Source organism: Streptomyces sioyaensis (assembly GCF_004122735.1).
Classification (GTDB): Bacteria; Actinomycetota; Actinomycetes; order Streptomycetales; family Streptomycetaceae; genus Streptomyces; species Streptomyces sioyaensis.
Window position 1 is genome coordinate 1 of the sequence record NZ_SDIF01000001.1, and the last position, 113574, is coordinate 113574.

Sequence of the window (113574 nt, forward strand, 5' to 3'; positions counted from 1 at the left end):
GGCGGCCGCGACGCTCAGAGCACCGCGGCGGTCTCCTCGTGCGCGTAGCTGAACCCGTCGTCGTCGAAGTAGAAGACGGTGGCCTTCACCTTGTCGCCCTTGGCGAAGTACGAACCCTCGCCCACCCGGAGGTTCACCAGCGCCGTGTGGTCGGCGTAGTCGCAGATGAGCTTGTCCTTCTTGATCGTCCCGGCGGCCTCCGAGCCGACAGGACGGGGCGAGGCACCGAACACGTTGGCCACCAGCTGATGGTTCATGCCGGGGTCGCAGGAGTAGGTGACCTTCATCTGCAGGCCCGGCGCGTGCAGGGCGACCTTGTTGATCGCCAGGAGGTTGGCCTTGGCGGACGCGGCCGGTGCCCCGGCGAGCGCACCGGCGCCCACCAGGACGGTGACGGCCGCGGTTCCGGCGAGACGACGCCGGAGACGGGATGACTTCATCGGATTTCCTTCCCCCCTGCGCAGCCCCCTGGTCCGAGACGACGGAGATGTCCGTCTGTGCGGGCGACTGCGACAGATATTCGGTTTGACTCGGGATCATACGTGACCTTCCCGGCCGAACCGAATGCTTATTCGGGAAGCGCCGACCGTCCTCCCGGCACCCGTGAGCCACGCCGGACACACCCGTCGATGACCGTCCGCAAGAAGTCGGCCACTTAGTGTGCTCATGGCGGCTCTTCGTGGCGCCCGCGAAGAGCCGCCGCCAGGCTCCGCCAGGAGCACCCCGTCCGGAAGGAATGCCCATGATCCCCAAAGCCCTGCGCGCGGAGTACGAGCAGCGCTTCTCCACGTACGACACCGACGGCGACGGCTACCTGACCGCCCAGGACTTCACCGAGCGGGCCCGCGTGCTGGCGGACGCGGTGGGTGAGCCGGCGGACTCGGCCAAGGCTCAGGCGCTGCAGGAGGGGATGCGCCACACCTTCGAGCAGCTCGCCGACCTGGCCGACGTGGACCGTATGGGACGCCTGAGCCTGGAGCAGTTCATCAAGGCGTTCAGCCGCGCCGGCACGTCGGGAGCCATGGGCTCGGTCGTGGGACCGTCGGTCGCCGCGACCATCGCGCTGGCCGACACCGACGGGGACGGCGTGGTCAGCCGGGAGGACTTCGCGGCGCTGCACCGGGCGGCGGGCTACTCGGCCGCCCAGGCGGACGCGGCGTTCACCGCACTGGACCGCGAGGGAAAGGGCCGGCTGATGGTCGAGGCCTGGCAGGCCGCCGTCAGCGAGTAGCCGTCGGCGGCGACGTCCGCGCACGGCCGCTCCGCAGGGAGAGCGGCGCCCGGCCCTCACGCCCGGAAGGTCGCCGCGAGATACGACACCAGCTCCGGACCGCTCACCCGCGCGGAGCGCATCCCCAGGTAGCCGTCGGGGCGGATGACGAACCCCGCACCCCCGGCCGCGCCGTAGCTCCGCCGGAACTCGTCCAGCGCGTCCCGGACGACGGGCAGCAGCAGGCCGTCCGTCGCGGTGTGCGGGGCCACGATCACCCAGACGTCCAGCTGCCCGTGCGCCGCACTCCGGGCCGACGCCACCAGCTCGCCGTACGGCGGCAGTTGCTCCGGGCGGTCCGCATAGAGCAGCACGGTGTGCTCCTGGCCGCGCAGGAGGTCGAACAGCCGGGACGGGAAGGCGGTGAGGTCGAAGCGGAGACCGCCGCAGTCCGGGGCCCGGTCCCCGGGTGCGGGGCCCTGGTGCGGCGGCCGGTCCGGCGCGACGATCGGGCTGCCCCGGTAGCCGACGAGGAGCTGGGCCTCGCGCCGGATCACCGTCGACGGGTCGTCCGGATCCGCCTGGACGCCCTCAGCGGCGTGCCGCACCGTCCGCCGCACCACCTCCTCTCCCACGGGGCGGCGTTCCGCGTGGTAGCTGAGCAAAAGCTGGGCACTCGCCGTCGACCGCACCGCCATGGCCACCTTCCAGGCGAGGTTGCAGGCGTCCTGGATGCCGGTGTTCATGCCCTGGGCGCCCGTGGGCGGATGGATGTGGGCGGCGTCCCCCGCCAGGAACACCCGGTCCGCTCCGTACTGGTCCACCAGGCGGTGGCTGATCCGGAAGACCGAGGACCAGCGCAGCCGGGAGGCGGTGGCGGGCTGCGGGGCGAGCCGGTCCAGGACCGCCTGGATGTGTTCCAGACCGGGAGCGGGGCCACCGCCCTCCAGACCGTTCAACACACCCTCGCCGCCAGGGAGTTGAGCCCGGGAGAGTTCGGGCGGGACGAGCATGGACAGCCGGTAGCGGTGGCGGCCGGGCAGCGGGATGCACACCAGCAGATCGTCGGTGTGCCCGTCGCGCTGGTGCATGGACCGGACCGCATAGCCGGGCGGCAGGTTCCAGTCGACCTCGACGTCCCCCAGCATGTACTCCTCGGGGAGAGCGGCGCCCTGGAAGCCGAACCCGAGAACCTTGCGGACGATGCTGTGGGCGCCGTCGCATCCGAGGAGGTAGCCGGCGCTGATCCGTTCCCGGGTGCCGGAGGGCAGCGCGAGATCGGCCCGGACCGCGTCGGCGTCCTGCTCGAAGTCCACCAGCTCGGTGCCGCGTTCGACCCGGCCCCCGCCGCGCACGAGTTGTTCCTCCAGGATCCGCTCGGTCTCGTTCTGCGGTAGCGCGGCGAAGCGGTACGGCACCTCCGGCGGCAGCGTCAGCTCCATCCGCGCCTGCTGGGCGCCATTGACGTAGAGCAACTGCCCCCGCAGCGGCACCGCGGCCGCCAGGACCTCGCGGACCACCCCCATGCGGTCCCAGATCTCCAGCGTCCGGGGCTGGATGCCCACCGCCTTGGCGTACGGCTGCCGCGCGGGGAGCCTGTCGACGACGCGGCACCCGATCCCGCGGCGCCGCAGTTCGCAGGCCGCCGTCAGGCCGACCGGCCCGGCCCCCGCGACCAGCACCTCCACGTCGGTCACTGCCGCCTCCCCGGCTGCCTCCTCCGCCCGCCTCCTGCGCCGCCTTCCGCACTGCCTCCTGCGCTGCCTCCGGTGCGCAGACGCACTCCTTTCCAATGCACCACAGGGCGGGACACCTGTCCATTTCAGCCCGGTTTAGTGATACATGCCCCTCACGCAGGGGTCCCCGCCGGGTGCGGATGCCGGTGAAAGTGCAGGTGAAGGCGGACTCGGGCTTCGGGGGGGGCGGCCCCTTGCCGTACCCGGCCGGCCGGGGGCGTTGCACCGCGCCGGCGCCCGTGCGCGGTGCGTGCGGACCTGTGCAGCGCATGCAACACGTGCGCCGGATGCGCTCGGCGGACACCCCGGGGCCGGGCAGGTGATCGCGGGGCCCATGGGTGTCATGCGCCTCGGCCAGGAACGGTGCGCCCCTGCCGTTCTGATCAGGTGCGCCGTGGACAGGCACGGTCGCGCACCGACGGCAAGGGGGCAGGGCGGACGGCGATGGCGCTACCGCGCGCTCTGCCGGGGGGAAGTCGGAGCATGGTTGTCTCTTCCCCGTCAAATTCACGGCGCCGTACGGAAATGCGGTTCGAGCATCGTTCGAACACGCACACCGTTAAGGCGCCGGGTTTCTGAAATGCCGCCAGGCAACTGCGCGGCGGGCGACGGGAGTACCCGCATGGAATTTCGTCAGGCATCGGAATCGACGGCCCGCAATGAATTTCGGGGCCACGGGGTCCGGAGCATCACGGCGGCGGCCGTCCTGTTGGCGGCCGGTGTGCTGAACCTCGCGTCCGGAGCGCCGGCCGAGGCCCGGGGAGGCGCCGCCTGGGACCGCCTCGCCGGATGCGAGAGCGGAGGGAACTGGCGTACCGACACGGGGAACGGCTTCTCCGGAGGGCTGCAGCTCGCCCACTCCACCTGGCACTCGTTCGGCGGCGGCGCCTACGCGTCACGGGCCGGGCGGGCGACCCGGGCGCAGCAGATCCGGGTCGCGGAACGGGTGCTGGCCCGTCAGGGCTGGGGCGCCTGGCCGGCCTGCTCGGCCTCCCTGGGGCTCAACTCGGCCACCCGGCACAGCGCGCCACGCTCCACCACCGCGCACGCCGCCCCGCAGCGGCACGCCGGTGCGCCGGCCCGCGGCCGGGTGCGGCATCCGCAGACCCATGAGAAGCGCCACAAAGACGGACGTCATCGGAGTACCGGCAGGTCGCTCGTCGTCAACACCGGGGACACGGTGAGCGGCCTCGCGTATGCGCACGGATGCGGCTGGCAGGAATTCTACCGGCTGAACCGAAAGGTGATCGGAGCGAATCCGAACCTCATTTTCCCCGGCATGCGACTGGTCGTGCCGCGTTCCGCGGGGCACTGAGCACGGTCCGCAATCCCCGGGTTTTCCCGCCCTGTTCAGGGAAATCCGCTGATGCTCCGCCCCTGCACGGCACGGTGGCTCGTCCGGACGGACGAGCCACCGTCAGGCGCTTTCGCGTGCGGGGAATTCCACACGGTGGCGCGCCTGGCGGGTGTTGAACGAACGGAGCCGTTCCGGGGTCAGGCGGTGGCGTAGACGTGGCTTGCGAACTCCGCGATCTGTTTGTCGCTGAGGTTCTTGGCGAGATTGGCCTCGGTGATCATTCCCACCAGTTGGTGGCCGCCTTTGACATCGATCACCGGCAGGCGCTTGATGTGCTGCTGCTCCATGGTCCGCAGCACCTCACTGGCGTCCGCGTCGGCGTCGATCCAGTGCAGCCTGCCGCCCATCGAACCGGCCTGTACCGTCGCCGGATCGATCCCTTCGGCACAACAGGAGATCACGATGTCACGATCGGTGATCAACCCGGTCAGCTTGTTGTTGTCACCGCAGATGGGCAGGCAGCCGACATCCAGATCCCGCATCATCTTCGCGGCGTCCTTCAAGGTGTCGTGCGCCCCCACACAGTGTGCTCCGCCGGACATGATGTCCCGCGCCCGCAGCTTGCTGGCCATGATTCCTCCTGCCTCAGGAGTGTGGTTCGCCTTGCCTTCGATCACATCACGAATGGTCCGTCGTCGCTTCCCGGGAGCGGGCCCGGACACCCACACATTTCGGTTCTCAACTACCGGCGCGCACAAGCTGTTCTCCTGCCGCGACTGCCGTACCCGGACCGCGCCTCCGGCGTAGTGTCGACCGCTGTGACGTCGAATCCCTTCTTTGCGCCGAGCGATCTGCCCTACGAGCTGCCGCCCTTCGCGCGGATCCGTAACGAGCACTTTCTGCCCGCCTTCGTACGCGGCATGGACGAGCAACTGGCCGAGGTGGCGGCGATCAGCGCCGGTGCCGGGCCGGCGACCTTCGAGAACACCGTCGAGGCGCTGGAGCGCAGCGGCGCGGTGCTGGACCGGGTGAGCCGGGTGTTCTTCAACAAGGCGGCCTGCGACACCGATGACGAGATCCAGGCGCTCGAAGCCGAGATCACCCCCCGGCTGGCCGCCCATGACGATGCGCTGCTGCTCGACCCCGCCCTGTTCGCCCGGCTCGACGCGCTCCACGGGCGGCGCGAGCAGCTCGGGCTGGACGCGGAACAGCTGATGCTGCTGGAACGCCATCACACCCGCCGGGTCCGCGCCGGTGCGCGGCTCGCCCCGGAACAGCAGCAGCGGCTGCGCGAGCTGAACACCGAAATCGCCGCCCGGTGCACCGAGTTCGGGCAGAACCTGCGCACCGCCGACGCGGCCGCCGCGCTGGTCCTGGACCGTGCCGAGGAGCTGGCCGGGCTCTCCGCGGACCAGATCGCGGCCGCCGCCCGGAACGCCCATGCGCTCGGGCACGAGGGCAAGTTCGTGCTCAGCCTGAAGAACTTCTCGAACCAGCCGGAGCTCGCCGCGCTCGACGATCCCGCCCTGCGCGAGCGGCTGCTGGCCGCCTCCCTGGGGCGCGGCATCGACAGCAACGGCTCGGTCGCCGTCGCCCTGGCCGGGCTGCGCGCCGAGCGCGCCGCTCTGCTCGGCTACCCCAGCCACGCCGCCTGGGAGGTCGCGGACCGGACCGCCGGCACCACCGAGGCCGTCGAGGACCTGCTCGGCCGGCTGGTCGCGCCCGCCGTCGCCAACGCCGAGCGGGAGGGCGCCGCCCTGGCCGAGGCGGCCGGAGTTGCCGAGATCGGCGCGGCGGACTGGCAGTACTACTCCGAGCGGGTGCGCAAGGAGCGCTTCGACCTCGACGCGGCGGCGCTGCGGCCGTATCTGGAGCTGGAGACCGTGCTGCACGACGGTGTCTTTCATGCCGCCGGGCTGGTCTACGGGATCAGCTTCACCCCGCGCCCCGATCTGGTGCCGCACCACCCGGACGCCCGCATCTACGAGGTGCACGACGCCGACGGCAGTCAACTGGGCCTGTACGTCGGCGACTTCCACGCCCGTGAGTCGAAGCGGGGCGGTGCCTGGATGGACGCGCTGGTGCCGCAGTCCCGTCTGCTCGGGCACCAGCCGGTGGTGGTCAACCATCTCAATGTCGCGAAGCCGCCGGCGGGCGAACCGGTGCTGCTGACGTGGAGTGAGGTCCACACGCTGTTCCACGAGTTCGGGCATGCGCTGCACGGTCTGTTCTCGGACGTTCGCTACCCCCTGCTGTCGGGCACCCAGGTGCCGCGCGACTTCGTCGAGTTCCCGTCCCAGGTCAACGAGGTGTGGGCGGACTGGCCGGAGGTGCTGGCGCATTACGCCCGACACCACGTCACCGGCGAGCCGATGCCGCCCGAACTGCCTGCCCGGCTGCGCGAGGCGGAGACCTTCGGTGCGGGGTTCCGGATGGTGGAGCACCAGGCGGCCGCGGTGCTCGACTGGGCCTGGCACAGCCTCTCCGCCGACCAGGTGCCGGAGGAGGGCGCCGCCGAGGCGTTCGAGACGGCCGCCCTCCAGCGCTCCGGGCTCGCGATGGCCGCGATCCCACCGCGTTACCGCACCGGCTACTTCTCCCATGTCTTCCACGGCGGCTACGCGGCCGGGTACTACGGCTACCGCTGGGCAGAGGTCCTGGACGCCGACACCGTGCGCTGGTTCCGGGAGAACGGGAAGACGGTCCGCGAGAGCGGAGAGATCTTCCGCCGGGAGCTGCTGAGCAAGGGCGGCAGCGTCGATCCGCTCGGGGCGTTCCGCGCGGTGGTCGGACGCGATGCGCAGATCGAGCCGCTGCTGGCACGCCACGGGCTGGACGGCTGAGCGTCCCGGCCGCGGGACCGCGGGCCGTCGGCGCACGGCCGGCGGCCGCTCCGCGAGCACGGTCGGCGGCCGCCCCGCCCGTATAGGAGCGGCCTCCCGCCGCCGGCCTCAGCCGGCCACGAAGCGGTGCTGCGGCTCCCCCTGGAGACGGCCCGGCGGGAGCTTGCGGCCGTATGCGACCAGCAGCAGGTCCTGGGCGGTGCCGTAGAGGGGGGCTCCGGTGCCCAGGGACCAGTCGAGGTCCTCGGCGCGGAGTGCGATACCGCTGAGGTCGGCCCCGAAGAACCGGGCGGTCCTGGGGGTGATCTGCTCCAGGAGGAAGCGTAGGCGGGCGGCGGGGACCTGGCGGTCGAGGCCGAGGGGGACGGTGAAGTCCAGGCCGTGGACCACGTCGTGCCCGAGCGCCGACGCCGGCCCGCCGACCGGCGGGGTCCAGGGGTGCGTCGCATTGTCCCGGAGGAAACCGGCGAGCTCCCCGGTCGACGCGGCAGCGGCGTCCCTGCGGGCGCACCGGTCGGTCATCCGGTGGAGGCGGCCGCCCGACCGGACGAGTTCGGCGACCGTCCTGGGGAGCGAGTAGCGGAACCCCAACGACATGTGGGCCGCCAGCTCCCGGACTCTCCACCCCGCGCACAGCGTGGGTGCCTGCCACTGTCCGTCCGACAGGCCGTCCAGTACGGCCGCCAGCTCCCGTCGTTCGGCCGCGATCTCCGCCTTGATGTCCATCGGTGCATCCCCTCTCCAACTGCCTCCGGTCTCAAGGATCTTGGAGCGCTCGCCATAAGTCCAAGAGCTGCTGTTTCTGCTCACTAGAATCATCAGTTATGGAGCTTCGACAGCTGCGGTACTTCGTCACGGTGGTGGAGGAGGGCAACTTCACCCGGGCCGCGGCTCGTTTGCATCTGGCGCAGCCCGGGGTGAGCGCCCAGATACGGCAGCTCGAAAGGGAGCTGGGGCAGCCGCTCCTCGACCGCGGCGGCCGGACGGTGACCGTGACAGAGGTGGGGCGCGCCGTCCTCCCCTACGCGCGGGCCGCGCTCGCCGCCGCCGAGGGGATCCGGCAGAGCGTGGACGAGTTCAGCGGGCTGCTGCGGGGGCGGGTCCGGGTCGGTCTGGTCTCGGGCGCGAGCACCCGCAGGTTCGACATGGCATCCCTGCTGGCCGACTTCCACGACGCCCATCCGCAGGTCGAGATCTCCCTCACGGAGGACACCTCGGAGCGGATGCTCGACGCGCTGCACCGCGGCGAACTCGACCTCGCCGTGACCGGCCTCGTGGCGGAGGAACCGCCGCCGGGCATTTCCGTACGGCTCGTGGTGGACGAGCCCCTGGTCGCCGCCGTCGCGGCCGACGACCCCCTGCTCGGGACGTACCCGGCCGGTGGGAGCATCCCGCTGGCCGCGCTCCGCGACCGCGCGTTGATCAGCCTGCCGCGCGGTACCGGTCTGCGCGGGGTGCTCGAACGCGCCTGTGCGGAGGCAGGGTTCCGGCCCCGGATCGCCTTCGAGGCAGCCGCTCCGCCGGTGCTGGAGCGGCTCGCCGCCCGGGGCCTCGGCGTGGCCGTCATCCCGCCGCCGGCGGACGGGGCCTCGGCCGGGCTGCGGACGCTGGCGCTCGCCGCACCGCAGCCGCGCGGCCGGGTCGCCCTGACCTGGCGGACGGACGGGCCCGCCGCCCCCGCGGCCAGGGCCCTGCTGGCGCGGCTGCGCGGCACGCTGCCCGTCCCGGGAGCCGACGCCGCGCCCCCGGAGGAGACCCAGGAACCGTCCCCGGCACCGCGTCCGCGCCGCCAGCAGCCGTCCGGAGCGCGCGTGCGGCCGGCCGGCTGAGGCCCTCGACGGCCAGCGGACGGATCACCGACCGCGGGGGGGGCGTAGTCCTTACGGAAACGGCCGTTCACCAGACCGCCGGGGCGTAGTCCGTCAGGAAGCAGCCGTTCACCAGGCCGCGGGGGCGTAGTCCTTCAGGAAGCAGCCGAACAGGTCCTCACCGAGCTCGCCGCGGACGATCGGGTCGTACACCCGGGCAGCGCCGTCAACCAGGTCGAGCGGGGCGTGGAAGCCCTCGTCCGCCAGGCGCATCTTGTCGGGGTGCGGGCGCTCGTCGGTGATCCAGCCGGTGTCGACGGCGGTCATGAGGATGCCGTCGGTCTCCAGCATCTCCCTGGCGCTGGTGCGGGTGAGCATGTTCAGCGCCGCCTTGGCCATATTGGTGTGCGGGTGCCCGGCGCCCTTGTAGCCGCGGCTGAACTGGCCTTCCATCGCCGAGACGTTGACCACGTACTTACGGCGCGCGGGGGCCGCTGCCATCGCCGGGCGCAGCCTGCTCACCAGCAGGAACGGCGCGGTCATATTGCACAGCTGGACTTCCAGCAGCTCGACCGGGTCGACCTCGTCCACCTTCTGGATCCAGCTGTTGGTCGCGTGCAGATCGGGGACGAGCCCGCCGGCGTCGATCGCGGTGCCCGCCTCGATCCGGGCCGGCGAGGCGGAGCCGGTGGTGAGGGCGAGCGCGGTGATGTCCTCGGCGGTCAGGCCGCCGGAGCCGGCCGCGGCGGCGGGGAGGGCGGCGGGGGCACCGCTGCCGAAGTGGCCGAGGACGACCGAGGCGGGCAGCTCCCCGGCGGGCAGCGGCGCGGATTCGGCGGCGATCAACTGTCCGTAGGCGTCGGGCGACCGGCGGACGGTCTGGGCGGCGTTGTTGATCAGAATGTCCAGCGGGCCTTCGGCGCTCACCGCATCGGCGAGCGCGAGGACCTGCGCCGGGTCCCGGAGATCGATCCCGACGATCTTCAGCCGGTGCAGCCACTCCGCGCTGTCCGGCATCGCCTTGAAGCGGCGGATGGCGTCGTTCGGGAAACGGGTCGTGACGGTGGTGTGCGCGCCGTCGCGCAGCAGCCGCAGCGCGATGTACATGCCGATCTTCGCCCGGCCGCCGGTGAGCAGCGCGCGGCGGCCGGTGAGGTCCGTACGGGCGTCGCGGCGCGCCCGGTTCTCCTTGGCGCAGGGCGGGCAGAGCTGGTGGTAGAAGGCGTCGACCTGGACGTAGCGGCTTTTGCAGGTGTAGCAGGACCGGGGCCGCTCCAGGATGCCGGCGATCTCGGTCGTCACGGAGCTGCTGAGGGCCAGCCCCTGCGTCTCGTCATCGATCCGGTCGGGGGCGCCGGTGGCGGTGGCCGCGGTCACCGCCCGGTCGTTGGCGGTCTTGGCCGCCCGGCGCTCCTGCCGGCGCCGCTGCTTCACCTTGCGGTAGATCCCGGCGGTGGCGCGCCGTATGGCGACGGCGTCGGGGTGGTCGACGGGCAGCGCGTCGAGCTCCTCCAGCACGCTGAGGCAGACCGCCATCCGTTCCGCGTCGATACCCGCGCCCTCGGCCATGCCTGTTTCGGTCACCGTCATCGCCGCTGCCGCTTCCCCTGGGATCGTGTGTTCTATTCAAGCTTCGGCGGAACTGTACGTAGACGGGGGCGGCGGCGCCAAACCCGGTGGGTGGGTAAGCGGTGGTCGGAGGCCTCCTGGCGGCGGCGAACGGACGCGTCACGCCGACGCCGTGCCGACCCGCGCGGGCCTGCCTCCGACGAGCACGGCCGGGCCCGCTCATGGCCGACGGGCCCGGTGCTCGTCCGCACCGGGCCCGTCGGCTCCGCCTCACTCGCCCGCCGTCATGTCACGGCCGTCACGTCACCGGGTCATGACCCAGCTCGATGTCGCACTCGCCGTGCCCGGCGGCCCCCACGGACAGCGGGGTCGCCACCGGCGGGTAGCCGCTGGCGATCAGGGTGTACTCGCCGCTGTCGAGGTCGGTGAAGACGTACTCACCGTCCCGGCCACTGGTGGCGGTCCCCACGACGTTGCCCGCCGGGTCCAGCAGGGTCACCCGGGCGTCGTCCACCGGACTGCCGTGCGCCGTGCGGACGGTGCCCCGGACCTGGGCGCCGGGCGTCAGCCGGACCTCGTACCAGTTACGGGCGCCGGAAGCGACCTCTACCTGGAGCGCGGACGGGCGGTGGTGCGCGGCGCTGACGGCCAGCGTGTAGCTGCCCGGGCTCAGTTCACCGAAGGCGAAGCCGCCGTCCTGGCCGGCCACACCCGACGCCACGACCTCGCCGCGGACATCGGTGGCCACGACGAGCGCGCCGGGCAGCGGGTCGTCGCCCTTCTCCGCACGGACCTCGCCCGACAGGCCCGCGGCACCGCTGAGGGTCAGATCGAACGACACCGGCTCCGCGCCCACCACGACGGTCGCGGCCTGTGGCTGACGCGCCCCCGCGGAGCCGATCAGCACATAGGTGCCGGCCCCCGTCGTGGGCAGGGAGAAGCCGCCGTCGGCGCCGGTCGAGGTACGGCCGAGCTGCCGGCCGCCGACACTGATCAGGGTGACCGCGGCCCGGTCCACCGGCCTGCCGTCGCCGTCCCGCACCGTGCCCCGGATCGCGGGACCGGTCGCGCCTGTCACGGAGCCCGCGGGCGGTGCGGCGAGGGCCGGTACGGGCTCGTCCGCCGGGACACCTGCCGGTCGGGCACGTTCAGCAGGGTCGGCACCTTCGGCCGGAGCGGGCGAACCGGCGCCGTCCGCCCCGGCCTCGTTCCCGGCGCCCTCCGCCCCGTACGCGGCACCCGAGGCGTCGTCCGGCGCGCCCTCAGCGGACTTCGCCGCCGCGTCGGCCTCCGCCTCCGCCTGGGCCCGTGCCTGGAGACCGGACAGCTGCCGCAGCGGCATCTCCTTGATGAACCACATCAGCACGAAGGCGAGGGCGACGACGACCGCGCCCATGAGGAACACGGTGTGCATCGAGTCCGCGAAGCCGCGCTTGAACGGCTCCGCCAGCCGCGGGTCCAGCTGCTGGATGAACGACGAGTCGCTGAGCACGTCCGAGGAGCCACCGTTGCCGGGGTGCTTGAGCATGTCCAGCACTGGCTTGTTGGCGAGGTTGTGCAGCACCGCGGGGTCGTGCAGTGCGGCCTGGAACCACTCGGTGGACACGGCGTCCTTGAACGCCCCGGAAATCTTCTCGCCGACCGTGCTGAACAGCACCGACAGGAAGATCGCGGTACCGGCGGTGGCGCCCATCTGCCGGAAGAACGTGGCCGACGAGGTCGCCACGCCCATGTCCCGCGGCGGCACCGCGTTCTGTACGGACAGCACCAGGGTCTGCATGCAGCCGCCCAGGCCGAGACCGAAGAGCAGCATGTAGATCATGGTCTGCCACAGCGGGGTGTCCCACTGGACGCGGAAGTGGAAGAGCAGCATCGCCGCGCACATCAGCACGGTGCCGATGATCGGGAAGATCTTGTAGCGGCCGGTCTTGCCGGTGATCTGGCCGGACGCGACCGACGCGATCAGCATGCCCGCCATCAGCGGCAGCATCTCCAGACCCGACTTGGTGGGGCTGGCGCCCTTCACGATCTGGAGGTACTGCGGGATCATCAGCAGCCCGCCGAACATGCCCATACCGATCAGCACGGACATGACGCTGGTCTTGCTGAAGGTGCCGTTGCGGAACAGCCGCATCGGGATGAGGGCGTCGTCCCCCATCCGCCGCTCGACCAGGATCCAGGCGATGATGCCGACCACGCCGATGGCATAACAGGCGATCGACCGGGACGAGTCCCAGCCCCACTCCCGGCCCTGCTCCGCGACGAGCAGCAGCGGCACGACACCGAGCGAGATGGTGACCGCGCCCCACCAGTCGATGCGGTGATCGCGCCTGGTGTGCGGGATGTTGAGGACCTTGGCGACCACGAACAGCGCGATGATGCCGATCGGTACGTTGACCAGGAAGACCCAGCGCCAGCCGGTGAGGCCCAGCAGCTGGTCCTGGCCGGCCAGGGCTCCGCCGATCAGCGGCCCGGCCACGCTGGAGGTGGCGAAGGTGCCGAGCATGTAGCCCTGGTACCGGGCGCGTTCGCGGGGCGGGACGATGTCACCGAGGATCGCCAGCGCCAGCGACATCAGACCGCCGGCACCCAGGCCCTGTACGGCCCGGAACGCGGCGAGTTCGGTCATCGAGGTGGAGAAGGTGCACAGCACCGAGCCCGCGACGAAGATCGTGATCGCGGCCAGGTAGTAGGGCTTGCGGCCGTGCAGGTCGGACAGCTTGCCGTACAGCGGGGTGGCGATCGTCGAGGTGATCAGATAGGCGGTGGTCGCCCAGGCTTGCTGGCTGAGGCCGTGCAGATCGTCGGCGATGGTCCGGATCGAGGTGCTGACGATCGTCTGGTCGAGGGCGGCCAGGAACATCCCCAGCATCAAGCCGCTGAGGATGGTGAGGATCTGACGGTGGCTCAGGAAGCCTGGGGCGGGTATCGCCTCGGCTCCCGCCTCGGGCGGAGAGGTGGCTGTGCTCATGTACGTATGTCTCCCTGCTCCACGGCGGCGCCCTGGTCTCCCCCGGGACCCAGCCGTGTGTGTTGTCGTTCTGCCATGTCCTCGTTGAGGCGGCCCAGCAGCCGGATCAGATCGGCCCGGTCCTGGGGCGACCACGGTTCGAGGAGCTCGGCCAGTTCGGCGTCGCGCTGACGGCGGTACTGGGCGAAAGCGGCACGCCCGGCCTCCGTCGCGGCCAGCAGCGACCCACGGCGGTCCTCCGGATCGGGGCGACGGGCGACCAGGCCCCGTTCGACCAGCGAACGCACCTGACGGCTGACGGTCGACAGGTCGAGGAAGGCGTCGGCGGCCAGGTCCGTCGCCCGCTGGTCCCCGCCGACCACCAGCCTGGCCAGCAGTACCCGGTCGGCCGCGCCGCCGTCCGTCTTGGCGCGCTGCTTCCATGCCGCCATCAGCCGGGAGAAGCGGACGATCTCCGTCCCCAGCCCGGCGGCGGCGTCCTCCAGCCTTGACGAGGCGGTGACCTGCTCGGCAGCCCGGTCGCAGGTGTGGACCGTGCCCTTGCTCATCGTCGTGATCCTTCGCGGTGAAGCCGTCGGTCGGCTGAATACATTGCTTGTATCCAGCAAGCATAGCGTCCGGATCCGGCCACGTCGCACCGCCACCGGCCATCCGGGGAAATTCCCAGCGGCCGCCTCGTCGGACCGTGGCGCCGCCGCTTCGGACATGGCGCCGGCGGGCCCGGCTCCCCCGTCCCGCGGCGCCGCCGGTGGCCGGGAGCGTGCCGGTCGGCGGCGTGGTGGCCAGGGTCGTTCCGGCCGGCGGTATCAGATCTCGGGGAAGGCGTCGGGGACGCCGAGCGTCCCCGCGACGGCCCGCCAGATGGCCGCCTGGGCGGCCGCGAGGTCGATCCTGGGGTCGCCCAGCATCAGCCGGATGCCGAATCCGTCGCTCAGCGCGAGCAGCAGCGAGCTGGTCGCGTCGACGTCGCAGTCGCGGAATTCGCCCGCCTCGATGCCCCGCCGGATGGCTCGGGCGAGCCAGATGTGCAACTGGTCGTAGAGATCGACGGCGAGTTGCTGGGCGGTCTCGTCGCGCAGGGCCCTGACCCACAGTTCCTGCCACAGCCGCCAGTCCTGCCGCAGCTCCGGGTCCGTGGGCAGCATGGTGTGCAGAATGCGGGCCAGGACCACCGCGGCCGGCACGGTGTCGGCGTCGCGTTCGAGATCGGTGCCGGTCTGCCCGAAGGAATGGGTCATCGCCTCGGCGAAGAGCCGCTCACGGTTCTCGAAGTGGTAGTGGAGCAGGGCCGTCGACACCCCGGCGTGTTCCGCGACCATCCGCATCCGGATCTTCTCGAAGCCGACCTCGGCGATCACTTCGCACGCGGCGGCAAGAATCCGTTCCCGCGTTTCGAGAGTGCGTCCAGCCTTGGCCACGTGAGTGCTCCCCGGGTCGGTGTCGAAATCCTCGCGGGCGCGGCGGGCCCGTCCCGTGCCATCTTCCCGCATCGCCTTTCCCGGTCGCCCGCGGCCGGTGCGCCCCGGTGGCGATACGACGGCGGCCTCGAAGCCGGGGCCGGGTACGCGGATCACGGCCGGTTTCAGCCGGGGCAGGGGGCGGAGCACGGGCGGTGGACGGGGCGGCCGGCGACGCGGGGGACGGCCACGGTGAGCGGCCCGGCGGGCGCCGGGCAGGCAGGGCAGGGGGCGTCGAGGTGGGACCGGACGAGGTGCGGAAAGGCCCGCAGGAGGCTGCCGGCCGTACGCACGGCGGCGTCCAGCAGCCCGCAATCGCCGCGGCCGGGCAGTGCGGTGGCCCGGCGGTGCAGCCGGGAGACGAGGCCGGGGGCGGCCGTGCCGGTCGTCAGCGAACCGACGTCGTCGCGGATCGCGCCGGTGCCCGCGACGCAGCCGCCGCACCGCCGTGCGCTCTCGGCGGCGAGGTGGGCGACGACGGCGGAGGCGAGGGAGACCGGGCACTCCTCGGGGCCGAGGAAGCGGATCGCCCCGCAGCCCAGCTCCGTGCCCGCGGCCGCGAGGGTGTCGGGGCCCAGTGCGAGGTCGAGGAAGTGGGGCCCGATCAGCCCGCCGAACCGCCCGCCCACGAGGGCGCCGGCCGGCTCGGGGGTGCCCTGGGCCCGGGCCAGGGTCCGCAGGGTGCAGCCGTAGGGCACCTCGGCGAGCAGCGGATCCGCGCCGCCCCCGGCGAGGGTCACCAGCGTGCTGCGCGCGGTGTGGCGGCCACCGTCCGGCCGGGCGGCGAGGAGCGCGATACGGGCCAGGGTCTCGACATTGGCGACGAGGGTGGGGGCGCCGCCGACGCCCTCCCCGTGGGGGCTGGGCGGTTCGGCGGCGGCGAGAGCGGGTCCGCCGTTGCCCCGCCGGACCACCGCGGACACCACCGCGGACTCCTCCCCGGCGACATGGGCATACCGGGTCTCGACGACCTCCACCGGCAGCCGCGGCGGCCGCTCGGCGAGCGCGCGGCGCACCCGTTCGCCGGCCGCGGCGTCGGAGAGGTACACAGCGCCGCGCCGCGCACCGGTGATCTCCGCGGCCCGCAACAGCCCGTCCAGAACCAGATGCGGCCGGGCCCGCAGCAGCCAGCGATCCTTGACGGAACCGGGCTCGCCCTCCTGGCCGTTGGCCACGACGACGGTGTGGCGGTCTCCGGCATCACGGACCGCCCGCAGTTCGGCGGCGGTGGGGGAGCCGGCGCCGCCGCGGCCGCGCAGACCGGCGGCGTCGATACCGGCGAGGAGCTCGGCCGCCGCGGTCGTCTCGCGGTAGCCGCCGACGGCGGCGTACGCCTCGGCGTCCTCGGTCACCCCCGGCGCGGCACCGAGCACCCCGGGCGTCCCCCGGGGCGTCAGAGAGACGATCCCGGTCATGCCCAACCTTCGATCCCGGTCATGCCCGGTCTCCCTCCGGTGGGGCGGTGCGCAGGGTCCGCACCGCGCTTTCCAGGGCTCGGCGGTCGGCGGCCGTCCGGCCGTACCCGGTTCCGGGCAGGCCGATCAGCATGCGGTGGTGGTCGAGCACGACCTCGGCCGCCCGGAGTGCGGCTCGCCGGTCGCCGGGGCGGCCGCCGGCGACGGCCGTCACCAGCCCGGTCACCTCGGCGAGATAGCGCAGCCAGCGCTGCTGGGTGCCGCGCAGGATCAGCCGCTCGACGCGGTGCCGCTCGGCCCGCGCCGCTTCGGCGGGGGTGTGGGCCATGTCCCGTACGGCGGTGCGCAGGGCCGCGACGGTGGTGGGCAGTTCCCGCTCCGGTTCGGGGGTGAGTCCGAGCCAGACCAGGCTCCGACGACGGCTCATGAGTGCCTCCGGGCGCAGGGTGTCCGGCCGCGTCCGGGCCCCCTGCGACGGAGCACCGGAGCGGCACCTCCACTACACTAACTAATCAGTTAGTCAGGACACAACCCTGACGTCGCTGAACCCGCCGGTGTGCCGACGACCGGCCAATGGCTCAGCGCAGATCCCGGCAGGCCGGTACGGGGCCCGGCACGGCGCCCGGCACCGTCTCGACCCGCCCGTGCGGCACGGAGGAGTGATTCGATGCGCCCTGAAGCCACCACCACGGTCCCGGAACAGGACGTCCCCGGGCAGGCACTGCCCGCCCGCTACTACACCGACCCGGCTCTGGTCCCCGCCGAGACACGGCACATCTTCGCCAGGTCCTGGCAGCTCGTGTGCCATGAATCCGATCTCCCCGGCCCCGGCGCGCGGCTCGCCGCCACCGTCGCGGACCGCGAGGTGCTGGTCGTGCGCACCGGGGACGGCACCCTCGCCGGACACCTCAATGTGTGCCGGCACCGCGGCACCCGTCTGGTCTCCGCGCCCGAACCGTCCGGCAAGGCCATCCGGTGCCCGTATCACGGCTGGACGTACAAGCTCGACGGACGGCTGGTCGGCGCGCCCGAGGCACGCCAGATCCCCTGTCTGGACAAGCCGGCGCTCGGTCTCTTCCCGGTCCGGGTCGAGTCGTTCCTCGGGTTCGTGTTCGCCAACCTCGACCCGGACGCGGTGCCGCTGGCGGAGCAGTGCGCCCAACTGGCCGCGGCCGTCGGCCACTACGCGGGCGCCGACCTGGTACCGGTGGGCCGCGGCCGCATCCACGATCTGGCCGGCGCCGAGGTGCAGCAGGCCAACTGGAAGGTCACGGTCGACAATTACCTGGAGGGCTATCACATCCCGGTCGCCCACCCCGGGCTGATGCGCCTGCTCGACTACCGGCGCTACACCTGCGAGACCGCCGAGGCGTATGCGCTCTTCGCCTCACCGCTGCGGGACAAGCCGTCCTCGAACCGGGCCGAGCGGCTCTACCAGCGGCTCGCCTCCCCCATGCCCGGGCTGACCGAGGCGGACCGGCGGGTCTGGCGGTACGCGGTGATCTACCCCAACACGCTCCTCGACTTCTACCCCGACCACGTACTCGCCTGGACCGCCATCCCGACGGCGGTCGACCGGGTCGCCGTCCCCGGCGCCTTCTACACCCGCCGCGGGGCCAGTGCCCGCACCCGGCTCGCCCGACGGCTCAACATCCACATCGGCTGGCTCACCAATGACGAGGACGTCGCCTTGGTGTCCCGGGTGCAAAGGGGCCTCGGCACGCCGGGCTTCGAGCCGGGTCCGCTGTCCCGCCGGGAGGCCGCGGTCGGCTGGTTCGCCGACCGGATACGCGCCGACCTCCGGGGCGCGGCGCGCTGATCCCAGGTCACGGCGGTCCGGCTTCGGCGGCGGTCCCGCCGGGCGTCGCGGGGGCGGTGCCCGGTGCGCCCGTCAGGTCCCGGGCCAGGGCGACGCGGGAGAGCAGCACCGCGCCCCACAGGACCAGCGCGACGCCCAGGGCCTCGGGCAGCAGCCACCAGCCGGCCCGTACCCGCTCGTCGTAGAGGGTGACGCCCAGCGACAGGCTGACCAGTGCGTCCCCGAGGGTGAGCACCGGCTGCGAGGCGGTCAGCGGGCCCGATTGCATGGCGTTCTCCAGGAGGAAGATGGCCAGGATCCCGACCGCGGCGAAGCCGTAGGTCTGCCATGCGGTGAAGAACGCGCCGGGGCCGCCGGCCTGCCAGGTGTGGGTCGCGTCCTTCATCAGGGCCGCGGTGAGTGCGTAGGAGACGGCCGTGGCCCCGGCGAAGCAGGCCGCCCGCATTCCGCCCGCACCGCGGCGGAGCGCGGCACCGACGGCCGTGGCGATCACCGCGGCGCAGACCACGAGGGCGGGCACCCAGCGGCCGAACGGGGCGTGGTCGGTGCCGATGGTGGGCGCGGCGGCGGCGAGGGCGGAGCCGAGTCCGACGACCAGCAGCACCACTCCCACCCAGCCGCTGCGGGAGATCCGGCCGCCGAGGAGCACCCGCCCGATGAGCAGCGCGAGCGGCAGTTCCAGGACGAAGAGCGGCTGCACCACCGACAGCGCCCCCTGCGACAGTGCCAGCGCCTGGAAGCACGCCGCGGCGACGACCGCCAGCATCCCGCCGAGCCAGACGGCACGGTGCAGCAGATCGACGAGCAGCCCCAGCCGCAATCCGGCGGACAGCGGGACGGTACGGGCCGCGCGCCGCTGCAGCACCGTGGCCAGTGCGTTGCTGGCCGCCGCGAGCAGCGCGAACAGCACGGACGGCCATGCGGACACGCGCCCACCTCCTCGTCGGCCCCCGGGCACCGGGCGGGTCCCGCGCCGGTCGTGGGGCGGGGCGGGGGTGGCGCCGTGGTGGGATCCGACGCTATCGGCAGGCCGGCGCGGACCCCCGGCGACACGGGCGCCGGACGGCCCCATTCGCCGATCCGGACGGCTGCCTCCGGGGCACCGCGGGCCGCGTGCCGGGCTCCGGAGGGGCGTATCCGGAGTGCGCATCCGGCCGTATCCGGGGGCCGTCCGGCGCTGTCCGACGTGCCGTCCGGCCGCGTACGGGGTGGCAGATCTTGCCCCCGGCGGCGTCGAACGCGCAGGTCACAGCCCTCGGCCGGAGGGCGGCAGGTGGCGCAATGTTGCGGCAACACCATTGGCCGGATCCCGTCGGTATGGTCCACCGCATGCCAGCCGAACGCACCCGCCAGCACACCACTCCGGTAGCGGCCGCCCGCCGTCGCCGGCTCCGCGCGGACCGCGCCCGGCAGCTCGCCGACCTGCTGCGCCATCAGGTGCTCGCGGGCCGCTTCCCCGACGGCGTACTGCCGCACGAGGAGGTGATCGGCGCGGATTACGGCGCGTCGCGCAACACCGTGCGCCAGGCTCTGGACCTGCTGCGTGCCGAACAGCTCGTGGAACGCCAGCCGGGTGTGGGCACGGTCGTGGTGTGCCGCAAGTACCCGCATGCCCTGGACCGGTTGCGGGGTCTCGCCGAGACCCTGCACGCGCACGGCAGGGTCACCAATGAGGTACGCACCATCAACCCGGTCGCCGCACCGGCCCCGGTGGCGGACCGGCTGCGGATCCCGCCGCGCGGCGAGGTGCTGTACGTGGAGCGGCTGCGCAGGCTGGACGGTCTGCCGCTGTCCCTGGACCTCACCTATGTCCCGATGGGCCTCGGTCTGTCGCTGCTCGACGCCGACCTGGAGAACAACGACGTGTTCCGGCTGATCGAGGAGGCCGCCGGACAGCCGCTGGGCACCGCCGAGATCAGCCTGGAGGCCGTCAACGCCGATGCCCACTCGGCTGCCGTGCTGGAGGCTCCCCGCGGCACGGCCCTGCTGATGCTCGAACGGCTCACCCATCTCGCCGACGGCTCCCCCGTCGACCTGGAGTTCATCCGCTTCCGCGGGGACCGCCTCACCATGCGGGGCCTGTTGCACCGCACGCTCTGAGCCCCGCCGCCCGCTCCTCCCCTCCGCTCCCTTCTCCTCCCTTCCCTCCCTTCCTCATCCGCTCCCGCCCGCCTGCCCGGAGACCGCCATGCCTCTTGTGCCCCAACGCGGCGATGTGCCCGTGACCATCGACGAGTCCCGGTGCATCGACGGCTGCACGCTGTGCGTCGACATGTGCCCGCTGGACTCGCTCGCCATCGACCCGGCGAGCAACAAGGCCTACATGCACGTCGACGAGTGCTGGTACTGCGGCCCGTGCGCCGCGCGCTGTCCCACCGGTGCGGTCACGGTCAACATGCCCTATCTGTTGCGATGAGAGGCCTCCGTCCATGAGCTCCCGACTCCCGGGCTCCCCGTCCACTCCGTTCCCCAACACCTCCCCCGCCGGGTCCGCTCCCGCCCCCAGTTCCGCCGCCCGGCGTCCGGCCGGCCGTCGCATACTGGTGGCGGCGCTGTCGTCCACCCTGCTGATGAGCTCGCTCAGCGGCTGCGGCAGCACCGCGGACGCCTCGGACGACAAGACCGTCACCGTGACCGTCGGCTACCAGTCCAAGACCATCAACACCGTCACCGCCGGAACCCTGCTCCGCTCGCTGGGCTCCTTCGAACGTGCGCTGCGCGCCCAGGGCAGGCGCGACGGCAGGACGTACAAGGTGCGGTGGCAGGACTATGCGACCGGTGCGCCGATCACCGCGCAGATGGTCGCGGGGAAGGTCGACATCGGCTCGATGGGCGACTTCCCGCTGCTCATCAACGCCGCCCGCGGCACGCAGCTGCACGCCCCGACCCGCCTGGTCTCCGTCACCGGCTACAACCTGCGCGGCGCGCTCAACACCATTGTCACCAGGCCCGGTTCGCCGCTGCGCTCGCTGGCGGACCTGCGCGGCAAGAACGTCTCCAGCAGCGTCGGCTCGGCCTCCGACGGCACGCTCGTCCGGGCGCTGCAGCGGGCCGGGATCGACCCGGAGCAGGGCATCCACAAGCTCAACCAGCAGCCGGCCGTGGGGGCTTCGGCGCTGCGGTCGGGCAGCGCGGACGCCCTCTCCCAGTTCGTCGCCTGGCCTGGGCTGCTCGCCTTCCAGGGCAAGGCGCAGGCGCTCTACGACGGGGGCGCGCTCGGCCTGCCCACCTTCCACGGCGTGACGGTGCGGAACGCCTTCGCCGAACGGCACCCCGCGCTGGTGCGCGCGTTCCTGACCGCACAGCGGGACGCGACGCGCTATCTGCAGGCCCATCCGGTCGACGCCGCCCAGAAGGTCGCCTCGGCCACCGGGCTGCCGCCCGAGGTGGTCTACCTCTACAACGGCTCCGGCGGCATCGCCACCTTCGATCCCACCCTCAAGCCACAACTGCTCGCCGCACTGAAGAAGGACGTACCGGTGCTGCGCGCGGCGAAGCTGACCGGGCCGGTCGATGTGGACTCCTTCGTCGACGACCGCTACCTCAGGCAGAGTTACGGCAGCGGCTACGCCAAGGCCGTGCGCAGCACCGCGCATCCGTCGCCGGACGAGGTGTGGCTGCGCGGCGAGGACCGTACCCACACCTTCGCCGGGCCGGCCGCGCTGCTGCGGTTCGTCGCCGCCCACCACGGCACGGTGCGGGCCGCGTACACAGCCGATACGACGACCGGCAGCCGCTGGTTCGCCGACAAGTCGGTCTGGGTGCACGACGGAAACCGGCTGCTGCCCTTCACCGCCCGGGCCACCGCCGACGCGTGGACGCACCGGCACCGCGGGGCCCGCACCGTCAGCTACGCCGCCGCGCTGGAGCTGGCCCGGTGAACGCGCCCGCCACCACGGCCGGCACGGCCCCGCGGACGGGCCCGCGTCCGGCGCCCTGGACCCGGCACGTCCGGCGTACGGCAGCGGTCCTCGCGGCGCTCGCCCTGTGGCAGCTGCTCGCTCAGTTCCGGGTGCACCTGTGGCTGCGGTTCTCCCAGTTCCCGACGGTCACCGAGACGGCCCGGGAGTTCGCCCGCCGGCTCGGCACCGGCGCCTACTGGCAGGACGTGTCCGAAAGCCTGACCCGGATCGTCGGCGGCTTCGCCCTCGCGGCCGTACTGGGCGTCGCCGTCGGAACCGCGCTCGCCCGCTCCGCCCTGGCCTTCGACCTGCTCGGCCCGCTCCTCGAAGTGCTGCGCCCGATACCGGCGATCGCGCTGGTGCCGGTGGCGATCCTGCTGTTCCCCAGCAATGAACAGGGCATCGTCTTCATCACCTTCGCCGCGGCGTTCTTCCCGGTCACGGTCTCCACCCGGCATGCGGTGCGGGCGCTGACGCCGGTCTGGGAGGAAGCGGTCCGCACCATGGGCGCGGGCCGGTGGCGGGTGCTGTGGTCGGTGGTACTGCCGGGGGCGCTGCCCGGCATCCTCGGCGGGCTGTCGGTCGGGGTCGGGGTCTCGTGGATCTGTGTGATCTCCGCCGAGATGATCTCCGGTGAGTACGGCGTGGGCTATCGCACGTGGCAGGACTACACCGTCCTCGACTATCCGGGAGTCTTCGTCGGGATGGCCACCATCGGCCTGCTCGGCCGGCTCACCTCCACGGGGGTGGAGCTGCTGGGGCGGCGCCTGACCCGGTGGCTGCCGCGGACGGCGGACGGGCCGGGCCCGCCCGCGGGCGCGCGGGTGCGGTGGCGGCGGGCCCGCGCGGTGCCGGGGGGATCCTCATGACCGACACCGAGATCACCCCGGCGGCCCCGGCGCAGGGCGCTGCCCCGGGTCTCCGGCTGACACTCACCGATGCCGTGCTCGGCCGGCTCGGCGCCCCCGTGCTGCACGGTCTGGACCTCGACGTCGCCGCGGGCGAGATCCTCACCGTCGTCGGCCCGTCCGGCTGCGGAAAATCCACCCTGCTGCGCACGCTGGCCGGTCTGCTGCCGCTGCTCGACGGCCGGCTGAGCCAGGACGGCGAGCCCGTCGAGGGCCCCGCCGCGGACCGTGCGCTGATCTTCCAGGAGGATGCGCTGCTGCCCTGGCGCACCCTGCGGGCCAATGTCGAACTCCCGCTGGCCATCCGGGGCGTGGCCCGCGCGCAGCGCCGTGCGCGGGCCGACGACTGGGTGGCCCGGGTCGGCCTCACCGCACACGCCACCCGCCTGCCGCACCAGGTCTCCGGCGGCCAGCGGCAGCGCGCCCAGCTGGCGCGCGCACTGGCGGGGCGGCCGCGCGCGGTGCTGATGGACGAACCCTTCGGCGCACTCGACGCGCAGACCCGGGCCGGAATGCAGCAGTTGCTGGTGACGGTGCTGACCGGGACCCGCGCCACCGTCGTCTTCGTCACCCATGACGTGGACGAGGCGCTGTTCCTGGGGGACCGGGTCGCGCTGCTGGGCACCGGCCGGGTGCTGGACGTCCCGCGGCCACGGGTGCGCGCGGCGCACGCCGAGCCGGCGACGGCCGCCCTGCGCCGCGAGGTCCTGGCCTCCCTGGACGGCCGGACCGAGGGCCGACCGGGCGTCCGGCGCACGGCGTGAACCCGCCCCTGACCCCGTGACCGGTCACGTCCTCCGACGTGACCGGCGACCGAAAGGCACCGCCATGGAGACCACGGAAGCCATGGAGATCCCCTCCCCCGACACCGCCGAGGAACTGTCCTGCGACGTCCTCGTCATCGGCGGCGGGACCGCCGGGACCATGGCCGCGCTCACCGCCGCCGAGCACGGCGCGTCCGTCCTGCTGCTGGAGAAGGCGCACGTCCGGCACTCCGGTGCGCTCGCCATGGGCATGGACGGGGTCAACAACGCCGTCATCCCGGGCCGCGCGGAACCCGATGACTACGTCGCCGAGATCACCCGCGCCAACGACGGCATCGTCGACCAGTCCACCGTCCGCCGGACCGCGACCCGCGGCTTCGCGATGGTACGGCGGCTGGAGTCGTACGGCGTGAAGTTCGAGAAGGACGAACACGGCGCGTACGCGGTCCGGCGGGTGCACCGCTCCGGCTCGTACGTGCTGCCGATGCCGGAGGGCAAGGACGTCAAGAAGGTCCTCTACCGGCAGTTGCGGCGGCGCGAGATGCGCGAGCGGATCCGCATCGAGAACCGCATCATGCCGGTGCGGGTACTCACGTCCGGCGGCCGGGCGGTCGGCGCGGCCGGCTTCCACACCCGTACGGGACGGTTCGTCACGGTCCGCGCCGGGGCGGTGATCCTCGCCACCGGCGCCTGCGGCCGCCTCGGCCTGCCCGCCTCCGGCTATCTCTACGGCACCTACGAGAACCCCACCAACGCCGGCGACGGCTATGCGATGGCCTACCACGCGGGCGCCGAACTCACCGGCATCGAATGCTTCCAGATCAACCCGCTGATCAAGGACTACAACGGCCCGGCCTGCGCCTATGTCGCCAATCCGTTCGGCGGCTACCAGGTCAACCGGCACGGTGCGCGGTTCGTGGAATCCGACTACTGGTCGGGGCAGATGATGGCGGAGTTCGCGGCCGAGGTCGCCTCCGCGCGCGGGCCGGTCTACCTGAAACTCAGTCACCTCCCGGAGGAGTCCGTCGCCGCCCTGGAGACGATCCTGCACACCACCGAGCGCCCCACCCGGGGTACCTTCCACGCCGGGCGCGGCCACGACTACCGCACCCACGACGTGGAGATGCACATCTCCGAGATCGGCCTGTGCGGCGGGCATTCGGCGTCCGGTGTGCGCGTCGACGACCGGGCCCGCACGACCGTGCCGGGGCTGTATGCGGCCGGTGACCTGGCCTGTGTCCCGCACAACTACATGATCGGGGCGTTCGTCTTCGGTGACCTGGCGGGCGAGGACGCCGCGCAATTCCGCGCGTACGAGGGCGAGTTGCCCGACGACCAGGTGCGCGCCGCCCATGAGCTGATCTACCGGCCGCTGCGCTCTCCCGACGGCCCGCCGCAGCCGCAGGTCGAATACAAGCTCCGCCGCTTCGTCAACGACTATGTCGCCCCGCCCAAGAGCGGTGCCCGGCTGTCGCTGGCCGTGGAGCACTTCACCCGGATGCACGCCGACATCGCCGCCATGGGTGCCCGCACCCCGCACGAGCTGATGCGCTGCGCCGAGGTCACCTTCATCCGCGACTGCGCCGAGATGGCCGCCCGGTCGTCGCTGGCCCGTACCGAGTCCCGCTGGGGCCTCTACCACGCGCGCACCGACCACCCGAAGAGCAACGACCGCGACTGGCTGCACCACCTCGACCTGCGCAAATCGACCACGGGAGCCATGGAGTTCACCGCCCGCCCGGTCGCCCCGTACCTCGTCCCGGTCGACGGGTACGCCCCCGTGGGCGGCGCCTCCCGCTTCCTCGGCGAGGTCCGTCCGGAGCAGGTCGCGACGGCGGGGCGGCGGGACACTCCACCGGTGGGGTCCCCCGGGGCGGGTGCTGTCGCGGCGACGGACGGCGGCCCGTCCGGGGCGCCCGGGACGCCTGGCGCCGACGCCGGGGACGGCACCGTGACTCCCCCGTCCCCCCGCATCCTCGAACTCCTCGCTCTCACCGAGGGGGAGCAGCCGGACCTCCCGGCGCTGCGCCCCTACCTGGCCGACCCCGACCCGGCCGTCCGCCGGGCCACGGTCGACGCGCTCACCGAGAGCGTTCCGCCCGGCACCGGCCAAGCCCTCGCCGCCGCCCTGACCGATCCCGCCCCGGCCGTACGGGCCGCGGCCGGCGCCTCCCTGCGCGAACTGGTCGAAGTCCTCCCCCCGGAGGCCGCCTTGCGCGCGCCGCTGGCCTCCGCCGCACACGGGCCCGACGCCGTCGTCCGCTCGGCTGCCGTGGACGTGCTGCGCGCGCTCGGCCTCGGCGACCGGGACCTGTTCGCCACCGCGCTGACCGACCCGGCCGTGGAGGTACGCCTCCAGGCCGTCCGTGCCCTGGTCTCCGTCGACGCCGCGCGCGACCTGCGGCGGGCCGCCGAGGACGACTCCCGTGAGGTGCGGGTGGCCGCCGCACAGAGCCTCGGTACGGTCGGCCGCCCCGAGGAGCTGGCGGCGTTCCTGCCCGACGACGATCCCCTCGTCCGTGCCGCGGCGCTCGCGGCGCTGGCCACGGCCGGCTGCCCGCCGCCCTACGACGCGGCGGCCGTCGCGGCGCTCGGCGACCCGGCCTGGCAGGTCCGGGCCGGTGCCGCCACGGCCCTGGCGGCCGCCGGCTCCGCAACCGCCGTGGCCGCCCTCTCCACCGCGCTGGGCGACCCGCACGCGGATGTGCGCAAGGCCGCGGTGCTCGCGCTGCGCGCCCACGCCGGCCGCGCGGACGCCCGCCGGGCCCTGGCCTCGGTCGCCGACGACCCGGACGCCGATGTCCGGGCATACGCCCGCCCGGCAGCAACGGGGTGACACACGTTCGGGCCGTCCGGGTGGCCGGGCGGGGCCGGGGGACGAAGGCTGAGGGCCATCAGCGCACCGAACGGGATACGGCCGCCGGCCGGACACCGCCGGCCCCGAGCACCGCCGCGCCCGGGGTGGGCCGGTGCGGCGGGCGCCCACGTGCCAGGAAGGGCTGATCAGGACACCCCATGCCCCCTCCCTCGCCGCAGTGGCCCCGCTACGTCGAGTTCGCGCCGACCGTCCTGGTCGCCGCCGGACTCACCTGGGACGTGTTCTCGCCCGCGGACTACTGGGGTGACCCGATGCTCATCGCGGCGAGCGTGACGGCCGGTGCCCTGCTCTCACTGCGGCACACCCTGGCGATCGGTGCCACCATCATCGTCGGCGTCTTCGCGCTGACGGTGAAGGACGGCACCGCCGACAACGCGGTGGGCCATCTGGAGCTCTTCAACACCTTCTTCGCCGCGCTCATGGGCGTCGGCGTCAACCGGGTGATCGCCCGTCACGGACGTCATCTGGACGTGGTCCGCACGGTGGCGGAGGCCGCCCAGCGCGCCGTGCTGCCCGCGCCCCCGCAACGCATCGGCCCGCTGACCATCGCCGCCCGGTACCAGGCCGCGCAGAGCGAGGCCCGGATCGGCGGGGACGCCTACGCCGTCCAGCGGACCCCGTTCGGCGTCCGGCTGCTGATCGCCGACGTACGTGGCAAGGGACTGGGGGCGGTGAGCGCGGTGTCCGTGCTGCTGGGTGCGTTCCGCGAGGCGGCCGAGCAGGAACCGGACCTGACGACGGTGGCCGACCGGATGGAGCGTGCCCTGCTGCGGGAGAGCGAGCAGACCTCCGAGGAGGACCGTCTGGAGGGCTTCATCACGGCCCTGATCTGCGAAGTTCTCCCGGGCGGCAGCGGGCTGCGGCTGCTGGACTGCGGCCATCCGGCGCCCTACCTCTGCCATGGCGGTGCGGTACGCGCCCTGGAGTCCCGCGATCCGGGTCTCCCCCTGGGCATCGGGATGCTGGGCGCGGCGCGGACCGCACCGGACGACTGGCCGTTCCCGGCGGGCAGCACGCTGCTGCTGATCACCGACGGGGTGACCGAGGCTCGCAACGATGCCGGCACGTTCTATGACCCGGCGGTCCAGCTGGCCGGCCGCGGCCCGTTCCGCGGCCCCGAGGAACTGATCGACGTGCTGGTGCGGGATGTCGAGCGGTGGACCGGCGGGCCGCGCGACGACGACATGGCGGTCCTGGCGGTCGGCCGGCAGGCAGAGGGCCGCCGGACGCTCCGGTCCGGTGGGAACGGCACCGATCGCTGACGGGAAGCGGGACGAGGGGCTCACGGCTGCCGAATCGCTGGGCCACGCCACACCCCTGACGGGGCGTTAGTGCTTTCCGTGGGCTTTTCGGAATTCCCTCGTGTGCTACCGGAAATCCTCGATGCGGGATGAGATGATCAGTAGGAGCATCAGCATCCGCACCGAGCGATTCCTCGCTCCCGCGCAGATCGGAGTTGATGTGTCCAACAACAGATCAACCCTGCTGAGTCAGCGCGCCGCTGTCATTTTCCTCCTTGGCGCCCTCACCGCTGTCGGCGCCGGTGTGCTCACCTTTTGCAATGGCGGCACCCCGGCTTCCGCGACACTCGTCGGCGGCGCGGCCTTCGGCGCCGCCGTCACCTTCTTCCATACGGTCATCGACTGACGTCCAGACGGTCCTCGACCGACATTCCACCGGGGCGCATTCCCGGCCGCCGGTCCGGGGGCGGCGCGCCGCCGCCCGGACTCCCGGTACGGCTCCGAACCCGGACTCCCGGTACGACTCCGGCCCGCCCGGTCTCCGCGCGGGCGGTCCGGAGCCGAGGCCCTTCCACGGTCGCCGGAGCTGCCCGCACGCCGGGCACGGACGGTGACCGATGCGCGCGCACAGCAACCGGAGGCAGGTGACGGCTGAGCGGGCCGCCAGGGGCCGGAGCGGTCCCGGGCCGCCGCGGCGGCAGGGCGCCGGTGCGCTGGATTCCGGTCGGCCGCCGGGGTTCCGCCCGGCTCCGGTGCGCCAAGCGGAATCCGTGCTGCCGCATGCGGTGCGCCGCCGGACCTCAAGTGCCAAACTTAAGTCACCGCGCCCGGCCGCCAGCCGGGGCCCTTGTCGCCGAGGGGACCACCATGACCTGGGCATCTTGGACCACTGTCGGGATACACGCCCTACCCGGCGCGGTTCGCACCGCGGAGATCGGCGTGATCAACGGCGACCTGACCATCCATACGACCTGGTCGGACAACCTGGCCCACGTAGCCGTGCAGTACACCGGGGCCACGGACTGGTACACCATGGAGGGCAGTCCCGTCCCGTGCGATTCCGAGGAAGCCAGCCGCTCCTTCCACCAGGCCGTCGTCGAAGCCGCCCGCGGCGGCGAGCGGGCCGAGGCTTCGCTGGAGGAACTTTTCCAGCAGTGACCGGGATGCCCGTGACGGGTCCACCGGCCTCCCCGCGCCGGTTCTCGCACCCCGGTCGCGCCACGCCCTGACGAAGCCCAGCGAGCCCCGACGAGCCCCGGCAGCATGTACGCGAGCAGCACGTCCGGATGTCATCGCCCCGGCTTCGTGACCGCCACGCACCGCAGAACGGCCACCCACGGTGGGCATCGAGTTCGGCGGCCCAGTACTCGGATCACCCCCTTCCGCGCCGTGCCATGCCGCGCCGCGCGGTACCGTGCCGCGCCGTCCGCACGGGATTCCCGTGCGGTCCGCGCGAGGATGCGGCAGCCCTCGGACCCAGGAAACCCTCACTCTTCTCGATCGAGGTAACTCCCTTTCCCTGTACCGAAGTTACCGTCTCGCCATCCATCCATGAATGACAGGCAACCGGCAGTCGCCGCATAGCGGCCCACAGATCTCTCCGGCTGCGGAGCAACCATTTCCCGCCTTCTGATGTCTCCCTCAAGGGAGCACAGTTGGTCACCTTGCAGCTACTTAAAGCTGATCAATTGTCAAATTTCCCCAACGAATCTCGCAATCTGATCTTTTCTCTTTACATGCCCATGCCAGACATACCAGGGTTTGCGCGGGGCCTCTCGGCCCCCGTGGTGCACAACAGCACCGCGAGTACGGGCGGTTGGCACGGTCGGCCGCCCCCACAGCGCTAAGGACCCATAGCTGTGCGTAGACCCCACATACGCAGAAACCGTCTGGCGATCGCCCTCGCCGTGACGACGGCCGCGACGCTCACCGCGGGAGTGGCGGGCACCGCCGCCGCGACCACCGATGCCGCACCGGCCGCTGCCTCTTCCTCAACTCCCTCCCTCCAGAAGGCCGTCGATGCCGCCCGCACCGCCGCCTTCGCGCATGCCGCGGCCACCGGCGTCGGCAAGAAGGACGCCCTCGAAGCCACGGACACCCTCGTCGACCCGGACGGCAGGCAGCACGTCCGCTTCGTCCGGACCCATCGCGGGCTTCCGGTGCTCGGCGGCGACCTCGTCATCCACCTGACGGCCAAGTCGGCGTACGAGGGCGTGACTCGGGCCTACCGTCACCAGGTCGACGTGCCCGACACGGACCCGAAGCTGTCGGCCGGCGAGGCGCAGACGAAGGCCGCCGCCGTGGCCAAGGGCCGGGCCGGTGAAGCCCAACTGGTCGTGGACGCCCGGGACGACCGGACCACGCTCGCCTACCAGGTGCAGGTCGACGAGAGCCGTACCGCCGAGGCCGACGGTGCCCGTACCGTCATCCTCGACGCGGCCACCGGGGCGGTGCTCAGCAACGTCCAGGCCAATGACTCCTTCCTGTCGCCCGCCCTGCAGAAGAAGCTGCGCGCACGGGGCGAGCGGCTCAACCCCGAGACCGGACTGGCCGCCCCCGAGGCGCCCGTCACCGGCGAGGCGGCGGCGACCGCCGGCTACCCGGCCGCGGCCAAGGGCACCGGTTCGTCGCTCTTCGTCGGCAAGGTGCCGCTGTCCACCACCCGGACCGCGAAGAAGTCCTTCACGCTCAAGGACTCCACCCGCGGCAACACCGAGACCCGGGACGCCGGCAACAAGGAGCTGGAGAAGTTCTCCGGCGGCAAGGCGTTCACCAGCACCACCAACCGCTGGGGCAACGGCACCACGAGCAGCCGGGCCACCGCCGCCGTGGACGCCCAGTACGGCATCACCAGCACCCTCGACTTCTACAAGAAGACGTTCGGCCGCAAGGGCATCAAGAACGACGGCCGCGGAGCGCACGCCCTGGTGCACTTCGGCAACAAGGTCGGCAATGCGTACTGGTCCTCCAAGTGCGGCTGCATGCTCTACGGCGACGGTGACGGCAGGACGTTCGCCAAGCCCCTGGTCGTCCTGGACGTCACGGGCCATGAGCTCACACACGGCGTGGTCGACGCGACCGCCAAGTTCCGGCCCACCCGCGTCGACGAGGAGGGGAACCAGTACGGCGAGCCCGGCGCGCTCAACGAGTCGATGGCGGACATCTTCGGCAGCGCGGTCGAGTTCGCGACCAACAACCCGAAGAACCCGCCGAACTACCTGATGGGCGAGAAGCTCGGCCTCCAGCAGAAGTTCCTGCGCCGCCTGGACAAGCCCTCCCTGGACAAGCTGGAGGGCACCGTCGACTACTGGTCGAAGGCCGCCTACGACACCGAGGTGCACGCCGGTTCCGGTATCTCCTCGCACGCCTTCTACCTGCTGGCCGAGGGCAGCGGGAAGAAGACCCTCGGCGGTGTCGCCTACGACTCCCCCACCTTCGACGGCTCCAAGGTGACCGGCATCGGGCGGACGAAGGCGACGGCGATCTTCTACCGGGCGCTCACCCGGTACATGGTCTCCACGACCGACTTCCATGACGCCCGGACCGCGACCCTGCACGCGGCCAAGGACCTGTACGGCGCCACCAGCACCGAGTACAAGACGGTGAACAAGGCCTGGGCCGCCGTGAACGTGACGGCGGCCAACTCGCCCTCCGGCACGCACTGATCCTTCCGGACCGGTCACGGCGTGGTGCCCCCGCCCTCCGCGGGGGCACCTCGGCGTCGGGCTCCGGTCCCTCCAGTGGGCCTCGCGGCACGGCCGGCCGAAGTCTACGTTTGAGCCCATGATCCCTGATCGCGCGGGCGGGACACGGCGGCTCGGCTACCCGGTGGCGGCGGGCGTGTTCGCCGTCGGCATGGCCGGCACGACGCTGCCCACCCCGCTGTACGGGCTCTACCGCGCACAGCTCGGGTTCTCCGAGCTGATGGTGACCGTGGTCTTCGCGGTGTACGCCCTCGGTGTGATCACCGTGCTGCTGCTCGCGGGCAATGTCTCCGACGAGGTGGGCCGGCGCCCGGTGTTGCTGGTCGCGCTGGGGTTTTCGGCGGCGAGCGCGCTGTGCTTCGTCTTCGAGGGCGGGCTGCCGATGCTGCTGCTCGGGCGGGTGCTGTCCGGCTTCGCCGCCGGGTTGTTCAGCGGTGCCGCCACGGCGGCGGTGCTGGAGCTCGCGGGGCCCGGCCAGGAAGCGCAGGCGGGGTTCGCCGCGACCGCGGCGAACATGGGCGGCCTCGGCTGCGGCCCGTTGCTGTCCGGCCTGCTGGCCCAGTACGCACCCTGGCCGCTGCTGCTGCCGTTCCTGGTACATCTCGCCCTGGTGGCCGTCGCGGCCGTGGCGACCTGGCTGCTGCCGGAGACCGTCGCGCATCCGCACCGCCTCCGGACACCGCGACCCCAGGGCCTGGAGCTACCGCCCGAAGTCCGGGGCGTCTTCGCCCCCTCGGCCGTTGCCGCGTTCGCCGGGTTTTCCCTGCTGGGGCTGTTCACCGCGGTCGCGCCGAGCTTCGTCGGCCAGACCCTGGGCGTGCACAACCTGGCCGTCACCGGGTTGATCGTCTTCACGGTCTTCCTGGGCTCCACCGCCGGACAGTCCCTGACGGAACGGATCGGTAGCCGCCGGGCCCTTCCCCTCGGCTGCCTGGTACTGGTGGTGGGCCTCTTGCTGGTGGCCACCTCGCTGGCCGTGACGTCCCTGCCGGTACTGGTTGTCGGCGCGGTGTGCGGCGGCATCGGCCAGGGCCTGGCGTTCCGCGCCGGTCTGACCGCGGTGGGCCGGGCCGCACCGGCCGAGCGCCGCGGCGGCACCATCTCGGCCTTCTTCCTCATCGCCTATCTCGGCATCTCGCTGCCGGTCGTCGGCGTCGGCGCGCTCACCCTCACCCTCGGTCTGCGCGGCGCCGGCCTGACCTTCTCCGCCTGCGTCATCGTGGTCACGGTGGCCGTCGGGCTCTACGTCCTGCGGCGGCCGCCGGTGGGCGACGACTGAGGCCCGCCCCGCCGGCCGACCAGCCCGCCCGCGGGGGCCATCAGGCGGCCCGGGCCACCCCGCCGCCGGACACCTCGCACGGCCGGCCGCCACCCGTATGGCGTGCCGCCTTCACCCGCCTGCCCCTGTGGGCACGCCCTTCCGGCGGAGGCCGGAAACCCTGGGATCCGGCAGTCCTCGATCCAGCAGCCTCCAGACGGAGACGGAGAAGTGAGATGCGCATGGCCACAGCTTCCGCCCCTGGCGCCCTGAGCCGGTTCCGGCACGGGTTTGCCCTCGCCGTGGCCCTCCTCGCACTGTGGTGCGCCGCCGGGCAGGCCGCCGCCGTCGCCCCCCGGACCCCGGTACGCGTACCGGCCGCCGGTCAACGGCCCGTCGCCGCCCGGGTGTTCACCGGTTCGGCCGCCGCGAGACCTGCCCTTGCGGAAACGGCGGCCACCAAGCCGCTGGTCTTCATGGGCCTGGGCACGATGGCCGGTCTTGCCGTGCTCGCGGGCGCGGAGCTCATCGCGAGCGCACGGCGGCGCCGGGACTCCGCGCCGCCGACGGACCGCTGCTGACCGCCCCGCCCGCACCCCCTTCCGGCCCCGCGGCCCATGTCGCGCACACCGGTGAACGGCAGGAAAGGACCGACCACAGCATGGCGACCCTCACCACCACCGACGGCACGGAGATCTTCTACAAGGACTGGGGGACGGGCCGCCCCGTCGTGTTCAGCCACGGATGGCCGCTCAACGCCGACGCCTGGGACGACCAGCTGCACCTGGTCGCCACCCACGGGTTCCGTGCGATCGCCCACGACCGCCGTGGGCACGGCCGCTCCGGCCAGCCGTGGCAGGGCAACGACATGGACACCTACGCGGACGACCTGGCGCAGCTGATGGACGCGCTGGACCTCCGGGAGGCGGTGCTGGTCGGGCACTCCACCGGCGGCGGTGAGGTGGCACGCTACATCGGCCGTCACGGCACCGGCCGGGTCGCCAAGGTGGTCCTGCTCAGTGCCGTACCGCCGCTGATGCTCAAGACGGAAGCCAACCCGGAGGGGCTGTCGCGCGCGGTCTTCGACGGGATCCGCGCCGGTGTGGCCGGCGACCGGTCGCAGTTCTACAAGGACCTCAGCGAGACCTTCTACGGCGCCAACCGGCACGGTTCGGCCGTCTCGCCGGGGGTGCGCGAGGCGTTCTGGCTCTGGAGCATGCAGGTGGGGGTGAAGGGGGCGTACGACTGCGTCAAGGAGTTCTCGGAGACCGACTTCACCGAGGACCTCAAGCGGTTCGACGTCCCCACCCTGATCATTCACGGCGATGACGACCAGATCGTGCCGTTCATGGCCTCCGCCCAGAAGTCGGCGAAGCTGGTGAAGGACGCCACGCTGAAGATCTACCCGGGGGCGCCGCACGGGCTGTTCGCGGTCGGCTCGTACAAGGACGACTTGCACGCCGATCTGCTGGCGTTCCTCAACAGCTGAGCGTCCGGGGCGGCCGCGGCCGCTCCGTCGGCCGCGGGGAAGGACACGTTGCCGGACGGCGCGCGGCCGCGGACACACGTCGGCGCCGGCCGACACGATCGTGGTCGTGTCGGCCGGCGCCGGCTGTCAGCTTTGATTACCTCCGGCCGCCGTCCCAGCCCCAGCCGCTCCGCTCGCAGCCTTCGCTGAAGACGGGGCCGACGCGCTCCAGAACGCCCGCCGAGAGCCAGCAGGCTGCGTGGTGGCCGTGGCCCCGGTGGTGGTTGAAGTGGTGGTGGCCCTTGTTGCAGGCCAGGGCGGCGCTCGCACCACCCATGACGATGGTGGTGGCCAGGGCGCTGGCGGCGATCGCGGCGCGGATGCGCATGTCTGCTCCTCTGGAGGATCAAAGGGGTATATCGACCTTTTCAGGGATCACCTTCGCAGAACCTCCTAAAACATGACACAACCCGAATTGCGCGAGTCGGAGTAACCGGTGTCTTCCGTTACGTTCGCGACTCCCCCGGACGCGGCGTCCGCCGGCCGATTCCGTTCCGGCAGGCCGATCACCCAACTCCCTTTGGCCGGTGGCTCATTGACGTCACAGCACTGCCTGCGACACCACTCCGGGGCGAGCGTCCGATTACAGCGGTCCGCTCGCCCCGAATTGATGTTCCGTCAGTCGCCGAATCGGCTCAGACTTCTTCCGTCAGTCGCCTGATCGGCTCAGACTCCCCGGGGTCCGTGCCCTCGCGCGGCGCACCGGGGCTTCCCGGGCGCAGGCCCAGCGTCACCAGCGCCACGGCCACGGCGAGGAAGCCGGACAGCACCGCGAAGCCGGTCACGCTGGATCCGGTGGCGTCGGTCAGCCAGCCGACCAGATAGGGGCCCGCGAAGCCGCCGAGGTTTCCCAGGGCGTTGATCAGGCCCATCGCGACGGCCACCACCTCGATGCGCAGCAGCTGCCCGGGGATCGCCCAGAACGGTCCGTACGGCGCATAGACCGCGGCCGCGGTCACACACAGCAGCAGCATCCGGGGCAGAGCGCCGTCCACGACCTGACCCAGCAACAGGGCGACGATGCCCACGACGAGCGGGACGGCCACCGCCCGGCGCCGTCTGCCGGTGCGGTCGGACCAGGCGGCGTTGGCGATCATCACCGCCAGGGCGACCGTGAACGGGATCGCGGTGAGCAGCCCTACCTCGGTGGACGAGCCGTCGTGCGTCAGCTCCTTGATGACGGCGGGCAGCCACAGGTTGAAGCCGTAGAAGCCGGTGATCCAGAAGAAGTAGACGCCGATGAGGACGAGCACCGGCCGCTGCCGGACCGCGTCGAGATACGAGCCGTTGCCGGCCGGCGGTTTGGCGGCCTCGTCGGCGGCGAGCGAGCGCTCCACGTGGTCGGCCTCCTGGCGCGAGATCCACCGGGCCTGCGCCGGCCGGTCGGCGACCGTGAACCACCAGACCACCGCCCACACCAGGGGCGGAACGCCCTGGAGTACCAGCACCCAGCGCCAGCCGGCATGGTCGAGCATCCAGCCCGACAGCGGTGCCATGAGGACCGAGGAGAGCGGCAGACAGGCCATCCACAGGGCGTTGGCGCGGGCCCGCTCCCGCAGCGGGAACCACGAGGCGAGCAGGATGAGGACGGCGGGCCAGACGCCGCCCTCGAAGAAGCCCAACACGAAGCGGGCCGCGTAGAACTGGGACTTGGTCTGCACGAGACCGGACAGCGACGCGGCCAGCCCCCACGCCACCATGAGCAGCAGGACCGTTTTACGGGCGCTCCAGCGCTGGGCGAGGAGCGCGGCCGGGATCTGCAGGAAGACGTAGCCGACGAAGAAGACGCCGCCGACCAGCCCCTTGTCGGCGTTGGACAGCTCCAGATCGCCGTGCATGTAGGGGAGGATGACGGAGACGTTGTTCCGGTCGAGATACGCCAGCATGTACATGATCGCGGCGACCGGGATGACATACGCCCAGCGCTTGGCGGGCACCGCGGGCGCGGCGGGCTGCGGGATCGCGTCGGGGCGGTCGGCCGTCACCGGGTCGCTGCCGTTCCGTACGCGGCGCGGATCCGGTCGGTGAAGCGGCTGAAGTCGGCGGCGGCGCGGAAGGCCGCGGCCATCGTGCCGTGCGAGGCACGGCCACTGCCTGCGATGTCGAAGGCGGTGCCGTGGTCGACGGAGGTGCGCAGGATCGGCAGGCCCACCGTGACGGACACGGTGCCGTCGAAGTCGACTGTCTTGGCGGGGATGTGGCCCTGGTCGTGGAAGTGGGACAGCACACCGTCGAAGCGGCCTTCGAGGCCCTGGTGGAAGACCGAGTCGGCGGGGACCGGCCCCACCACGCCGAGCCCCTCGGCGGCCGCCTTCTCCACCGCCGGGCGCAGCACGGTGATCTCCTCGTCGCCGAAGTGGCCGCCCTCGCCGCCGTGCGGGTTGATCGCGGCGACCGCGAGCCGGGGGGTGTCATGGCCGAAGACGCGCAGTGCGGTGGCCGCGTGCCGGATGCTCGCCGCGACCCGCTCCTCGGTGATCCGGTCGAGCGCCGCGCGCAGGGCGAGATGCCGGGTGGTGAAGAAGATCTTGAGGCCGCGGACCACGAACATGGTGTCGAAGTGGGCCGCGCCGGTGAGCTCACCGAGCATCTCGGTGTGGCCGAGGTGCGGCGAACCGGCCGCCCAGATGGCCTCCTTGTTGATCGGTGAGGTGACGAGGGCGTCGACCTCGCCGGACAGTGCGGCGCGGGTGGCGACCTCGATCGCGGCCACGGCGGAACGGCCGGCCACCGCGTCGACGGTGCCCCAGGGGAGATCACCGGGGGCGATACCGAGGTCGAGCACCTCGATGGTGCCGGGCTCGAACCGCGCCTCGGCGGGCGCGGCGACCGCACGGACCTCGACGTCCAGCCCGCAGACGGCCACCGCACGGCGCAGTACGGCGGCATCGCCGACCGCGAGTCCGCGGCCCAGCGCGGTGGCGGCCGGGTCGGCGAGGGTACGGGCGGTGATCTCGGGACCGATCCCGGCGGGGTCGCCGAGGGTGACGGCGAGAAGCGGCAACGGGCCGGACGGGCCGTCGGAGGCCGGCCGGGTGGCGGCCGTCCCGTCCGGGCCCGTCTGCTGAGGGTGCGTCATCAAGCTGCCTTTCGGGGTGCGGTGCGCGGATGAGGGGCTGGGGTGTGCGGTGGGGTGGTCATCTCGCGCCGACGGTGGGGCCGGGGGTGTGCCGGCCGCAGGCCGCGCGCAGATGTTCCAGACAGTGGCAGGCGGCGTCGGGGCCGCCGATCAGGCCGCCCTTCGTGGCGAAGCGCAGCCCGTCGTGGGGGCCGCCCACCAGTTGTCCGGCGATGGCCAGCGGCAGCACCTCGGTCTCGATGGCGAAGCCGTCGGCGCCCAGCTCCGCGGTGACGGCCGCGGCGACATCGCCGCCCGAGGCGTACAGGCCGCCGGGGCGCAGTTCGGTGACCGCACGGCGGGCGACCTCGGCGAGAGCCCGCAGCAGGCGCCCGGCGGTGCCGGGATCGAGCACCGCGGCGGATCCGGTGGGCGCGGCCGGCGGTCCGGGGGCGAGCCGGACGCCGAGCAGCGTGGCGCCCTCCCCCGCTGCCGCGCGCAGCGCCGCCAGCGTCCGGTCGGGGTCCGGGGCAGCGGGGTCGAGTGTGGTCCAGCGGGCGCCGAGCGCGGTTTCGGTGCGGGCGAGCTGGGTGCGGGTGCGGTCCGTGACGCTGCCGACGACCGCGAGGAGGCGGGCGGGTGCGCCGGCTTCGGGCCGCAGGCCGAGTTCGGTGGCGAGCGCGGCGCCGAACGGTCCCGAGTCCAGCGCGACCCAGCGGATGTGGTCCTCGGCGGCGAGCCGGGCGGCGGCCACCGCGACCGTCCGCAGATGGGCGTTCTCGGTGGCGTCGCAGACCACGACCTCGGCCGGGCTCTCCCGCAGCGCCGCGGCCACCGCCTCCGGGCCGCGCTCCACGACGTCCAGCGCCACCTCGCCCATGGTGCGCCCGCTCTGTGCGCCCAGCACGGCCGCGACCCGGGAGTGCCGCACGGGGTCGAACGGGTCGCGGGCCACGGCCGTGCGGGTCAGCGGTACGCCGTCGACGAGATGGAGGCCGCCCACCGTGGTCCGTCCGGCGTCGGGGAAGGCGGGGACGGCCAGCGTCCGGACCCGGGCCGACGGCTCGTGGGCGGCGAGGACGTCCAGCACCGCGTCGAGTTCGCTGCCGGGGTTGCCGCGCAGGGTGGTGTCGACGCGCTTGACGGTCAGGGGTGCCCGGCCCGCCGTCTCGACCGCGGTCCGCACGGCCGCGTAGGCGCGGGCGGGGGGCCAGTGCCGGGAGGCGGTGTTGACGACGAGGACGTCCACCCGGTGTGCATAGCGCTCGACTTGGGCGAGCGCGCCGACGGTGACGGCCCGCAGACCCAGTCGCGCATAGCGCGCACCGGTGGCATTGCTGCCGGTGAGGTCGTCTCCGATGACGAGCACCTGGGCCACGAGGTCTCCTCCCGTCGGCTCCGGTGTCGCGGCGGCGACCCCGAAGTGACTGAATCGCGCAATGTTGATTGCGCGATTCACGCAACTCAGGGTGGCTACTCGCCGAACGGGCTGTCAAGAGCTGTGCGCGGCACTCCCGTCGGCAGGCCTCCCGGTGCCGTCCGCTACCGGCCGCACCCGCCATCCGCCGTCCGAGAACGCGGCCAGCTCCCGCTCCGTGGCCCCGGAGATCAGCCCGGTACCCGCCGGCATCTCCGCCCAGTACGGAAAGCCCCCTCCCCCGCGGAGCTTGGAGTGGTCGGCGAGCACCCAGGCGGCCCGGGCGCACCCGGCCATGGTCTCCTTCAGCGCGGCCTGTTCGGGATCGGGGCAGTTGATGCCGCGCCGGGGGTCGAGACCGTCGACGCCGAGGAAGGCGATGTCCGGGGTGAGCCGGCGCAGCGCCTGTTCGGTCCGGGTGCCCAGCAGGGACTCGTTGGGGCGCCGCAGCCGGCCGCCGAGCACCACGACCTCCACCTCGGCGTCGGCCAGTTCGACCAGCGTGGACAGGCCGTTGGTGACGACGGTGAGATCGCCGCGGGCGCGCAGCTCGTGTGCCAGCCGGGCGACGGTGGTGCCCGCGTCGAGGAGCACGACGTCGCCGCTGCGGACCAGCCCGGCCGCGGCGCGGGCGAGGGCGTCCTTCTCGCCCCGCTGCGCGCGCTCCTTGTCGTGCCGGGAGCGCTCCACCGCCCGGTGGTCGACCGCGCCGCCGTACGTCCGCGTGATCCGGCCGAGGGCGGCCAGCGTGGCGAGATCGCGACGGACGGTGGACAGCGAGACATCGAATTCGGCGGCGAGATCGTGCACGCTGACGTCCCCGGCACCGAGCAGGTGCACCATCCGCTCGCGCCGCTGCCGGGTGGCCGAGCGTTCCCCACTGGTCACTTCGCTGCCCGCCTCTGCCTGCCGTCGACCGCGCGGCGCCTTTGCGGGGGCGCCACCACTCAAGTTGCGTGTTTCGCGCAATTCGAGGTTAGCAGTCGGGCAGACAGCGGCGGGCAGCCTCGGGTGGTCAGGCGAGTACCTTCGCCTTGGCCTTCTGGAACTCCTCGTCGGTGATGTCCCCGTGGTTCTTCAGTTCGGCGAGCTTTGCCAGCGAATCCGCGTGCCGAGCCGTCTCGTCACCGGTTCCGACGGTGTCCCGGAGGTAGGTCTGCAGTTGCTTTTGCTGCCGTTCCGCCTGCGCGAACTCCCGCTCGCTCATGCCGTGGCCGCGCGCGATCACATAGATGAAGACGCCCAGGAAGGGCAGCAGAATCACCAGGACGAGCCAGCCCGTCTTGGCCCAGTTGTTGATGTCACGGCTCCGGAAGATGTCGCCGATGATCCTGAACAGCAGGATCAGCCACAGGACCCACAGGAAGATCAGGCACATCGTCCAGAATGCGTTGAGCAGCGGGTAATCCATCACGGCCTCCTCGTGACGCAGGGGCCCCGAGCTCATCCGTCCCTCACCTCAAGCATCGTCGAGGTCGACGTCCAGCGCTACCAGATCGATGCCGGCCAGCGCCTGCTCCGTCCAGATGACCTTGCCGCTGGTGGTGTAACGGGTCCCCCAGCGTTCGGCCAACTGGGCGACGAGGAAGAGGCCGCGGCCGCCCTCGTCCGTGGTGGCGGCCTGCCGCAGATGCGGTGAGGTGCTGCTGCGGTCGGAGACCTCACAGATCAGGGAGGTGTCACGGATCAGCCGTACGCGGATGGGGCCGGCCGCGTACCGGATGGAGTTGGTGACCAGCTCGCTGAGGATCAGCTCGGCGGTGAACGCCGCGTCCGCCAGGCCCCATTCGATCAGCTTGCGGACCGCCGTGGCGCGTATGTGGGCCACCGCCGAGGGGTCCGGCGGCACGTCCCACTCGGCGACGTGCGCGGCGTCCAGCACCTGGGTGCGGGCGACGAGCAGGGCGATGTCATCGGTGGGGCGCTCCGGCAACAGCGCGCTCAGCGCCGCCTCGCAGGTCTCCTCGGGCGTCCGGCCGGGGTGGTCGGACAGGGTACGGCCCAGCAGCGCCATGCCCTCGTCGAGGTCGCGGTTGCGGTCCTCGACGAGCCCGTCGGTGAACAGCACCAGCCGGCTCGCCTCGGGCAGCTGCTGCTGCCAGGTCTCGAAGGGCAGACCGCCGAGTCCGAGCGGCGGGCCACCGGGCACGTCGGCGATCTCGGCGGTACCGTCGGGCCGCAGCAGCATGGGCTGGACGTGCCCGGCGCGCGCCATGGTGCAGCTGCCGGACGCCGGGTCGTAGATGGCGTAGAGGCAGGTGGCTCCGGTGACCGAGCCCTCGGCGCCCTCGTCCTGATCGATACGGGTGACGAGTTCGTCGAGGTGCCAGAGGATTTCGTCGGGCGGCAGGTCCAGATTGGCGAAGTTGTGGACCGCGGTCCGCAGCCGTCCCATGGTGGCCGCGGCATGCAGTCCGTGCCCCACGACGTCCCCGACGACCAGCGCCACCCGGGCGCCGGGCAGCGGAATGATGTCGAACCAGTCGCCGCCGACGCCGCCGAGCCCGCCGCGCCCGGCCTGGGCGGGCAGATAGCGGTAGGCCGCCTCGACGGCGTTCTGCTCCGGCAGAGCGCGCGGCAGCAGGCTGCGCTGCAGGGTGACGGCCATGGTGTGCTCGCGGGTGTAGCGGCGGGCGTTGTCGATGCTCACCGCGGCGCGGGCGACCAGCTCCTCGGCGACGGACAGGTCCTCGTCCTCGAACGGCTCGGGCACGTTGGAGCGCCAGAAGATGGCGACGCCCAGGATGACGCCGCGGGCCCGCAACGGCACCGCGATCCTGGAGTGGATGCCGTGCTGGACTATCTTTCTGGCCCGGTCGGGGCTCTGCAGATGCCAGCCGGTGAACGCCGTCAGGTCCGCTTCCAGGGCCGCCTGCCCGCTCAGGAGGCTGGCGCCGAGGGCGGTGGCCGGCTCGAAGCGGATCAGCCGGCCGACGGGGTAGAGGCCGCTCTCGACCGGGGCGCCGCTGAGGGCCGTGCGACGCATCTCGACGATCGCGTTGGTGGGGGCGGTCGGCTCCTCGCCGATCAGCACGTCCTCGGCCAGATCGACGGTGACGATGTCGGCGAAGCGGGTGGCGCCGAACTCCGCGAGCTCCTCGCAGGTGCGCACCACGTCGAGGGTGGTGCCGATCTCCGTGCCGGCGTCGTAGAGCAGCTTGAGGCGGCCGCGGGCCACATCGGCGCGGCCGGTGAGGGCCCGGAGCTCGGTGGTGTCCCGCAGCGTCGTGACGCTGCCCGGTGGTCCGCCGGCCTGGTCCGTCGAGCGCTGGTTGACGGCCAGCAGCCGGTCGCCGACCGGGTGGACCTCGTCGGTGACGACCCGGCCGGAGGCCAGCAGCTGGGCGGTGGCGGGGTCGAGTCCGAGCTCGGCGACCGGCCGCCCCTCGACCTCGGGCGGCAGGTCGAGCAGCCGGCGCGCCTCGTCGTTGGCGAGCAGCAGACAGCCGTCGCCGCCCACGATGATCACGCCCTCGCGTACGGCGTGCAGAACCGCGTCGTGGTGCTCGTACATCCGGGTCATCTCGGCCGGGCCCAGGCCGTGGGTCTGCCGCCGCAGGCGCCGGCTGACCAGTGCCGTACCGCCGGTGGCGACGAGGAGGACGCCGGCCGCGGCGCCGAACAGCAGCGGGAACTGGTTGTCGACGACGCCGCTGACACGTTTGACGGTGATACCGGCCGAGACCAGCCCGATGACCTTGCCGTTGTGACCGAAGACCGGCACCACGGCCTGTACCAGGGGCCCGATGGTGCCGGTGATCCGCTCGGTGACGACACCGCCGGCCAGTGCCGGTTTGATCGTGCCGACGAACTTCTTGCCGATGCGGTTGGGGATGGGGTGGGTGTAGCGGATGCCCTGCGTGTTCATCACGACGATGAAGTCGACCTCGGAGCGCTTGCGCGCGGCTTCCGTCCGCGGCTGCAGTACCAAGGTCGGATCGGCGCTCCGCAGGGCGGCTTCGATGCCCGGCGCATTCGCGAAGGCCTCGGCGACCGCAACCGACCTGTTGCGGGCCTCACGGTCTCCGTCGGCCCGCGATTGCAGCACGAGAGCTGCGATGGCGGCGGCGACGAGCAACACCACGATCGCCACCTGCAGGAGAAAGACCTGACCTGCGACAGTTCGCATCCTGAGAACCGAACGCGGGCGGCCGTAGCGTCCGGCCATGTCCTCTTTCTACACCTCCCGCATACGGTGGGCGAGCCGCGCGATGCGGAGCGCAGCAGCAGCGAGCGCCCGCGCTGCTGCCGGGCGGCCTCACGGGCTGTCAGAGGATCGTCCCGTGATCCGGGTCCGGGCGCCAGAGGGCGGAAAGTCTCCCGGGTAGGTTTTACTGGTACGCATATGCGAACCTCTTCGACGAAGAGGACATACTCGGCGCCCGCAGTGCGCCGTCACAGAGGGAACAAATCGCCCAGAGGTCGGACGGTTCATGTAACTCTTCCCACAGGCCCGGACGCTTGCCTGATCGGAGGCGGGCGCCCGCGCGAGTCCGGCCTAAGCACAATATGCCTGGTCAGCCCCGCTCGCCAGGCGAACGGAGCCGCCCCTGGGGTGGCACCGGGGTCACCCCTGCCGTAGGAGGGGCGTCCGGACGGTATGAGACGTTCGTGGGCATGCATGTTCCCGAGGAGATCCGTGCCGAGGCGGCCGCGCTCATCGACCACCACGCGCTCGGGCTGTGGAAGCCGAATGACGCCGACCGGCGAGCCGCCGTGGCGCTGTACCGCTTCCTCGAAACCGGTCTGCCGCTCACGGGCGAGCAGATCCGGTCCGCCCTGGAGCACGCGGAGCCGTCGGCCGGGCTGCACGAGCGGCTGCTGAAGCTGCTGCGGGAGACCGCCGGGCTGCTCGACGACGAAGCGGTGGCCGAGAGCGCCGCCGGGCGGGACGCCGTCGACCACGTATGCCTTCTGCTGGACGCGCTCGCGCTCTCCGCGCACTCCGGTCAGTAAGCAGAAGGCCCGCCCGGGCAGACGCTCCGGGCGGGCGATTCTGGGGCCGTCAGGGCCCTACTCGGGCAGCGGGCCGGCGGGCACCGGCTCCACGGGAGCCTGCTCGTCCTCGGGGACCGAGATCACCCAGTGCGTCTCCTGGCGGGGGCGCAGGTAGCACGCCCAGTACACAGCGGCGCCCGCCACGATCCCGCCGGTGATGACCAGGCTCTTGGTGCTCTGCTGGTAGAGCACCCACGCCAGCACCACGATCAGCAGCGCCGGGATCGCCGGCCACAGCGGCATCCGCCAGGCCAGCCGGTGCTTGTGCTCGCCGCGGCGCGAGACCAGGGCGCCCAGGGCGACGAAGACGTACATCGCGGCGACGGCCACGCCGGTGACCTCGCTCAGGGTGTCGAGGTTGACGAAGCACAGGGCCGCTCCGGGCACGCCGACCGCCAGGGTGGCCGCCCAGGGGGAACCGAAGCGCCGGCCGACGTGCGAGAAGACGCGGTTGACGGCGGTCGGCCAGGCGGCGTCGCGCGCCGAGGCGAAGACCACCCGGGAGTTCTGGATCACCATCACGATCGCCGCGTTGATGATCGCCAGGGCGATGCAGAGGCTGACGAAGGTGCCGACGCCCGAGTTGCTCCAGTCCTGCACCATGCCGGCGACGTCACCGGCGCCGAGGGTCTTCAGGTCGGGGGCGCCCAGGGTGATGGCGATGACCGGGATCAGGACGACGGCCGCGCCGATGGCGAGGGTCCACAGCACGGTGCGGGAGACGTTGCGGCGGGGGTTGTCCATCTCCTCGGCCAGATACACGGCGGTGGAGAAGCCCTGGAGGATGAAGAGCGCGGTGGCCAGTCCGGCGACGATGAGGCCCCCGGTGACCGCGGCGCTGTGTCCGTTCCCGGCGTCGATGACGGGGTGGACGAGGACGGAGGCGGACCGCTGGGTGTGGGTGAAGCCGAGGAAGGCGACGACCGCACAGGCGACGACCTCCAGCACCAGGAAGATGCCGGTGATCCAGGCGTTGGCGCGCAGATCGAGCAGGCCCATGGCGGTGGCCAGCAGCATCACGGCAGCCGCGGTCCACTGCGGATCCAGATGCACGATCGGGGCCAGATAGTCGGCGGCGCCCAGGGCGATGATGGGCGGCACGATCATGACGACGATCAGCGAGAGGACGAAAACCAGCCATCCGGCGAGCCGGCCCATGAGCGTGCCGACCATGGCGTACTCGCCGCCGGAGCTCGGTATCAGCGTGCCGAGCTCCGAGTAGGTGAAGGCCACGCCGATACACAGCAGGGCCGCGACGGCGATGGTCAGCGCGGTGCCCGTGCCCAGGGTCGCGAAGGAGTCCGGAACGATCACGAAGAGCGAGGACGCCGGGGTCAGGCAGGACAGCGTGAGCAGGGTGCCGCCGACCACGCCGATCGACCGGGTGAGTTTGGGGGTGCTCGCGGCGTCCCCCTCCGTCGCACGGATGGTCCGCTCAGGCGCTGCGGAGGCAACAGGCGTGTCGGGCATATCGGTATCCGTATCCCATCGGTACTGGCGGCAAGAGAGGTGGCGCCTGTGGGGGAGGTGCGCCGCAAAGCGGCCTGAACCCGGACATCCGCAGGTCCGCTTTGGTGACCGAATACAACCCCTGCCGACGACTCCCGTCAAGACCTCGTTAACGGTGTGAGACAACGAAATCCGCAGCATTGCCCACCACATGGAACGCTTATCCATGATCCGTCTAGAGAATTAGAGCGGATTTCGCGGTTGAGCGGGGCGATGCGGAATGCCCACGGGCGCCGCCGAATCCGTCGTGGCCCCCGCGAATCAGCGCCGTACCGTCACTCCTTGATCGCCCGCACGCGGGCGATCAGCAGCGCGACGTCGTCGTGGTCGTGCTCGTCGCGCAGGGCGGCCAGCAGGCGGTCGCAGAGCCCGTCCAGATCCTGCTGGGGCTCCGACAGCAGCTCCAGCAGGGTGTCCAGCCGGGCGTCTATCGGCTGGTCGCGGGTTTCGATCAGCCCGTCGGTATAGAGCACCAGCTGATCGCCCTCGCGGAGCGGGACCGTGGTCTGCTCGAAGGGAACGCCACCGACGCCGAGTGGCGCGCCGGTGGGCAGGTCCAGCAGCTCGGGCGGCCGGTCCGGCCGCACCACGATGGGTGGCAGATGCCCGGCGACGGCGACCCGGCACAGGCTGCTGTGCGGGTCGTACACGACGTACAGGCAGGTCGCGAAGGCCGGGTCGAGACCGACGGCGATGTGGTCGAGATGGCGCAGCACCTCGTCCGGATCGAGGTCGAGGTCGGCCAGGGCGCGGGCGGTGGTGCGCAGCTGACCCATGGTGGCGGCGGCGTTGATGCCGCTGCCCATGACGTCGCCGACGACCAGCGCGGTCTTGTCCCCGGCCACGGGTATCGCGTCGAACCAGTCGCCGCCGACCTCGCTGGCCGCCTGGGCCGGCTGGTAGCGGTAGGCGATCTCCATGGCCGTGGGCTGCGGTGGCCGGTGGTTCATCAGATGGCGCTGGAGGGTGAGCGCGGTGCGGCGTTCGCTCTGGTAGGAACGCGCGTTGTCGATGCAGACCGCCGCGCGGGCGGCCAGCTCGACGGCGAGCACTGCGTCGTCCTCGTCGAACGGCTCCTGATTGCGCACGCGGTACAGCGACAGCGCACCGAGGACCTCGCCACGGGCGATCAGCGGTACGGCCAGATAGGAGTGCAGCCCCGCCTTGTCCAGGACGGCGGCCCCTTGCGGGTCCGCGGCGATGTGCGGCAGGTCCTCCGCGCCCACCTGGGCGACGAGGACCGGGCGGGCTTCGGTCACGCACCGGGTGATCAGCCGGTCGGCCTCATAGGAGGCGATCTGGCCGGTGGGGTCGGCGGCGCGGACGGCCTCGGTGGAGTAGGCCGTGGAGACGGCGAGCGCGCGGAAGCGGGCCGGGCCGCCGCGGGACAGCGAGGTCGGGCGCCGGCCGTCCAGGACGGCGTCGAGGACGTCGACCGCGGCCATGTCCGCGAGTTCGGGGACGATGACGTCGGCCAGTTCGTGTGCGGTCTGGTCGACGTCGAGGGTGGTGCCGACGGTCGCGGAGGCGTCGGCGATGACGGCCAGCCGCCGGCGGGCGCGGGCGGCCTCGGTGGCGGCCCGGTGCTGCTCGGTGACGTCGACGACCGAGGTGGCCAGCCCCAGCACCCGGCCGTGCGCGTCCTCCAGCCGGTAGTAGGACACCGACCAGGCCTTGTCGGCATGCGGGTCGGAGGCGGTGCGCCCGACGGTGAACTGGTCGAGCATCGGCCTGCCGGTGTCGAGGACCTCGCGCATGCCGGCCACGATGGTGTCGGTGTCCAGGAAGGACAGCGCCTCGCGGACGTCGCGGCCGATGTGCTGGTCGGCGGGCAGCCCGTTGATGCGCTCCAGTGCGGGGTTGACCATGACGAAGCGCAGCGACGTGTCCAGGACCGCCAGGCCGATCGGCGACTGGGCCACGAGGCGTACGGACAGCGCCAGATCGCGCTCCACCCGCCGCAGCACGGCCTGGTCGGTGGCGATGCCCAGGGCGTAGGACTCGCCGCGCTCGTCCAGCAGCCGCATGTTGCGGAATTCGACGAGCCGGGTGCTGCCGTCCTTGTGCTGGACCGGGAAGACCCCCGCCCAGCTCTCGCCGCCCGCCATGACCTCGGTGAACAGGCCCAGCACCAGATCGAAGTGCTCCGGCCCGACCAGCAGCTGCGCGGCGGGCCGGCCGAGCGCTTCCTGGGCGCTCCAGCCGAACAGCGCCTCGGCCTGCGGGCTCCACAGGGTGATCCGTCCGTCCGCGTCCAGCATCACGGCGGCCACGCCGAGCAGGTCCAGCAGGCCGCCTGGCTGCCCCGGTGCGGCCCCTACGCGGGCGGCACCCTCGGGGAACGCGTCGGTCGCACCCATCCAGGCACTCCTTCCGCCGGTCATCACAAACCGACAGCCGTGGCGCTCTCCGTACATCGGCCGATTCTCACAGTGCTTCCGTTGCTCTCCATCATCTCTCGACACGGGACGGACCTGCAGGGAGAGCGGGATCCGCAGGGCAGCCGCGACCCGTGCGCGAGGGAGCATTATCCGACGCCGTTCCCAGGTCGGCGACCGTGTTAGCGATATTCGAAGCGATGTTTCCGGCCGGGTTTGGGCGGCGGTGAGACGGGCGTCGGCCGCGTTCCGTACGGCGACGGCCCGCGAGGGCGGGGCGCGGCACTCCGCCGACTTGGAGTTGTTGATCTACAGCGACTACGCTGAGATCTCTTGGTTGCCTCCAGCAACTAACTTCGCGACCGCCCGCCGGCGTCAGGAGGAAGCCCGACATCATGCCCAGCACTGCCCCGACATTCCGTACTTACGTGGAGGAGAACCTCGATGCCCTTAGCGCCGACCCGACGCGCGAAGCCCTGGTCCACCAAGGCCGCCGCGTCACCGCGGGTGAGTTCCGCGCACTCGTCCACCGCCTGGCCCGCGCCCTGCGTACCCGGGGCGTCGAGCGCGGAGCGACCGTCACGCTGCTGAGCGGCAACCTCCCGGAGACCCTCGCCGCCCGCTACGCGGCCAATCTGCTCGGCGCCCGGGTCAACTTCCTCTACAACAAGCTGTCCGCCGAGTCGCAGGCCGCCATCGTCCGCGATGTCGAGACCCGTGCCCTGATCGTCGACCCGCGCCTGGCCGAACGGGCCGCCGAGCTCACCGGACTGGCACCGGTGCCGGACGTCCTCGTGCTCGGCCCGGCCAAGGTGGGCGCGGACCTGCTGGAGCTGGCGGCCGGCGAGTCCGATGAGCCGTTCGCCGGCCGCGCCCGGCCGGACGATGTGTGCACCATCCGCCACACCGGCGGCACCACCGGCCACCCCAAGGGCATCTGCACCACCTTCGCGCAGTCCCGCTGGTTCCACGGAGTGCTCCCGCGGCAGCCGGAGTTCGCGCGCCGGCAGCTGGTCTGCACCACCCTCGCGCACGCCGCGGGCGTGATGGCCGACAGCACCCTGCACGCGGGCGGCACGGTCGTCCTGCTCGACGACTTCGACCCCGCGCTCGCGCTCGCCGCCATCGAGCGCGAGCGCATCACCGACCTGTTCCTGTTGCCGCCGCTGCTCTACCAGCTGATGGACCATCCGGACGCGCGGCACACCGACACCTCCAGCCTGCGGCTGCTGACGTACGGCGGCTGCCAGGCGTCTCCGGCCCGTATAGCCGACGCGGTACGGGCGTTCGGCCCGGTACTGGTGCAGGGCTACGGGCAGAACGAGGCCGGCGGCATCAGCGTGCTCACCCAGGACGACCACGACCCCGAGCGCCCCGACCGGCTGCGCTCCGCGGGCAAGGTGCTGCCGGACGTCGAGGTGGCGATCCGCGACGAGTCGGGCCGCGACCTGCCGGCCGGTGAGCACGGCGAGGTCTGTGTGCGCTCCGACATGATCATGCAGGGGTACTGGAAGCAGCCCGAGCTGACCGCGGAGGTCCTGCGGGACGGCTGGCTGCACACCGGGGACATCGGATTCCTCGACGACGAGGGGTACCTGACCATCGTCGACCGGCTCAAGGACATGATCGTCGTGGTCGGCGGCCATGTGTACACCACGGAGCTGGAGGACCTGCTGAACTCGCACCCGCAGGTACTCCAGAGCGCCGTGTTCGGCGTCCGTGACGCCGACCGCATGGAGCGGGTGCACGCCGCGGTCGTCCGGGCGCCGGGCAGCACCGTCGACGCCGCGCGGCTGTGCGCGATGGTGCGGACGGAGCGCGGCGCGATGTACGAGCCCGCGCGGGTCACGTTCGTCGACGCGCTGCCGCTGACCGATGCCGGCAAGCCGGACAAGAAGGAGCTGCGCCGGCAGGCCGAGCAGGAGGCCGGCACCGCCGGATGACCGCAGTGACGGGCCGCCGCGGCTGATGCCGCGACGGCCCGCCTGTTCTGCTGCCGGTCAGCGTCAGAGGATGCCGAACAGACCGAACGGGAAGCCGAACAGACCGAAGAAGCCGAACGGGCCGAATCCGCCACGGCCGAAGCGGCCACGACCGAAACCCTCACGACCCTCGAAGCCACGCTCGAAACCGCGGTGGTTCCCGTGGTGACGGTGGTGGCGGCCATGGTGGTCATTCTGGGGAGCGGCCTGAGCCAGGCCGGCGAGCGGGACGACGGCGGCAGCGGCGATGGCCGCGGCAGCTATGAACTTGCGCATTGCGTTTCTCCTGTTTGGCAGGAAATCGGACAATCGATGAGTACCGCGTCTCGCCCAAAACCCCGCAGACACGGCGAACAGCCACTCCAACGGCCCTGGAAATTGCTCCAGTCGCGGTAACGAGCGGACCGGTGCGTTCCACCGACCGCACCGTCAGAGCCGGAGGATGACGAGGGCCGCGTCGTCGGTGGCGCCGCTGGGCGGCAGCAGCTCCCCCAGCAGCGCGTCGGCCAGCTCCTCGGCATCGGCGCCGAGGTGCCGGGTGAGCGCCGCCGCCAGCCGTGCCAGCCCGACGTCGATGTCCTCGTGGCGGCGCTCGATCAGCCCGTCGGTGTACAGGACCAGCACGGCGCCGTCGGCGAAGGCGACCTCCGCCTCGGGGCGGGCCACGTGCTCGGGACGCGCCCCCAGGGGCGGGTCCGTCGCCTGGTCCAGCAGTTCCACCCTGCCGTCCGGGTGCAGCAGGGCCGGCGGCGGGTGGCCGGCGCTGCTGTAGGCGAGGGTGTGCGTGGTCCAGTCGACGATGGCCTGCACCGCCGTGGTGGACTCGGCGCCGTCCACCGACCGGGCGTAGATGCCGAGCACCTCCAGCGCCTGGGCCGGGCCCCGGGTGACCTGGGTGGCGGCGCTCAGCGCGCTGCGCAGCTGCCCCATGACGCAGGCGGCGCCCAGTCCGTGGCCGACGACGTCGCCGACGGCCAACGCCACCCGGTCGCCGGGCAGTTCGGCCAGGTCGTACCAGTCGCCGCAGACATTGAGCGCGCCGACCGCCGGCCGGTAGCGCACCGCCGCCCGGTGGTGCCCCATGAGCCGGGGCGCGGGCAGCATCGCGTCCTGGAGGGCGAGCACCACCTCCCGCTCCCGGGCGTGGGCCCGCCGCAGCCGGTCGTTGACCTCCTGGAGTTCCTTGGCGCGGCTGTAGAGCTTGGCCTTCATCCGCTCCTGGTCACCGCCGTGGTTCCCGGCGCCCGCCCGGACGATCTCGGTGACCTCCTCGCCCCGGTGCACGATCAGCTGCACCTGCCCGTCGGGGCCGAGCACCGGCGCGTTGACCGGGCTCCAGTACCGCTCCTCGAACACGCCCGGCTGGCCGGGCACCTCGACGTCATAGCGTTGCAGCCCCATGGTGTCGCGGCTGCCGGTGGCCAGCACACGCTCCAGGGACGCCCGGAGGTTGCGCTCCCCGGACGCGTCGGAGGTGTCGGGATTCTCGGGGAAGACGTCGAAGAGCCCGCGGCCGACCAGCTGGTGGCGTTCCCGTCCGGACCGCTGTAGCAGGACCTCGTTCGCATCGACGATCACGAACTGCGGCGTGAGCAGCAGCACTCCGTCCGGCAGTGCGTGGAACACCGCCGCGTAGTCGATCGCGGAGCCGCTCATCTGCGGCCCGCACCCGACGGCGGGGCCTCGGCCGGCCGGGTCCCCGGGTGCAGGTGGGCGCAGAGGAACGCCACGGCCAGCGCGGCGGCCATCCCGTAGAAGACCGCCCGGTTGCCCTCGGCGAAGTCCATCCGCACCGCCTCCAGCACCTCCGGCGGCAGCCGCGACGAGCTGCCCTCGCCGGCCGGCGGCCGGCCGCCCTGGCCGGAGAGGGAATCGGTGAGGCCGTGGGCCAGTTCGCGGGAGGTGGCGGTGGACAGCCCGCGGTCCTTGAGGCTCGCGACGATCCGGTCGGTGGTGACGTTGGCCAGCACCGTGCCCAGGACGGCCAGGCCCAGGCCGGCGGCGTAGTTGCGGACGGTCTGGGTGACGCCGGTGACCTCGCCGTAGGACGCGCCGATCGCCCGGCTGACGGCGTCGGTCGAGGCGGGCGCGAGCAGGAGGCCGATGCCGGCGCCGGCCAGCACGATGTACGGCCACTGGGCGCGCAGCGACAGGTCCGTCATCTCGTGCGCCCACAGCGCGAAGCCCACGGCGCCCAGCGCGGTGCCGAGCCGGATCGCCGGCCGGGCACCGTGCCGGTCGAGGATCCGGCCGCCGAGCTGCCCGGCGACGCCGAAGCCCGCGAAGAAGACCAGGAGGTAGCGGCCCGCCTCGTTCGGCGACGAGCCCAGGGCGACCTGTGCGTAGACCGAGGCGAAGAAGAACACCGGGACGAACGCGAGCATCGCGAAGAACAGCACGGCGACATCGGCGACGAAGGCGCGGTCGCCGAACACCCGCAGGCTGATCAGCGGGTGACGGGTGCGCAGTTCGAGGCGGACGAAGACGGTCAGCACCAGCAGCCCGCCGAGGGTGCACGCCCAGGTGGCCGCGCCGGCCCAGCCCCAGGTGGCGGCCTGCTGCAGACCCAGCACGCTCAGGACCGTACCGGTGGCGAGCAGCAGCGCACCGCGCCGGTCCAGGCTCCCGCGTCGCCGGTCGTCGGGGAGGTGCGCCAGCAGTGTCAGCACGGCGGCGACCACCGCGACCGGCACATTGACCCAGAAGACGGCCCGCCAGGTCCAGGTGGTGAGCCAGCCGCCGAGGACCGGTCCGACGGCGATCAGTGCGCCGGAGAGCCCGAAGAACAGGGCCAGGGACCGGCCCCGGCGCTCGACCGGAATGACCATGGCCACGACGGCGAGCGCCGCCGGGAACATCAGGGCCGCGCCGATGCCCTGGACGGCTCGGCACACGATCAGCCAGGGCTGCGCGACGTCCCCCGTCGGCACGGCGCCGCACAGCGCGGCGGCGAAAACGAAGAGCCCGGTGCCCAGGAGCATGACGCGGCGGTGGCCGAGCAGCTCGGCCAGCCGCCCGCCCAGCGCGAAGCACGCAGCCAGGGCGAGCAGATAGGCGTTGACGACCCATCGGATGCCCGAGGCGGACAGACCCAGCTCCTCGGTGAGCCGCGGCGCCGCGATGGACACCATCGTCTGGTCGATGAAGGTCATCGACACCGCGAAGAGCAGGGCGGCGAGCGAGAGCGTCTCGTGCACCGCTCCCGCCCCGGCCGTCCGCTGTGCCTCCGGCGCGCGCCGGCGGTCCGTCTCCGGTGCGTTCCTGTCGTGCGCCACGTGCGAAATTTTCCCGTCCGGGCCGGGTGGGCGCACGCCGGGCGACGGGGGCCGCTCGCCCGTCGGCAGCCGTACGAGGAGGCCGGTCCGGTCCGGTGGCAGCCGCGGCGGGTACCACCGTTCGGGTCAGCCCGCCGGTCGCCTCCGGGTGCGGCCGGGCCGCCGACCGCCGGAGCCGGTGTCCGCCCGGCACCCGCCGGACCGTCCCGGCCCCGCCCTCACCGCTTACGGGCCCGGCTCGGCTGCACCCTGGAGGGCTCCCCCGGCATCTTGGGATGGTCGGGCGGATAGGGCATGTCCCCCAGCCCGGTGTCCACCTCCTGCCGGTCCGCGAGTTCCAGGACGGATTCCAGGCCGAAGGCGTGGTCGGCCATGTCGGCGTGCACATCGCCGAGTTCCGCGAACCGCGGTGGCACCGTGCGCAGGTCGAAGTCCTCGGGTGCGGCGTCGGACAGCTCGTCCCAGCGCAGCGGGGTGGAGACGGTCGCCCGCGGCCGGGCGCGCAGCGAGTAGGCGGAGGCGATGGTCCGGTCCCGGGCCATCTGGTTGTAGTCGACGAAGACCTTCTCGCCGCGTTCCTCCTTCCACCAGGCGGAGGTCACCCGGTCCGGCATCCGGCGCTCCAGCTCCCGGGCCACGGTGATGGCGGCGCGTCTGACCTCGGTGAACGTCCAGCGGGGGCGGATCGGCACATAGACGTGCACCCCGCGGCCACCGGACGTCTTGGGCCAGCCGCGCAGCCCGTGCTCCGCCAGCAGCTCCCGCAGGACATGCGCGACCCGGACGGCGTCGGCGAAGTCGGTGCCGGGCTGCGGGTCGAGGTCGATCCGCAGCTCGTCGGGGTGCTCGGTGTCGGCCCGGCGGACGGGCCACGGATGGAACGTCAGGCACCCCAGATTGGCCGCCCAGACCACGGCCGCGGGCTCGGTGGGGCACATCTCGTCGGCGAACCGTCCGCTGGGGAAGGCGATGCGGGCGGTGGGCAGCCAGTCGGGCAGTCCCTTGGGCGCCCGCTTCTGGTAGAAGAACTCGCCCTCCACGCCGTCGGGGAAGCGCTGCATGGTGGTGGGCCGGTCGCGCAGGCCCCGCAGCACCCCGTCGGCGACGGCGAGGTAGTACTGCGCGACGTCCAGCTTGGTGAAGCCGCGCTCCGGGTAATACGTCTTGTCGGGGTTCGACACGCGCACCGTGCGCCCCGCGACATCCAGCTCGACAGCTCCGCCTCCGGCCATGACTCCACGTTAGGTTCGGTGCGGCGCCGCCGCGCGCCGGGAGAGCGGCGGCCGGCCCGCATCCGGCGCGCGGGAAGCGGCACCGGCCCGCAGGATCGGAACATGGACCTGCCCGTGATGCCCCCGGTCTCCCCGATGCTCGCGAAGCTGGTGACCACCATCCCCGCCGGCATGCAGTACGAGGCGAAGTGGGACGGCTTCCGCGTCATCGTCTTCCGTGACGGCGACGACGTCGAGATCGCCAGCCGCACCACGAAATCGCTCACCCGTTACTTCCCCGAAGTGGTCACGGCGGCCCGGGCCGAGCTGCCGCGGCGCTGTGTCCTCGACGGCGAGATCGTCATCGCCCATGACGGCCGGCTGCACTTCGAGGAACTGCTGGAGCGCATCCATCCGGCCGACTCCCGGGTCCGTACGCTCGCCGAGCGGACCCCCGCCTCGCTCGTCGCCTTCGACCTGCTGGCCCTGGACTCCGCCGCGCTGGTGCACGAGCCGCAGACGGCGCGCCGGGAAGCCCTGGTCGAGGCGCTGCGGCCGGCCCGTGCACCGGTGTACACCGCGCCCGCCACCACGGATCAGGAGCTGGCGCGCCGCTGGTTCACCCAGTTCGAGGGCGCGGGGCTGGACGGGGTGGTCGCCAAACCGCTCGATCTGCCGTACCGGCCCGGAGACCGCGCCATGTTCAAGATCAAACATGCCCGGACCGCGGACTGTGTCGTCGCGGGGTACCGGCTGCACAAGAGCGGGCCGGTGGTCGGCTCCCTGTTGCTCGGCCTCTACGATGCCGCCGGGCACTTGCAGCACGTCGGGGTGTCCGCCTCGTTCCCCATGGCCCGGCGGCGCGCGCTGGTCGAGGAGCTGGCGCCGCTGCGGATGGACGACGTCGCCGGCCACCCGTGGGGCGAGTGGACCGACGAGGCGGCGCACGCCGCGCGTCGGATGCCCGGCGGGCCCAGCCGCTGGAGTGGCGGCAAGGATCTGTCGTGGGTACCGCTGCGCCCGGAGCGGGTCTGCGAGGTCGCCTACGACCACATGGAGGGCAGCAGATTCCGTCATACCGCCCAGTTCCGCCGCTGGCGCCCGGACCGTACGCCGGAGAGCTGCGGCTACGACCAGCTGGAGGAGCCGGTGCACTACGACCTGGGGCAGCTGCTGCGGGACTGACCGCGTCAGCGGGCTCGTCCCCTCCCGGGCGTCGGCCCCTCAGCGCTCACCCTCCGGAGGCCAGCGGCGCCGGGGCTCCCCCGGGGCAAGGCGCTCGACCACCTCCGACAGCTCCCGGCAGGCCTGCTCGATCTTGCGGCGGATGCTGTTCTGCTCGGCGATGATCGCCGACAACAGCAGCGCGGTGAGCGCCGCGGACATGTTGAGGGCCTGCAGGTTGATCATCGCCTCCAGCAGGCTCTGCCCCTGGAACGGTCCCTTGCGACCGCGCGCCGCCGCGATGGCCAGTACGGACACCAACAGCACGATCGGGGCCGCCCCCGCCAGCTGGAAACGCAGCGCCGCCCACACGATCAGCGGAAAGACCAGGAACAGCAGCGAGAGCTCGCTGGAGACCGCCACCAGCGAGACCAGGAGCGAGACGATCAGCAGCGCCGCCGCCTCGGCCCACCGGTAGCCGGGCACCTCCCAGAGCGGCCGGTGCAGCGCGCGGCAGGCGAGGATGAGCGGGGTGATGACGAGGATGCCCATCGCGTCGCCCACCCACCACGCGACCCAGGTCTTCCAGAAGCCGCCGGCCGGCAGCACCCCGCTGAGGAAGAGCGTCCCGCTGCCCACCGTCGCGCTGATCAGCATCCCGGCGAACGCGCCGAGTGCGACCAGCGCCACCCCGTCGCGCAGCCGGTCGAGTTCGACGCGGAATCCCACCCTGCGGAGCATCCCGTAGGCGCACACCGGAGCCAGGGTGTTGCCCGCCATGATCCCGAGGACGGAGATGTCCAGATCGCTGATCGAGGCGACGACGAGGAGGGTGCCGAGGGCGATGCCGGGCCAGGTCCGCAGGCCCAGCAGGAGCAGACAGCTCAGCGCGATGCCCGTGGGCGGCCACAACGGCGTGACCTGGGCGCCGGCGATCACCACCTGCTCCAGCAGGCCGATCCGTGCGGTGGCGTAGTAGACGCCGGCGAGCACGAGGATCGTCAGGGCTGCTGGTGCGAGACGGCGGAGTTCCTCGGTGCGCACCACAGCAGCCATCAGACAACGCCGGCGGCCGGGCGCCGACCGCGACACGCACGCCCGGTCCGCGCTTCACCCGGCTCCGGGCGCCGCCGCGTCGAAGCGCAGCACGAGCACCGCGGAGTCGTCGGTGTGCCCGGTGAACTCGGCCACGCTCATCGCCGCGTCGGCCACCGTCGCCGGATCGCCGCCGGCGTTGGCGCTGACCAGCCGGGTCACCTGCGTCAGTCCGGCTTCGATCGGGAACGACGGCCCCTCGACGACCCCGTCGGTGAGCAGGACGAACGCTCCCGCCGTGGCGAACCGCCGGTGGCTCACCGGGTACTTCTCCCCCGCGGCGATGCCGAGCGGCAGGCCCCCGGGGTCGTCGGCGAGACCGTGCCGGCCGTCGGTCGTGGCCCAGATACCGGGCACATGACCGGCCCGGGCGCTGGACAGCTCCCAGGCGACCGGGTCGAAGCGGACGAAGGTGCAGGTCGCGAAGAGCCCGCAGTCGACCGAGAGCAGCAGGTCGTTGGCCCGCCTCAGCACCTCTCCCGGGTCGGGCGCATGGACGGCGACGGCGCGCAGACCGAAGCGGATCTGCCCCATGAAGGCGGCCGCCTCGACGTCATGGCCCTGCACATCGCCGATGCAGAAGGCGAGCGTCCCGTCGGGCAGCGGGAAGCCGTCGTACCAGTCGCCCCCGATGTCCAGTCCGTGCCGGGCGGGTGCGTACGTCGCGGCGGCACGCAGGCCCGGTAGCGCGGGCAGGACGGTCGGCAGCATCTCGTGCTGCAGGGCCTCGGCCAGCTCCACCCGGGCCCGCTGGGTCTCGGCGCCTTCGCGCGCCTGGGCGGTCAGCCGGCCGAGCGTGGTCAGCAGATCGTCGGCGCTCGCGGACCGCGGGGGACGACGCCGAAGCATGGACCGCTCCAAGGTGCGTCGGTGAGGGGGCCGACGCGGGGCCACGCTCCGTGCCCTGCCCCGCGTGGGCCGTCCGACCTGGCTTCATGGGGACTCCGGGGAGCCCGCCTCTCCCGATTCATCTTATTTCTGCGGGGTGACTTCCGCTTGACGACCGTCCGGCCGGGCTGCTCGCGGGCCCGGCAGCGTACGCAGCCCACCCGCCTCCGTGCCCGGCCGGACCCGCCGCGCCGCCCGTCCCGCGGCCGGACTCAGGCGGCGGCCGCCGGGCGGGGCGCCTGCAGATGCCGGACGCCGGACCGTACGGCCCAGAAGAAGACCGCGAGCGCGAGGGCGGCCACGGTGATCGAGTCGTACGGGGCCGGCAGCCGGCCGGAGCCCTCGAAGGTGCCCAGCCAGGAGACCGCCGTGAGGGCGAGGAGGTAGACCACCAGCCAGGCGCCGGTGCGGAGTTCGGCACCCAGCGGACGGCTCGGGCCGGCGCCGTCGGCCTCCAGGGCGGCCTGGTCGCCGCGGGCGCCGGGGCGGCGCATGGCCAGGAAGATCAGCAGGCCGCCGAGGACGAGAGGCAGCGCGAGGCGCAGGTCCTGCCAGCCCGACCAGTAGACGAACTCGCTGGACACCACGAAGCTGACCGGCGCGATCCAGCCCAGCCCCGGGACCCAGCCGGCGGTGCGGCCGCCCGGCTCGGCGCGGAACACGGCGACCGCGACCGCGGAGGCGGCGTAGATCAGCAGATACATGTCGCCCATGACGCTGACGATGTCCTGCCAGCCGCCGAACGGCAGCAGAAAGACCACGATGACGATGAGGTTGACCACCAGGGCCCGGCGCGGGATGCCGAACCGCTCGTTGACCTTCATGAAGTACCGGGGGATGGTGCCGTTCTTGGCGAGCGCGTAGGTGTGCCGGGCGTCGATCGCCACGCCCACGTACGCCGAGCCGCCGGGCGAGACCACCGCGTCCGCGTAGAGCAGGCTGGACAGCCAGTGCAGGTTGAGGATCAGGGCGAGCTGGCCGAACGGCGAGTCGAAGGAGACCCCCTGCCAGCCGTGGCCGAGCAGGTTCTCGGGGACGGTGAAGAGGAACGCCAGCTGCAGGGCCAGGTACATCAGGACGGCGAGGCCGATACCGCTGAGGACGGCGACGGGAATGGTCCGGCGGGGGTTGCGGGTCTCGCCCGAGAAGTCCAGCGGCGCCTGGAATCCGTTGACGGAGTAGACGATGCCGCCGCCGGCCAGCGCGGTCAGGCAGGCGACGTAGCCGTACGGCGCGAATCCGCCGTGGTCCGTCAGCCGGCCCGAGTGCCAGCCGGAGGCTATCAGCGCGATCACGGTGACCACCGGGACGACGATCTTGAACACCGAGACCAGGTTGTTGAGCCTGGCGAACATCCGCACCGCGAACCAGTTCAGCGCGGTCAGCAGGACGCTGAGACCGGCGGCCAGGGCCAGCCCGGAGACGGTGAGGGTGTGGCCGTTGTAGATGCCCGGGAGGTAGTGCGCGGCGTACTGCATGATCGCGCTGATCTCGGCCGCGGTGCCGCCCACCGACAGCAGCGTCGACCAGCCGATGAGGGTGCCGACGAGCCGGCCGCTGGCGAACAGCGGCCAGCGGACCGTGCCGCCGCCCTCCGGCCGGGACGCGCCGAGCTCGATCATCACCAGGGCGACCAGGGCGCACAGCACGCCGGCCCCCACCCAGGACAGCAGTGCGGCGGGTCCTGCCGTCTGTGCCGCATACATGGCGGCGAACAGCCAGCCGGAGCCGACGATATTGGAGAAGCCGATGCCCGTCAGCCCCCAGAAGCCCAGGTCACGACGCAATCGGCGCTCCTGCACCTGCACTTGTGGCGCGCCGGCGCCCTCGCCCCCCGCTGATACCTGACGCTCCGTCACGGAAAACGCCCTCCTTGATTCACTGTTGCGGCTCGCCGGACCCTACTCGACCTGCGGCGAACAGAAATTTCCCGCTCTACCGGCGGACAGTTCCTTCACGCGGCGCACCGGCGAGGCGCTGGAGCGTGCAGCGCAGGGCCGGGCGGGCAGGGAGGGGACGCACCGGGGCGCGGGAGCGCACGAAAGGGCAGGGCGCAGCCGACACACAGAATTCATATGGCGAGCGGCACGCGTAACACCGCGGCGGCTCTCACCCCAGCTGATCCGCCGGCACGCCGAAGGTCGCCGCCAGCCCCTCCCGGCCGGCCGCGGTGAGATGGACCACGCGGCGGTACTTCCCGTGACGGAGCCACTCCAGGGCGAACATCCGGGCGGTGAGCGCGGCACCGAGCGGGCCGGCGAGGTGGTGGCGCCGCTCGGCCCAGTCGACGCAGTAGCGGACGGACGACCGGCGGCGCGGGAGCCGTTCCATGTCGACGCCGAAGGCGGTCAACTCCGCGCGGCCGTGCGGGGTGAGGACGTACACGGCGTCGCCGTCGCCGGTCCCCGCCGGCTCGGCGGCGAGGACGTCCTGCTCCTGGAGGGCGCTCATCACGGCGACGCCCAGCCGGCCCGCCAGGTGGTCGTAGCAGAGGCGGGCGCGGAGCAGGGCCTTGGCTCGGGTGTCGGCGTTCAGGGAGCGCACGGGCAGCGGACGGGCGATCAGCGCGAGCTGCTCCAGGGCGCGGGCTACGTCCTTCGTGGCGAGCCGGTAGTAGCGGTGACGGCCGTCGAGTTCGACGGTCAGCAGCCGGGCGTCGAGGAGCTTGGCGAGGTGTCCGCTGATGGTGGAGTTGCTGACGCCGGCCTCGGCGGCCAGGGCGCTGGCCGGCAGCGCACCGCCGCCGCCCAGCGCGAGCAGCACCTTGGCCCGGGAGGGGTCACCGATCGCCGCGGCCACCTGGGCCACATCGGTTTCGGTCCGGGCATCCATGGTCCCGACGGTACGCCGAGCACGCTTCGGCAGACAGCGAAACGTTCTCTCCCGCCCCGGCCCCGTACGGTGAGGACGTTTCGGCAGTTACCGTACCGATCCGGACCGACACTGACCGTATGCCGACGACCTGCGCGCCCGCCGCGCCCCCACGGACCGCGAACCGCAACTCGCCGCTGCCGCTGGTGGCCCTCTGCCTGGGCTACTTCATGGTCATCCTGGACGTCACCGTCGTCACGGTGGCCCTCCCGGCGATCGGCAGCGCCCTGCACGCGGGGGTGACCGGACTCCAGTGGGTGGTGGACGGCTACACCCTGGTGTGCGCGGGCCTGCTGCTGTTCTGCGGCGGGCTCGGCGACCGGCTGGGCGGCAAGGCGGTGTTCCTGGGCGGGCTGCTGGTGTTCACCGTCGCCTCCGCGGGGTGCGCCCTGGCCCCCACCGTCACGGTGCTGGTCGTGGCGCGGCTGGTGCAGGGGCTGGGGGCGGCGCTGATGGTGCCGGCTTCGCTGGCGCTGCTGCGGACGGCCTACCCCGAACGGGCCGCGCGGGCCCGTGCGTTCGGCATCTGGGGCACCGTCGCGGGCCTGGCCGCCGGGGCCGGACCGGTGCTGGGCGGCGTGCTGGTCACCGTGCTCGGCTGGCGGTCGGTGTTCCTCCTCAACCTGCCCGTCGGCCTCGTCGCACTGCTCCTCGCCGTGCGTCACGTACCGGACTCCCCCGCCGACCGCACCCGCCGCGGACTGGACCTCCCGGCGCAGACCGCGGCGGCGGTGAGCCTGGCCTGTCTGACCACGGGGTGCATCGAGGCCGGGACGCTGGGCTGGACCCATCCGGCCGTTCTCGGCAGCTTCGCGGGCTTCGTGTGCGCAGCCCTCGCGTTCCTGGTCCTGGAGCGGCGCGCCCGGGCGCCGATGCTGCCGCTCGCCCTCTTCCGCGTCCGCGCCTTCTCGGCCTCCGCGGTCGTCGGCGTCATGCTCAACGCGGGCTTCTACGGCCTGCTGTTCCTCGCCCCGCTGTACTTCCAGCAGGTGCACCACTACAGCGCGCTGCGCACGGGCTGTGCTCTGCTGCCGGCGGTCGGCGTGGCGGCCTTCGGCTCCGCGCTGGCCGGACGGCTCACGGCACGCACCGGGCCGCGGCTGCCCATGGTGGCCGGGCTGGTCATGGGCGCGGCCGGACTGCTCGGCTGGCTGGCGGCGGGCCCGGACACGCCCTGGGCCGTGCTGGTGGCCCCCATGGCCTGTGCCGGCTTCGGCAGCTCATTGACCATGCCGGCCGCCACCTCGGCGGTCATGGAGTCCGCGCCCGGCGAGCGCGGCGGTGTCGCGGCCGCGGTGTTCAACACCGCACGCCAGACCGGCAGCGCCCTCGGCGTCGCGCTCTTCGGCACGCTGGTGGCCACCCGGCTCGTGCCGGGCCTGCACCTCTCGGCGCTGATCGGTGCCGCGGGCTTCCTCACCGCGGCGGCGCTCTCCGCATGCTGGATCCCGGGTACCGGCCGGGCGGGCACCCACGACCGGGCGTGACCGGGGCCCGGCGTACGGGAGGCCCCGCGTGCGGGGGCCCGACGGCCGCCCGCACCCGCGCGATCCGCACGCATGTTTCACCGTGATCGGGTAGGAGTCGCCGGGGGAAGCCGCATCGGCACACGGGGATGCCCGCTCTGCCGCAACTGCCCCAGCGAGGCAAGGAGCTGACGTATGACACTGCCGTGGCGGGAGAACGAGGACTGGCGGCGCAGGTACCCGCAGGCCGGGCCCGACTGGACGCAGGGCATGCCGCAGGGGTCGACGGATCCGATGACGCCGATGGGAGAGATCGACCAGTACGGCCGGATGGGGAGCGCGCTGCGGGCCGGCTCACTGTCGCCCTGGCAGCAGAAGGTGATCGTCGGCTTCGTCGTCGGCGCCGCCGTCGTCACCGTGGCGTCGGTCCTGCTGGCCCTCTTCGGCTGACCGTCCGCCGGCCGGCCCGGGGCAGCAGCGCTCGGAGTGCCCCGCCGTGCCCCCGGTCGGTCAGCAGGTCCAGCAGCCCGACCAGCATGCGGACCGGTGGGCGTGCCGGCGTCGGCCGTGGAGCAGCGGGACAGGGGCTGGTGCCCCGGCCTCGCCGGGCGCGGCGAGGGCGCGCAACGCGGCGATCTGGGCGCACAGCACGACGCTGAGGGCGGCGATCTCTTCCGGCCCGGCACGGCCCCTCTCGATGCGCAGCCAGGACTCGGGCGGCTCGTCGGGCACCGGGCACCCGTCGGAGGGCGAGGCGGTGTCGGCAGGCGGGGCGTCGTCGGCCGTGGGCGCCCCGGCGGCCGGGGCCTCGGTGCGGACGGTGCGCTCGACGGCGGGCGCGCCCGCACCAGCGGTGACCGGGCCCGCGCCGGTGGGTGCGTGCTCCACGAGGGGGGCGGCGGCGCCGTTGCGGGGGCTCGCGTCGGTGGAAACGACCGTGCCGACGGGTTCGGCCTCGCCTACGACGGTGCTCGCGTCGGTGGATGTGGTCATGTGGCGGGTCCATGGGCTAGGTGGCGGTGCGTGGCGCATGACGGGCCGCCCCGGCGTCGGGCTGTGCCGCGTACGGGCAGGTCACCGTCCCGACGCTACGAGCGCCCCCGGACGCTGTCGCGCGCAGGACGCTCCGCCTGCGCCATTCGGACGACCCCGCCGCCGTCCCAGGCGTGATATCCGGCGCCGGGACCGTGTTGCTCCCGGTCCTCGCATCCCGGGCGACGAGCATCGCGCCCAGGTATGTGCAGGTGCGCGGCTGCCGGACGACGCAGTCAGGAGGGCGGGACGATGAGACGTGACCAGGCCGACGACGAGCGTGTTCCTCCGCGGGACGAGGGGCGCCGGGGCTTTCTGAAGTGTGCGGCGGGGATGGCGGGTGCGGCAGCCGCCGTGGGGCTCGGCGGGGAGGCCGCCGCCGTCCCGGCGTCCCGGACGGCGGCGGGGCTGCGCGAGGACCGGCAACTGCCCGACCAGATCCCCTTCCACGGTCACCATCAGTCCGGCATCGTGACGCCGCAGCAGCTCTTCGCCGGGTTCGTCGGCTTCGATGTGCTGGCCGAGAACCGGGAAGGCCTGACCGAGCTGTTCCAGCGGCTCACCAAGCGGTCACGCATCCTGGTGGCAGGGGTGAAGCCGCAGGACGAGCAGGTCGCCAAGGAGACGCCCACGCCGGACTCGCTGACCATCACCCTCGGGGTCGGCGCCTCGCTGTTCGACGACCGGTTCGGGCTCTCCGGGCACAAGCCCCGGCACCTCAAGGCCATGCCGGCCTTCCCCGACGACCGGCTGGAGCCGCCCCGCTGCCACGGTGATCTGTCGCTGCAGATCTGCGCCCAGCACCCCGACGCGATCGTCCACGTCCTGCGCGATCTGACGCGGGAGACGGAGGGGCTGCTACGGCCCCGCTGGCGCGCGGACGCCTTCCTCAACCCCTCGCGGCCCTCGGGCTCGCCCCGCACCTTCATCGGCTTCAAGGACGGGATCGTCAATCCGGACACCGGATCGGACCGGGAGATGGACCGGCTGATGTGGGTGACCCCGCCCTGCGGCGAACCGGAGTGGGCCCTGGGCGGCAGCTACCAGGTGCTGCGCCTGATCCGCTTTCACATCGAGAAGTGGGACAAGCTGCCGGTGGCCCGCCAGGAGAGGATCTTCGGCCGGCGCAAGGCGAGCGGTGCCCCCCTCGACGGCGAGCAGGAGACGGACGCACCGAGGTACCGCGACGACCCGCACGGGACGAAGATCCCGCTCAACTCGCACATCCGGCTGGCCAACCCCCGCACCGAGAAGACCGACAACTCCCGCTTCCTGCGCCGTAGTTACAACTACGACGCCGGTTTCGACCGCAGCGGGAAGATGGACCTCGGACTGGTCTTCTGCGGCTACCAGCAGGACCCGGAGCGGCAGTTCGCGACGGTGCAGCAGCGGCTCCAGCACGAGCCGCTGTCCGAGTTCGTCACGCCCCTCGGCGGCGGCTACTTCTTCATCCTGCCCGGGGTACGGGACGCCGACGACTGGTTCGGCTCCCGGCTGCTGGAGAAGGTCTGAGCGGAGCGGTGGCGGTGCCCCGGCGCCTGTGACGCCGGGGCACCGCCATCGCGCGACCGGCCCGTCAGCAGATCCGGGGCAGCTGCTCGCCCAGCGGCAGATCGACCACCCGGGTACCGCCCAGCGGGGTGCGCGCAACGACCATGCCGGGGTGGGTCTCGACGGTCTCACCGATGACCGCGGCGCCGGCGCCCAGAGGGTGCGCGCGCATCGCGTCCAGTACGGCATCGGCGTGCTCGCGGGGGACGAACGCCACGAGCTTGCCCTCGTTGGCGACGTACATCGGGTCCAGGCCGAGGATCGCGCAGGCGTTGGCGACGGCCGGCGGGACGGGGATGGCGCGTTCCTCGATGACGATGCCGGTGCAGGACGCGGTGGCGATCTCGCACAGGGCCGCGGCCAGTCCGCCCCGGGTGGGGTCGCGCAGCACATGGAGATCGGGGGTGACGGCGAGCATGCTCTCGACGAGGCCGCCGAGTGCCGCGCAGTCGCTCTCGATCTCGACGCCGAACTCCAGGCCCTCCCGCACGCTCATGATCGCCACGCCGTGCAGGCCGATGTCGCCGCTGACGATCACCACATCGCCGGGGACGACGCGCTGCGGCCGCAGGTCGACGCCCGCCGGGATCAGCCCGATGCCGGCGGTGTTGAGATAGACGCCGTCACCGTGGCCGGCCTCGACGACCTTGGTGTCACCGGTGGCCACCTCGACGCCGGCCGCCCGCGCGGCCGCACCCATGGCATCGGCGACCCCGGCGACCACCGGCATCTCGACGCCTTCCTCCAGAATGAAGCCGCAGGAGAGGTAGGCGGCCCTGGCGCCGCTCATGGCAAGGTCGTTGACCGTGCCGTTCACGGCGAGATCGCCGATGCAGCCGCCCGGGAAGAAGAGCGGCCGCACGACATAGGAGTCGGTGGAGAACGCCAGGCGTACGCCGCCGAGGGAGACCGCCGCGGAGTCGCCGAGCTGGGCGAGGATCTCGCCGCCGAAGGCCGGGGCGAAGATCTGCTGGACGAGTTCGGCGGACAGCGCGCCGCCCCCGCCGTGCCCCATGACGACCCGGGGCTGGTCGCGGACCGGAGCCGGGCAGGTCCAGCCGGAGATGTCGACGGTGGGCAGGCCGCGGTCGGCCGGGGTGGGGGCGCCGTGGGCGGGGTGGGTGGTGTCAGGCAACGGGGCTCGCCTCCTGCGGGGTGGGCGTGGTGCCGAGTCGGCGGTAGAGGTAGTAGGCGGCGCAGGCGCCCTCGCTGGAGACCATGGTGGCGCCGAGCGGGGTGCGCGGGGTGCAGGCGGTGCCGAAGGCCTCGCACTCGTGCGGCTTGATCAGCCCCTGGAGGACCTCCCCGCTGCGGCAGGCGGCGGGTTCGCGCGTGGTGAGGCCTTCGACGGAGAAGCGGTACTCGGCGTCGTAGTCGCGGTAGCGCTCCGACAGCCGCCAGCCGCTGGCCGGGATGGTGCCGATACCGCGCCAGGCGCGGTCGGTGACCTCGAAGACATCGGCGAGCATGGCCTGGGCCGCCGGGTTGCCCTCGGGGCGTACGGCGCGCGGATAGGCGTTGTCGACGGTGTGTTCGCCGCGCTCCAGCTGGCGCACGGTGCGGCGGATGCCCTCCAGGATGTCCAGCGGTTCGAAGCCGGTCACCACGATCGGCACCCGGAACCGTTCGGCCAGCTCCGGGTACTCCCGGGTGCCCATCACGCTGCACACGTGGCCGGCGGCCAGGAAGGCCTGCACCCGGCAGCTGGGCGACTGCATGATGGCCTCGATGGCGGGCGGCACCCGGACGTGCGAGACCAGCAGGCTGAAGTTGGGGATGCCGAGCTTGTGGGCCTGATGGACCGTCATGGCGTTGGGGGGCGCGGTGGTTTCGAAGCCGATGCCGAAGAACACCACTTGGCGGTGCGGATTCTGCTGGGCGATCTTGAGTGCGTCGAGCGGGGAGTAGACGACCCGTACGTCGCCGCCGTGACTGCGCACCTGGAACAGATCGCGGTCGCTGCCGGGGACCCGGAGCATGTCGCCGAAGGAACAGAAGATCACGTCCGGGCGGGCGGCGATCTCCAGCGCCTTGTCGATCACCTCCAGTGGCGTCACACACACCGGACACCCCGGGCCGTGGATCAACTCGACGTTCTGCGGGAGCAGTTGGTCGATGCCATGGCGGATGATGGTGTGGGTCTGGCCGCCGCAGACCTCCATCAGGGCCCAGGGCCGGGTCACCGTGGCCCGGATCTCGTCGAGCAGCCGGCGGGCCAGCCCGGGGTCCTGGAACTCGTCGATGTACTTCACCGGATCGCCTCCGTCGCTCCGTCACCGGGGGCCGTGGCCGGTGCGCCACCGGCTCCGGCGACCGCCCCCTCACCTGCCCCGGAAGCCGCGGCCGCCTCCCAGGGGTCGCCGAACTCCTCCTGCAGCAGGCCCAGTTCCTCGAACAGGGCGAGGGTGTGCCGGGCGGATTCCTCGTCCAGGCGCTGCAGTGCGAAACCGACATGGACGATGGCGTACTCGCCGACCCGCAGATCGGGGACGTACTCCAGGCACACCTCCTTGACCACCCCGCCGAAATCGACGGTGGCCATGCGGGTGCCGTCCCGTTCCTCGATGTCCAATACCTTGCCGGGTACCGCCAGGCACATGGGTCTCTCCTCGTCGTGGGTGCGTTGCGTCTGCCTCGTCGGGACCCCGCTCAGGGCACGCCCACCCCGCCGAACACGGGTACCGCGCGGGCCGCCACGACGATCTGGCCGAGCGCCAGTCCTCCGTCGTTGGGCGGGACGCGGCGGTGGCGCAGGACGGTGAACCCGTCCTGCCGCAGGAGGCGGGCGGTAGCCTCGGCCAGCAGCGTGTTGGCGAAGACGCCGCCGGTCAGCGCCACGGTCGTCAGGCCGGCGCGCTGACGGGCCAGGGCACAGCAGCGCCGGACGAGCTCGGCGACCGCGGTGTGGAAACGGGCCGCGATCAGCGCCGGGGCGGTGCCCGCCCGGAGGTCCTCGACGATGGCGGTGAGCACCGGGGCCGGGTCGGCGACGGTGTCGGCACCCGCCTGGCCCGTCGGTGCGGTGTGCAGCGCGAAGGTGTAGCCGGGGCCGTGGTCCTCGCCCGCGGTCAGAGCCGCCGCTTCGAGTGCGACGGCGGCCTGGGCCTCGTATCCGGCGTGGTGGCAGATCCCGGCCAGCGAGGAGACGGCGTCGAAGAGCCGGCCCATGCTGGAGGTGGGCACACAGTTGAGGTGGCGTTCCAACTGCCGGGCCAGCAGCGGCCGTTCCTCTGTCGGGCAGGCCGCCACCGGCGGCAGATCGGCGGCCCAGCCGAGGCCGGCGGCGCGCAGATGCGCCAGGGCCATCCGGTAGGGGCGCCGTACGGTGGTGTCGCCGCCGGGCAGCGGGACGTAGGCGAGCTGTCCGAAGCGGCGGTATCCGTCGTAGTCGGCGAGCAGGATCTCGCCGCCCCACACGGCGTGGTCGTCGCCGTAGCCGGTGCCGTCGAAGGCGACCCCGATGACCGGCTGCCGGTCGCCGAGGCCGTGTTCGGCCATGGCCGCGGCGACGTGGGCGTGGTGGTGCTGGACGCGCACCAGCGCCCGGCCGTCGGTGTGGCGCTCGGCCCACCGGCCGGTGCGGTAGCCGGGATGCCGGTCGGCGGCGAGGAGTTGCGGACGCACCCCGGTGACCGTCTCCAGATGCGCCTCGGCCTTCTCGAAGGCGAGCTGGGTCGCCAGGTCGTCCATGTCGCCGATGTGCGCGGACAGCCAGGCGCGGCGCCCCTCGGCGAGGCACAGCACGTTCTTCAGGTCGCCGCCGGCCGCCAGCGCGGGCCGGACCGGTACCGGGAGCGGCACGGGGAACGGCGCATAGCCGCGCGAGCGGCGGACGAACAGCGGCTCCCCGTCGCTGATGCGGACCACGGAGTCGTCGCACGGGAGGTGGATCGGCCGGTCGTGGACGAGCCAGGCGTCCGCCAGCCGCGCCAGGCGCGCCACCGCCTCGTCGTCGTCCGTGACGATCGGTTCGCCCGCGATGTTGCCGCTGGTCATGACGAGCAGCCGGGGGCCCGGCGGGTCACCGGGCAGGCCGAGCAGCAGATGGTGCAGCGGGGTGTACGGCAGCATGACGCCGAGGTCGGGACTGCCGGGGGCGACGGCGGCCGAGAGCGCGGGCGCGTCGGGGGGCGGCGCGGGGTGCGGGGCGCGGCGCAGCAGGACGATCGGGCGTACCGGTCCGGTGAGCAGCGCGCGTTCCTCGTCCCGCAGCCGTACCAGGTGCTCGACGTCGGTGAGTTGACGTGCCATCAGGGCGAAGGGTTTGTCGCCGCGGGACTTGCGGCGGCGCAGCGAGGTGACGGCGGTGTCGTCGGAGGCGTCGCAGACCAGGTGGTAGCCGCCGAGGCCCTTGACGGCCACGATGGCGCCGTCGGCGAGCAGCCGGCGGGTGTCGGCGACCGGGTCGGGGCCGGTCGCCGGGTGCGGGGGGCGGGTGCGGTCGGCCGGGTCGGCGGTCAGCAGTCGCAGTCGGGGGCCGCAGTCGTGGCAGGCGATGGGCTGGGCGTGGAAGCGCCGGTCGGCCGGGTCCGCGTACTCCCGCGCGCAGCGGGCGCACATCGGGAACCGGTCCATGGTCGTCAGGGCGCGGTCGTAGGGGACCGCGGTGACGATGGTGAAGCGCGGCCCGCAGTGCGTGCAGGTGAGGAAGGGGTGCCGGTAGCGGCGGTCGGCCGGGTCGGCCAGCTCGGCGAGGCAGGCGTCGCAGGTGGCGGCGTCCGGGGAGACCAGGGTGCGCGACGGGCCGTCGGCACGGGAGGGGAGGATACGGAATCCGGTGTCGCCGGCCGCCGCGATGTCCTCGCCCTCGACGGCCTCCACCACGGCCAGCGGGGGCGCCTCGGCGCCGAGCCGTTCCACGAAGCGGGCCAGTGCGGCGGGGACGCCCTCGACCTCGGCGACCACGCCGTCACCGGTGTTCGTGACGTGGCCCGTCAGGCCCAGTTCCGTGGCGAGGCTGTGGACGAACGGGCGGAAGCCGACGCCCTGGACGACGCCGCGCACGGTGATCCGGCGGCGGCCGGCGGCCGCCGCGGGGGCCGTGGCGAGGGCCCCGCCGACCTGCCCCGTGGTCATGAGCGGCTCGACGCCACGGTGTCGGAGCCGGTCGGGTGCGGATGGCCGCCGTGTTCCCGCGGGGCGTGGGTGTGCTCGCCGTCGGGGGCATCGCCCGCCTCGTACGGGCGGCCGTCCTCGACGTCGTGCACATGGTGGGACTTCCGGGTCATGACCGGGATGTGCACCGGCGCTCCGTCGCGCGCGGCCAGCGCCCGGTCCAGCAGCGCCCCTTCGCCGGTGCCGCCGCGGGCCGAGGTGAGGACGACCTCGACGCCGGGGTTGATGCGTTCGACATTGGCGCGGAACTCCGCCTCGTCGAAGGCGACCGCATCGGCGATGTCCGTCTTGGTGACCACGACCAGATGGGCGAGGCCGAAGGCGGTGGGGTACTTCAGCGGCTTGTCCTCGCCCTCGGTGACCGACGCCAGCACGACGCGCAGCGTCTCGCCCAGGTCGTAGGAGGCCGGGCAGACCAGATTCCCGACGTTCTCGATGAACAGCAGCCGGGTGTCGGCGGGCAGCCAGCCGTGGAGGTGCCCGCCCAGCATCTCCGCTTCGAGGTGGCACAGCCCGTCGGTGAGCACCTGTTTGACGGGGACCTCGGAGCGGGCGAGGCGCACCGCGTCGTTCTCGGTCGCCAGGTCGGCGGTGAGCGCGGCGACCGGGATCTTCCGGCTGCGGGCGAGGGTGAGTTCCCGCTCCAGCAGGGCGGTCTTGCCGCTTCCGGGGCTGGAGAGCAGATTTACCAGCGCGGTGCCACGGGCGGCGAGGTCCTCGCGCAGGGTGTGGGCGCAGGCGTCGTTCTTGGCAAGGACCGCCTGTTGCAGGTCGACGACACGGCACATGGTTCAGCGCTCCTCGTGAGTCGGTACGTGTACCGGGGCGTCGTTCCAGCACACACTGACGATCTGGAGTTCCCGGCCGGAGAGCAGCTCGGCGCTCGCCCCGCCGCAGCCCGGACAGCTCAGCTGTGGGGGCATGCCCACCGGCCAGGCGTCGGCGCAGGAGCCGCAGCGGGCGCGCGCCACCACGGGCTCGGTGACCAGTTCCGCGCCCTCCAGCACGGTTCCGGCACAGGCGAGGGAGAAGGAGAAGGCCAGCGCATCGGGGACCACGCCGGCCAGTTCGCCGACCTGGAGCCGGACGCTGTGGACCGTGCCGGCCCCGTCCGGCCGGGCCGCGCCTGCGACCTGGTCCACGACCGCAAGCGCGATGGACATCTCGTGCATCGGTCCCTCTCTGGTGCGGGGACGACCGGGTGCCGCTCGGCTTCATTAGACGGCGCGTCCAGAGGCCGGCCGGGGTGCCTCGCCGGGGCGGCCCGGTGGCGTACACCGTTCGGTGCAGCGCCGCCCGTCACATGGAACGGATCCGCAGATAGCGCTTGAGATCGGGCAGTACGGACTTCAGGACGACGGCGAGCGCGGCGGCGAGCATTCCGCTCATGGCGAGCTTCAGCATGATGGCGAGTTCCTTTCACTGGTGTGGGGTCCGGCGGCCGACGGTGTCGGCTCCGCCGCGCCGACGAGCTGCAGGATGAGCTCCACGGCCTCGTCGACCGCGGCGGCGACCGGTTCGCTGAGCCCGATGCCTTCGGCGGCATCGGCGGGTTCGCAGCCGACGACCAGGACGCGGTCCGGGCGCCGGCTGTCGGTGCCCGCGCTGAGCGTGTCGAGCAGCGCGAGCACGGTGTCGGGGGTCATGTGGTGACCGTCGAGCGCGGTGGCCTGCGGGCGGGCGGTGGCCGGGTCGGTGGCGTCGAGGAGCTGGACGGTGCCGGGTTCGCCGCCGCGCGCGGAGGCGTCCACCAGCAACACCGTGTGGTAGCCGTCGAGCATCTGGTAGGCGAGGTGCACCCCCCGGACGCCGATGTCGACGACCTCGACGCCCTCGGGGAGTTCGTGCTCACCGAGCCGGCGGACGGCTTCGACGCCGAAGCCGTCGTCGCCGAGGAAGATGTTGCCGACGCCGGCGATCAGCGTCCGCACGGGCGGCTTGCCGGCCGGTGCGCCGGCAGTCATGCCTCGGTCCCGCTGCGTGCGGCGGGCCGGCCCGCGCCCCGCGGGTGCCCGTGGACTGTTCGCTTGCCGTGCGCGCTCACGCGTCCTCCAGGGGAGCGATTTCGTCGGGTTGGAAGTACAGGAAGCGGCCCTGCTCCCGCCGGATGTCGACGCCCGGGTCGCCCTCCACGGTCACCGCCAGATGCACCCCGCCGTCGACGTCGTGCAGCACCGCCTCGACCTGGGCGGTACGGCCCTGGAGGAAGAGGTCCTGGGCGTCGGTGCGCCGCCGGCCGGGCCGCAGCAGCACCCGGCTCCCGGCGCCGACCGACCGCCCGTCGACGGTGATCCGGTCGCGTACCGGGTCGACGCTGCGGTCGCTCTCCGGATCCCACCAGGGGGTGTCCGGGCGAAGGCCCGGCACCTCGGGCGCGAGGGCCTCGGGCGCGGCCGGCCCGGGGCCGGTGACCTCGCGCAACGCCCGTACGGCGCCGTGCAGTCGCTCCAACACCTCGGGGGGCATGGTGTCGGCGAGTTCGATGACCTCGGCGGCGCGCGGGTCGGTGCCGCGGGCCTCGCGCTTCTCCTGGTCGGTGAGGGCCGCGGTGCGCAGGGCGAGGATCTCGTCGATCTCCAGGGCGTCGTAGAGGGCGCCGGGGCTCTCGGGGGCGATGGCCGGGTGGTCCTCCAGGATGATCGGGGCGGACAGCAGCACATCGCTGCGTCCGTCGGCGCCGGCCAGCACCGGCCAGGCGTGCTCGTTGCGGCAGGCGGCGACGGCGGCCCGGGCCCACTCCGGCGGGTCGGTCATGGACAGGAACGACCCTGCGCTCAGGCCGAGCAGGAGATGGGCGCCGACCAGGCAGTGCGGCAGGGCCGCGGTGCGGTCGGCGGCGGCGTCGTCCGGTTCCCAGCCGCTGGTGTTCTCGACGGTCGCGGTCAGCCGCAGCGTCGTGTAGGGGCCGTCGATCGCGCGCGCGGTCAGCCGCACCCGGCCGTCGAGCCGCGCACAGCGGCGGACCAGCCGGCCGACGAGCCGTCCCTCGGCGTCGTGCACCGGCTCGGTCTCCTCCCGCGCGGGCCGGGTGAAGGGCACGGTGACGCCCTCGCCGGTCAGCTTGGAGACATCGGCCTCCAGCGTGACGCGCTCCTCGGCGCCCTCGTCCCAGGGAACGAGCACCCGGTCGGGCAGTTCGAGTTCCTCGACGGTCTCGAACCCGCCGTCCAGGCACAGGCGTTGGACGGTGCGCCGCTGCGCGTGCAGGAACCGCAGCTCGGCCGAGAGCCGGGCGCCGGACCGGGGCTCCATGAGGCACTCGGTGCGCTGGCAGGAGTGCTCGGCGCTGTCCGTTCCCCAGGCGGGCGGTACGAGGACGCCGAACTGCCAGCGGAGTCGGTTCTTGGCGGCGGACGCGCGGTAGGGGTAGAGGACGTAGCCCTCGAACAGCACGGCGTCCGCCACCTGGCGGGCGGTGGCGAAGGGGTCCGCCGTCTCGTCGGGCAGGACGCCGGTCGTCATGGCGCGGTCCTCTCGCTGACGGTACGGGCCCGGGCGGCGCCGCGCAGCAGCCGGGCCTCCGGTGCGGGCGGCTCGGTGCCCCCGGCCGATGCCAGCAGGGACTCGACGGTCGCCCGCCAGGAAGGAAGGGCGTGGCGGGAGCGGTAGGCGAGCAGTGCGTCGAGGGTTTCGCGGGGCAGCCGGAGCCAGCCGCAACCGGGGAAGTGCGCCTCGGTCATCTCCTGCCACACGGCCACCGGCATCCGCACGGCCGCTTCCTTGTCCCAGGACACCGGCTGGACCTGGAAGCCGCCGGCCCCGGCGAACACCGTGCCGGAGAACAGCAGCAGCAGCGGCACCTCGCCCTCGTGCAGCGCACGGAAGTAGCGGCCGGCCGCGACCTCCAGGTCGTAGCTGCAGGGGACGGCGAGGTCCACCTCGGTCTCACCGGTGAAGCCGGGGACGACCTGGGAGACCTGGGCGAACTGCAGCGGGTGCAGGGTGCTGCCCCAGCGGGACCGCTCCCCGAAGAGGTCGGACAGCGCCTCCGCCTCGTCGGTCCGGTAGCCGCGCCGGGCCGGTTCGATGCGGATCTGGCAGCGCAGCGCGATGGCGTGCACCCGGGTCGCCTCGGCGGCGGTCAGGCGCAGGCGGAAGAGGAGGGTGGGCGCGGCGGCATAGCGGTCCGCCCGTACGCCGGTGCACTCGAACGACAGCTGGGTCACGGCCGGTCGTCCTCCTTCGGTTCGCGGGCCCGGCGGGCGATCTTGGCAAAGAAGTCGGTGAGCGCGGCGCGCGCCTCGGCACCGCCGTCGAAGCCCTGCCACAACAGCCGCATCCGGCCGACGAGTTCGTAGCAGACGTCGACGGGCACCAGATAGCAGTCGATGCGGCCCTCGAAGCGACGCAGCAGCAGCGCCTCCACATCGGGTTCGAGGAGGGCGGAGAGCCGGCTGGCGCCGAGCACGGTCTGCCAGGTCGACGGGTCGAGTTCGCTCTCGGTGGCACCGGCCGGGCTGGGGTAGAGCGCGACCAGCCGGTCCAGGTCGGCGTTGCGCAGGAAGAAGGCGACGCCGACCGGGATCTGGAGCAGGTCCCAGGCCGCGTCGTCGAGGGTGTGGCCGGAGTCGACGAGATAGCGGGCGGGGACGGTCCGGAACTGTCCGCTGCCGGATCCCGGCCGGTCGAAGAGCAGCGCGCAGGGGGTACAGGCGCAGGCCAGCGCCCGGCGCTTGGTGTCGACCAGATGGCGGTGGTTGTGCTCGGCGAGCACCACGCTGCACAGTTCGCAGCGTTCCGGGGCCGGCGGCGTCGGTGCGCGAAAGCGGCGCAGGCCGCGGTGGGCGGCCTGCGGCCCCAGGCGGGTGGGGGCCGTCCCTGGGCCGCTCACGGGGCGCCGGCGCCGGTCGGGGGCCGGCGGGAGATCTGCAGCAGCGCCGGCTCGGGCGCGGCGCCCGTCGTCTCCCACTGCACCGAGGTCACTTCGGGTGCGTAGCACGCGACGGCGGCTTCGACGGCCTGGTGGGCCTGATCGGCCGTGCTGGGGCAGCCGCAGCCGCCGGAGTCGCCCGCCCGCAGTCGCAGCACCCCGGTGTCCACGTCGAACTCCGCCATCTCGGCGGCGTGCTGACGGCGGACGCTGTCCAGGGCCCGGCCGATGCGGGTCGCGGTGTCCTCGGGGTGCAGATCGTGCAGCACCAGCAGGCTGGTGACCAGTTCGTCGCGCAGCAGCGCCGGCCGCGGGCCGTCGTCGCCGGTGCCCACGTGGTGCATGATCCGGGCGAGTCCGGCGCCGTAGAAGTCCATCAGGACGCTGACCAACTCCTCGGCGGCGGCGCTGACTTCACGGTCGCCGCGCTGCGCGAGCCGGTCCAGTACGTCCTCGACGCGCCGGCCGGTCACCTCGGCGTTCGGTGCGGTGCCGTGGGATGCGGTGCCCTGGGGCACCCCGGCCTGCGGTGCGGCGGCCGGCGCCGTGGTGGCCCGGGCGGTCATCCGGACAGCCCGCTCAGACCGGTGGGCACGTGCATCTTCTGCACCGGCTTGCCGTCGCCGACGTACATGTGGACGCCGCAGGGCAGACAGGGGTCGAAGCTGCGCACCGTGCGCATGATGTCGATGCCCTTGAAGTTCTCCGGGGAGTTCTCCTCGAAGATCGGGGTGTTCTGGACGGCGTCCTCGTACGGGCCGGGGGTGCCGTAGCTGTCGCGGGTGGAGGCGTTCCACGGGGTCGGCGGGTAGGGGTGGTAGTTCGCGATCTTCCCGTCCCGGATGACCATGTGGTGCGAGAGGACGCCGCGGACCGCCTCGGTGAAGCCGCAGCCGATGGACTCGTCGGGGACCTCGAACTTCTCCCAGGTCTGGGTGCGTCCGGCGCGGACCTCGTTGAGCCCCTGCTCCGCGAAGTGCAGCGCCATGGCCGCCGCGTACGCCTGGAAGTAGGTACGGGCCCGGTTGCGCTCCAGCGCGTTGCTCCACTTCGGGATCTTCCACTCGAAGCGCGCCTCGGGCTTGGTCATGGAGCGGGGCAGGTCGATGACGACGCTCTGGCCGGTGGCCTTGACGTAGGGGGTGTCGACGAGCCCGGACAGCGCGGTGGACCACAGCCGGGCGATCGGGCCGCCGCCGGTGTCCAGCGCCAGATGTTCCTTGCCGTCGAACCAGCGCGGCGACATCACCCAGCTGTACTTGTCGGCGAAGTCCCGCTTCTGCGGGGCCGGGATGGTGTGCTGGTTCCACGGGTGGCGCGGGTCGACGGGATTGCCGAGCGGGTCATGGGTGACGAACTGCTCCTGGCCTTCCCAGTCCTGGTAGTAGGAGCTGCCCAGCAGGATGCGGATGCCGAGGTTGATCTCGGTGAGGTCGTTGGTGACGAGCTTGCCGTCCACGATGACGCCCGGGGTGACGAACATCTTCCGTCCCCAGTCGGTCATGTTGCGATACGTGAAGTCGCAGTGCTCCGGGTCGTTGAGCGCGCCCCAGCAGCCCAGCAGCACCCGCCGCCGGCCGACCTCCTCGTAGCCGGGCAGCGCCTCGTAGAAGAAGTCGAACAGGTCGTCGTGGAGCGGGACGACGCGCTTCATGAACTCGACATAGCGCATCAGCCGGCTCATGTAGTCGGTGAAGAGCTGGACGCTGGCCACGGTGCCGACGCCGCCCGGGTAGAGCGTGGAGGGGTGCACATGGCGGCCCTCCATGAGGCAGAACATCTCCCGGGTGTAGCGGCTGACCTGGAGCGCCTCGCGGTAGAACTCGCCTTCCAGGGGGTTGAGCGAGCTCATGATGTCGGCGATGGTGCGGTAGCCGTGCTCGGCCGCGTGCGGGGCCTCGGTGCGCTGGGCGAGTTCCCATACGCCGGGGTTGGTCTCGCGGACCATTTTCTCGCAGTAGTCGACCCCGACCAGGTTCTCCTGGAAGATGTTGTGGTCGAACATGTACTCGGCGGACTCGCCGAGGTTGATGATCCACTCCCCCAGGTGCGGGGGCTTCACGCCGTAGGCCATGTTCTGTGCGTACACCGAGCACGTGGCGTGGTTGTCGCCGCAGATGCCGCAGATCCGGCTGGTGATGAAGTGGGCGTCGCGCGGGTCCTTGCCCCGCATGAAGACGCTGTAGCCGCGGAAGACGGACGAGGTGCTGTAGCACTCCGCCACCCGCTTCTGCTTGAAGTCGATTTTGGTGTGGATGCCGAGGCTGCCCACGATCCGGGTGATCGGATCCCAGGACATCTCCGTCAGACCGCTGCCGTCACCGGCCGTCTTTGTCGTCGGTGCCATCGTGTGTGCCGTGCCCTTCTCTGCGCGCGGAAATGGGGGTCGGACGGAGAGTCCGGGGTGTCCGGACGGCTAGGGGTGTGCGCTCACCACGGTTGCCGATAACCGGTGGTCAGTTGGTCGCCGCGATGCCGCCACTTGGGCTCGCTGTCGACGGTCTTGGCCGTGATGCCGCGCAGCCGGCGGACGACGCTGCCGTACGCGGCGCTCGCGGTTCTGGAGACCTTGGCGCCGGGCGGCTCGTCCATGAACGGCATGAAGTTGTCGGGGAAGCCGGGCATGGTGCAGGCGATACAGATACCGCCGACGTTCGGACAGCCGCCGATGCCGTCCATCCAGCCCCGCTTGGGCACGTTGCATTTGACCACGGGACCCCAGCATCCGAGCTTCACCGAGCACTTGGGCGAGTCGTAGGTGGTCGCGAACTCGCCCTGCTCGTAGTAACCGGCCCGGTCACAGCCCTCGTGCACGGTGCTGCCGAAGAGCCAGGTCGGCCGCAGCTGCTCGTCCAGCGGGATCATCGGGGCCGCGCCGGTCGCCTGGTAGAGCAGATACGTCAGCGTCTCCGAGAAGTTGTCCGGCTTGATCGGGCAGCCGGGCACGCACACGATCGGGATCCCGGCCTTGGACGTCCAGTCCCAGCCGAGGTAGTCGGGCACACCCATGGCTCCGGTCGGGTTGCCGGCCATCGCATGGATACCGCCGTACGTGGCGCAGGTGCCGATCGCGACCACGGCCAGCGCCTTGGGTGCCAGTCGGTCGATCCACTCGCTGGTGGTGATCGGCTGGCCGGTCTCGGGGTTGTCACCGAAACCGCACCAGTAGCCCTCCGGCTTGATCGACTCGTTGGGGATGGACCCCTCGATGACCAGCACGAACGGGTCGATCTCGCCGCGCTCGCCCTTGAAGAACCACTCGATGAACGTGTCCGCGCCCTGGACCGGTCCGCTTTCGAAGTCGATCAGCGGCCAGTGGACGGCAACCTTGGGAAGTCCCGGCAGCGCGCTGAGCGCGATCTCCTCGATACTCGGCTGGGTCGCGGCGGTGAGCGCCACGGAGTCACCATCGCAGCTCAGGCCGGCATTGATCCACAGAACATGGATCGGGGCTTCGTCCTCGGCGGACGGCTTTCCTTTGGCAGCGGCCTTGGTGGCCGTACGCGAAGCTGCAGACATGGGAATGTCTCCTAGGCAGATATGCAACGAAAGCACTCATTCAAGGCTTTCATCCACCTTGGTAACACCGATCCTGAGAGCAGGGGCGATCGCCAGGGGCCGTTGCGGTGACGTGCCACCCGACCGTCGGATCGGACGGAGCTCGCCGCTCGACAGGTGAGCGGCGGCCCCCGGCGTCCCGTGGAAGCCCCTGCCGCCGCCCGCCTACGGCACGACAGCATGCCCCCGGCACGTCGTTCGTTTGCCGGGGGCGCGGTCTTGTGCGGGGGTGTCTTTCGCGTAGGGGTGTGCGCGCGGACGGCTCCGTCCGGGGTGGGGCGGCGGGCCGGGGGCCGCTCCACGGGTCGGTCCGCGGGTTCGGTCCGCGGGCCGGTCCGGGGGCTGCGGGGCGGTCCGTATGGGGCGCTCCGCAGCCCGTTCCGCGGTCCGGGCGTCAGCCCAGGGCGCCGGGCTCCACGGCCGTCACCTCGAACCGTCCGCCGCACACCCGCAGCCCGCCGCTGCCCGTGGTCATCGACTCCTTGGAGCCGGGCGGGTAGACGTAGACGATCTGCGACTTGCCCCAGCACGGGGTGTCCGAGAGGCCCTCGTTGATGGTGTGCAGCACGGCGTGTGCGCTCTGCCCCGGCTGGAGCCGGACCACGCCGCCGCTGCCGCCCGCGCGGGTGGCGGGCTTGCCCACCGCCGAGCCGTCCCGGTTGATCAGCGACACCCCGGGGAAACCCCGCAGCGAGCAGGCCTTCTTGCCCTTGTTCGTGAAGATGAGGGGGTAGTGGATGTTGCCCGCGCCGATGTCGGCGGGGCCCAGGCGCAGCGACATCGCGGCGGCGGTGCAGCGGTCCGATGCCGACATCGCCGAGCTGTGGGACTGGGTGGTGCGCGGGACCGAGCCCTTCGGTGTCACACCGGGTGCCGCCGAAGAGCGGTGACCGCCCGGCGCGGAGGACTGCGGCTCGGCGCCGGGTGAGTGTCCGCTGCCCGACGCCTGCGAGCCGCTGCCCTGACCGGCGTCGCTGGACGTGGCGGGGGTGGCGGCCGACGAGGGGGATGCGGCATCGGTCCCGCCCTTGCAGGCGGTGAGCCCGAGCGCCGCGACGGCGATCAGCGTTCCTGCGGCGACACGGCGGCCGCGGCCGGGCGTCTTGATGGTGAGCGACATAAGTGTCCCCCTCGTCTGGTAGGTGCGAGCGGTCGTAGAAGGTGTGCGGTCCGTCCGTTGCCCTTTCCAGCGTGGCCCCGGTCACTGCTGGTCCGCTAACGAGGCACTAACACACTGCTAACGACTCTGTACGCTCGGCACGCCGATGACTCCGGCAACCGGTGTGACCAGCCGGGATTCCGGGCGTGCCACTCAGACTCGCAGAAAATCCCCGAGTTGCGGACAGGGCACCACCGGGTTCGGCCGTTCCGCGGAACGGGTTCCTCCGCCTCACCGCTCCCGGCCGCCCCACCGGCCCCGAGGGCTCAGCCGGTGGCCGGTTTTCGCTACGCCCCGTGTCCCCCGTCGGCCCCGATGTTCGGCGGATCGGGAACCGGATTGCCGTAGAAGTCGCGCTCACCCCGGCCAGGGACGGGTACGCCCGCCGCCCAGGGCCAGGGCCGGCGCGCAACCGCGCATCGTTCGGGGCCACGAAGCACGGATCAGCGCGCACCGCCCCCGGCGTCACCACCGGGGATCCCGGAGATACGGGCGTAGCCGGCAGCGTGCCCACCGGGGGCGGACGGTGGGTGCGTCAGCCGGTGGAAGCGTTGGCTGGTGGAAGCGTCAGCCGGTGGCCGACGGTGGCTGGGCGAGTTCCAGGTCGAGGAGCGCGTGGGCGCCGCCGGTGAGGGATATCGGGGCGGCGTGCGGCGGATATCCGGCTGCGGTGAGGGTGTAGTGACTGCCGCTCAGCTCGGAGAAGGCGAAGACGCCGTCCGGGCCGGTGACGGTGTGCCCGGCGACCGTGCCGTCCTCGACGAGGGTCACGGCGGCATCGGCGAGTGGCCGCCCGCCCGGGCCCCGCACCGTGCCGCGGACCGTGGCGGCCGGCTGGAGTCGGGCGTCCAGCCGTTCCGACTCGCCGCCGGACAGTTCCCATGGACGGGCCTGCGGCCGGTGCCCCGGGGCGCTGAGGACCAGGGTGTACGTGCCCGGCGGCAGCTGGCCGGCCTCCCAGTCCCCTTCGGCTCCGGAGGTCGCACGGGCCACCACATCGCCCCCGGCGTCGGTGACGACGATGCTCCCGCCGACAAGCCGGGTGCCCTCCGGGCCGCCGAACAGGGTGCCGTGCAGCCGGCCGGTGCCGGTGAGGATCAGGTCGACCCGGGTCGAGGCGTCCGCGCCGCGGTAGGTGGCAGCGGCTGCATGCGGGCGGTGCCCGGGCGCGGCGGCGGTCAGGACATAGGCACCGGCCGCGGGAGCATCGAGCGCATAGCGGCCGTCGGCGCCGGCCGTGGTGACACCGGCCTGACGCCCCTGACGGTCGATCAGGGTGATGCTCGCGCCCGGGACCGGAGCACCGGAGGTGTCCGCCACCCGGCCGCGGAATCCGGTCACGTGGTCGGTCGCGCGGGCGGCCGTGCGGTCGGCCACGCGGGCAGTCACCTCAGCAGAGTGGTGCTCCGCGGCCGCCGTACCGTCCGGGCTCTGCGCGACCAGGGCCGGACGGGACGCCTTCCGCTGCGACGGCAGGAAGGACGCCAGGGCGACGCCGACGAGGACCGCGGCCGTGGCGATCAGGAAGGAGACCCGGAAGCCGGCCATCGTGGGCACCGTGACACCTCGTGCGCCCGTCGACATGTGGGCCAGCACCATGCCGATGACCGCGCTGGACACCGAGGTGCCGATCGAACGCATCAGGGTGTTCAGCCCGTTGGCCGCGCCGGTCTCGGACGGGTCGACGGCGCCGATGATCAGTGCGGGCAGCGAGGAGTACGCCAGGCCGATGCCGGCGCCGATGACCACCGCGATGATGACGGTCTGCCAGGCCGCGGTCATCAGGCCCAGGCCCGCGCCGTAGCCGATCGCGATGACCAGCATGCCCAGTATCAGGGAGACCTTGGGGCCGCGCCGGGCGGCGATCCGCGCGTACAGCGGGGCGACACACATCATCGTCAGGCCCAGCGGTGCCATGCACAGCCCGGCCACCACCATCGACCGGCCGAGGCCGTAGCCGGTCGACGTGGGCAGCTGGAGCAGCTGCGGCAGCACCAGGGAGACCGCGTAGAACGCCACACCGACCGTGATCGAGGCGAGGTTGGTCAGCAGCACCTCACGCCGGGCGGTGGTCCGCAGATCGACCAGCGGATCGGGCAGGCGCAGCTCCAGCACGCCCCACAGCACCAGAATCAGGACCGCGAGGCCGAACAGGCCGAGGGTGGTGGGTGAACCCCAGCCCCAGTCGCTGCCCTTGGTGAGGGGCAGCAGCAGGGCCACCAGACCGGCCGACAGCCCGAGGGCACCGGCCACGTCGAAGCGCCCCTCGGCACGCACCGCGGTCTCCGGCACGACGAGGAGGGTGAGCAGCATCGACAGCACACCGAGCCCGGCGGCGCCGAAGAACAGGGTGTGCCAGTCGGCGTGTTGGGCGACCAGGGCCGCGACCGGCAGCGCCAGCCCGCCGCCGACGCCGATCGAGGAGCTCATCAACCCCATGGCCGCACCGAGCCGTTCGCGCGGCAGCCCGTCGCGCATGAGGCCGATGCCGAGGGGAATGGCGCCCATGGCGAAGCCCTGGAGCGCCCGGCCCACGATCATGGTGACCAGGTCGTCGGTGAATCCGCAGACCAGCGAGCCGACGACCATGATGGCGAGGCTGGTCAGCAGCATCCGCCGCTTGCCGTTCAGGTCGCCGAGGCGTCCCATGATCGGCGTCGCGACGGCACCGGCGAGGAGGGTGGCGGTCAACACCCACGTGGCGTTGCCGGGTGTCGTGTTGAGCAGCACCGGCAGGTCCTTGATGACCGGCACGAGCAGCGTCTGCATCACCGCGACGACAATGCCGGCGAAGGCCAGCACCGGAACGATGCCACCGCTGGGTCTACGGCGCCCGCCCACGGCCGGGTCGGGGACCAGGGGCGCCGCGGCGATGGCCGCCGCCCCTCCGGCTGGCTGATCGTTCGTCGTCCGGGTCATGCGTAGGGCCTCCAGGGCGGCAGAGAGGAGTGTGGTGTCGTCAGGGGTGGCAGAGCAGCAGAGGTGGCAGCGGTGGCAGAGACGGGATGAGCAGCGGGCACGGGGCACCGCCCACTGGTGCACCCGTCAACAGCGGGAGGCACCGCGGTTCTTCCGCGACGCCTCCCGCTCCGGCCCACACTCCACTGACCTGCACACTTCGCGCACGACTCGTCCACATGCCGGCGCTCCACACCGACTACGCGGTATTTTTTCAGCCGCCCCGAATGCCCTGGATCATCCGAACTGCCCGGCACCCCTTACGACACGCCGACCCGGCCCGACGCCACCCGAGGCACCCGGCCCACCCGGCTCAACTCACCGCAATATCGGCCTCGGTGGGCGCCCGGCCCGTCCGCTGCAGAGCGGCATCGAGCTCGGCGCCGCGCTCCGGGTCCAGTTTGAGCTTGGCGAGCACGGCGGGCACGGCGATGCTGGGGAGGGTGTGCTCGAAGAACACCGTCAGACGATGGCTGAGATCCGCCTGATTGGTCAGCGCGTTCGACATCAGCTGGAGGCCGGCGAACGCTCCGACGAAGAGCTCGGCGGTATCGGACACCACGACGCTCTCCAGCACCTCGCCGCGATCCCGCGCCTGGTGCAGCAGATCCTCGACGAACCGCGTCCAGGCGATCATCCCCTGCTTGCGGTCCAGGTGGTTGGAGCCCTGCTCAACTGCCAGCCGGGCCGCTCCGCGCTGGATCGGGTCGCTGCGCAGCCGGTACGCCAGCACCTGCCCCGCGTCGACGAACTCCTGCAGTTTGATCTTCTGCGGCTCCACTGCGATGTCCGTCACGTGCTCATCGAGCACGGCGAGGGCGAGTTGTTCCTTGGAGGCGAAGTGGAAATACAAGGCGCCCTTCGTCACGCCGGCGCGCTCAAGGACCTCGGCGATGGTCGCACGGTCGTATCCGAGGTCGTCGAAGACCGACGCGGCCGCCTCCAGGATCAGTCGCCGGGTCCGAATAGCGCGGTCCTGTTGTGCCACAGGACGCCTCCTGTCTCTTGATGTTTTCCGTTCTGCATCAGTTAGCTACCGCTCAAGTCGCCGCTGAGCCAGCTACTTACTCCGTTTCGTCGCCCGGCATTGAAAATAAAACCGGATGGTACGTATCTTAACAGCGCCGGACCTCATCCCATCTGAGACGCCTGGGGGCAGTCATGAGCGACACGATGCACGTCAGCGGCGCTATTCAGCCCAGGGCTCCACTTCAGGCGCCGCTGAACCGCAATCAGGCCGCTTCCGGAGACCACCGAGACGCCTGCGTCCCCCGGGAATTCGTACACCGCCCACTCGTCGACGACATTCTGGTCACCTCATGGCGTCGGCGGGACGCCTCCCACTTCTCGCTGACCGCCCAGTGGCCGCACGACCACGGGTACTTCAGGCCGGTCCACGGCCGCCACCACCTCATTCTCACCGGCGAGACCATCCGCCAGGCAGGGCTGCTGCTGTGCCATACCGAGCTCGGCGTACCGGTCGGGCACCATTTCATCCTCGGCGACCTGGTGTACACAACTCATCCCGAGGACCTGACGGTTGGCCATGGACCGACCCCGCTGACGGTCGATGTCCATTGCAGCCGGACGCGTTTCCGGTCCGGCACGCTCACCAGTGGTCACTTCGACATGACCATCCGCAGGGCGGGGCGGACGGTCGCGACGGGCCACTCCGACGTCACGGTCACCTCACCGGCCGTCTACCGCCGGATCCGCGGTGCTCGGCTGACCGCGCGCCGCGTCCTCGAACCGCTTCCCGCACCCGTCCCGCACGAGCTGACCGGCAGCGCGCATGACAGCGATGTCCTGCTCTCCCCCACCGGCCGGCCCGACCGCTGGCAGCTGCGTATCGCACCCGGCCATGCCGCGATGGTCAACCCCGCCAACGACCACATCCCGGGCATGCTGCTGCTCGACGCCGCGCAGCAGGCCGCCCGGGCGCTGACCGCGCCTCAGGCCTTAGTCCCGTACGCCTTCGGCACGGAATTCCGCCGCTACGCGGAACACGGCACCCCCTGCTTCATCGAGGCGCGGCGCGTCCCGTCCGCGCTCCCCTGCACCACGACGATCCAGGTCACCGGTTCCCAGGACGGCGAGCCGGTCTTCGTCTCCACCCTGACGGCGCTGGACGCGCGCCCCTGAGCCCACCGCTCGCGGACGCGTCCTGGGCATCGCCCCGACGGACCACCACCCCCCGCACGGCACCGGACGTCGTGCCGTGCGGAGCACTCGTAGACCCGGCCGGCTGCCGGGCACCCGGCAGCCACCGCACCCCCGTTCACGTCGTGGCGCGCGGCATGCCCACTTCAGGTACCAGAAAGGCCTTCAGATCATGGGTGACCTCAAGGGAAAGACCGCACTGGTGACGGGAGCCAGCCGTGGCATCGGCCGGGGCATCGCCCAGCGTCTCGCCGAGGACGGTGCGCTGATCGCCGTCCACTACGGCAGCAATGACGCCGCGGCCAAGGAGACGGTCGAGCGCATCACGAGCGCGGGCGGCCGGGCGTTCATGATCGGAGCCGAACTGGGAGTCCCTGGTGATGCCGAAGCCCTCTTCGCTGCCTTCGACGCCGAACTCGCCGCCTTCGGTGCGGAACCGGGCCTCGATGTTCTCGTCAACAACGCGGCGCTCAACTTCCCCGGGCGCATAGACGAGGTGACCTACGAGGAGTTCGACCGCACCATCGCGGTCAACATCAGGGCCCCGCTCTTCCTCGTCCAGCACGGTCTGCGCAGGATGCGTGACGGCGGACGCATCATCAACGTCTCGTCAGCGGTGACGAGTACGGCGCACCCGTCGCAGATCGCCTACAGCGTCTCCAAGGGCGGGGTGGACACCCTCACGCTCACCCTCGCCAAGGACCTCGGCGCGCGCGGGATCACGGTGAACACCCTCGCCCCCGGCTGGGTCGAGACCGATGTGACCGCGGCGCGGCGGGCCACGCCCGAGGGGCGGGCCGCGCTGGCGGCCTATTCGGTGTTCAACCGGATCGGCCGGCCCGGGGACATCGCGGACGTCGCCGCGTTCCTGGCCTCGGACGACTCCCGCTGGATCACCGGCCAGCGCATCGACGTCACCGGTGGCTCGATGCTCTGACCCGCCGGGGACCGCCCTCGGCCCGGCGCAGGGCCACCGTGTCGTCAGGCGTCGTGGAAGACCAGGCCCAGGGAGTGCCGGTGGCCCGAGCGGACGGTGCTCACGCCGTGGCGTACGGGGCCGGCCGACCAGCCGCGGGCCGAGCGGACGGGGCGGTCGCGGGTCGTGAAGATCAGGCCGTGGCCCGGCGGCAGGACGGTGGTGGTGCCGCGGGACTGTGCGCGCGGCCGCTGCTCGACGAGGAGGAACTCACCCCCGGTGTAGTCCGTGCCCTGCTCGTCCAGGCCGATGACGACCTGGAGCGGGAAGACCATCTCCCCGAAGAGGTCGCGGTGCAGCGCGTTCCAGTCGCCCGCCCCGTAACGCAGCAGGATCTGGGCGGACTTGCGCTGGCCGGCGTCGTGGCACAGGGTGAGCCACTCCTCCAGGGTGTCCGGCCAGGGCGCCGGCCGGCCGAGCTTGTCCGCCCAGTCCCGGGCAATGGTCAGCAGGTGCGGATAGAACGCCTCGCGCAGGGCCTGGACGGGTTCGGGCGGCGGGTCGGCGAAGTAGCGGTACTGGCCCGAGCCGAAGCGGTGCCGCGCCATGTCCACGGTCGAGCGGAAGCGCCGGTCCTCGTCGTAGAGGGCGATGAGGGAGCGGCAGTCGGCCGGGCCGAGCAGGCGTGGGGTCAATGCGCAGCCCAGCTCGTCGAGTTCGCCGGTCAGGGCCGGCCAGTCGGCGTCCGCGACGCGCCGGGCGAGCCCGGTGGGACGGGCTCGGCGCTCGGGGGGCGTGAGGGTCATGAGGTCCTCCAAGGGGGCGTCGGGGCGGCTCATGGGGTTCGCCGACGTACGCGGGACGGGCTCAGGCGGCATCCAGGGCGACGCCCTCGACGCCGAGGAGCTTCCGCTTGCGCGCGGGCCCGGCCGCGTAACCAGAGAGGGATCCGTCCGCGGCGATCACACGGTGGCAGGGCCGGACGATGAGCAGCGGGTTCGCGCCGATCGCCGTGCCGACGGCGCGCACCGCACCGCGCGCCGCACCGATGTCGGCGGCGATCCTCCCGTACGTGGTCGTGGTGCCGTACGGAACCGCCTCCAGGGCCTTCCACACCCGCTGCTGGAAGTCCGTGCCCCGGGTGAGGAATTCGATGCTGAAGCGGGTCAGCGTCCCGTCGAAGTACGCGCGCAGCTGCCGGACGATCGCGGCGAAGGCGTCGGGGTCGGGCGTCCAGCCGTCCTGGACGCTGGCAGCGCCCTTCTGGCCGGGCAGGGACACCGAAGCGAGCGCGGTGCCGCCCGGTGCGGTGGCCGATTCCTCGCCCACCAGGAGAAGTTCGCCCAACGGGCTGTCGAGGGTGGTGTAGAGCGTCATGGTCCGGTGCTTTCCGTAGTGGGTGGGCGGATGTCGGCCGGCTCCGTGGTCGGCACGTTCCAGAAGTGGTGCATCGCGTACGAGCGCCAGGGGCGCCAGCCGTGGGCGTGCGCCGCCAGAGCGGCCGTCGGGGCTCCGGCCCGGCGCATTCCGGCGCGTACGGCCGCATCGCCGCTCAGCAGGACATCGGGGTCCCCGAGGGCGCGCATCCGGATGTAGCCGGCGGTCCACGGGCCGATGCCGCGCAGACCGAGCAGTGCGTGCTCCACCTGGTCACGGTCGGCTCCGGCGTCCAGGGGGACCGTGCCGTCGGCGAGTGCGGCGCTGAGGGTGCGCAGGGTCGCCCGCCGCGACGCGGGCATGCCGAGTTCCGCGAGCGAGGCCTGTGCCAGGTCATCGGTACGGGGGAAGAGATGGGTGAGCGGACCGGCCGGTTCCGGCAGTGGTTCCCCGTAGGCGGCAACCAGCGCGCCACCGAGGGTGCGGCCGGCCGCGAGCGAGACCTGCTGACCGAGCACGGCGCGGACGGCGAGCTCGTGCGGGTCGGGTGCGCCCGGAGCCCGCAGTCCGGGGCGCTGTGCCACCAGCCGGGCCAGAACGGGGTCTTCGCCGAGCCGCTCGGCCACCGCATACGGGTCGGCGTCCAGATCGAAGAGGCGGCGCATCCGCTGGCTCGCGGTGGTGAGATCGCGCAGCTCGGTGAGGCGCAGCCGGCAGTTCAGCCAGCCGTCGCCGGTCACCTCGTCGACCTCGGCGACGCCGGTTCCGTTCGGCAGCCGCAGGGTGCGCCGGTAGGTCCGGGCGCCCACCTCACCGCTGATGTCCTCGATACCGGTGAGCGCGCGCCGCTGGAGATGGTCGAAGAGCTGCCGCGCCGCGTACGGGCCGCGGAAGGCCAGCCGCAACGGCAGCACTCCCGTGGTGGCATACGGCGCCACCGGGCCGGACGGGACCGTCCTGCCGGGGCGCGCGGCGCGCAGCTCGCTCGGGGTGAGCGCGTAGATCTCCTTGATCGTGTCGTTGAACTGGCGCACGCTGGCGAAGCCTGCCGCGAAGGCGATCTCGGCTGCCTGCAGGCCGGTGGTCTGCAGCAGGATCCGGGCGGTATGGGCGCGCTGCGCCCGCGCCAGCGCCACGGGGCCCGCGCCCAGCTCGGCGTTCAGCTGCCGCTGGACCTGCCGGGTGCTGTAGCCGAGCCGGGCCGCGAGCCCGCGGACGCCTTCCCGGTCGACCACACCCTCGCTGATCAGCCGCATGGCCCGCCCGACGACATCGGCGCGGGCATTCCACTCCGCGGAGCCGGGGACCGCATCGGGGCGGCAGCGCCGGCAGGCGCGGAAGCCGGAGCCCTGGGCGGCGGCAGAGGTCGGGAAGAAGGTGACGTTCCGGCGCCGGGGCGTGGTGGCGGGGCAGCTCGGCCGGCAGTAGATCCCGGTCGTGGACACCGCGAAGAAGAAGGCGCCGTCGAATCTGGCGTCCCTGCTGCGCACCGCCTCGTACCTGCTGTCCTCGTTGCTCACGGAGTCCACTGTGCAGCAGGTCAGGCCGGGACGCTGGCGGAAATCGGACGGTGCGTTCGGGAGAGGGCCGACGGGGCGGGGAAGTGTCGGCGGGGCGTCGGGCCGCCCCGTGGAGGAGCTGGTTCGGCCGCCCGGTGGAGGAGCCGGATGCCACCGTCTATGGAAGGCCTGTCAGCGTTCTCCTCAGCGGACGGACGCCGTCACGGGCAGAAAGCCGTCACGGCAGGCCGGCTGGCGTCCACGGACAACTCCGGTGACTCGACGCCGTGTTACGACGCCACCGCCGCAAGGACCACCAGCAAGAGGGGACGGCACCCGGCTCGGTGACCTACCCAGCGCGATGGCCTCAGCGGCGCCCCGCCGCCTCAGGCCGGCGGCATCGGCCAGTCATCCAGCGAGCCGCCGCGCCATTCGACGAGGCGCGGGTCGTCGAGGGCGATGTCCTCGGCCGGGCCGGCGACGCCCGCACGGCGGAGAAACTCGGCGACATCGCCGCGGCCGTGGGCCAGACCGACGATCTGCCCACGCACGGTCACCCGCCGGCCACCGGACGGCGTCGGAGGGTGCACGATGACAGGCGGATGCTCGGTCATGCCTCCAGCGTGCGCCGGGCTCCGCGCTCGCGCATTTCGACGGCCGCCGTGGGCGTCGCTCGCCGCCGGGTCACCACGGGGAGCGTCAGTCGTCGTCAGGGTGCAAGCCTTCGTAACTCCTCGTCACCACGGGCCGCGCGAGGGGCAGCCCACGACGGGGCGACGCTCGGCAGAGGGGCAAGAGGGCACGAAGAAGCCCCGGCCAGACGGGGGGAACTGGCCGGGGCGGTTCGGTGGGGGCGCTTCCTCAGCACCCACACCCAATTGAACGGTAAACAGAGCATGGCCGTTCCGTGGAGGTGACGTGATGGCCATCACGTCGACGGACGAGGCCCCGTTGCCGGTGGCCGGCCCTGCGCGCCAAGGGCAACGGAGACGAAGGGACCAATCGACCAACCGCCCGATCGACCAACCGCCCGCCCGACCGCCGTATCGGACCCCGCGTCAGACCTTGAGCGGCTTGATGGCGGTGGGCGCATGGCCGGGCTCGGTCGCGATCTCCTCCCACTCACTCACCTTGTCGATCTCCGCGGCCCCCATGGAGATGTTGGTGATCCGCTCCAGGATGGCCTCGACGACGACCGGGACACGGTGTTCGGCGGCCAGTTTTTTGGCCTCCTCGAACGCGGCGCCCAGTTGGCTCGGATCGGTGACCCGGATGGCCTTGCAGCCCAGGCCCTCGGCGACCTTGACGTGGTCCACGCCGTAGACGCCCAGCTCCGGCGAGTTGATGTTCTCGAACTCCAGGTTCACCTGGAAGTTGATGTCGAGATTGCGCTGGGCCTGACGGATCAGGCCCAAGTAGGCGTTGTTCACCAGGACGTGGATGTACGGGATCTGGTGCTGGGCACCGACGGCCAGCTCTTCGAGCATGAACTGGAAGTCGTAGTCACCGGAGAGCGCGACGACCGGTGCCTCCGGGGCGGCAGTGGCGACCCCCAGCGCGGCCGGGATTGTCCAGCCGAGCGGGCCGGCCTGGCCGCAGTTGATCCAGTGGCGGGGCCTGTAGACGTGCAGCATCTGCGCGCCGGCGATCTGGGAAAGGCCGATGGTGGTGACATAGCGGGTCTCCGGACCGAAGGCCTTGTTCATCTCCTCGTAGACGCGCTGCGGCTTCATCGGGATGGCGTCGAAGTGCGTACGGCGCTGCAGTTGGGCCTTGCGCTCCTGCGTGGACGCGGCCCAGTCGCTGCGGTCGGGCAGTTTGCCGGCGGCCTTGAGCTCCCTGGCCACCTCGACGAACAGCTCCAAGGCGGCCTTGGCGTCCGAGGCGATGCCGTAGTCCGGGGCGAAGATCTTGCCGATCTGGGTCGGCTCGATGTCGACATGGACGAACCTGCGGCCCCGGGTGTAGACGTCCAGCTTGCCGGTGTGGCGGTTGGCCCAGCGGTTGCCGATGCCCAGGACGAAGTCGGACTCCAGGAAGGTCGCGTTGCCGTAGCGGTGCGAGGTCTGCAGGCCGACCATGCCCGCGTTCAGCTCGTGGTCGTCGGCGAGGATGCCCCAGCCCATCAGGGTGGGGACGACCGGGGTGCCGGTCAGCTCGGCGAACTCGACCAGCAGCTCGGAGGCGTCGGCGTTGATGATGCCGCCGCCCGCGACGATCAGCGGACGCTCGGACTCCAGCAGGAACCGGATCGCCTTCTCGATCTGCGGGCGGGTCGCGGCCGGCTTGAAGGCCGGCAGCGGCTCGTACGTCTCGGGGTCGAAGTCGATCTCGGTCAGCTGGACATCGATCGGCAGGTCGATCAGGGCCGGGCCGGGGCGTCCGGAGCGCATCAGGTGGAAGGCCTGCTGGAAGACGCCGGGGACCTGGGCCGCCTCCATCACCGTGGTGGCCGCCTTGGTGACGGGCTTGGCGATCGAGGCGATGTCGACGGCCTGGAAGTCCTCCTTCTGGATCACCGCGGTCGGGGCCTGGCCGGTGATGCACAGGATCGGGATCGAGTCGCCGGTCGCGGAGTAGAGACCGGTGATCATGTCCGTCCCGGCCGGGCCGGAGGTGCCGATGCAGACGCCGATGTTGCCCGGGTGGGTCCGGGTGTAGCCCTCGGCCATGTGCGAGGCGCCCTCGACGTGCCGCGCGAGCGTGTGGTCGATCCCGCCGGCGCCCTTGAGTGCCGCGTAGAAGGGGTTGATCGCGGCACCCGGCACTCCGAAGGCGTGGCGCACGCCCTCCCGCTTGAGGATCTCCACCGCGGCACGGGCGGCTGTCATTCGAGGCATCGCGTACTCCTGCGTCGGCCTGTCACGGGCACGCTCCAGCGAAGGGCCGGAGGTTCTTAATTCCGCATCATGGAATTAATGTTTTGCTTTATGGAAGGAACGTAGAGCGAGGCGTTCCGCCCGTCAAGAGGTGCCTGGTGAGCGACGCACGCGGGGTACGCACACAGACCGGGCCCCTGGGAACGCAAAAGCCGCGTACGGGCGGATTCCCGAACGCGGCTGGGTGGTTGACGAGGGCGCGGCCACTCTGGGGCCCCGTGGCAGCAAGACGGCGCCGCTTGCGACGCGGCGGAGGACGGCACCACGGCGGCAAACCGGAGCGCCGTCGGCACCCTCGGCATCGCCTCGATGCCAAGAGCGCCGACGGCGCCGGAGAGTTGACGGAGTTGACGACCGTCAGCGAATCGGCATCCCGGACAGCGTCCGGGCGATCACCAGCCGCTGAATCTCGCTCGTGCCCTCAAAAATCGTGTAGATGGCGGCGTCACGGTGCATCCGCTCCACCGGGTATTCGCGGGTGAAGCCGTTGCCGCCGAGGATCTGTACGGCCTGTGCGGTGACCTTCTTCGCGACCTCGCTGGCGAAGAGCTTGGACATGGAGCCCTCCGCGGAGGTGAAGGGCTTGCCGGTCACGGCCATCCAGGAGGCGCGCCAGACCAGCAGCCGGGCCGCGTCGATCTGGGTGCGCATATCGGCGAGCTGGAAGGCCACGCCCTGGTTGTCGATGATCGGGCGGCCGAACTGGGAGCGGGTCGTGGCGTACTCCAGGGCCTCCTCGTAGGCCGCGCGGGCAGTACCGACCGCCATCGCGCCGACGGCCGGGCGGGACGCCTCGAAGGTGGCCATCGCGGCGTTCTTGACCCTCTCGGCGCCGGCCTTCGCGCGCTCGCGGGCGCGGGCGAGGCGCTCGTCGAGCTTCTCCTTGCCGCCGAGGAGGCAGTGGCCGGGGACACGGACATTCTCCAGGACGACCTCCGCGGTGTGCGAGGCGCGGATGCCGTGCTTCTTGAACTTCTGGCCCTGGGAGAGGCCGGGGGTGTTCGGGGGGACGAGGAAGGAGGCGTGCCCCTTGGAGCCCAGCTCGGGGTCGACGACCGCGACGACGACATGGATATTGGCGATGCCACCGTTGGTGGCCCAGGTCTTGGTGCCGTTGAGCACCCACTCGTCCTTGGCCTCGTCGTAGACCGCGCGGGTACGCATCGCGGCGACGTCCGAGCCGGCGTCCGGTTCCGACGAGCAGAAGGCGGCGACCTTGACGTCGTTCACGTCGCCGTACATCTGCGGGACCCAGGTGCCGATCTGCTCCTCGGTGCCGTTCGCGAGCACACCGACGGCCGCGAGTCCGGTGCCCACGATCGACAGACCGATGCCGGCGTCACCCCAGAACAGCTCCTCCATGGTCATGGGGATGCCGAGGCCCGTGGGGTCGAAGAACTGCTGGGCGTAGAAGTCCAGCGAGTACAGCCCGATCTTGGCGGCTTCCTGGATGACGGGCCAGGGCGTCTCCTCGCGCTCGTCCCACTCGGCGGCAGCGGGGCGCATGACGTCCGCAGCGAAGCCGTGAATCCAGTCACGGACTTCCTTCTGCTCGTCGTTGAGCTCCATGGTGAACTCGGCCATGTCCCCTCCAGTGCTGCAGGCCGTACGATGTTACTAGCGGTAACCCGAAGTGTGTTACTCGCCAGTAAGGGATGTCAACTCCCCTGAGGACGAATTCGCCGCGGAGAACGGGTGTTACGTTGCGCCAGCGCCACGGATTCACAAGGGTGGGGAGCACGACCATGGAACGCACCAAGCGCAGCGGCCGCCAGCAGTCGGCGACCGAGCGCAGGCGGCGGGAGCTGCTGGAGGCCGCCGAGCGCATTGTGCTGCGCGACGGCCCGGACGCCTCGATGAACGCCATCGCCGCCGAGGCCGGCATCACCAAGCCGATCCTCTACCGGCACTTCGGGGACAAGGGCGGGCTGTACCGCGCGCTCGCCCTGCGGCACACGGATGCCCTGCTGGCCAATCTGGCCACCGCGCTGGACGCACCCGTCCTGCGCCGGGACCGGGTCGAGGCCACCCTCGACGCCTACCTGCTCGCGATCGAGAGCCAGCCGCAGGTGTACCGCTTTCTGATGCACCCGTCCGACGAGGACACCGGGCCCGAGACCGGCTTCGACGTGGGACGGCACTCCGCGCCGCTGCTGCGCCGGCTCGGCGAGGAGCTGGCCAAGGTGATCACCGACCGGCTGGACCTGGGGCCCGGCGGCGAGCTGACGGCACGCGTCTGGGGGCACGGCATCGTCGGCATGATGCACGGCGCCGGCGACTGGTGGCTGCGCGAACGCCCTTGCTCACGCGAGCAGTTGGTCAAGCAGCTGGCCGATCTGCTCTGGGGGCAGCTGGCCACGGTCGAGGACCGCGAGGACGGTCCCGGCTTCTGAGCACCGGCCCGTCCGGGGGCGGACCGCCGGTCGCTCAGCGGCCGGGCGCCCCCGCCGCCGCGGCCCACGGAGCCCTGGCCGCCGCCCGCAGCGCCCGGCGGCGGCGCAGCCCGGTGAGGCGGTCGACGTAGAGGCCACCGTCGAGGTGGTCGCACTCGTGCTGCAGACAGCGGGCGAAGAAGCCGGTGCCGGTCACCGTCCTGGGCTCGCCGGTGACGCTGACCCCGGTCACGACCGCGTGGTCGTGGCGCGGGGTGCCGGCCTCGATGCCGGGGAGCGACAGACAGCCCTCGGGACCGCGGAGGACCGGGCCGTCGGCCTCGACGAGCCGGGGGTTGACGAGATGGCCGAGATGACGGCGGTCCTCGTCGTCGGGACAGTCGTATACGAACACCCGCAGCGGAACGCCGATCTGGTTGGCGGCCAGGCCCACGCCCTGCGCGGCGTACATCGTCGCGAACATGTCCTCGACCAGCCGTTCCAGCGCACCGTCGAATGCGGTGACCTCCTGGCAGGGCTCGGTCAGGGCCGGGTCGCCGAGCAGGCGCAGGGGGTGGACACGTCCGGAACTGCCCTGGATGGTGCGGGAACGCATGGGGGCAAGGGTACGGCCCGGCCCGCTCCCGGTTGTCGCCGCATGGGTGGCGGGTTTCGGGCCCGCCGCCGTATCTCGATAGGCTGATCCCCGACCGAAGCCCCGGCCGGTCATCGGCTGCGGAGGAGGCGTTCCACCGGCAGCCGTACGGCAGGCGGGCGCCGGATGCAAGGAGGATCAAGGACGATGGCAGGCAACACGGAGCCGCTGTCGCCGCGGGCCAAGCTGGCCGTGACGGCAGGCAAGGCCGCGGCGGCGGTGTCGCGCGCGGCGGGCCGCGGCAGCGGATCGGTGATCGGTGGCCGGGTGGCGCTCAAGCTCGACCCCGACCTGCTGGCGCGGCTGGCCCGGCACTTGGACGTCATCCTGGTGTCGGCGACGAACGGCAAGACGACCACGACGCGGCTGATCGCGGAGGCGCTGCGGGCCAGCGGTCCGGTGGTCTCCAACGCGCTCGGCGCCAATATGCCGGCCGGTATCACCTCGGCACTGGCCGGCGGCTCGGACGCCAAGTACGGCGTCATCGAGGTGGACGAGAAGTACCTCGCCGGTGTGGCACGCGATACGACGCCGAAGGCCATAGCGCTGCTGAACCTCTCGCGCGACCAGCTCGACCGCGCCGCGGAGACCCGGATGCTGGCCGAGCACTGGCGCGAGGGCCTGGCCGGCTCCAAGGCGCTGATCATCGCCAACGCGGACGACCCGCTGATCGTGTGGGCGGCCTCGTCGTCCGCGAACGTGGTGTGGGTCGCGGCCGGGCAGGAATGGAAGGACGACGCCTGGTCCTGCCCCTCGTGCGGTGGCGTGATGCAGCGGCCGGGCGAGGACTGGTTCTGCGCCGAGTGCGGCTTCCGCCGTCCCACGCCCAGCTGGGCGCTCTCCGGCGATCATGTCCTCGATCCGCACGGCAGCGCCTGGCCGATCAAGCTCCAGCTGCCGGGGCGCGCCAACCGCGCGAACGCCACCACCTCCGCCGCGGTCGCCGCCGCCTTCGGGGTGCCGCCGCAGGTGGCCCTGGAGCGGATGTTCTCGGTGCAGGCCGTGGCCGGCCGCTACGACGTGGTCACCTTCATGGAGCGGGAGCTGCGGCTGCTGCTGGCGAAGAACCCGGCCGGCTGGCTGGAGACGTTCTCGCTGATCGACCCGCCGCCGACCCCGGTGATCATGTCGGTGAACGCGCGCGGCGCGGACGGCACGGACACCTCCTGGCTGTGGGACGTCGACTACACCCGGCTGGCCGGGCACCCGATCTTCGTGCTGGGCGACCGCAAGCTGGACCTCGCGGTGCGCCTGGAGGTCGCGGGACTCGACTTCCAGGTGTGCGAGAGCCTCGACGAGGCGGTGCGGACGGCGCCGCCCGGACGGATCGAGGTCATCGCCAACTACACGGCCTTCCAGGACCTGCGCCGCCGCGTGGGCAACTGAGTACGGTCCACCGACGTAAAGGACGAGCGAGCATGAGTGACAACAGCCTGCGCCTGGTGTGGATCTACCCGGACCTGCTGAGCACGTACGGCGACCAGGGCAACGCCCTGGTGGTGGAGCGGCGGGCGCGCCAGCGCGGTCTGGACGTACAGCGCCTGGACGTGCGCTCCGACCAGCAGATCCCCACCTCCGGCGACATCTATCTGATCGGCGGCGGTGAGGACCGGCCGCAGCGGCTGGCCTCGGAGCGGCTGATCCGTGACGGCGGACTGAACCGCGCGGTCTCCAACGGCGCGATCGTCTTCTCGGTCTGCGCCGGCTACCAGATCCTGGGCCACGAGTTCATCAATGACCTCGGGGAGCGGCAGCAGGGCGTGGGTCTGCTGGACGTGGTGAGCACCCGCGGCGAGGCGGAGCGCTGCGTCGGCGACGTACTCGCGGACATCGACCCGCAGTTGGGGCTGCCGCCGCTGACCGGCTTCGAGAACCACCAGGGCGTCACGCATCTGGGCAAGACGGCCCGGCCGTTCGCCAAGGTGCGGTTCGGCAAGGGCAACGGCGTCGGCGACGGCTACGAGGGCGCGTACAACGACACCGTCTTCGGCACGTACATGCACGGTCCGGTGATGGCCCGGAATCCGCACATCGCCGACCTGCTGATCAAGCTGGCGCTGGACGTCAATGCGCTGCCTCCGGTGGAGGACCGCTGGTACGAGGCGCTGCGCCAGGAGCGGATCGCGGCGGCGACCCAGCCCGCTTGATGCCGCTTGGCGGCACGTTCAGGCGAGACCTCCGCCTGTGACATTTGCCGGAATCACCCCCTTTTCGAACGCCCGCAGTCCCGCACTGCGGGCGTTCGTGTGCCCGGCGGCCCCGCGCTTGTAGGGTGAGCGGGATCCAACCGGACGACGGGGTCCGGGCCTCCGGTTGAGTTGCAAGGGTTTTCGAGCAATGCGTATTGGTGTCCTCACCTCCGGCGGCGACTGCCCCGGCCTGAACGCCGTCATCCGGTCCGTCGTCCACCGCGCCACCGCTGATCACGGCGATGAGGTGATCGGCTTCCGCGATGGCTGGAAGGGCTTGCTGGAGTGCGATTACCGCAAGCTGGACCTCGATGCCGTCGGCGGCATCCTGGCGCGCGGCGGCACCATCCTCGGGTCCTCCCGGGTCCAGCCCGCCCATCTGCGCGACGGCGTGGAGCGTGCCCGCGGCCACGTCGCCGAACTGGGCCTGGACGCGATCATCCCGATCGGCGGCGAGGGCACGCTGAAGGCGGCGCGGCTGCTGTCGGACGCCGGGCTGCCGATCGTCGGCGTACCGAAGACGATCGACAACGACATCGCGGTCACGGACGTGACGTTCGGCTTCGACACCGCGGTGGGTGTCGCCACCGAGGCGCTGGACCGGCTCAAGACCACCGCGGAGTCCCATCAGCGGGTGATGATCGTCGAGGTGATGGGACGGCACACCGGCTGGATCGCGCTGCACTCGGGGATGGCGGCCGGTGCGCACGCCATCGTGGTGCCGGAGCGGCCCTTCGATATCGACGAGCTCACCGCGCGGGTGGCCGAGCGGTTCGAGGCCGGCAAGAAGTTCGCGATCGTGGTGGTCGCCGAGGGCGCCAAGCCGCGCGAGGGCACGATGTCCTTCGACGTCGGCGGCAAGGACATGTACGGCCACGAGCGCTTCGCCGGCGTCGCCCGGCAGCTCTCCGTGGAGCTGGAGGACCGCCTCGGCAAGGAGGCCCGCCCGGTCATCCTCGGCCATGTGCAGCGCGGCGGTACGCCCACCGCGTACGACCGGGTGCTCGCCACCCGCTTCGGCTGGCATGCCGTCGAGGCCGCGCACCGCGGCGACTTCGGGATGATGACGGCGCTGCGCGGCACGGACATCACGCTGGTGCCGCTGGCCGAGGCCGTCGAGACGCTCAAGACGGTGCCCGTGGAGCGCTATGACGAGGCCGAGTGCGTGCTGTGAGCACCGCACCGGACCGGACCTAGTCACCGGACCGGGCACGGACCGGACCTGGTCACCGCACCGGGCCGGACCTGGTCCCGGTCCGCACCAACCCGTCGTACGAACCGCCCCCGGCCGCTGTTCCGGCCGGGGGCGGTTCTAGTCTTGTGGGCCGGAGTATCGGTACGAATCAGGAGCGAGCGGATGGATCACAGCGGGCACGGCATGGACGGCATGAACATGGATCTGCCGCCGTTCACGCTGGGGCGGGGCCTGGAGTTCGGTGGTGATCCGTTCTTTCTCGTCGGCTGCCTGCTGGGACTGGCCCTCTACGGCTGGGCGGTGCTCCGGCTGCGGCGGCGGGGGGATGCCTGGCCGGTGGGCCGGATCGTCGCCTGGACGCTGGGCGTCGTGACCGTGGCGCTGGTGATGTGCACCAAGCTGAACGACTACGGCATGGCGATGTTCAGCGTGCACATGGTCCAGCACATGGTCGTCAGCATGCTCTCGCCGATCCTGCTGCTGCTCGGGGCGCCGGTGACGCTGGCGCTGCGGGCGCTGCCGGCCGCCGGGCGCGGCCGCAAGGGCCCGCGCGAGCTGCTGGTGGCGCTGCTGCACAGCCGCTACATGCGGATCATCACGCACCCCGCGTTCACCATCCCGCTCTTCATCGCGAGCCTCTACGCGCTCTACTTCTCCCCGCTGTTCGACTTCCTGATGGAGTCGCGGGCCGGGCACATCGGGATGATGGTGCACTTCCTCGCGGTCGGCCTGGTGTTCTTCTGGCCGATCATGGGGGTCGACCCGGGCCCGCACCGGCCGGGCTACGTCATGCGGATGCTGGAGCTGTTCGCGGGCATGCCGTTCCACGCGTTCTTCGGCATCGCGCTGATGATGGCCTCGGAGCCGATGGTCGACACCTTCGTGCACCCGCCGGCCTCGCTCGGGATCGAGGCACTGGCGGACCAGACGGCCGCCGGCGGCATCGCCTGGGCCTTCAGCGAGATCCCGTCCGTCGTGGTGCTGATCGCCCTGGTCTACCAGTGGTACAAGTCCGAGGCGCGGCAGTCGCAGCGCGCGGACCGGGCCGCCGACCGCAACGGCGACAAGGATCTGGCCGACTACAACGCCTATCTCGCCTCGCTCCACGCACGGGGGCGATAACGGCGGGTCGGCGCGTAGCGCCGTCTTCTGGGGGTGGAGGTCGGGCGACGGGCGGGCGGGTCGCCACTCTGGCGGTACGGGCCGCGGCCGGGGACGATGGTCCCATGGCCGCGGCCCGTGGCATTGGCGCCCGGACCGCCCTGAGGAGGTTGCGGGTATGCCCGGATCTGCTAAGACGATGGCCGTGTGCACGGTGAGCGGACTGGTGGTGGCGACCGCCTACACCGTGGCGTTGGGCGCCAATGGCTGGCTCTGGTTCTCCTGGGTGGTGCTGGCGCTGGTGACGATCGGAGTGGTGGCCGTGCGACCGGTCTGAGCGCCCCCGCCCGAGCGGGGTACGGCGCGGCCCGCATGCGCGCGGGGCCCGGCTCAGAAGCGGAAGACGGGCCCGGTGGCGGAGTCCATGGTGCACGCGTTGGGGAACTCCTTGCGCCAGTTCACCGGGCTGCCGCGCCAGGTGCCGGTCGCGCTGACGGTGACCGGGTCGTACTCGCGGGTGCAGGAGTGCGGCTCGCCGGGCAGTGCGTCCAGGTCTCCGCGCGCCCAGGTCAGTGCGTTACAGGCGGCGAGCGCATGCGGATGCCGGCGGTAGGTGTCGGGGCAGCTGAGCCGTACCCCGCGGACCCAGGTGTTGCCGGATCCGGACACGGTGAGCTGCAGTCCCTGGTCCACGGGTGGCTCATCTGCGCCGGCCGGGCCGACGCCGAGCGTGCCGAGCAGGGCCGTCGAGAGGGCGGCGAGCACGGCGGTACGGGCGGATCGGCGTCCACGGCTCACGGGCATCGAGGCCTCCTGGCAACGTCGGTGGGATCGGATGCGGGAGCCCGACAGGCACGCGCGGCGCCCAGCGGCCCCAGGCCACCTCGCCGGGCGCCGGTGGACAAGCGGCCACGCCGTGAGGTCGCCCGGACGGGCCTTCGATCCACGCCCTGAAGACAGGGTGGCCGGCAACGGAGGAGGCGGCTCCGCTGCCGGCCACCGGACCGGGACTACCCCACACGCTCGATCCGGGCGCGCCGGATCAGGTTCTTCCCCTCCTCACGTACCTGCTCGAAGGCCGCGTTGTTCAGCAGCGCACAACTGCCCGAGGTGGACGTCACGGAGACGGTCGTCGACTTGTTGTTGTCCAGGTTCGTCACCTTCAGCTTGGTCCCGGTGGGGAACTGGTTGCTGGACGCCGCCGGAGCGCCGCCCTCGCCGGAGAGGGTCACCGTCGAGCCGGGGCAGACCACATCGCCGTCGGCCGACGAACCGCCCGCGGCGGGCGGGGCCCCGGAGGCCGCGGAGTCGCCCGATCCGGACGGATCCGCCGAGCCGGACGGGGCGTCGCCGGCGGGTGGCTGCTTCGCCGGCGGCGCGCCCGCGGCCTCACCCCCGCCCCCCTCCGCGGAGCAGCCGGCGGCTTTCTGTTTGACCTGGATCTCCTTGATCACGGCTTGCCGGTTGGCGATGCGGGCCGCCGACTGGGCGTCCGGGTGGGCCTGCTGGTCGGCGATGAACTTCTGGTTGTTGCTCAGCGCCGTGGCCAGCCCGTCGCAGGCCACCGAGGCCTGGCTGGTGCCCGTGGTGGCGATGGCGATGCCGCCGACCAGCGCCGCGGCACTGACGCAGACAATGATCTTCTGACGCCGGCCGACTGTTCTCTTTCGAGACATCTGAACTCCTGTCCTCGGCCTGGAACCGTGGGTTCAGGCGCGGTTGCCGGACAGTACGACGCGCCAACCGTGCCTCGTTCAGGACGAATTGAAAGTTGTACGCGGATGCCAAAGGGGATTCCCGAAGGGCAGGTGTCTCTGCGAGAGTGCGGGGGTTTGGGTGCCGGCGGCCCTCGTCGAGGAACGAGCCGGCCCGGCGCGGCTGTTGACCGCTCCGGCAGGGGAAGTCGGTGCCGTCCGCCCCCTCGGTCGTACGGTCCGGCGCAGCACCTCGCGCACCTGTTCCGGGTGGCCGTGGGTGAGCCGCCGGCGCGGGTTTTCGGACAGCCGCGGCAGACCGGCGAACCTCGCGAGCGGGGTGCGCGTGCACCTGACGAGCGCGTCCGTCCGGCCTCTGGACACCGGGCGGGGACAGCATCGATCCGGCCGAAGGTGGTTACCGGCGGCGGTATGTGTCCATAAACTCACTGGCCGTCCCGGAGCCCCTCGTGACCTGGAACGGCATCACCGCCATGGCCACCCGACGCAAGAGGGAGCTGTTCCGTGCTCTACCAGGTGCTGAAGTACCTCCTCCTCGGACCGCTGCTGCGGCTGGTGTTCCGGCCACGGATCGAGGGGCTGGAGCACATCCCGGAAGAGGGCGCGGCGATCATCGCGGGCAATCATCTCTCGTTCGCCGATCACTTCGTGATGCCGGCGATCGTGCCGCGCCGGGTGACCTTTCTGGCCAAGGCGGAGTACTTCACCGGGCCCGGCCTCAAGGGGCGGCTGACCGCGGCGTTCTTCCGCGGCGTCGGGCAGATCCCGGTGGACCGTTCCGGCGGCCGCGCCTCGCGGGCGGCGCTCTCCTCGGGCCTCTCCGTCCTGCGCAAGGGCCACCTCCTGGGGATCTACCCGGAGGGCACCCGCTCGCACGACGGGCGGCTCTACAAGGGGCGTACCGGAGTCGCCTCGATGGCCGTCACCGCGGGCGTACCGGTGGTGCCCTGCGCGATGATCGGCACCTTCGAGGCACAGCCGACGGGCCGGCGGCTGCCGCGCGCGATGCGGATCACCATCCGTTTCGGCGCACCGCTGGACTTCTCGCGGTACGCGGGCATGGAGGACGAACGCTTCATCCTGCGCGCCGTCACCGACGAGATCATGTACGAGATCCTCGCGCTGTCCGGGCAGGAGTACGTCGACCGGTACGCGGGCGAGGCCAAGGCGGAGGCGCAGGCGCAGGCGCGCGCACAGGGGCGACGGGGACAGACGAAGGGCACCGGGACGGGGAAGGGGAAAGGCAAGGGGGCGGGGAAGGGGCGGGCGGCCTGAGCGGTCGGCCGTCCGGCCCCCGCCCCGGGGATCGTTGCGCCGGGGGCGAACCGTGCGGCGGCCGCCGCCCCCGCGTTCGTAGAGTCCCGGCATGACATCAGGCAGCGCAGTGGTGATCGGGGCGAGCGGACAGATCGGGCGCGCGGCGGTGCGGGCCCTGGCGCGGGACGGCTGGGAGGTGACGGCCGCGTCCCGGCGCGGCGGGCGTGATGACTCCTGGCCCGCGGAGGTCCGTTCGGCGGCGGTGGACCGGGAGGACGACGCGGCGCTGGCCGGGCTGCTCGGCGAGGGCTGTGACGTGCTGCTCGACTGTGTGGCCTACGGTGCCGCGCACGCCCGGCAGTTGACCGGCCTGGCCAACCGGATCGGTTCGGCCGTGGTGATCTCCAGCGGCGCCGTGTACGAGGACGACCGGGGACGCAGCTTCGCCACCCAGGGCGAGCCCGACGGCTTCCCGGCCTATCCGGTGCCCGTCTGCGAGACCCAGCCGACCGTGCCGCCCGGCGACGCGGACTACGGCACCCGCAAGATCGCCCTGGAGCGGGCGCTGTTGGCGCAGGGCGACCGGCTACCGGTGACGCTGCTGCGGGCCGGCGCGATTCATGGTCCGTACAGCCCGCTGCCGCGTGAGCTGTACTTCGTCAAGCGGGTGCTGGACGGGCGGCGGGTGCGCGTGCTCGCGTACGGCGGCAGCAGCCGTTTCCATCCGGTCCATGTGGACAACCTCGCCGAGCTGGTCCGGCTGGCGGCGCGCCGGCCGGGTTCGCGGGTGCTCAATGCGGGCGATCCGCAGGCGCCGACGGTCGCCGAGATCTCCGCGGCGGTGGACGCGGCGATGGGGGCGCCGCCGAGCGAGATCGTCGGGCCGGCCGGTGCCCCGCCGTCGACCGGGGTCGGCACGACTCCGTGGACGACACCGCACCCCATCGTCTACGACCTGACGGCGGCGGAGCGGGAGTTGGGCTACCGGGCGGTGACGACGTACGAGGAGTCGCTGCCGGAGACGGTGGCCTGGCTGGCCGATCAGATCAAGGGCCGCGACTGGTGGGAGGTGTTCCCGACGATGGCGAACCTCTACCCGGACGAGAAGCTGTTCGGCTATGCGGCCGAGGACCGCTGGCTGGCCGACCGCGGCGGTCAGGGCTGAGGCCGGCGGACCGGCCGGGCACACCGATATCCGGTGGCGGGGCACGCGGCCCGCGCCTACCTTGATCGCCATGAGAGATCGGATACGGGGGTGCCGACGATGAGCGCCCGGCTGCGTGGCATGGCACAGGAAACGGAGCGGATCGTCACGGCGGGTGCGTACCGCGCCCCGGACGGCCGGCTGGTGGAGATCGCGGACGCGGTCGCCCGGGCCCGGGCCGGGACCCGGCTGTACGGCCCGGAGCCGGTCGCGGTGACGGGGCCGCCGGAGGTGCGCACGGTGTTCGAGGTGACGGGGGAAGGCAGCCTCACGGCGGGGCGGCGACTGGCCGCGACGGGCCGGGGCCCGCTCGCCGTGCTGAATTTCGCCTCGGCGCGCAATCCCGGCGGTGGCTATCTCAACGGCGCGCAGGCCCAGGAGGAGGCGCTGTGCCGGGGGTCGGCGCTCTACACCTGTGTCCGCGAGGCCCCGGAGTTCTACGCCGCGCACCGGGCCGATCCCAGCCCGTTCTACAGCGACCGGGTGATCCTCTCCCCCGGTGTGCCGGTGTTCCGCGACGACCGGGGCACGCTGCTCGACGCGCCGTACGAGGCGGGCTTCCTGACGGCGGCCGCGCCGAATGCCCGGGTGATCGCGCGGCGGCAGCCCGCCGACACGGGCCGGGTGGCGGCGGCGCTGGCGGCGCGTGCGGAGCGGGTGCTGGAGGTGGCGGCGGCCGGCGGGCACCGTCAGCTGGTGCTCGGGGCCTGGGGCTGCGGGGTCTTCCGTAATGAACCGGCCGAGGTGGCAGCGGCGTTCGCGGGCGCCCTGCTGTCCGGTGGCCGTTTCGCCGGCTGGTTCGACCGCGTCGTGTTCGCCGTGCTGGACCGCCGCGAGGACTCCCCCACCAGGGCCGCCTTCTCCGAGGTGTTCGCCGGGTGAGAGAGGCGGGCGGACCGGGACGGCGGAGCCGCCGTGCGCCCGGCCGGTGATCCGCCGCTGTCGGCGAGCGGCCGGGCGCCACCACCCCGCGGATGCGACAGGGGCGGCCGGGAAGATCCCGGCCGCCCCTTTTCTGCCGCGACGGATCAGGGGGCGGACAGAAGGTCGGCAGCGGCCTTGGCGACGGCCTTGGCCGGCGCCTTGCCCGGCTGGGGCGTGGCGTGCGGAGCGCAGGTCACGTCCTTGGGGTCGGTCTTCCCCTCCAGGAAGTACGCGTCGACCCGGTTGTTGATGCAGGGGTTGACCTGGCCGGTGACACCGTGCGACCCGGCGTCCCGCTCGGTGATCAGGCGGGAGCCCTTGAAGCGGCGGTGCAGCTCCACGGCGCCGCCGTAGGGCGTGGCCGCGTCACGGACGCTCTGCACGATCAGCACGTTCGGCAGGCCCTTGCCCGTCTTGACGTCGACCGCATGCTGCTGCTTGACCGGCCAGGTGGCGCAGGGCAGGTTCATCCACGCGTTGGACCAGGTCATGAACGGTGCCTTGGCGTTGATGCGGGTGTTGTCGCGGTCCCACGTGCGCCAGTTGGTGGGCCACTTGGCGTCGGTGCACTCGACGGCCGTGTAGACGGCGTTGCCGTTCTCCGAGGAGATGTTGCCCGCGGTGTCCTTGAGGTCCGGACCGGCGTTCTTGACCAGCGGCTTGCTGTCACCGGAGAGGTACGCGCTCCAGACCTCGGCCACCGTGGTCCACATGGAGTCGTAGTACGGCGCGTTCTGGAAGAAGCCGGTGAGCTCGGCGGGGCCGACGACGCCGCCGATCGGGTCCTTCTTGGCGGTCGCCCGCAGCTTCTCCCACGCCGCCTGGACCTTCTGGGGGGTGTCCCCGATGTGGTAGGCGGCGTCGTTCTTGGCGACCCACGTCTTCCAGTCGCCCCAGCGGGTCTCGAAGGCGATGTCCTGGTCGAGGTTGGCCTGGTACCAGATCTTCTCGCGGGAGGGATCGACGACGCTGTCGACGAGCATCCGGCGGACATGGCCCGGGAAGAGCGTCCCGTACACGGCGCCCAGGTAGGTGCCGTAGGAGACGCCCAGGTAGTTGAGCTTCTTCTCACCGAGCGCGGCACGTATGACGTCCATGTCGCGGGCGGTGTTCGGCGTCGTCATGTACGGCAGCAGGCCGTGGCTGCGCTCGGCACAGCCCTCGGCGTACTCCTTGGCGAGCTTGCGCTGGACGCGCTTGTCCGCCTCGCTGTCCGGCACCGGGTCGGCCTTGGGCGCCTTGACGAACTCCTGCGGGTCCATGCAGGAGATCGGCGCGGAGTGCCCCACGCCCCGGGGGTCGAAGCCCACGAAGTCGTACGCCTTGGCGGTCTTGGTCCAGAGCGGGTTCTTGGTGGTGATGCGGGTCGGGAACCTCATGCCCGACCCGCCGGGACCGCCGGGGTTGTACAGGAGGGAGCCCTGGCGCTCCTCCTTGCTGCCGGTGCTGACGGCCCGGTCGACGGCGATCTTGATGGTGCGGCCGTTGGGCTTGGCGTAGTCGACGGGGACCACGACATAGCCGCACTGGATGGGTGACTTGAAGCCCCAGTCGTCGGGGCAGTCCTGCCAGTGGATGCCCTTCTTGGCGGCGCGCGCGGCGGCGGTCTGTACGCCGTGCGCCTCGGCCGAGCCGCTCTGGTGCCGCTCACCCGCGGTGGCGGGCGTGGCAGATATCGCTCCGGCGAGGAGCGCTCCGGTCACCAGGGTGCCGGCGGCGCCGAGCGCTGCTGATTTTCTCACGTGGTCAATTCCCCCTGCATGGTGCGCCGCTGTTGACGGCGTTGATCACAGGCTTACAGAGGGATCCTGACGGGTGCCGTGCCCGCTTGAACAGGTTCGAACCGCAATTCTTTACCAAGCTGTAGGTATCCGGCCGCTCCGGCTCCGGTTCGCCGGGGGACGCACGGGAGCCGCTCGGCTGCGCACGACTCCCCCGCCGGGCTCCCCCCGACCCCTGTAGCGGGTCCCCTGCGCCAAGATCCACCGGAGAGTGGCCGGTACATCGCTGTCGAACGGCTGGGAGATCGCGGGGGAACCCCACCATTCCGGCCAGGACCGTCGGCAAAGGGCGCCCGCCCTTCGCCGCTCCCGCTGTACCACCGGAGCCGTCAACTTGGGGGGAATACCGCTCAATTGGCCGAGCGAGAGCAAGGCAAGGACCAGTGTCGGTACTCGCGGCGGGGTCTCAACACCCCTTCCTGCCTGGCTGGTTGATGGCCGGCGCGTTGGCCGTCGGAGGGGGCGCGCAGGGGCGAGAATACGTCAATTGCCGTAGACCTGCCCGTGAGGCATGTGCCAGACGCACCCCTTCAGTAACCTTCCGTGAAGGCTCTCCCACTCACCGCCACGGGAGGGCTTCGGCGTTTTCGCGCCATATGACCGAATCGTCCCGAAGGAGATCCGAAGTGCCGGGTATCGATCAGGTGTTGTTCCGAGCCATGGGGATCCCGGGCGTGCTCGGCGCCGGACTGATCGACTGGACCAGCGGTCTGACACTGGGCACGGCGGGGCAGGCGCCGCACGGCGACCACGACGCGGCCGCCGCCGACACCGCCGATGTGGTGCAGGCCGTCACGCGCAACGCCACCTTCGACACCGAGGGCACCGGCGGTCCGGCTCTGGAGGACCTGATCATCACGGCCGCGGGCAGCTACCACCTCATCCGCTTCGTGCACACGGCCTTCGACAGCCAGACCTACCTCTACCTCTGGCTGGACCGCTCCCAGGCCAATCTCGCCGTCGCCCGGCTCCGGCTGCGCGATCTGGCGGCGGAGCTGGTCGCGTCCTGACGGCGCGCTCCGCCACCTCGTACGAACGGTAAGGGAACCACCATGGGCCTGCCCATATCTCCTCCCCCGGCCGCTCCGGCCGGGCTGCTCGACCGGTTCGCCGCCGAACGCGTCACCGGCGCCCTCTCCGGTCCGCACGGCTGCTTCTACTTCCTCGACGGTGCGGTGTACTGCATAGAGAGCACCGCCGCTCCCGGGCTCGGCAGCCGCCTCACCGCGGCCGGCAAGGTCCCGCCGCAGGGCTGGGAGTACGCAGCCGAAGCGGCCGGGGACCGGCGGACCGGCGGCCGATTCCTGGTCGAAGAGGGCTGGCTGACGCAGGGCGAACTGGAGATCTGCCATCTCGCCGCCCTGCTCGACGCGGCGTTCTTCGCCCTGCCGCTGCTGCCCGGGGCCACCTCCTTCACCCCCGGAACCGCGCACTGGCTGGGCGTCATACGCCCCGTCAGCACCACCGCCCTCCTGCAGGCGACGGCCCGCCGCCGGGCCCTGCTCGACCGGCTCCAGCCCTGGGCAGCGGCCGACACCTCGCCCGTCATCCCCGTCGGCACCCGCATACCGGCCGCCACCACCCGCCGCCAGCGGCGGCTGCTCGACCACGCCGACGGCCGGCACACCCCGTACGAACTGGCCCGTGCGCTGGGCGAGTCGGCGTTCGCGACGCTGCTCGACATCCGCCTGCTCGCCGCGGCCGGCCTGGTCCAGATCCCCCCGCCCCCGACGCCGCTCCCCCGGCGACGCCCGGGCGCCTGCCTGGACGGGGCGCCGGCCCCCGCCGCCGTCGAACACACCGCTCCCGTCCGGCAGTTACCGCTTCCGGACGTCTTCGACACGGCCGACCCGACCATCGCCCTCCTCGTCCGCCTGCGTACGGCGCTGGAGGAAGAACTGTGAGCTCCGCCGCGCGAAGCCGGTGCACCCCATGAGGCGCGTCATCAGAGGGCGCGTCAGGAAAAGGAGACTGATGACGATCGAACCCCGGATACGGGAGGAATTGCATACGTTGCGCGATCAAGTACGTCACTTCCAGGGCGGGATGGTGGCGAGTGTGGACGGCATGGTCATCGCCCATGATCTGCCGGACATCGAACCGGACGGCCTGGCCGCGCTCACCGCCGCGGCGATCGGGGTCGCCCAGCGCCTCACCGAGGCGACCGGACAGGGCGCCTTCGAGGAATCCCTGACCCGGGGCGCCGACGGCTACATCGCGGCCTACTCCGCCGGACGCCGCGCGGTGCTCACGGCCGTGGCGAGCCCGGACACCAACGTGGGGCGGCTCCATCTGCAGGCCAGGAAGGCCGCGGAACGCATCGGCGCCCTCGTGGACACACCGCCCCGCCGATAAGCGCCCCACGCAGCGGCACCCGCGCGGTACGCCCACGTACCCCCCGCATACCCGGCAACACCGTCAAGAAATGAAAGGTCTTACCCCTCATGGCTCAAATGGAATCTGCCCTCTCCGACGCGATGTCGTCCATCGAGGGCGCCGTCGGCGTCGCCCTGGTCGACTACACCAGCGGGATGGCTCTGGCCGCACTGGGCGACAACCAGGCGCTGGATCTCAACGTCGCGGCGGCGGGCAACACCGATGTCGTACGCGCCAAGATGCGCACCATGGAGATGCTGGAACTCACGGGCTCCATCGAGGACATACTCATCACCCTGACCTCGCAGTACCACATCATCCGCCCGGTGACGGGCAAGAGCGGCCAGGGCCTCTTCCTGTACCTGGTGCTGGACCGCAAGCGCGCCAACCTCGCGCTGGCCCGCCACCGCCTCGCCAAGGTCGAGGGCGACCTGGAGGTCTGACGAGGGGCGCCGCCGCCCTCACCCGGCGGCGGCGCTCCGCGCGGCCTCGTCCAGGAGACGGCGCAGCCGCAGCGCGTCCGGGGCGACGGCCGTGGCCAGCACCGCCGGGCCGGCGAGCGGCGCGAGGACCCCCTGGCCCTCGTCCGCCGCGGACCGTTCGCCCGCCGCGGCGCCGAGCAACCGCACGTCCGCCGGCCGGTCGTCGAAGTCCGGTGAGACCACCAGGAATTGGCCGACCGCCCGGTGTCCGCCCAGGACGGCGGAACCGTCCCAGCCGGGGACGCCGGGCCCGTAGGCCGTCTCCTGGTCGAGCAGGGTCCGGCCGGCACGGCGGACGGTGAGCCGGCTGCGCAGTGCACCGGTCTCCTCGCCGCTGCGCCCCAGCACCTGCTCCTCGCGGAGTACCAGACGGGCGGTGGGGGCGAGTTCGACGGTGGTGGTCATCCGCAGATCGCTGCCCGCCGCGGAGATCAGCGGCTCCGGCAGCCAGTCGAGCCGTGCGCCGTCGCCCACCGTCAACCGTACGTCGTAATGGGCGGGTTCCCCGGTACGACCGGGCAGCGCGACGGTCGCGGCGGCGGCCGTGACGCACAGCGCACCGCCCGCCTCGACGGTGGCGTCGAGCCCCAGCCGGTCGCCGCCGAGCGGGGCGCTCATCGCGCCCACCACGCAGACCCGGGCCTGCCGGCCGGGCGCGCCGACGCGGCGCAGCGCGAGCGGGCCGTCGCCGTCGAGGACGGGCAGCCGGGTGAGGCCCACGGAGTCGGGCCGCGCGAGGATGCGGGCGGTGGCACGCAGTCCGGCGGCCGACGGGGCGCGCGTCCCCTCGGGCCGGGCCGGTGTGTCCAGTGCGAGGGTCATGCGCGGCCCGCGGTCCAGTCGGCCAGCCGCCCGCGGACCCAGTCGGAGACCGGCCGCACGCCGTTCTCGGACGTCAGCGCGGTGAAGACGACCGGCAGCTCGCCGCGCTGCGCCTTCGCATCGCGGGCCATGCCCGCCAGATCCACGCCGACGTACGGCGCCAGGTCGGTCTTGTTGATGACGAGCAGATCGGACGTCGTGACGCCGGGGCCGCCCTTGCGGGGGATGTCATCGCCGCCGGCCACGTCGATGACGAAGATCTGGGCATCGACCAGCCCCTTGGAGAAGGTGGCCGTCAGATTGTCCCCGCCGGACTCGACCAGGACCAGGTCGAGGGGGCCGACCGCGTCCTCCAGGTCCTCCACCGCCTCCAGGTTCGCGGAGATGTCGTCGCGGATGGCGGTGTGCGGACAGGCGCCGGTCTCGACGGCGGAGATCCGCTCGGCGGGCAGGACGGCCGCACGGAGCAGGAACTCGGCGTCCTCGCGGGTGTAGATGTCGTTGGTGACCACAGCGAGGGACAGTTCGTCGCGCAGGGCCCGGCAGAGTGCGGCGACGGTGGCGGTCTTGCCGGTGCCGACCGGCCCGCCGAGACCGATGCGCAGCGCGCGCCGGGTGCCGTCGGGGCGCTTCGGCTCGGCGGCACTGTAGGTGTGCCGCTCGGGGAAGGTTTCCTTGTGGTCGAGGTGCATGGTCACTCCGTGGTTCGTACGGCCAGGGGCGCGCGGGTCCGGCAGGGGCCGGCGGGGTCAGGACGCGAAGAGTCGCACCGGCCAGGCCGCGTGCTGCTGGGCGGTGATGTCGAGCAGTGGCGCGGAGGCGGCGGGCAGCGCATCGGTCCCTTCGGCGACGACCCGCTCCGCGGCGTCGGCGCCCTGCTGGGCGACCCGGTCGACGTCGGCGGCGAGGCGGGCGAGCACGGCTGTGGCGTCGAAGGGGTCCAGGCTCAGCAGCCGGACGGCCGCGCCGGCCGGACCGCTGATGCTCTCGTAGGCCGCGGCGTGCGCGGCGTCCAGCGGCGCCAGGCCTGCGGACCGGGCGGCCAGGCCCAGCACGACGGGCTGGTGTGCGCCGCGCGGACGGGCCGCGGCGAGCGCGTCGAGCGCGGCGCTCGGCCAGGTCGCGCGGGCGGCCCGCATCATCTGCCGGCCGAGCCGCCGGGCGACCTGCCGCAGCGCCGGTACGGGCGTCCGGGCGTCGGCGGCGTCATCCAGGAGGAGCGGGTCGTGGCCGGCGGCGGCCGCGGCGGCGAGCCCGGCGGCGACCAGGCCGGCGGTGTGCAGCCGGCCGCGGCAGAAGGTCTCCAGGGTGGCGGCGTCCGTGATGCGTCCCGCGGTGACGGCCGGTTCGGCACCGCCCGAGTGGGCGTGCCCGCCGGCGGGGAACCGGCCGTCGGCGAGGACGAGCAGCGCGGCGCGGCTCATCGGTGGTCCGGGGCGTTCGTCGGGATGTTCCATCGGCGCCACATCAGAAGAGGAAGTACCGCTGGGCCATGGGCAGTTCGGCGGCGGGGGCGGGTTCGACCACCTCGCCGTCGATGGTCACCGTGAAGGTGTCGGGGTCGACCTGGACCCGCGGCAGGGCGTCGTTGTTGCGCATGTCGGCCTTGGTGACGCCGCGGGTGGAGCGGATCGCCTCGTAGCGCTTCGCCAGCGGGAGGCGTTCGGGGAGCGCGTCGTCGAGGGCCTGCGGGGAGACGAAGTTGACCGAGTTGCTGCCGGGCGCCTTGCCGGTGGCACCGAACATCGGGCGGGGCAGCACCGGCTGCGGCGTGGGGATGGACGCATTGGCGTCGCCCATCTGCGCATACGCGATCTGGCCGCCCTTGATGACCAGCTGCGGCTTGACGCCGAAGAACGCCGGGTCCCACAGGACGAGGTCGGCGAGCTTGCCGTCCTCGACGGAGCCGACGACATGGTCGATGCCCTGGGCGAGCGCGGCGTTGATGGTGTACTTCGCGACATAGCGGCGGGCGCGGTGGTTGTCCGCACCCCCGTCGCCGGGCAGGCTGCCCCGGCGCCGCTTCATGACGTGCGCGGTCTGCCAGGTACGCAGCACGACCTCGCCGATCCGGCCCATGGCCTGGGCGTCGGAGGACATGATCGAGATGGCGCCGAGGTCGTGCAGGATGTCCTCGGCGGCGATGGTGGAGGGCCGGATCCGGGATTCCGCGAAGGCCAGGTCCTCGGGGACGGCGGGGTTGAGGTGGTGGCAGACCATCAGCATGTCGAGGTGTTCCTCGACGGTGTTGACGGTGTGCGGCCGGGTGGGGTTGGTGGACGCGGGCAGCACGTTGGGCTCGGAGACCATCGCGATCATGTCGGGGGCGTGTCCGCCGCCGGCACCTTCGACATGGAAGGCGTGGATCGAGCGGCCGGCGATGGCCGCGAGGGTGTCGCCGAGGAAGCCGGCCTCGTTGAGGGTGTCGGTGTGGATCGCGAGCTGGGCGCCGCTCTCCTCACAGACGGTCAGGCAGGCGTCGAGGACGGCCGGGGTCGCGCCCCAGTCCTCGTGGATCTTGAAGCCGAGGATGCCGGCCCGCAGTTGGTCGCGCATCGAGGCGAGGGAGGTGGTGTTGCCCTTGCCGAGCAGTCCGACATTGACCGGCAGGGAGTCCATCGCCTCGAACATCCGGGCCACGTGCCAGGCGCCGGGGGTGATCGTGGTGGCCTTGCTGCCTTCGGCGGGGCCGGTACCGCCGCCGATCATCGTCGTGACGCCGGAGGCGAGGGCCTCGTCCGCCTGCTGGGGGCAGATGAAGTGGACGTGGGTGTCGATGGCGCCGGCCGTCAGGATCTTGCCGTTGCCGGCGATGATCTCGGTCTCGGGTCCGATGACCAGGTCGGGGTGGACGCCGTCCATGGTGTCGGGGTTGCCGGCCTTGCCCAGGGCGGTGATCCGCCCGTCGCGGATGCCGACGTCGGCCTTGACGATGCCCCAGTGGTCCAGCACGACCACGCCGGTGATCACGGTGTCGGGGGTGCCCTCGGCGCGGGTGGCGCGGGACTGCCCCATCGATTCGCGGATCACCTTGCCGCCGCCGAAGACGGCCTCGTCACCGGCCCGGCCGGGCCCGCCCGAGCGGTCCTCGGTGATCTCGATGACCAGGTCGGTGTCGGCGAGCCGGATCCGGTCGCCGGCGGTGGGGCCAAAGAGGTCTGCGTACGCCTGACGGGTCAGCTCAGCCATCGAGAGTGCCTCCGGTCTCCCCGCGCAGTCCTTCGACGATCCGCTTGCCCCCGAGGGGTACGAGTTCGATCTCGGTGGGGATGCCGGGCTCGAAGCGCACGGCGGAGCCGGCCGCGACGTTCAGCCGCTTGCCGTGCGCGGCCGCGCGGTCGAATTCCAGGCCGGGATTGGCCTCGGCGAAGTGGTAGTGGGAGCCGACCTGCACGGGGCGGTCGGCGGCGTTGAGGACGGTCATACGCGTGCGGGGGAGGCCTTCGTTGAGGCGTACCGGCTCGTCGGCGTGGAGAATCTGTCCCGGGATCATCTTCGGTACTCCCGCGGTCAGTTGATGGGTTCGTGAACGGTGACGAGCTTGGTGCCGTCGGGGAAGGTGGCCTCGACCTGTACGTCGTGGATCATCTCCGGGACGCCCTCCATGACCTCGTCGCGGGTGAGCACCTTGCGGCCGGAGGACATGAGCTCGGCGACCGTACGGCCGTCCCGGGCGCCTTCGAGGATGTGCACGGTCAGCAACGCGATCGACTCCGGGTGGTTCAGCTTCACTCCCCGCGAGCGGCGCTTTTCGGCCACGTCGGCCGCCACATGAATCATCAGGCGTTCCTGTTCATGCGGGGTCAGTTGCATACGTTCCACCTCACGGTCTTCCCACCCGGACACATTCACCCAGGTCACAGGCGTGGGCACACCTGTGCCGATAGATGTACCACGCAGTAATTAAAGGAGGAGCAAACCGACTTCCAGCACTTGGCCATCAAGAGCCCCACGTCAGGAGACTAGTTCGGCGGGATTTCGTCGGCGTTACAGCCAGGGACGCGTCGGCGTCCTTTCATACGGCCGACGTAACACCGCGGCAGCACTCCGCAACACGGCGCCACCACCGCCCGCCCGGGGGGCGAGCACACACCCCTCAGCCCCTCCCCCTCGCCCTGCGACACACGGGATCCCGTGGCGAAATCCACCCCTTGCGAACCGCGCGCGACCACAGAACAGATGACACCCACACACCACGAACCACCATCAACCACATCCAACGGGATACACCCCGCTCGGCGAACGCGCCTGTCCGATATGCGCTCTTGACGGTTTGCAAAGTGATCGCAATTCTCATGTGCGCGTCAAAACGCTCCGCACCATCCCCCCACACCTGGAGCTCATACCGTGAAAAATTCGGCACGAATACGCCGGGCCGCGCTCGCCACGGGCGCCGCGACCGCCCTGGCCGCCACCCTCTTCACCGCGGCCGGCGCCCACGCCGACCCCGCACCGGCGGACGCCCCGGACATCGACGTCAAGGCCGTCAAGGCCGACCTGGACCAGCTGCAGTCGATCGCCGACGCCAACGGCGGCAACCGCGCCCACGGCAAGGCCGGCTACAAGGCGTCCATCGACTACGTCAAGGAAAAGCTGGACAAGGCCGGCTTCACCACCAAGGTCGAGGAGTTCGACAACGGCGGCGCCAAGGGCTACAACCTCGTCGCCGACTGGAAGGGTGGCGACGAAAGCAAGACCGTGATGGCCGGTGCCCACCTGGACTCGGTCCCCGCCGGCCCCGGCATCAACGACAACGGCTCCGGCTCGGCGGGCATCCTGGAGGTCGCCCTCGCGGTCGCCAAGTCGA

General features: G+C 72.2%; 102 protein-coding genes (1 of these 102 only partly in view). 40 read left to right on the forward strand and 62 right to left on the reverse strand.

The window, feature by feature from the left end; all coding sequences use genetic code 11:
* Positions 1-14: 14 nt before the first annotated feature.
* Positions 15-440 carry a hypothetical protein gene (locus EST54_RS00005; RefSeq protein ID WP_129243293.1) on the reverse strand — a complete coding sequence of 142 codons (426 nt, stop codon included), beginning with the start codon at positions 438-440 and terminating at the stop codon, positions 15-17.
* 302 nt (positions 441-742) lie between these two features.
* Between EST54_RS00005 and EST54_RS00010 the strand changes: the two genes are divergently transcribed.
* Positions 743-1231 carry an EF-hand domain-containing protein gene (locus EST54_RS00010; protein ID WP_129243295.1) on the forward strand — a complete coding sequence of 163 codons (489 nt, stop codon included), beginning with the start codon at positions 743-745 and terminating at the stop codon, positions 1229-1231.
* A 56-nt stretch (positions 1232-1287) separates the two neighbouring features.
* Here EST54_RS00010 and EST54_RS00015 read toward each other — a convergent pair whose 3' ends face one another.
* Positions 1288-2907: an FAD-dependent monooxygenase gene (locus EST54_RS00015; RefSeq protein ID WP_129243297.1), complete on the reverse strand. Its 1620-nt coding sequence runs from the start codon at positions 2905-2907 to the stop codon at positions 1288-1290.
* Positions 2908-3568: 661 nt separating this feature from the next.
* Here EST54_RS00015 and EST54_RS35805 point away from each other — a divergent pair.
* Positions 3569-4261 (forward strand): LysM peptidoglycan-binding domain-containing protein, encoded by a 693-nt coding sequence (locus EST54_RS35805; protein ID WP_129243299.1) that lies wholly within the window; start codon positions 3569-3571, stop codon positions 4259-4261.
* A 179-nt stretch (positions 4262-4440) separates the two neighbouring features.
* Here EST54_RS35805 and EST54_RS00025 read toward each other — a convergent pair whose 3' ends face one another.
* Positions 4441-4875 (reverse strand): CBS domain-containing protein, encoded by a 435-nt coding sequence (locus EST54_RS00025; RefSeq protein ID WP_129243301.1) that lies wholly within the window; start codon positions 4873-4875, stop codon positions 4441-4443.
* Between the two features lie 186 nt (positions 4876-5061).
* On the opposite strand from EST54_RS00025, the gene EST54_RS00030 reads away from it, so the two are divergent.
* Entirely contained in the window at positions 5062-7086 is a 2025-nt protein-coding gene (locus tag EST54_RS00030; protein ID WP_129243304.1) for a M3 family metallopeptidase, read from the forward strand.
* A gap of 108 nt (positions 7087-7194) precedes the next feature.
* Here EST54_RS00030 and EST54_RS00035 read toward each other — a convergent pair whose 3' ends face one another.
* Entirely contained in the window at positions 7195-7812 is a 618-nt protein-coding gene (locus EST54_RS00035; RefSeq protein ID WP_129243308.1) for a maleylpyruvate isomerase family mycothiol-dependent enzyme, read from the reverse strand.
* 98 nt (positions 7813-7910) lie between these two features.
* Here EST54_RS00035 and EST54_RS00040 point away from each other — a divergent pair, with 98 nt between their 5' ends.
* Positions 7911-8915 carry a LysR family transcriptional regulator gene (locus tag EST54_RS00040; RefSeq protein WP_129243311.1) on the forward strand — a complete coding sequence of 335 codons (1005 nt, stop codon included), beginning with the start codon at positions 7911-7913 and terminating at the stop codon, positions 8913-8915.
* A 108-nt stretch (positions 8916-9023) separates the two neighbouring features.
* Here EST54_RS00040 and EST54_RS00045 read toward each other — a convergent pair whose 3' ends face one another.
* The 6 genes from EST54_RS00045 to EST54_RS00070 form a co-directional block, all read right to left on the reverse strand.
* Entirely contained in the window at positions 9024-10484 is a 1461-nt protein-coding gene (locus tag EST54_RS00045) for an SDR family NAD(P)-dependent oxidoreductase (protein ID WP_129243314.1), read from the reverse strand.
* 277 nt (positions 10485-10761) lie between these two features.
* A complete protein-coding gene (locus EST54_RS00050) occupies positions 10762-13434 on the reverse strand; it encodes an MFS transporter (protein ID WP_129243317.1) in 2673 nt (890 codons plus the stop codon).
* On the reverse strand, positions 13431-13982 hold the full coding sequence (locus tag EST54_RS00055; RefSeq protein WP_129243320.1) for a MarR family winged helix-turn-helix transcriptional regulator: 552 nt from the start codon (positions 13980-13982) through the stop codon (positions 13431-13433). Before EST54_RS00055 ends, EST54_RS00050 begins: the two co-directional genes overlap by 4 nt.
* A 258-nt stretch (positions 13983-14240) precedes the next feature.
* Positions 14241-14852, reverse strand: a complete 612-nt coding sequence (locus tag EST54_RS00060) for a TetR/AcrR family transcriptional regulator (protein WP_129243323.1) — start codon at positions 14850-14852, stop codon at positions 14241-14243.
* A 164-nt stretch (positions 14853-15016) separates the two neighbouring features.
* A complete protein-coding gene (locus EST54_RS00065) occupies positions 15017-16306 on the reverse strand; it encodes an NADH-ubiquinone oxidoreductase-F iron-sulfur binding region domain-containing protein (RefSeq protein WP_129243326.1) in 1290 nt (429 codons plus the stop codon).
* Between the two features lie 19 nt (positions 16307-16325).
* Complete coding sequence (locus EST54_RS00070; RefSeq protein WP_129243328.1) at positions 16326-16733, reverse strand: hypothetical protein; 408 nt, start codon at positions 16731-16733, stop codon at positions 16326-16328.
* Between the two features lie 240 nt (positions 16734-16973).
* Between EST54_RS00070 and EST54_RS00075 the strand changes: the two genes are divergently transcribed.
* Positions 16974-18125, forward strand: a complete 1152-nt coding sequence (locus EST54_RS00075) for an aromatic ring-hydroxylating oxygenase subunit alpha (protein WP_129243331.1) — start codon at positions 16974-16976, stop codon at positions 18123-18125.
* Positions 18126-18132: 7 nt separating this feature from the next.
* Here EST54_RS00075 and EST54_RS00080 read toward each other — a convergent pair whose 3' ends face one another.
* The gene (locus tag EST54_RS00080) at positions 18133-19053 is read right to left on the reverse strand and encodes a DMT family transporter (protein WP_129243334.1); all 921 of its coding nucleotides are present in this window, start codon (positions 19051-19053) and stop codon (positions 18133-18135) included.
* 401 nt (positions 19054-19454) lie between these two features.
* Here EST54_RS00080 and EST54_RS00085 point away from each other — a divergent pair, with 401 nt between their 5' ends.
* From EST54_RS00085 to EST54_RS00145, 13 genes are all read left to right on the forward strand, one after another.
* Positions 19455-20225 (forward strand): GntR family transcriptional regulator, encoded by a 771-nt coding sequence (locus tag EST54_RS00085; RefSeq protein ID WP_239013616.1) that lies wholly within the window; start codon positions 19455-19457, stop codon positions 20223-20225.
* Positions 20226-20313: 88 nt separating this feature from the next.
* A complete protein-coding gene (locus EST54_RS00090; RefSeq protein ID WP_006607955.1) occupies positions 20314-20541 on the forward strand; it encodes a 4Fe-4S dicluster domain-containing protein in 228 nt (75 codons plus the stop codon).
* 13 nt (positions 20542-20554) lie between these two features.
* Positions 20555-22006: an ABC transporter substrate-binding protein gene (locus EST54_RS00095; protein WP_129243340.1), complete on the forward strand. Its 1452-nt coding sequence runs from the start codon at positions 20555-20557 to the stop codon at positions 22004-22006.
* On the forward strand, positions 22003-22896 hold the full coding sequence (locus tag EST54_RS00100; RefSeq protein WP_129243343.1) for an ABC transporter permease: 894 nt from the start codon (positions 22003-22005) through the stop codon (positions 22894-22896). Before EST54_RS00095 ends, EST54_RS00100 begins: the two co-directional genes overlap by 4 nt.
* Positions 22893-23699, forward strand: coding sequence for an ABC transporter ATP-binding protein (locus EST54_RS00105; protein WP_129243346.1), 807 nt, complete (start codon positions 22893-22895; stop codon positions 23697-23699). The genes EST54_RS00100 and EST54_RS00105 overlap by 4 nt, the downstream gene beginning before the upstream one ends.
* 64 nt (positions 23700-23763) lie before the next feature.
* Entirely contained in the window at positions 23764-26535 is a 2772-nt protein-coding gene (locus tag EST54_RS00110; protein ID WP_372448263.1) for a fumarate reductase/succinate dehydrogenase flavoprotein subunit, read from the forward strand.
* A gap of 179 nt (positions 26536-26714) precedes the next feature.
* Positions 26715-27839, forward strand: a complete 1125-nt coding sequence (locus EST54_RS00115; RefSeq protein ID WP_129243349.1) for a PP2C family protein-serine/threonine phosphatase — start codon at positions 26715-26717, stop codon at positions 27837-27839.
* 121 nt (positions 27840-27960) lie between these two features.
* Positions 27961-28224: a hypothetical protein gene (locus tag EST54_RS00120; protein WP_239013617.1), complete on the forward strand. Its 264-nt coding sequence runs from the start codon at positions 27961-27963 to the stop codon at positions 28222-28224.
* A 461-nt stretch (positions 28225-28685) separates the two neighbouring features.
* A complete protein-coding gene (locus EST54_RS00125; RefSeq protein ID WP_129243352.1) occupies positions 28686-28976 on the forward strand; it encodes a hypothetical protein in 291 nt (96 codons plus the stop codon).
* Between the two features lie 701 nt (positions 28977-29677).
* Complete coding sequence (locus tag EST54_RS00130; protein ID WP_129243355.1) at positions 29678-31483, forward strand: M4 family metallopeptidase; 1806 nt, start codon at positions 29678-29680, stop codon at positions 31481-31483.
* A 118-nt stretch (positions 31484-31601) separates the two neighbouring features.
* Positions 31602-32801, forward strand: a complete 1200-nt coding sequence (locus EST54_RS00135; protein WP_129243358.1) for an MFS transporter — start codon at positions 31602-31604, stop codon at positions 32799-32801.
* A gap of 221 nt (positions 32802-33022) precedes the next feature.
* On the forward strand, positions 33023-33361 hold the full coding sequence (locus tag EST54_RS00140; protein ID WP_129243361.1) for a hypothetical protein: 339 nt from the start codon (positions 33023-33025) through the stop codon (positions 33359-33361).
* 80 nt (positions 33362-33441) lie between these two features.
* Positions 33442-34269 (forward strand): alpha/beta fold hydrolase, encoded by an 828-nt coding sequence (locus EST54_RS00145; protein ID WP_129243364.1) that lies wholly within the window; start codon positions 33442-33444, stop codon positions 34267-34269.
* A gap of 136 nt (positions 34270-34405) precedes the next feature.
* Here the strand turns inward: EST54_RS00145 and EST54_RS00150 are convergent, their stop codons facing one another.
* The 7 genes from EST54_RS00150 to EST54_RS00180 form a co-directional block, all read right to left on the reverse strand.
* Positions 34406-34636 carry a hypothetical protein gene (locus EST54_RS00150; protein WP_129243367.1) on the reverse strand — a complete coding sequence of 77 codons (231 nt, stop codon included), beginning with the start codon at positions 34634-34636 and terminating at the stop codon, positions 34406-34408.
* Between the two features lie 307 nt (positions 34637-34943).
* Positions 34944-36293, reverse strand: coding sequence for an MFS transporter (locus tag EST54_RS00155; RefSeq protein WP_244942407.1), 1350 nt, complete (start codon positions 36291-36293; stop codon positions 34944-34946).
* Positions 36290-37387, reverse strand: a complete 1098-nt coding sequence (gene pdxA / locus EST54_RS00160; protein ID WP_129243369.1) for a 4-hydroxythreonine-4-phosphate dehydrogenase PdxA — start codon at positions 37385-37387, stop codon at positions 36290-36292. The genes EST54_RS00155 and pdxA overlap by 4 nt, the downstream gene beginning before the upstream one ends.
* 58 nt (positions 37388-37445) lie before the next feature.
* Positions 37446-38744: a four-carbon acid sugar kinase family protein gene (locus tag EST54_RS00165; RefSeq protein ID WP_129243372.1), complete on the reverse strand. Its 1299-nt coding sequence runs from the start codon at positions 38742-38744 to the stop codon at positions 37446-37448.
* A 114-nt stretch (positions 38745-38858) separates the two neighbouring features.
* Positions 38859-39671: a DeoR/GlpR family DNA-binding transcription regulator gene (locus EST54_RS00170; RefSeq protein WP_129243375.1), complete on the reverse strand. Its 813-nt coding sequence runs from the start codon at positions 39669-39671 to the stop codon at positions 38859-38861.
* Positions 39672-39798: 127 nt separating this feature from the next.
* A complete protein-coding gene (locus tag EST54_RS00175) occupies positions 39799-40194 on the reverse strand; it encodes an SHOCT domain-containing protein (RefSeq protein WP_129243697.1) in 396 nt (131 codons plus the stop codon).
* A 48-nt stretch (positions 40195-40242) separates the two neighbouring features.
* Complete coding sequence (locus EST54_RS00180) at positions 40243-42951, reverse strand: SpoIIE family protein phosphatase/ATP-binding protein (protein ID WP_129243378.1); 2709 nt, start codon at positions 42949-42951, stop codon at positions 40243-40245.
* Between the two features lie 449 nt (positions 42952-43400).
* Between EST54_RS00180 and EST54_RS00185 the strand changes: the two genes are divergently transcribed.
* Positions 43401-43739 carry a hypothetical protein gene (locus EST54_RS00185; protein WP_129243381.1) on the forward strand — a complete coding sequence of 113 codons (339 nt, stop codon included), beginning with the start codon at positions 43401-43403 and terminating at the stop codon, positions 43737-43739.
* 57 nt (positions 43740-43796) lie between these two features.
* On the opposite strand, the gene EST54_RS00190 is transcribed toward EST54_RS00185, so the two are convergent.
* Both EST54_RS00190 and EST54_RS00195 read right to left on the reverse strand, forming a co-directional pair.
* Positions 43797-45251 (reverse strand): APC family permease, encoded by a 1455-nt coding sequence (locus EST54_RS00190; RefSeq protein WP_129243384.1) that lies wholly within the window; start codon positions 45249-45251, stop codon positions 43797-43799.
* 314 nt (positions 45252-45565) lie between these two features.
* Positions 45566-47650 carry a SpoIIE family protein phosphatase gene (locus tag EST54_RS00195; RefSeq protein ID WP_129243387.1) on the reverse strand — a complete coding sequence of 695 codons (2085 nt, stop codon included), beginning with the start codon at positions 47648-47650 and terminating at the stop codon, positions 45566-45568.
* A gap of 413 nt (positions 47651-48063) precedes the next feature.
* Here EST54_RS00195 and EST54_RS00200 point away from each other — a divergent pair, with 413 nt between their 5' ends.
* Positions 48064-49611, forward strand: a complete 1548-nt coding sequence (locus tag EST54_RS00200) for an AMP-binding protein (RefSeq protein WP_129243390.1) — start codon at positions 48064-48066, stop codon at positions 49609-49611.
* 63 nt (positions 49612-49674) lie between these two features.
* Here EST54_RS00200 and EST54_RS34810 read toward each other — a convergent pair whose 3' ends face one another.
* The 4 genes from EST54_RS34810 to ligD form a co-directional block, all read right to left on the reverse strand.
* Positions 49675-49926, reverse strand: a complete 252-nt coding sequence (locus EST54_RS34810; RefSeq protein ID WP_174857362.1) for a hypothetical protein — start codon at positions 49924-49926, stop codon at positions 49675-49677.
* A gap of 153 nt (positions 49927-50079) precedes the next feature.
* The gene (locus EST54_RS00210) at positions 50080-51306 is read right to left on the reverse strand and encodes a PP2C family protein-serine/threonine phosphatase (protein WP_129243394.1); all 1227 of its coding nucleotides are present in this window, start codon (positions 51304-51306) and stop codon (positions 50080-50082) included.
* Entirely contained in the window at positions 51303-52925 is a 1623-nt protein-coding gene (locus tag EST54_RS00215) for an MFS transporter (RefSeq protein ID WP_129243397.1), read from the reverse strand. The genes EST54_RS00210 and EST54_RS00215 overlap by 4 nt, the downstream gene beginning before the upstream one ends.
* A 218-nt stretch (positions 52926-53143) precedes the next feature.
* Positions 53144-54157, reverse strand: a complete 1014-nt coding sequence (ligD, locus tag EST54_RS00220; protein WP_129243400.1) for a non-homologous end-joining DNA ligase — start codon at positions 54155-54157, stop codon at positions 53144-53146.
* A 102-nt stretch (positions 54158-54259) separates the two neighbouring features.
* Here ligD and EST54_RS00225 point away from each other — a divergent pair, with 102 nt between their 5' ends.
* Positions 54260-55321 carry an ATP-dependent DNA ligase gene (locus tag EST54_RS00225; protein ID WP_129243403.1) on the forward strand — a complete coding sequence of 354 codons (1062 nt, stop codon included), beginning with the start codon at positions 54260-54262 and terminating at the stop codon, positions 55319-55321.
* A 39-nt stretch (positions 55322-55360) separates the two neighbouring features.
* Here the strand turns inward: EST54_RS00225 and EST54_RS00230 are convergent, their stop codons facing one another.
* The 4 genes from EST54_RS00230 to EST54_RS00245 form a co-directional block, all read right to left on the reverse strand.
* Entirely contained in the window at positions 55361-56347 is a 987-nt protein-coding gene (locus EST54_RS00230; RefSeq protein WP_167511455.1) for an MASE1 domain-containing protein, read from the reverse strand.
* A 63-nt stretch (positions 56348-56410) separates the two neighbouring features.
* Entirely contained in the window at positions 56411-57244 is an 834-nt protein-coding gene (locus EST54_RS00235; RefSeq protein WP_129243409.1) for a PP2C family protein-serine/threonine phosphatase, read from the reverse strand.
* Between the two features lie 251 nt (positions 57245-57495).
* Positions 57496-59142 carry an APC family permease gene (locus EST54_RS00240; protein ID WP_372448284.1) on the reverse strand — a complete coding sequence of 549 codons (1647 nt, stop codon included), beginning with the start codon at positions 59140-59142 and terminating at the stop codon, positions 57496-57498.
* A 250-nt stretch (positions 59143-59392) separates the two neighbouring features.
* A complete protein-coding gene (locus EST54_RS00245) occupies positions 59393-60115 on the reverse strand; it encodes an ArsR/SmtB family transcription factor (RefSeq protein ID WP_129243412.1) in 723 nt (240 codons plus the stop codon).
* 119 nt (positions 60116-60234) lie between these two features.
* Between EST54_RS00245 and EST54_RS00250 the strand changes: the two genes are divergently transcribed.
* Positions 60235-61641, forward strand: coding sequence for an MFS transporter (locus tag EST54_RS00250; RefSeq protein WP_129243415.1), 1407 nt, complete (start codon positions 60235-60237; stop codon positions 61639-61641).
* A 174-nt stretch (positions 61642-61815) separates the two neighbouring features.
* Complete coding sequence (locus EST54_RS00255) at positions 61816-62070, forward strand: hypothetical protein (RefSeq protein ID WP_129243418.1); 255 nt, start codon at positions 61816-61818, stop codon at positions 62068-62070.
* Positions 62071-62130: 60 nt separating this feature from the next.
* Here the strand turns inward: EST54_RS00255 and EST54_RS00260 are convergent, their stop codons facing one another.
* Positions 62131-62613, reverse strand: coding sequence for a hypothetical protein (locus EST54_RS00260; protein WP_129243421.1), 483 nt, complete (start codon positions 62611-62613; stop codon positions 62131-62133).
* 291 nt (positions 62614-62904) lie between these two features.
* Here EST54_RS00260 and efeB point away from each other — a divergent pair, with 291 nt between their 5' ends.
* Entirely contained in the window at positions 62905-64164 is a 1260-nt protein-coding gene (gene efeB / locus EST54_RS00265) for an iron uptake transporter deferrochelatase/peroxidase subunit (RefSeq protein WP_129243424.1), read from the forward strand.
* A 64-nt stretch (positions 64165-64228) separates the two neighbouring features.
* Here the strand turns inward: efeB and hypE are convergent, their stop codons facing one another.
* From hypE to EST54_RS00345, 17 genes are all read right to left on the reverse strand, one after another.
* The gene (hypE, locus tag EST54_RS00270) at positions 64229-65338 is read right to left on the reverse strand and encodes a hydrogenase expression/formation protein HypE (RefSeq protein ID WP_372448283.1); all 1110 of its coding nucleotides are present in this window, start codon (positions 65336-65338) and stop codon (positions 64229-64231) included.
* Positions 65331-66455 carry a hydrogenase formation protein HypD gene (gene hypD / locus EST54_RS00275; RefSeq protein WP_129243427.1) on the reverse strand — a complete coding sequence of 375 codons (1125 nt, stop codon included), beginning with the start codon at positions 66453-66455 and terminating at the stop codon, positions 65331-65333. Before hypD ends, hypE begins: the two co-directional genes overlap by 8 nt.
* Entirely contained in the window at positions 66452-66802 is a 351-nt protein-coding gene (locus EST54_RS00280; protein ID WP_129243430.1) for a HypC/HybG/HupF family hydrogenase formation chaperone, read from the reverse strand. Before EST54_RS00280 ends, hypD begins: the two co-directional genes overlap by 4 nt.
* A gap of 50 nt (positions 66803-66852) precedes the next feature.
* Positions 66853-69279, reverse strand: a complete 2427-nt coding sequence (gene hypF / locus EST54_RS00285; protein ID WP_129243433.1) for a carbamoyltransferase HypF — start codon at positions 69277-69279, stop codon at positions 66853-66855.
* Positions 69276-70106, reverse strand: coding sequence for a hydrogenase nickel incorporation protein HypB (gene hypB / locus EST54_RS00290; RefSeq protein WP_129243436.1), 831 nt, complete (start codon positions 70104-70106; stop codon positions 69276-69278). Before hypB ends, hypF begins: the two co-directional genes overlap by 4 nt.
* 3 nt (positions 70107-70109) lie before the next feature.
* Positions 70110-70490 carry a hydrogenase maturation nickel metallochaperone HypA/HybF gene (locus EST54_RS00295; RefSeq protein WP_129243439.1) on the reverse strand — a complete coding sequence of 127 codons (381 nt, stop codon included), beginning with the start codon at positions 70488-70490 and terminating at the stop codon, positions 70110-70112.
* Between the two features lie 127 nt (positions 70491-70617).
* Entirely contained in the window at positions 70618-70722 is a 105-nt protein-coding gene (locus tag EST54_RS36085; protein ID WP_372448282.1) for a DUF6893 family small protein, read from the reverse strand.
* Positions 70716-71282, reverse strand: a complete 567-nt coding sequence (locus EST54_RS00300) for a hydrogenase maturation protease (RefSeq protein ID WP_129243442.1) — start codon at positions 71280-71282, stop codon at positions 70716-70718. The genes EST54_RS36085 and EST54_RS00300 overlap by 7 nt, the downstream gene beginning before the upstream one ends.
* Before the next feature lie 76 nt (positions 71283-71358).
* Positions 71359-72780: a hypothetical protein gene (locus tag EST54_RS00305; protein WP_129243445.1), complete on the reverse strand. Its 1422-nt coding sequence runs from the start codon at positions 72778-72780 to the stop codon at positions 71359-71361.
* Positions 72777-73484, reverse strand: a complete 708-nt coding sequence (locus EST54_RS00310) for a DUF6084 family protein (protein WP_129243448.1) — start codon at positions 73482-73484, stop codon at positions 72777-72779. The genes EST54_RS00305 and EST54_RS00310 overlap by 4 nt, the downstream gene beginning before the upstream one ends.
* Complete coding sequence (locus tag EST54_RS00315) at positions 73481-74149, reverse strand: DUF5947 family protein (protein WP_372448281.1); 669 nt, start codon at positions 74147-74149, stop codon at positions 73481-73483. Before EST54_RS00315 ends, EST54_RS00310 begins: the two co-directional genes overlap by 4 nt.
* Entirely contained in the window at positions 74146-74754 is a 609-nt protein-coding gene (locus EST54_RS00320) for a hypothetical protein (RefSeq protein WP_174857363.1), read from the reverse strand. The genes EST54_RS00315 and EST54_RS00320 overlap by 4 nt, the downstream gene beginning before the upstream one ends.
* Positions 74751-76535 (reverse strand): nickel-dependent hydrogenase large subunit, encoded by a 1785-nt coding sequence (locus tag EST54_RS00325; protein ID WP_129243451.1) that lies wholly within the window; start codon positions 76533-76535, stop codon positions 74751-74753. The genes EST54_RS00320 and EST54_RS00325 overlap by 4 nt, the downstream gene beginning before the upstream one ends.
* A gap of 83 nt (positions 76536-76618) precedes the next feature.
* Positions 76619-77707 (reverse strand): NADH-quinone oxidoreductase subunit B family protein, encoded by a 1089-nt coding sequence (locus EST54_RS00330; protein ID WP_129243454.1) that lies wholly within the window; start codon positions 77705-77707, stop codon positions 76619-76621.
* Positions 77708-78140: 433 nt separating this feature from the next.
* Positions 78141-78866: a DUF4232 domain-containing protein gene (locus tag EST54_RS00335; protein ID WP_129243457.1), complete on the reverse strand. Its 726-nt coding sequence runs from the start codon at positions 78864-78866 to the stop codon at positions 78141-78143.
* 606 nt (positions 78867-79472) lie between these two features.
* On the reverse strand, positions 79473-81824 hold the full coding sequence (locus EST54_RS00340; RefSeq protein ID WP_129243460.1) for an MFS transporter: 2352 nt from the start codon (positions 81822-81824) through the stop codon (positions 79473-79475).
* Between the two features lie 352 nt (positions 81825-82176).
* Positions 82177-82851 carry a ScbR family autoregulator-binding transcription factor gene (locus EST54_RS00345; protein WP_129243463.1) on the reverse strand — a complete coding sequence of 225 codons (675 nt, stop codon included), beginning with the start codon at positions 82849-82851 and terminating at the stop codon, positions 82177-82179.
* 173 nt (positions 82852-83024) lie between these two features.
* Here EST54_RS00345 and EST54_RS00350 point away from each other — a divergent pair, with 173 nt between their 5' ends.
* Positions 83025-84005, forward strand: a complete 981-nt coding sequence (locus EST54_RS00350) for a ScbA/BarX family gamma-butyrolactone biosynthesis protein (protein WP_129243466.1) — start codon at positions 83025-83027, stop codon at positions 84003-84005.
* Between the two features lie 190 nt (positions 84006-84195).
* Entirely contained in the window at positions 84196-84960 is a 765-nt protein-coding gene (locus tag EST54_RS00355) for an SDR family oxidoreductase (protein ID WP_129243469.1), read from the forward strand.
* Between the two features lie 44 nt (positions 84961-85004).
* Here EST54_RS00355 and EST54_RS00360 read toward each other — a convergent pair whose 3' ends face one another.
* The 6 genes from EST54_RS00360 to EST54_RS00385 form a co-directional block, all read right to left on the reverse strand.
* Complete coding sequence (locus tag EST54_RS00360; RefSeq protein ID WP_129243472.1) at positions 85005-85745, reverse strand: 2OG-Fe(II) oxygenase; 741 nt, start codon at positions 85743-85745, stop codon at positions 85005-85007.
* A 61-nt stretch (positions 85746-85806) separates the two neighbouring features.
* Positions 85807-86316: a methylated-DNA--[protein]-cysteine S-methyltransferase gene (locus EST54_RS00365; protein WP_129243475.1), complete on the reverse strand. Its 510-nt coding sequence runs from the start codon at positions 86314-86316 to the stop codon at positions 85807-85809.
* Entirely contained in the window at positions 86313-87836 is a 1524-nt protein-coding gene (locus EST54_RS00370) for an AlkA N-terminal domain-containing protein (protein WP_174857364.1), read from the reverse strand. The genes EST54_RS00365 and EST54_RS00370 overlap by 4 nt, the downstream gene beginning before the upstream one ends.
* A gap of 365 nt (positions 87837-88201) precedes the next feature.
* A complete protein-coding gene (locus EST54_RS00375; RefSeq protein ID WP_006608014.1) occupies positions 88202-88429 on the reverse strand; it encodes a hypothetical protein in 228 nt (75 codons plus the stop codon).
* Between the two features lie 444 nt (positions 88430-88873).
* Entirely contained in the window at positions 88874-90655 is a 1782-nt protein-coding gene (gene gcl / locus EST54_RS00380; RefSeq protein WP_129243481.1) for a glyoxylate carboligase, read from the reverse strand.
* A gap of 396 nt (positions 90656-91051) precedes the next feature.
* On the reverse strand, positions 91052-92278 hold the full coding sequence (locus tag EST54_RS00385; protein ID WP_129243484.1) for an acyl-CoA dehydrogenase family protein: 1227 nt from the start codon (positions 92276-92278) through the stop codon (positions 91052-91054).
* A gap of 161 nt (positions 92279-92439) precedes the next feature.
* On the opposite strand from EST54_RS00385, the gene EST54_RS00390 reads away from it, so the two are divergent.
* Positions 92440-93087 (forward strand): TetR family transcriptional regulator, encoded by a 648-nt coding sequence (locus EST54_RS00390; protein WP_129243487.1) that lies wholly within the window; start codon positions 92440-92442, stop codon positions 93085-93087.
* Positions 93088-93121: 34 nt separating this feature from the next.
* Here EST54_RS00390 and def read toward each other — a convergent pair whose 3' ends face one another.
* Positions 93122-93682: a peptide deformylase gene (gene def, locus EST54_RS00395; protein WP_129243490.1), complete on the reverse strand. Its 561-nt coding sequence runs from the start codon at positions 93680-93682 to the stop codon at positions 93122-93124.
* Positions 93683-93868: 186 nt separating this feature from the next.
* Between def and EST54_RS00400 the strand changes: the two genes are divergently transcribed.
* The 5 genes from EST54_RS00400 (at position 93869) to EST54_RS34500 (ending at position 98543) form a co-directional block, all read left to right on the forward strand.
* Complete coding sequence (locus EST54_RS00400; RefSeq protein WP_093487647.1) at positions 93869-95107, forward strand: Mur ligase family protein; 1239 nt, start codon at positions 93869-93871, stop codon at positions 95105-95107.
* Between the two features lie 32 nt (positions 95108-95139).
* Positions 95140-95868, forward strand: a complete 729-nt coding sequence (locus tag EST54_RS00405) for a type 1 glutamine amidotransferase (RefSeq protein ID WP_093487645.1) — start codon at positions 95140-95142, stop codon at positions 95866-95868.
* A 190-nt stretch (positions 95869-96058) separates the two neighbouring features.
* Positions 96059-97084 carry a 6-phosphofructokinase gene (locus tag EST54_RS00410; RefSeq protein ID WP_129243493.1) on the forward strand — a complete coding sequence of 342 codons (1026 nt, stop codon included), beginning with the start codon at positions 96059-96061 and terminating at the stop codon, positions 97082-97084.
* A 183-nt stretch (positions 97085-97267) separates the two neighbouring features.
* Complete coding sequence (locus tag EST54_RS00415; RefSeq protein ID WP_129243496.1) at positions 97268-98227, forward strand: cytochrome c oxidase assembly protein; 960 nt, start codon at positions 97268-97270, stop codon at positions 98225-98227.
* A 157-nt stretch (positions 98228-98384) separates the two neighbouring features.
* Complete coding sequence (locus tag EST54_RS34500; protein ID WP_167511453.1) at positions 98385-98543, forward strand: hypothetical protein; 159 nt, start codon at positions 98385-98387, stop codon at positions 98541-98543.
* Positions 98544-98596: 53 nt separating this feature from the next.
* Here the strand turns inward: EST54_RS34500 and EST54_RS00420 are convergent, their stop codons facing one another.
* Positions 98597-99010 carry an SSI family serine proteinase inhibitor gene (locus EST54_RS00420; protein WP_129243499.1) on the reverse strand — a complete coding sequence of 138 codons (414 nt, stop codon included), beginning with the start codon at positions 99008-99010 and terminating at the stop codon, positions 98597-98599.
* Positions 99011-99216: 206 nt separating this feature from the next.
* Entirely contained in the window at positions 99217-99882 is a 666-nt protein-coding gene (locus EST54_RS00425) for a hypothetical protein (protein ID WP_129243502.1), read from the reverse strand.
* A gap of 543 nt (positions 99883-100425) precedes the next feature.
* On the opposite strand from EST54_RS00425, the gene EST54_RS00430 reads away from it, so the two are divergent.
* The 3 genes from EST54_RS00430 to EST54_RS00440 all read left to right on the forward strand — a co-directional run bounded on the left by EST54_RS00430 (position 100426) and on the right by EST54_RS00440 (position 103264).
* Complete coding sequence (locus tag EST54_RS00430) at positions 100426-101196, forward strand: lysophospholipid acyltransferase family protein (protein ID WP_129243505.1); 771 nt, start codon at positions 100426-100428, stop codon at positions 101194-101196.
* A 91-nt stretch (positions 101197-101287) separates the two neighbouring features.
* On the forward strand, positions 101288-102343 hold the full coding sequence (locus EST54_RS00435) for an NAD-dependent epimerase/dehydratase family protein (protein ID WP_129243508.1): 1056 nt from the start codon (positions 101288-101290) through the stop codon (positions 102341-102343).
* 99 nt (positions 102344-102442) lie between these two features.
* The gene (locus EST54_RS00440; RefSeq protein ID WP_129243712.1) at positions 102443-103264 is read left to right on the forward strand and encodes a TIGR02452 family protein; all 822 of its coding nucleotides are present in this window, start codon (positions 102443-102445) and stop codon (positions 103262-103264) included.
* A gap of 146 nt (positions 103265-103410) precedes the next feature.
* On the opposite strand, the gene EST54_RS00445 is transcribed toward EST54_RS00440, so the two are convergent.
* Entirely contained in the window at positions 103411-105048 is a 1638-nt protein-coding gene (locus EST54_RS00445) for an alpha/beta hydrolase (protein ID WP_129243511.1), read from the reverse strand.
* 665 nt (positions 105049-105713) lie between these two features.
* On the opposite strand from EST54_RS00445, the gene EST54_RS00450 reads away from it, so the two are divergent.
* The 4 genes from EST54_RS00450 (at position 105714) to EST54_RS00465 (ending at position 107906) form a co-directional block, all read left to right on the forward strand.
* Positions 105714-106097: a hypothetical protein gene (locus tag EST54_RS00450; RefSeq protein WP_129243514.1), complete on the forward strand. Its 384-nt coding sequence runs from the start codon at positions 105714-105716 to the stop codon at positions 106095-106097.
* A gap of 42 nt (positions 106098-106139) precedes the next feature.
* A complete protein-coding gene (locus EST54_RS00455; RefSeq protein ID WP_129243517.1) occupies positions 106140-106991 on the forward strand; it encodes a hypothetical protein in 852 nt (283 codons plus the stop codon).
* A 70-nt stretch (positions 106992-107061) separates the two neighbouring features.
* Positions 107062-107442: a roadblock/LC7 domain-containing protein gene (locus EST54_RS00460; protein WP_129243520.1), complete on the forward strand. Its 381-nt coding sequence runs from the start codon at positions 107062-107064 to the stop codon at positions 107440-107442.
* 89 nt (positions 107443-107531) lie between these two features.
* A complete protein-coding gene (locus EST54_RS00465) occupies positions 107532-107906 on the forward strand; it encodes a roadblock/LC7 domain-containing protein (RefSeq protein WP_129243523.1) in 375 nt (124 codons plus the stop codon).
* 18 nt (positions 107907-107924) lie between these two features.
* Here the strand turns inward: EST54_RS00465 and EST54_RS00470 are convergent, their stop codons facing one another.
* The 6 genes from EST54_RS00470 to EST54_RS00495 are packed head-to-tail and all read right to left on the reverse strand — an operon-like array spanning position 107925 to position 112580.
* Positions 107925-108767 carry an urease accessory protein UreD gene (locus tag EST54_RS00470; protein WP_129243526.1) on the reverse strand — a complete coding sequence of 281 codons (843 nt, stop codon included), beginning with the start codon at positions 108765-108767 and terminating at the stop codon, positions 107925-107927.
* A complete protein-coding gene (gene ureG, locus EST54_RS00475; protein ID WP_129243714.1) occupies positions 108764-109459 on the reverse strand; it encodes an urease accessory protein UreG in 696 nt (231 codons plus the stop codon). The genes EST54_RS00470 and ureG overlap by 4 nt, the downstream gene beginning before the upstream one ends.
* Before the next feature lie 57 nt (positions 109460-109516).
* On the reverse strand, positions 109517-110191 hold the full coding sequence (locus tag EST54_RS00480) for an urease accessory protein UreF (protein WP_129243716.1): 675 nt from the start codon (positions 110189-110191) through the stop codon (positions 109517-109519).
* A gap of 43 nt (positions 110192-110234) precedes the next feature.
* Entirely contained in the window at positions 110235-111956 is a 1722-nt protein-coding gene (locus EST54_RS00485) for an urease subunit alpha (protein WP_129243529.1), read from the reverse strand.
* The gene (locus EST54_RS00490) at positions 111949-112260 is read right to left on the reverse strand and encodes an urease subunit beta (RefSeq protein WP_129243532.1); all 312 of its coding nucleotides are present in this window, start codon (positions 112258-112260) and stop codon (positions 111949-111951) included. Before EST54_RS00490 ends, EST54_RS00485 begins: the two co-directional genes overlap by 8 nt.
* Before the next feature lie 17 nt (positions 112261-112277).
* A complete protein-coding gene (locus EST54_RS00495) occupies positions 112278-112580 on the reverse strand; it encodes an urease subunit gamma (protein WP_006608038.1) in 303 nt (100 codons plus the stop codon).
* A gap of 534 nt (positions 112581-113114) precedes the next feature.
* Between EST54_RS00495 and EST54_RS00500 the strand changes: the two genes are divergently transcribed.
* On the forward strand, positions 113115-113574 hold the 5' end (the start) of the coding sequence (locus EST54_RS00500) for a M28 family metallopeptidase (RefSeq protein ID WP_129243535.1). 485 nt of this gene lie beyond the right edge of the window; 460 of the gene's 945 nt are visible here — the first part of the coding sequence; the start codon lies at positions 113115-113117; its stop codon lies beyond the right edge, outside the window.

What these genes read in the sequence shown, in the direction of transcription:
- EST54_RS00005 (WP_129243293.1), bottom strand. Translation starts at nt 440, where the DNA reads ATGAAGTCATCCCGTCTCCGGCGTCGTCTCGCCGGAACCGCGGCCGTC.
- EST54_RS00010 (WP_129243295.1), top strand. Translation starts at nt 743, where the DNA reads ATGATCCCCAAAGCCCTGCGCGCGGAGTACGAGCAGCGCTTCTCCACG.
- EST54_RS35805 (WP_129243299.1), top strand. Translation starts at nt 3,569, where the DNA reads ATGGAATTTCGTCAGGCATCGGAATCGACGGCCCGCAATGAATTTCGG.
- EST54_RS00025 (WP_129243301.1), bottom strand. Translation starts at nt 4,875, where the DNA reads ATGGCCAGCAAGCTGCGGGCGCGGGACATCATGTCCGGCGGAGCACAC.
- EST54_RS00035 (WP_129243308.1), bottom strand. Translation starts at nt 7,812, where the DNA reads ATGGACATCAAGGCGGAGATCGCGGCCGAACGACGGGAGCTGGCGGCC.
- EST54_RS00040 (WP_129243311.1), top strand. Translation starts at nt 7,911, where the DNA reads ATGGAGCTTCGACAGCTGCGGTACTTCGTCACGGTGGTGGAGGAGGGC.
- EST54_RS00045 (WP_129243314.1), bottom strand. Translation starts at nt 10,484, where the DNA reads ATGACGGTGACCGAAACAGGCATGGCCGAGGGCGCGGGTATCGACGCG.
- EST54_RS00050 (WP_129243317.1), bottom strand. Translation starts at nt 13,434, where the DNA reads ATGAGCACAGCCACCTCTCCGCCCGAGGCGGGAGCCGAGGCGATACCC.
- EST54_RS00055 (WP_129243320.1), bottom strand. Translation starts at nt 13,982, where the DNA reads ATGAGCAAGGGCACGGTCCACACCTGCGACCGGGCTGCCGAGCAGGTC.
- EST54_RS00065 (WP_129243326.1), bottom strand. Translation starts at nt 16,306, where the DNA reads ATGACCGGGATCGTCTCTCTGACGCCCCGGGGGACGCCCGGGGTGCTC.
- EST54_RS00070 (WP_129243328.1), bottom strand. Translation starts at nt 16,733, where the DNA reads ATGAGCCGTCGTCGGAGCCTGGTCTGGCTCGGACTCACCCCCGAACCG.
- EST54_RS00075 (WP_129243331.1), top strand. Translation starts at nt 16,974, where the DNA reads ATGCGCCCTGAAGCCACCACCACGGTCCCGGAACAGGACGTCCCCGGG.
- EST54_RS00085 (WP_239013616.1), top strand. Translation starts at nt 19,455, where the DNA reads ATGCCAGCCGAACGCACCCGCCAGCACACCACTCCGGTAGCGGCCGCC.
- EST54_RS00090 (WP_006607955.1), top strand. Translation starts at nt 20,314, where the DNA reads ATGCCTCTTGTGCCCCAACGCGGCGATGTGCCCGTGACCATCGACGAG.
- EST54_RS00095 (WP_129243340.1), top strand. Translation starts at nt 20,555, where the DNA reads ATGAGCTCCCGACTCCCGGGCTCCCCGTCCACTCCGTTCCCCAACACC.
- EST54_RS00105 (WP_129243346.1), top strand. Translation starts at nt 22,893, where the DNA reads ATGACCGACACCGAGATCACCCCGGCGGCCCCGGCGCAGGGCGCTGCC.
- EST54_RS00110 (WP_372448263.1), top strand. Translation starts at nt 23,764, where the DNA reads ATGGAGACCACGGAAGCCATGGAGATCCCCTCCCCCGACACCGCCGAG.
- EST54_RS00115 (WP_129243349.1), top strand. Translation starts at nt 26,715, where the DNA reads ATGCCCCCTCCCTCGCCGCAGTGGCCCCGCTACGTCGAGTTCGCGCCG.
- EST54_RS00120 (WP_239013617.1), top strand. Translation starts at nt 27,961, where the DNA reads ATGCGGGATGAGATGATCAGTAGGAGCATCAGCATCCGCACCGAGCGA.
- EST54_RS00125 (WP_129243352.1), top strand. Translation starts at nt 28,686, where the DNA reads ATGACCTGGGCATCTTGGACCACTGTCGGGATACACGCCCTACCCGGC.
- EST54_RS00135 (WP_129243358.1), top strand. Translation starts at nt 31,602, where the DNA reads ATGATCCCTGATCGCGCGGGCGGGACACGGCGGCTCGGCTACCCGGTG.
- EST54_RS00140 (WP_129243361.1), top strand. Translation starts at nt 33,023, where the DNA reads ATGGCCACAGCTTCCGCCCCTGGCGCCCTGAGCCGGTTCCGGCACGGG.
- EST54_RS00145 (WP_129243364.1), top strand. Translation starts at nt 33,442, where the DNA reads ATGGCGACCCTCACCACCACCGACGGCACGGAGATCTTCTACAAGGAC.
- EST54_RS00150 (WP_129243367.1), bottom strand. Translation starts at nt 34,636, where the DNA reads ATGCGCATCCGCGCCGCGATCGCCGCCAGCGCCCTGGCCACCACCATC.
- pdxA (WP_129243369.1), bottom strand. Translation starts at nt 37,387, where the DNA reads ATGACGCACCCTCAGCAGACGGGCCCGGACGGGACGGCCGCCACCCGG.
- EST54_RS00175 (WP_129243697.1), bottom strand. Translation starts at nt 40,194, where the DNA reads ATGGATTACCCGCTGCTCAACGCATTCTGGACGATGTGCCTGATCTTC.
- EST54_RS00180 (WP_129243378.1), bottom strand. Translation starts at nt 42,951, where the DNA reads ATGGCCGGACGCTACGGCCGCCCGCGTTCGGTTCTCAGGATGCGAACT.
- EST54_RS00185 (WP_129243381.1), top strand. Translation starts at nt 43,401, where the DNA reads ATGCATGTTCCCGAGGAGATCCGTGCCGAGGCGGCCGCGCTCATCGAC.
- EST54_RS00190 (WP_129243384.1), bottom strand. Translation starts at nt 45,251, where the DNA reads ATGCCCGACACGCCTGTTGCCTCCGCAGCGCCTGAGCGGACCATCCGT.
- EST54_RS00195 (WP_129243387.1), bottom strand. Translation starts at nt 47,650, where the DNA reads ATGGGTGCGACCGACGCGTTCCCCGAGGGTGCCGCCCGCGTAGGGGCC.
- EST54_RS00200 (WP_129243390.1), top strand. Translation starts at nt 48,064, where the DNA reads ATGCCCAGCACTGCCCCGACATTCCGTACTTACGTGGAGGAGAACCTC.
- EST54_RS34810 (WP_174857362.1), bottom strand. Translation starts at nt 49,926, where the DNA reads ATGCGCAAGTTCATAGCTGCCGCGGCCATCGCCGCTGCCGCCGTCGTC.
- EST54_RS00210 (WP_129243394.1), bottom strand. Translation starts at nt 51,306, where the DNA reads ATGAGCGGCTCCGCGATCGACTACGCGGCGGTGTTCCACGCACTGCCG.
- ligD (WP_129243400.1), bottom strand. Translation starts at nt 54,157, where the DNA reads ATGGCCGGAGGCGGAGCTGTCGAGCTGGATGTCGCGGGGCGCACGGTG.
- EST54_RS00225 (WP_129243403.1), top strand. Translation starts at nt 54,260, where the DNA reads ATGGACCTGCCCGTGATGCCCCCGGTCTCCCCGATGCTCGCGAAGCTG.
- EST54_RS00235 (WP_129243409.1), bottom strand. Translation starts at nt 57,244, where the DNA reads ATGCTTCGGCGTCGTCCCCCGCGGTCCGCGAGCGCCGACGATCTGCTG.
- EST54_RS00245 (WP_129243412.1), bottom strand. Translation starts at nt 60,115, where the DNA reads ATGGATGCCCGGACCGAAACCGATGTGGCCCAGGTGGCCGCGGCGATC.
- EST54_RS00250 (WP_129243415.1), top strand. Translation starts at nt 60,235, where the DNA reads ATGCCGACGACCTGCGCGCCCGCCGCGCCCCCACGGACCGCGAACCGC.
- EST54_RS00255 (WP_129243418.1), top strand. Translation starts at nt 61,816, where the DNA reads ATGACACTGCCGTGGCGGGAGAACGAGGACTGGCGGCGCAGGTACCCG.
- EST54_RS00260 (WP_129243421.1), bottom strand. Translation starts at nt 62,613, where the DNA reads ATGACCACATCCACCGACGCGAGCACCGTCGTAGGCGAGGCCGAACCC.
- efeB (WP_129243424.1), top strand. Translation starts at nt 62,905, where the DNA reads ATGAGACGTGACCAGGCCGACGACGAGCGTGTTCCTCCGCGGGACGAG.
- EST54_RS00280 (WP_129243430.1), bottom strand. Translation starts at nt 66,802, where the DNA reads ATGTGCCTGGCGGTACCCGGCAAGGTATTGGACATCGAGGAACGGGAC.
- hypF (WP_129243433.1), bottom strand. Translation starts at nt 69,279, where the DNA reads ATGACCACGGGGCAGGTCGGCGGGGCCCTCGCCACGGCCCCCGCGGCG.
- hypB (WP_129243436.1), bottom strand. Translation starts at nt 70,106, where the DNA reads ATGTGCCGTGTCGTCGACCTGCAACAGGCGGTCCTTGCCAAGAACGAC.
- EST54_RS00295 (WP_129243439.1), bottom strand. Translation starts at nt 70,490, where the DNA reads ATGCACGAGATGTCCATCGCGCTTGCGGTCGTGGACCAGGTCGCAGGC.
- EST54_RS36085 (WP_372448282.1), bottom strand. Translation starts at nt 70,722, where the DNA reads ATGCTGAAGCTCGCCATGAGCGGAATGCTCGCCGCCGCGCTCGCCGTC.
- EST54_RS00300 (WP_129243442.1), bottom strand. Translation starts at nt 71,282, where the DNA reads ATGACTGCCGGCGCACCGGCCGGCAAGCCGCCCGTGCGGACGCTGATC.
- EST54_RS00305 (WP_129243445.1), bottom strand. Translation starts at nt 72,780, where the DNA reads ATGACGACCGGCGTCCTGCCCGACGAGACGGCGGACCCCTTCGCCACC.
- EST54_RS00320 (WP_174857363.1), bottom strand. Translation starts at nt 74,754, where the DNA reads ATGACCGCCCGGGCCACCACGGCGCCGGCCGCCGCACCGCAGGCCGGG.
- EST54_RS00325 (WP_129243451.1), bottom strand. Translation starts at nt 76,535, where the DNA reads ATGGCACCGACGACAAAGACGGCCGGTGACGGCAGCGGTCTGACGGAG.
- EST54_RS00330 (WP_129243454.1), bottom strand. Translation starts at nt 77,707, where the DNA reads ATGTCTGCAGCTTCGCGTACGGCCACCAAGGCCGCTGCCAAAGGAAAG.
- EST54_RS00335 (WP_129243457.1), bottom strand. Translation starts at nt 78,866, where the DNA reads ATGTCGCTCACCATCAAGACGCCCGGCCGCGGCCGCCGTGTCGCCGCA.
- EST54_RS00340 (WP_129243460.1), bottom strand. Translation starts at nt 81,824, where the DNA reads ATGACCCGGACGACGAACGATCAGCCAGCCGGAGGGGCGGCGGCCATC.
- EST54_RS00350 (WP_129243466.1), top strand. Translation starts at nt 83,025, where the DNA reads ATGAGCGACACGATGCACGTCAGCGGCGCTATTCAGCCCAGGGCTCCA.
- EST54_RS00355 (WP_129243469.1), top strand. Translation starts at nt 84,196, where the DNA reads ATGGGTGACCTCAAGGGAAAGACCGCACTGGTGACGGGAGCCAGCCGT.
- EST54_RS00360 (WP_129243472.1), bottom strand. Translation starts at nt 85,745, where the DNA reads ATGACCCTCACGCCCCCCGAGCGCCGAGCCCGTCCCACCGGGCTCGCC.
- EST54_RS00365 (WP_129243475.1), bottom strand. Translation starts at nt 86,316, where the DNA reads ATGACGCTCTACACCACCCTCGACAGCCCGTTGGGCGAACTTCTCCTG.
- EST54_RS00375 (WP_006608014.1), bottom strand. Translation starts at nt 88,429, where the DNA reads ATGACCGAGCATCCGCCTGTCATCGTGCACCCTCCGACGCCGTCCGGT.
- gcl (WP_129243481.1), bottom strand. Translation starts at nt 90,655, where the DNA reads ATGCCTCGAATGACAGCCGCCCGTGCCGCGGTGGAGATCCTCAAGCGG.
- EST54_RS00385 (WP_129243484.1), bottom strand. Translation starts at nt 92,278, where the DNA reads ATGGCCGAGTTCACCATGGAGCTCAACGACGAGCAGAAGGAAGTCCGT.
- EST54_RS00390 (WP_129243487.1), top strand. Translation starts at nt 92,440, where the DNA reads ATGGAACGCACCAAGCGCAGCGGCCGCCAGCAGTCGGCGACCGAGCGC.
- def (WP_129243490.1), bottom strand. Translation starts at nt 93,682, where the DNA reads ATGCGTTCCCGCACCATCCAGGGCAGTTCCGGACGTGTCCACCCCCTG.
- EST54_RS00400 (WP_093487647.1), top strand. Translation starts at nt 93,869, where the DNA reads ATGGCAGGCAACACGGAGCCGCTGTCGCCGCGGGCCAAGCTGGCCGTG.
- EST54_RS00405 (WP_093487645.1), top strand. Translation starts at nt 95,140, where the DNA reads ATGAGTGACAACAGCCTGCGCCTGGTGTGGATCTACCCGGACCTGCTG.
- EST54_RS00410 (WP_129243493.1), top strand. Translation starts at nt 96,059, where the DNA reads ATGCGTATTGGTGTCCTCACCTCCGGCGGCGACTGCCCCGGCCTGAAC.
- EST54_RS00415 (WP_129243496.1), top strand. Translation starts at nt 97,268, where the DNA reads ATGGATCACAGCGGGCACGGCATGGACGGCATGAACATGGATCTGCCG.
- EST54_RS34500 (WP_167511453.1), top strand. Translation starts at nt 98,385, where the DNA reads ATGCCCGGATCTGCTAAGACGATGGCCGTGTGCACGGTGAGCGGACTG.
- EST54_RS00420 (WP_129243499.1), bottom strand. Translation starts at nt 99,010, where the DNA reads ATGCCCGTGAGCCGTGGACGCCGATCCGCCCGTACCGCCGTGCTCGCC.
- EST54_RS00425 (WP_129243502.1), bottom strand. Translation starts at nt 99,882, where the DNA reads ATGTCTCGAAAGAGAACAGTCGGCCGGCGTCAGAAGATCATTGTCTGC.
- EST54_RS00435 (WP_129243508.1), top strand. Translation starts at nt 101,288, where the DNA reads ATGACATCAGGCAGCGCAGTGGTGATCGGGGCGAGCGGACAGATCGGG.
- EST54_RS00440 (WP_129243712.1), top strand. Translation starts at nt 102,443, where the DNA reads ATGAGCGCCCGGCTGCGTGGCATGGCACAGGAAACGGAGCGGATCGTC.
- EST54_RS00455 (WP_129243517.1), top strand. Translation starts at nt 106,140, where the DNA reads ATGGGCCTGCCCATATCTCCTCCCCCGGCCGCTCCGGCCGGGCTGCTC.
- EST54_RS00460 (WP_129243520.1), top strand. Translation starts at nt 107,062, where the DNA reads ATGACGATCGAACCCCGGATACGGGAGGAATTGCATACGTTGCGCGAT.
- EST54_RS00465 (WP_129243523.1), top strand. Translation starts at nt 107,532, where the DNA reads ATGGCTCAAATGGAATCTGCCCTCTCCGACGCGATGTCGTCCATCGAG.
- EST54_RS00470 (WP_129243526.1), bottom strand. Translation starts at nt 108,767, where the DNA reads ATGACCCTCGCACTGGACACACCGGCCCGGCCCGAGGGGACGCGCGCC.
- ureG (WP_129243714.1), bottom strand. Translation starts at nt 109,459, where the DNA reads ATGCACCTCGACCACAAGGAAACCTTCCCCGAGCGGCACACCTACAGT.
- EST54_RS00480 (WP_129243716.1), bottom strand. Translation starts at nt 110,191, where the DNA reads ATGAGCCGCGCCGCGCTGCTCGTCCTCGCCGACGGCCGGTTCCCCGCC.
- EST54_RS00485 (WP_129243529.1), bottom strand. Translation starts at nt 111,956, where the DNA reads ATGGCTGAGCTGACCCGTCAGGCGTACGCAGACCTCTTTGGCCCCACC.
- EST54_RS00490 (WP_129243532.1), bottom strand. Translation starts at nt 112,260, where the DNA reads ATGATCCCGGGACAGATTCTCCACGCCGACGAGCCGGTACGCCTCAAC.
- EST54_RS00495 (WP_006608038.1), bottom strand. Translation starts at nt 112,580, where the DNA reads ATGCAACTGACCCCGCATGAACAGGAACGCCTGATGATTCATGTGGCG.